The following is an 85,502-nucleotide window of genomic DNA, read 5'->3' as shown; positions in this document are numbered from 1 at the left end:
AGATTTTCAGCGCTACGCCAGACCTTCGGAGAACGCTTGATGGATGCTGACATCAGCTGGGCTGATAAAAGGGAGTTGGCCCGAGCGTCAGAGCGCCACTTCCCGGCTTTTACGTGGTTCTTTTACCCAAGTTGTCGGATGAGGAGCCTAGAAAAATCGCTGAATAAGATCTCCTGTGATGGGCTGACCTTGCCACGCTTTATGGGCGACCAGGTGCTTGTGCGCACGCATGGGGCTGCCCGTTACGGGTGACTCTTCCAGCCTCAGAAAAAGCGAAGCAGATCGCAAAAGAGCGGAACCCTAGCTTGTGCTACCTAATTCGTTTTGCACTAATGGCGAACATAGGATTTCTCCCTGCGACCAAAAGGAGTTTGATACATGTCGAAAATCACCCTGATCAACCAGACCAACGAGACCGTTCGCCTCGCACTGTTTCAGAAGCCCATCAGGAACCCAACTCTGGCAACCATTGCTTGGCAAGTCGTTGCACCGCCCCCGGGTGGCAGCTCGATAGTAGACATCCCGCCTGACTTCAGCGTGCAGGCCCGCTACTCCAACGATCCCACGAACCCGAGCAATCTGGATACCTCGACCAAGCCAGTGAGCTTTTCGGAGACCTCGGCTTCGTTCTCGATCGACGGCGTGGTGTCACAGGACCGCCGCGCGAATGGCGCTGTAATCAACCATAGCCCAGACGATCTAGTCCTCAACGAAGTTCGTGTCGTCAACAACTTCAGCATCGGCGCTGAAACCACGCTCTACCGTGGTGGCGATGCGATCTATGAAGCGCAGGTCATCTGGCCAGGGGGCCTATTCCTGGAAGACCTCCGCACCAGCATGTATGTGGCCGTCATTTCCCAGTTCACCTACAAGGGCCAGCGATTGGTGCAAGAAGAGCTGAGCCTCACCGAAACCGAGGTCCCGGAAGGCGGCTCGCTGATCGTGACTGGCTCGATGTGGACGGGCTATTCGCTCACGGCGGCCTAAGCCAACGCTGCGTAACGGAATCTCCTCCGTCCCGCTTTATTTGAGGAAGAAGACATGACATATCCAGATTTCCCTGGCGCTTCAGACACCAGCGAGAACCCCGGCCGGGACTTGCCAGCCAACATATGGGCCCCAGCTGACGGCGGTAGTCTCCAGATCTACTGGGAGCTCGTGAACGAAGGCTATGGCTATGAAGTCGCTGTCCAACTCGTTGATGTGGCGTTGCTTGAGCAAGGTGACCCGGGAATCATTGTCTGGGCGATTGTCGATGTCACTCATCAAGCCTTGCCCTTCTCCTTGTATGACGAAGAAACCGGGCAAGAACTGATACTTGGCGGGAGAATCGAGTGGGTGGAAGTTACGAGTTTAAGTGGGGGAGTGACCAACAAAGTTCCCCCTCAGCTCTGGATCAAAGACGCTTACTATCCGGGTGGCGGAACTACGCTAGCAGCACGTATTGCGTGAGAAGTGAGATTAAACGTCAACCTGGTGGAACCGCGGAGCGATCCCACGCCCGCTTCGCCCAGCCCACGATGAGAGTGGGCACCACGATGACAGGGAGTCCCCAGAGGAACGCGAGGTAAAAGGCCCCGATAGCGAGCTCACCATAGACAGGGTGTTCCGCAAACTTCCAGCCAAGCACGGCACAGCCGAAGACGATAGCAAGCCCCAATCCGCCGCCCACGAGCGCCCCCTTCAGGAATCCGCCTTTGCGAAAGTAGGGAATGCGACCGGTCCTGACATGCCAAGCCCAGACCTGCTGGGCGCGGATGTGCAGCATCAGGCAGAACGCCAGGAAGCCGGCGATAAGCAGCCCACCTGCGCAGTAAACCAAGCCCATCAGCTGTTGGGTCTTGAAGACAGCGTCGAGGCCTGCTCCAAACAACAGCATGCCCAAGGGCCCGAGGATGACGCAGGGCAGGATCATGGCAGCCGGCCCGGTCGGCGCATAAAGCCGCGGGTAGTTCGCTTGGTGGTTCATTTCTTTTCCTCTGTTAGGAGCAAGACCAAACGGCGTCACGGCAACCGCATGGCAACTGGTTGGTCGAGGGTCAGCCCGCAGATGTTCCGTTATCGGTCACGTCGACCAGTTCCCAACCTTCGCCCGCCGGCCGGAACTTCATCGTCATCTTTAAGCGCATTTCCTTGGCCTTCGGCGTCGTGGGCTGATCGCCAATGAAGCCCAGTCCATCGACGGTCCCGGAGACCCGGCAGTCCTGATCACCGTTGGGCAGTTTTGTGCAGGCGATCTCCAGCCCGCTCGCTTCCTTGACTTCGAACCGCCAAGTCCGCTGAAGCGTTGCCTGCCTCCCCTGCTCAGTAAAGAATCGCTCTACTGCTTTGACAGCGTCCTCCTTGTTCGGCGCATGCTCTGCACCACAGGCCGACAAGCCCAACGCCAAGAAGCACGCCGAAATCCAAACACGTTGAATGGTCCGCATCACGACTCTCCCTTCTTCTGTTTGGTCAGGTCCACGCCGATGACCTCGTTTCGGTAACCCACCTGGACGCGTTCGACATCCACCTCGGCGCGCGGGCCTCCGTTCTCCAACCAAACGCGTTTCACCTTAAAGACGACCAGATCGTCTTTTGCGTCCCTGCCCTGCTTAAACAATCCGGTTGCCTCGCTTTCGCTCATGCGGATTGGAAGATGGAAGTGCCCGGCATGTTCGGGCGTCCAAACAGATCGCTCACTGCGAGCACTGGTCGGGACAAAGCCTTCGCCCGTGATACCGGCTACCTGAAACCCGGTTATCCAGGGAATCGGCACGTAGATGTCCAAGATGCCGCGTTGCCGGTCATAGGACGGTTGGTCCACGATGTTGGGGCGAACGGCAAAACGCTGGATGCCACGGAAGCGCTCGGCCCGCGCATCAAAAGCCGCGCCATACTTGCGCTCAATGGCTTCCGGCTCCTGAGCGGTGATGCCATTGGGCCCGTTCCGCTTCGTATCGATCAGCCATTCGCCATACAAACACCTCTCGCGCTCGGTCTTGCTCAACCGGTAGCTGGACCGCGTCGACGCAATCAGCCTCGCATCACAGGTGTGGTAGCCCGCCGAGGCCGTAGATGCCAACCCAGCGCGGATGTGTTGCCCGCCTGCCAGTTCGTCTTGGTCGAGGTCCCAGTAGGTTCCTTGCGGATCGAGATACGGGCTCTTGCCTCTGTCCGTCGATGCCTGCGGAGCCCCGGTGATGGCCCGCCCAAGCTGCTGAAGAAGATTTCCCCTGTCCTGCGCTTGCACCGCCATGCTTGCTGCCAGGACGCACGCGCCCGTGACTGCAGCCCACTTCTTCTTCATGCCCTGCTCCTTGCGCCAAGTTGCGACAAACTTACGTGTCACGTAGAGTCTACCCGTGGCGTAAGGCTTCCGTCATGCTCTTTCCATGCCTGCACTGCATCGATTCAGCCTGTGAAGCCCGCCACTCCCGCCCCTCGGGAGATCGTGGCCGCGCGCCTGCGCCAAGCCCGCGAACGACGGGGCCTGAGTCAGCGCGAGGTAGGGATGCGAATGGGCCTGGACAAAGACACAGCGTCAGCGCGGATATCCAGATATGAATCCGGAGCCATGTCGATCAGCCTCGAGGCATTGTTCGAGATGGCAGAAGCGCTAGAAGTGCCGCCTGCTTTCTTACTGGCTGGCACCCCTGGCATGGCCGACGCGATCATGGCATTGGGGGAGCAGAGCCATACTCAGCAAGACCAACTGGCAAAGGTCTTGGTGGCGCTATCTAAGCTGGAGCCCAAGGTGCGTGCTGCGCGCGTCCAAAAGCTATTGATGCCGAACGCTGACGAATAGCGGAACCATCGAGGCGCCCCGAACCCGCTACTGCAGTGGAGTCACATGCTATACAAGCATCTGGCACGGAGGCCTAGGGGGGCCTGAGCATGGGACTTTATCTGCGCAAAAGCGTGAGGGTTGGACCTCTGCGGTTCAACTTGTCGAAGGGCGGGATTGGCGTCTCGGCCGGAATCAAGGGGCTCCGGGTCGGAACTGGTCCGCGGGGTAATTACGTGCATATGGGCGCACGCGGCATTTACTACCGCGCAACCATCCCTTCGGGAGCCACACGTCCTCGCCCGGTGACACCACGCGGCTCCGTTCGCCCCGTCTCTGGCGCCCAGCCCTCCCCGCCTTCAAACCCACAATCGCCTGAGATTTCGCGCACCCATGGCCCGATGGTCGACATAGATTCGGCCGACGCGACCACGATTGTGGACTCGTCCTCCCAAGCATTGCTGGAAGAGCTCAATGCAAAGAAAAAGAGATGGCGTATCTGGCCAGGCGTCGCCGTGGTTTCGGCACTGGTGCTTTTGATTGCGACTGGCAACGAAGCCCCGGACTGGGCGCTGGTTATGCTGGCTCTCTTGAGCGTGGGAGGCATTATCGCAGCGCATTTGAAGGACCAACTCCGGAAGACGGTAGTTCTGATGTATGAGCTGGACGAGCCGATGGAGAAGGCGTTGGAAGCACTCCACGCAGGAGCCCAAACCATGGCCTCCGCTTATGCCACGTGGCACGTGTCCTCCCACGCCAAGGTCTTCGACCGGAAATACCACGCTGGGGCTGGAACCCTTGTTAAGCGCAAGCCGACGCGCTTTGCTTCAGCACCGCCCCCATTTGTCAAAACGAACATCAAGACCATCGCCGTCAATGTCGGAACCCAGGCACTCCATTTTTTCCCGGACCGTGTTCTGATCTACGACGCGAATGGCGTTGGCGCGGTGGGCTACAAAGAGCTACAGGTGCTGGTGTCATCCACTCGCTTTATTGAGGATGGCAGCGTTCCGCGTGATGCAACGGTTGTGGATAGGACATGGCGTTACGTCAATAAGAAAGGAGGCCCTGACCGCCGCTTCAAGGACAATCGGGAGCTGCCGGTATGCCAATACGAAGAGGTCGCCCTGCGCAGCGACACCGGCCTCAACGAGCTACTACAGATTTCTCGTCTGGGATCAGCCGCTGGGTTCGCCTCAGCCATTGAGGGCCTATCCCGAGTCATGCCTAGAGAGCTGCCCTAGCGATCGCCTCTGTCAGCAATGACTTTTAAAGAACCCCGGCAGCCCTAGCGTCTGCTGTCCTCTGTGAGAAATCTTCCACCGCGGCACTCATGGCTTCCTCTAAAGACCTGCGACGAGCCATCGCGGCCTGTCGCATCTGGAGAATGGCACTGCGGCCGGCCACCAGGTCTGCCTCGATTTGGGCCCTTCTTGCTTGAATGGTTCGATCTAGATCCGCGACCTGCCTGGGATCGATTGCTGAGTTCGGGTTGAAGTGGAATCGTGCTTCTTTTTCCTGCCGCCACTTCATAAGGCGGTCGGTCAGCGCTGGCCCAAACCCTGGAACGTTTAGAACCGCATTGCGATTCACATCTGCTGCCGTCTCGATGCCAAACGATTCCAGCATGACTTTCTTCGCCGCCCCGATGCCCGGAATAGTGGCTCGCTCAATCTCGAACTGGTCCAAGAACTGTTTGCGTGCGATCTGTTCGCGATTGTTGGACAGCGCTCGATAGCGCCTTTCTCGTTCCGCCTGCAGACCGGCATGCTCATCTCGCAGAGGGCGAAGCTGATTCTGCTTCGCTTGAAGCTGAGTGTCCGCTTGCTCTTGCTTCCATCGAGCGACGAGCCCGTCGTATTGGGCTTTCGCTTGCTTATAGCCGGACGCCAGTGGTGCCAAGTCCGAACGGCCACGGCTGTTGACCCATGCGCCCATCACCCACCCCAGACACGCCCATACGGGGCCCAGCACTGCAGAAAGTGCAATGCCAAGCACCGTAATCAGCAGCCCCACCAGCCAACCGGTCGTTTTCCAGAACGTGCGCCGGCTGCCCAAGGCTTGAATCTGGGGATTGGCAGGCACTGCCTTCACCTGAGGCAGCGCATGCATGGGTGGCAACACTGCTGTCGTGATATCTCGCCAAATCGCACCCAGGTTGAAGGGACCGGAGGCCAGCTTGGGGATGACGACCGCTGCACCGCCAAAGAGCGAAATCCCGGCGCGTTCAATTGGACACCATGGGCACTCAGACAGTCCATCAAAATAGAAGTGGGACGGCCTGGAAGAACACCGCTTGAAATGCTGCTCCAGCCTGGTCAGCGCTTGAACCCAATCCTCTGCCTTGGGACGCCCAGCCGGCTTAGCTCCCTCGGTGCCGAACGCCCTTTCCCACAGATCTGCAACCCAAGGCGACGCTGCGGCCGGCGACGCACTCAGCGGCGGAGGGCTCATACGTGTCCGAGCAGTGTCTTTGCCGTAGGCGTAACGGAACTCCGGGATCGCCTTTTCGATGGGCATATCGCCCGGCCCACTGTATCGGCCAGCAAAGGGATGCCGACCATTCATGAGCATCTGAAAAATCAGGACGGCCAGGCCGAAGTTGTCGTGGTTGGCGGTTCGTGTGACTTGTTTGAAGGCCTTTCCGTGGAGCTCGGGCGGTGTGAAGTCCTGGACGCCGACCTCACAGAGGAAGGTGCGCCCTTGATGCGAAATCTGGAAGCTGTCCGTGTCGATCAGCTTCACGGTCGCATCCGGTGACACCCGCACACCGCCGTGATTGACGTCCCCAACCAAGTGACCTGCTTGGTGGATAACCGAGAATGCTCGCGCAGTGTTCAAGGCGGCACGAACCACTAGCCTCCAGTCTGCCTGGGGAAAGTCCGCCAAGCGGCTTTTGGGGCTGTAAAGCTTATGAATGTCCTTCGATGCGCGAAGGTTGGCCATGACAAAGCCACAGACCTTGCCATCGGATTGCCGCAGCACGTCAGTAGGCCAGGCAGTGAGCTGATCCAGCGCAGCGGTCCGAAGAGCAGCCATGGCCACCAGCTTGTCGGCTCTCTCACTGCTTACCGCAGCCAAATAGATTTTGGCAGCCGAGTCCGGCCTCCCCTCGACTTCGAAGACCGTTCCCTCTCCCCCTTTGCCCAGTTGCTTTCCCAGCCGAACCGGTCCGGATTTACCAACCAGAGCAGCTGAGACCACTTAGGCGTCCTCTACTGACGCCGGTGCGTCTGGTAGCTTCGCCAGCCGACTGGCAAGCAGGAGCGTCTTGTCGTCGTCCGTCCGCTCGCAGATCACCGGCGAGGCAAGATAAGCTTCCAGCTTGGAGGACAATTCTTCGCTGTAGCCCAGGCTTTCCAACGCGCGAACGGGAGCAAATATTTTGTCGAAGAAAGGCGAATGAACGCTTTGCGTGGCCTGGTGGAGCACCAATGCTTCGATGCCATCGGTGAACACCGCGACCTCATCCACCGCGCCCACATTGCAGGAGAACTCCGCGTTCAACACGGCAGCCGGATCGGTGACGAAGACGGTCGTGTTGATGTATTCCCCGTGCTGGGGCCAAAACACATAGGCCCAATCATCGCCGCGAGGGCGAATAACAATGGCCCCGTCGCCCACCTGGAAGAAGCATGCATGCGTCGGGGAGACGATGGCCGCCACCAACGTGCAGGCATACTCTCTGACCTCCAACCCGTCGGCCACAGCCCTGTGCGCAATACGGGTCGTAACGCCGGCGAGCCAGTTCAAGACCACGTCCCGCGTTATCTCTTCAACGCCATGGCCGTCTTCAAAGTGGTTGCGCACACAGTCCCGAATCTCCGACGTCGCTAGCTTCGCACCGGTCTCTGATTGAGATGCACTTCCCGCACCATCCGACGCCACCAAGAGCACGGTGCCGTGCTCTGGAAAGAATTCCTGTTCATAGGCGTCCTGGCAGTCCGTTCCAAACTTGGTGTGGGATGTGCCAATGGATGAGGCCGCAACGACGCGCCAATCCTGGAGATCCATTACACGCTGGCCCAGCCGTCCGGGGCAGCGGGGTTGACCAGAGGCACATTATCTCCAGGGGTCGAACGGGACACCGCACTCATGGAATTGGACAGCCACTTGAAGAGTTCCTTGAATTGGAGCCCCTTCAGATGCAGCGGTGCGCGCGACGAGATTTTGCCAAGAGTGTCCATGTCTGCCCCCTGCACGCCAACCGCGAAAAACTGGAAGTTCTTCGTTGCTTCCCCTTCCCGGACCAAAGCTGCAGCGCGTTGCCATGCGTCGGTCGGCGAACCATCGGTGATGAGAAACACCCAAGGTCGGTAGTAGGAAACGCCGTTGGCTTTGTAGATCTCCTTGCGTTGCCGAACCATCTCCAAGCCTTGCTCAATCGCTGCGCCCATCGGGGTGTCCCCAGTGCACGACAGCACGGGAGGATAGAAGCTATCTGCCGTGACGAAATCGGTCACGGTCTGGACTGGGCCAAACGTGACAATGGCGACCTCCACTCTCTTGGCAGCGAGCGAGTCCGAGTTCAGTTCTTCCTGAAACTGCAGCAGGCCCGCGTTGAGCTGCTCGATGGGCTTGCCGCTCATGGAACCTGAGGTGTCCAGCAGCAGCAGGCAGGCGCACCGGTTCTCTGGGTTCTCCGCAAAATCGCTGGCGCCAAAAGGCACCTGTTCAAAATCGTTCATTACGCTGGATCTCCCTGTCCATTGGCTTGAAGCGCCATCATAGCTCCGCCAATCAACCCAATCTATGATGGGCCATGGTGACTCGCCCTACCCCTACCTCATTGCCAGCTTGGGCACCGCAACAAACTGCGGATTGGACTCCCTTAGCTGTTTCTGCAGTGATTATCCTCACCATGGCGGCAGCGCTAGCGCTTCGCACTGCTGATGTAGAGAGCGCGCCAGATAAGACGACAGTAGAAACCGCAGCGAACTCATCAGTGACACCTCCGTTGAATGCAGGAACCCCTGCTTTTTCGACCGAGCGCGTCGGTTCCCTGAGGCTGGTGCCCACCACTCAGCTGCCGCCGGTAAAGCACCCCCTGCAGGCCGACGAGCGATGCCCTCTGTCGTCGCTGCCCAACCCGTCCCCTGAGGCCGAGGCGGCTATCAACGCGGGATGGCACGTCAGTGCGGACATGACGTTCAAAGGATTTCGCTTCGTCATGGTGGACGCCGGTGCGAAGAAGGCTTCCGCTGGCTGCATGGCTATTGGAGCCAGCGCTTTGGTATTCAATGCCCACGGCCTCATTGCCATTGCTTACGACCGAAACGCCAAGCAGTCGTCCAGGTTGAGCTCGTTAACCATCGGGGAATCTGGTGCCTTACAGCTCGGAGCCTTGAAAGGACCACTTGCTGAGGTCAGGGTCAGTGACCAGCAGATTGCTCTCAAGCGTTTGCCCAAGAGCAAGCTAAAGGGCTTCTGAGGACACGCCCTCGATATGACTCAAGAGTCGCCAAATAACTCTGCTCATCCTGCTCGGCGCGTTCACCCTGCTGAGTGAAGCGAAGCACCAACACACCGTCACCAGCCGCTTCGAGAAGGCCTAGAGCTCCGGAACTTTCCAAGTCAGCTACTCCGCAGCTGGCCGAGTCACCGGTGGCAGCACTGTCTGAGCATACGGTAAGCGCGCAGCAAACAGACAGCCAACATCTCTGCAGTACGGATGACCTTTCACAGTTCCAGCGGGATGTATTGCTTGTTGCTGTGCCTCGCTAGCCTACTACTGACAGGAACTAGCCCCCCTCTATGCAGGAGCTTCCCACAAAGTGCTAGGATTTACATAGGCCCTGGACTGGCCGGGGTTGCCAAGGAGATGGTAATGAGCTTTCCCGCAGATGTCTTTTATCCCGCTCAAGCTGAACTTTTGCCCGAAGGGACGTTGCTCTACGCTCGCGATGCGTGGTGGCTGCGATGCAGCCTGGTAGGAACGGCGGAAAATGTGGTGCCGAAGGTGCTGGCCCTGACGGGGGATAGAACTGGTGTTATGACCATGCTCGCGAATTCGGAAGTGCTGGCTGTGAACTCGAAATACGGCTGGGAAATTCGCGTTCCTCACCCACTGGATTTAAACTCGGAATCTAAAGTCATCGGATCAATCAGTGTTGGCGAAGGTAGCCTGATCGGAATCTGGGGGCACATTTACGGGGACACGGACGCACTGTATTGCATTGCTCCGGATGGCACTGCAGTCGCCAATGACCTAGTCCCTTGGTCCGCGAAAGTAAGGTATCCTGTCTACCACGTCTGGCTGCAAGAACGTCGGACCGGCAAGCTGATTGGCGACGCCCCGCTGTTTAGCAAAGAATAGTAGTTAATCGGTACCTGCTGCCTTGGCGGCAGGTTCTACTAGAATCCCATGAGCAGAATTTTCGCATCGGCCCTTATACTGACTGCGCCATAAGCCTGCAACAAAGAAGCCGAGACTCGGAAAATCACTCGCTGCAGAGGAATCACAGAAAGCCCATCTTTGTCAGTTATTAGACGTTCGAGGACTGCCAATCCGCAGCCATTAATTTGTTGCGCCAGCCTCATTTCGAACAGGTAGAGAGACAATATGAGCCTACCGAAGGAGGCCAGATGTGACCTACAACCAGCTTGCCAAGATTGCCTCTTCCTATGGGCTGCGAGATTCCATCATTCATATCTGGGCATACAGCTTACATGTCGGTTATGGATACAACCTCCCATTTGAGTATGCGCACTCGCGGCAAGGTTTTCAAAATCAAATGAAGCCGAGCGTCCAGGAGTTCTACCTGGACCTCTACCTCAGAGAGGTGCTTCTTCACGCAGGTGCTTCGAAAGGCGCGCGCCGCTCGCTACGGGACTGGAATGACCTTGGCACACTCCATAACGCTATTCGCAGCTACAGCGATTTCAAAGCAAAGTGTGACTTAGACATCTGGACCACAATGCACCGTATCGGGCATCAACAGCTGCCTCACTTCGATCGCTTCGGATCCTCATATCTTGGGCGCTACTGGTCTCTCTACAAGCGTGGTCGCCTCTCCGACGTCGTTTACAACGCGTTGGGCCTAACATCTGAAGATTACTTTCTCTTCGCCGGAGCCACGCAAGCGCTCTTCATGAGCAACTATGAAGTCCCGTTGCTGTCACAGCTGACCGCACTCGACTTGGACGTCGCGGCAGTGACAGCAAGGGTAGCTGCGATAAGCGCCACGCCCAAGCTGTTGCGTAACCGCTGCCTCCTGGATGCACGTCATGACTCGTCCTGGGACTACACCCCTAATCCTGTAGCGGTGAAACCCTTAATTCTGCTGCGATCCGACGCCCCGACTAGGCTTTCCTGTCCACGCCCGTCACTTCTGGGCAAGCGACTACTCGCAGGACTCTTTTATGACCTTGCGAACGCGGAGGGCTTTGCCCAAGCCTACGGAGATGCATTCGAGGATTTGGTGGGCGACTGCTTTGATCACCTCACTGGCACGACGACCGCCGAGCGCCCTGCCCCCTACACCGTGGCCGGTTCCCAGCGACACGGTAGCGACTGGATTCTCAAAGACGCGACCACCACCGTCTTCGTGGAATGCAAGACCATGAGGATGCCCATCTCGGCACAGCTTGCGGCTAGCCCTGGCGATTTGGAGCATGGCCTGAAGCGCCTGGCGCAAGCCGTAGTCCAGAACTACCGAAATATCATCGACGTAACGTCAGGCGGCGCAGGAATCAATCTGCCTGATGGGCCTATCTATTCCCTTATTGTCACCCTTGAAGACTGGATCCTATTTGGCCAGAAGGCAGTAGATACCCTTACCAGCCTCGTGGAGCAAGAGCTATGCGAGCGCGGGATGGATGCCAGCATCTCGCAACGTTACCCATTTGCCATTGTCGGATGCGCGGCATTGCCACGGGTAGTCGACTCCGTCAGCCAGCATGGGTTGCATATCTTCACGAACAAAGCCTCTCAGCGCTTTAATGGCTACCTTTTTCCACAGTTTTTGAACGAAGCCAACTTATCCAGCGAGGGGCCGGCGGCCGCGATGTTTGAGGGCGAATGGAAAAATTTGAGGGAACGCCTCAGGATTCGATTCCCGATGACATCGGGTCAGTAATTCCCATTAATCTCTCCGGAAAGCAGCATTCACAGTTCTAAAACAAGTGAGAGTAGAGGGCTGCGCCAAACTAGCTCGCGCCTCTCTCACTCGCCATGCGCATCTTGCGTTCCGGGCGCGAATGGCGCCACGCGCTCGAACCAGAACAATTTGTCGTTGCTCAGATAGCTCGGATTCTTCGCTGGCCGCTCGTGGCAAAACGCGCAAGCAGGAAAGCGGTTTTTGCTATGCACGCAGATGCGGACGTTGCTCAGACTAGGGACACCGGGTTCTCTTGGTGGCAATGGTGGGTCATGACGCTGATGACGCTGCTCGGCGCGTTCGGGGCCTTCGCACTGCTGACTGGGCTGCCGATGTTCCTATTTGTCAGGTATGCGCAGTTGACTCAGTAAAACGCTGTCACTAGTCCAATACCCGCATCCGTTAGCCATCGGACTCGCTACCGTTCAATTGCCCTGACGATATTCATCAAGGGCCAAGATACGGCTTCTCAAGCCAAAGCCAACAGCGTTCATACACTCTTGACCAATCACGTCCACCCCGATCCGGATACCCCACGTCCACGGTCAGGACCAACTCGCGCCCCGACGCCTGGGCGCTGCACGCAGGCCGCAAGAAGGCGATGAGACCCCGCAACCGGCTCTCAGAATGCTTTCACCACTCAGAAAAGCGCTAAGAGTCTAAAATAATTTCTAAATCTTTCGCTTCCGCTTTTCAACTTGTGGCTTGCCATCCAATATTTCCTTCAACTCCTCAAGGAGATGATCCCGACAGCATAGAGACGCACTCCTCTCCGCTGCCGCCAGCCTTCGATAGAGGCGAGCTATCTGAGCCCTTTCCCAGTTCGATTGAGTAGATTTTTTCTCAATAGAGCAAATCTCTTCTTTGATTCGCCTTGCAGACGCCATCGCTTTCCTGCAGCGAGACTCCTTTATTCTAGAATCGATCGACATTCATCCTCCAAAAGATCAGATTTGACAAAGCACAGACATGTGACAGGATGCAAAAACCTCCCAGCAGCGCAACGAAATGAAAACAACTCAAAGGATGCGGTCATTTCTCACAAAATTTCTTGGATCACCCGAATTTGTGGTGCTATCTATTCTGACAATCCCTATTGCAGGCTTGATTAAGCTTTTGACACTCCGGTAACTGAACCGCTCTAGGGCGAGCGGCTCGAACCATCTGGGACCAGGCCAAATGCATCAGCTATCCATCCTATCCAGTAGAAGCTAGTAACGGCCAGGGTAATTGTCAAAAAAATCCAAAACCAAAATGCAAATCGCGACTTACTCTTGCTGCCAGCTTGAACCCATAGACCAGTCCCCGCATGAATAAGCGCAAGTGGAACCACCACTGCCATTCCCGCCACAGCCAGCCTCTCTTTATAAATCAAGAAGCAACAAACTCCGACAATCAAAAAAAGAACAGAAAGCGCATAGCAAATCGCGTCATATTTCAACGGGACCTTAAATCCCATCCAGACTGCAACTCGCTCAACACGTGTGAAGTATAGACCCGCGCCCCCAATAAGGGCGGCCAACACCGGCATTACATAAGAGAAGTACTCCGCCAAGTCCTTGGTATCTCTGAGTAAAAAAACGCCTGTCAGCAGCAAAACCAGAAACATGGACACAAAGAAGTTAAAAAGTGAGGGAACAGTGGCCAGTCGGGGGGCATCCGCCACCTCAAGCCTCTGCTCGACCGAAATCAGTTGATCTTCAACTCTCTTGAGGCGTTTCTCAAGATCATTACGTGCAAGACACGTATTTGCCGCACTCGTTGGAGTTGCGATGTATTGCCCAGAGAGCACTTTTATTGCCGCGGATAGGCGGCGCATTGCCACTTTGACCACCATAGATTCGCACTTCCATTTTTAATGACCACTACATGTATTAGACAAAATGCCCAGGACGAAATCATTGCAATCCCCAGGCAAGGGAAGTTAAACCCGGCGAATGCGCACCGAGTCCGCTGAGCTTCTCCACGGCTGTGAAATCACGACTATAGGTCGAATGATGCTCGTCATCGAGCTCATGACCAACGATCTGCGCGCGAAGTTCCGACACGACCCCGGCGCCCTGGAGCTCTTGAATAAATGTTTTCCGGAGCGAGTGGAAGCCACGCTTTGCCGGCGCCCAGCCCTTGCCAACTTCAGCAAGATGCCGGCTGAAGGCCTTGGTGATCCAGTTGCCTTGCCCGTTCACCGCCGTGGCCTTGGCCGCCGGGAACAGCCTCGTCTCACCTGCCTTGCGCTTCCCCTCGACCCACCTCAGAAATCCTATCCTCAGCAGTTCGGGGTGGAGGGGCACGGTGCGGATGCTGACCTCCGTTTTCACTTTCTGATGCTCTCCCTCGTCCGAAATCCGGATGCATGGGATGCCGTCTTCCTCGAACACGTCCTTGATGAGGAGTTGACCAACCTCCGACGCCCGGGCTCCCGTGTAAAGCCCGATCATTGATGCCCAGCGGGCCGACTCGGACAGCTTAGCAAGCGCCTCTGGCGCGAACAGGGCCTGGATCTGTGCACGGTCATACGCTTTGAAACCCAACTTCTTCCGGGCCCGCTTCTCGCGCTGTGAGTAGCTCACGTGGCCACTGGCGGGGTTGTCGCCTCGCGGGTAATGGCCTGACGCCATGGCCCATTCGAAGAACCCGCCCTTGCCGCCGATATAGGATTGCTTATTCGTGAGCGTCGGCGTAGATGCACCTTTTTCCCGCATGTCCTGATACCAACGCGCCAAGTCTGACCGGGTGATGGCATGGACCTTCATCATCGGCCCCAGGAACGCCACCAACGCCTCGATGGCCGTCTTCTTGATCGTGTAGGTCTTGGGCAACGTCGAGCCCTTGAGCGTCGCCAGGAATGCGTCACGGGCTTTGCCCAGCGTCATTGTTTCGATGGCCGGTGTAGAAGCCTGCTTTACTGAGCTGGGGTGCGGGGCGGAGCCGAACATGGTCGGCACGGCACCCGGGCGGGCCCGAGCCTGCAAGGCAGCGCCGGCCATCGCTTCCAGTTCCATGAACTGCCGATAGAGCTTCAGGTCCTTAGGGCTGTCGATCTGCCACTGCTCCGTCACCACCCCATCGGGCTGGCGTGTGCGGTTGAGCGTCAGGTCCTGAAGATTTTCTGCGCTCGTCAGACGCGCAATGAGCAGATCCGCGTCCGACTTGCTGAGCTTGGTCACGCGTTGATCCTTCAACTGTGCGAAGAGCCGAGCATAGCCCGCTCCCAGCACGACCGCACGCACGTGAGCCTGCGGCAAGTCCTTAGTTTGCAAGGTGCGTTTGATAAGCCGGCAGCCCATCACGGTTTGCAAATCGACGGGCACACGTTGGACGAACGACCAGCGGCCGGTGGACGACCGGCTCAAATGATGAGGGATGCGCATGCGAGTTTTTCCTCTGCATGCTTCCTGCCTCCAATCAATTCGCCTAAAAAATTAGTGATTAAAATCAATAACTTAGACGTGACTGGCGGAGAGAGTGGGATTCGAACCCACGGAAGGTTTGACCCTTCGCCGGTTTTCAAGACCGGTGCCTTCAACCGCTCGGCCATCTCTCCGATGCTGCTTTGATTCTGCTCTGCGTGGTCGCCGATGGCATCGGTGTATCACGCAGGCGCCACGCGCTTTGCGGGTGACGCTGATGGTGACCACCACTTGTGCGGTGTCACCCACCCCCGGGATCGCTCCCGGGCGCGCATTCTCGCATGCCCGGGCGCGCTTTGCTTGGTTGCACCGCACTGCTTTTGGCTGGCGCAGCCTGCTGCGCCGTCACTCGCGGCAGGCCACTGCATGTTACCGGCCGGCCGCGAGCACCCGACCAAGGATGCAACCTGCCGAACGTTGAAGCGAGCTGACTACCGAGAAACGAGCTGACTGCCGAATCGCGTGTCAGCCGGCCTCGGCGACCAGGCGCAACCCTCAGCCCGCTTCGGCCACGGCCAGGCGCGGTGCAGTGCCGGCGGCACGCTTGAGCTTTTCGGCCAGTTCGGCGCAGTTGCCGCCGCAATCCAGACGCGAGCGTTCGATCTCGCGCGGCAGGTGCTCGGCCAGGAAATCGATGAACACGCGCACCGCCGGCAGCAGGCCGCGGCGCGAGGCGAACACCGCGTGGCAGATGCCTTGCGGCAGCGACCAGTGCGGCAGCACCACTTCCAGTTCGCCGCTGCGCACCGCCTGGGCGCACACGGTCTCCGGCAACATGGTGATGCCGAAGCCATCGCGCGCCATCGACTGCAGCAGCGGGAAATCGAAACCGGCCAGACGCGGCTGCAGGTCTACGCGGCGCATCTCGCCGTTGGGGCCGTGCAGTTCCCAGCGCTGATGCGCTTCGTCTTCGCTGGTGCTCATGGTGGTGTGGTTGGCCAGCTCGCTGGGGTCCTTGGGGCGGCCGGCGCGGTCCAGATATTTGGGGCTGGCGACCAGCAATTCCTGCACCTGGCCGAAGCTGCGCATCACCAGGCTGCCGTCGTCGTCCAGCCGCGAGCGCACGCGCAGTGCGATGTCGTAGCCCTCATTGATGACATCAACGCGGCGGTTGCTGATATTGAGCTGCAGCCGCACCTTGGGATACTTGGTCAGAAATTCCGGCAACAGCTTGGGTAATTGAATCTGCGCCAGCGAGACCGGAACGCTCACACGCACAAGGCCGCGCGGCTCGGCGCTGAGACGATCCACCACCTCGCGCGCGGCCTGGGCTTCGGCCAGCATGGTCTGGGCATGGCGATGCACGCTGGTGCCGACGTCGGTCACCGCAAAGCGGCGCGTGGAGCGCTGCAGCAGGCGCACGCCCAGGTCGGTTTCGAGCTGGCTAATACGCCGGCTCAGGCGCGACTTGGGGATCCCGAGCGCACGCTCGGCCGCGGCGAAGCCGCCGTGGTCCACCACCATCGCGAAGTAGTACAGGTCATTCAGGTCGTGCATGGCGCAGGTATCCATGGATAGAACGATAAGTGATATTTAAGCACCTTTATCCCAACAGGGCAACGACCGCGGTCGCATCGGGCTCCCGGTCTGGCGAGCTTCCGGGATATGGAGTGCTTGGCGTCGAGGACCTCTCGTCTTGCCGCGAAAGCGCGCAGCGCACCGGCGTTGGCGCCAACTGGGTCGCACCCGCAGGATCCGCAAGGTGGTCTGCACAGACGAAGCGCATGAGCTCGTCACGTAAAAACGCAAACGGGGCCAGTGACGGCCCCGTTTTCTTCAATGTTTTGGAAGCGGCCAGGTCGCGTACATCTGTCGGCTGCACGGTCGTACCGGCAGCGGCACTTGGAGTAGCTAGCAAAACGTAGCGAGCACTCGTCGGTGAGTACGGACATCCTGCTCAAAAGTGGCGTGCACGCGTGGCGCTCGCTGCTTCCGAGCAGCGGCCGCGCCCGCCTGGCGATGAGCGCAGCCCGCTTTCAGCAGCTTTTGTCAGCCGCGCTTAGCCGATCCGCTCGATCCCGCCCATATACGGGCGCAGCACCTCGGGCACATCGATCGAGCCATCGGCGTTCTGGTAGTTCTCCATCACCGCGATCATCGCGCGGCCCACGGCGGTACCCGAGCCGTTGAGCGTGTGCATCAGCTCCGGCTTGCCGCTGGTCGGATTGCGCCAGCGCGCCTGCATGCGCCGCGCCTGGAAATCACCGCAATTGGAACACGACGAAATCTCGCGATAGGTGTCCTGCGAAGGCAGCCACACTTCCAGATCGTAGGTCTTGATCGCGGCAAACCCCATGTCGCCGGTGCACAGCAGCACCTTGCGATACGGCAGCCCGAGTTTTTCCAGCACCACCTCGGCGCAGCGCGTCATGCGCTGATGCTCGGCATCGCTGTCTTCCGGCGCGCAGGCGGTAACCAGCTCCACTTTTTCGAACTGATGCTGGCGGATCATGCCGCGCGTATCGCGGCCGCCGCTGCCGGCTTCGGCGCGAAAACACATCGAGTGCGCGGTCATGCGCAGCGGCAAGCGCTCGGCATCGACGATTTCGTCGCGCACGATATTGGTCAGCGGCACTTCCGAGGTGGGGATCAGATAGCGGCGTGACTCGCCCACTTCGGTCTGGAACAAATCGTCCTCGAACTTCGGCAACTGCCCGGTGCCACGCATCGACTCGGCGTTGACCAGCAAGGGCACATTGGTCTCTTCGTAGCCATGCTCGCCGACATGCAGATCGAGCATGAATTGCGCCAGCGCGCGATGCAGACGCGCGATCGGCCCGCGCAACACGGTGAAACGTGCGCCCGACAACTTGGCGGCGGTTTCGCCATCCAGCCAGCCATGCGGCGCGCCAAGTTCCACATGATCCTTGACCGCGAAATCAAACTGGCGCGGCGTGCCCCAGCGCGATTGCTCGACGTTCTCGCTCTCGTCCTTGCCGTGCGGCACATCGTCGGCCGGCAGATTGGGCAGGCCCAGCGCGATGGTTTCGAGTTTGGCGCGGATCGCATCCAGCGCGTCTTCGGAAGCCTTGAGCTCATCGCCGAACCCGGCCACTTCCGCCATCAGCGCAGTGACATCCTCGCCCTTGGCCTTGGCCTGCCCGATCGCCTTGGACTTGGAATTGCGCTGACTCTGCAGCTCCTGCGTGCGCACCTGGATGCGCTTGCGCTCGCCTTCCAGCGACTCCAGTTCCGCGGTGTCCAGGGCGAAACTGCGCGTGCTGCGCAGGCGCTCGGCAAGGTCGGCGGGATGTTGGCGAAGCAGGGCCGGATCTAGCATCGGAAGTCTGTGTGAGTCAGTAGGAAGCGCGAGATTATCGCCTGTTCCGCCACCTGCTGCGATCGATTCACCGCCGCTATGCCAGAATTGACCCGATCCTTCAGGTGAGCCCTATGCCCGCGCCCCGCCCTGCGTCCGATCGCCAGATCGTTCTACGTCTGCCCCGCCACACCCTGAAAATTGCCGGTATCGCCTTCGTTGCCGGGCTGCTGTTGTTCCTGTTGGTGTGGGCCACCGGCCGCAAGGACGACTTCTACAAGGCCTCGCCGGCCCAGCCGAGCGCAGGTGCGCCAGCCACCGACGATATCCAGCCGCTACCCGCACCGCTGCCGGCCCAGGACGGCGCCAGCGACATGCCGCAGGCCAAGCCGACCGAAGAAACCCCGACCCTGGTGGACACTGCGCCGCCTGCCCCACCCGCGCCGACGCCCTTGCCCGAAGACGCAGGTCCCGGAGCCCCTGGCACCACAGCACCCACAAATACTGCGGCAGCTGCAGGCGGCGATCGCCCGGTACCGATGCAGGGCCAGATGCCGCCGCCGCGCTATCCCTCGGCCGCGTTGCGTCGTGGCGATGCCGGCGATGTGGTGGTGCGGGTGGACGTGGACGCAGCGGGCAAGCCCGGCGGCGTGACACTGGTGCAGCGTAGCGGTTCGCGCGATCTGGACCGCGCCGCGATGGAAGCGGTGCGTCAGTGGCGCTTCCACCCGGCGCAGCGCAATGGCCAGCCGATTGCCGGCAGTGTGGATATCCCCTTCGAGTTCAAGCCTGCGCAGTAAGACCTGCGGACAGAACCGTCGCAAATGGTCATCAGATGGCCACGCGCAAAGCGTTGACGCATCAGCGCATGCATCGGTATCTGGTCTGCCGGGCGCACCAATCCGGCACCGGCACGGGTGATTTGCCAGTTCGACAAAGCTGAACGCCTGCCGAGTTTTAGCCCTTCATTGGCGCCCTGCCTTAGCTCCCCCTCAGGCAGCGCCGACCAGACTGGCCGTGTCATCCCACAGATGCGCCAGGAGGCCGGCCATGTCCTTCACCTCGAATCCTTCTTCACACCAGACGCAATCGCTGCCGCAACAGGCCGCGCACGTGCGTGAGCGTGTGCGCGAAGACGATGCAGATGGCGCATCGCCGTGGTTGTGGGCCACCCTGCTGGCGGTGCTGGTGGTATTGCCGACCTGGTGGTGGACGCGGCATGGCGACGAATCGTTTGCGCAGGACATGCGCCCGTTGCCGGCGGCAAGCCGCCAGATCCTGCCGACCTCCGAAGGCCCGCGTGCGATGACCATGATTGCGCATCAGCCGGCGCGTACACCAGTCAGCAGCGAAGAAGCCAAGCCGCTACCGGGTAACGCGATGCCGCGCTATCCAGCCGACATTGCGCAAGCAGGCATCGAAGGCAGCCGCACCGCGCGTCTGCAACTGGATGTGCAGGGCCAGGTCAGCGATGTGACCATTGTCGATCGCAGCGGCAGCGACGACCCGCGCCTGGATGCTGCGGTGATGGAGAGCCTGGGGCAGTGGCGCTTTGAACCTGCAACGCGCGACGGCCACGCGGTTGTCAGCAGCGTGCAGGTGCCGGTCGAATTTACGTCCGAACGTTGAGCCCGAACCCGGCGCCCTGCGCCAAGGTATCGAAACCTGGAAACGAGGTCGCGACATTGGCGACATCGTTCACCTGCACGGTGCCGTTCGAGAGCTGACCGGCAATGGCGAACGCCATCGCAATGCGGTGATCGCCGTGGCTTTCGATCACGCCGCTACCGATGCTGCCGCCGTGAATGGTCGCACCGTCAGGCGTCTCGTCGACTTGCACGCCAAGCGTGCGTAGCCCGGTGGCCATGGCCGCCAGACGATCGGATTCCTTAACCCGCAACTCGGCCGCCCCAGTCACAACCGTCTGCCCGTTCGCCGCCGCCGCAGCCACGAACAAGGCCGGGAATTCGTCGATCATGTCCGGCACCAGCGCTTCGGGAATCTGCGCGCCCTGCAACGGTGCGTAGCGTACGCGCAGATCGGCCACTGGCTCGCCACCATGGTCGGCGTGGTTTTCTTCGACGATATTCGCGCCCATTAGCCGTAATGCAGCGAGCAGCCCGGTACGACGCGGATTCAAACCCACCGCACGCAGCACCACGTCCGAGCCGGGAATGATGCTGGCGGCAACGATGAAGAACGCCGCCGAGGAGAAATCCGCCGGCACCGCGATATCGGTCGCACGCAGACGCTGACCACCGCGCAGACGCGCCTTGCCTGGCGAGAAATCGATCTCCACACCGAATGCGGACAACATGCGTTCGGTGTAATCGCGCGTTGGGTGCGGCTCGATCACCGAGGTGTCGCCCTTTGCATACAACCCTGCCAACAGCACGGCGGATTTGACCTGTGCGCTGGCCACCGGCGAGACGAAGTCGATGCCATGCAAGGCTTGCCCGCCATGCACGCGCAATGGCGGCGTGCCGTCTTCTTCGGTGTCGATGCGTGCGCCCATCTGCGCTAGCGGGCCGGTCACGCGCCGCATCGGGCGCTTGGACAAGGAGTCGTCGCCCACCATCACGCTGTCGAAGCGCTGCGCGGCCAGCAGGCCGGCGAGCAGGCGCATGCCGGTGCCGGCGTTACCGCAGTCCAGTGCCTCGTTCGGCGGCTGCAGGCCATCCACACCCACGCCATGCACGATGCGCTGCGAGGCCGACGGCGTTTCGATGCGCACGCCGAGCTTGGCGAAAATGGCCGCAGTGGAGCGCGTGTCTTCGCCTTCGAGAAAGCCATCGATCTGCGAGATGCCGTCGGCCAAGGCGGCGAACATCACTGCACGATGCGAGACCGACTTGTCGCCGGGAATGGCCAGGCTGCCCTGCAATGCGCTGCCGCGCTGCGCGATCCAATGTTGCGTACTGCTGCTCATGCGTGTGATCCGATTGCTGCGGCATCGCCATGCACGGCGCTGCGCTTTGAAGAAGGGTGTGGTTGCGCCGTCGCCTTGCAGATGGCGGCGCGCCAGCTGTTACCGGCTTAGAGGAAAAGCGCTTACGGAATCGCCACCGGATACGAGCCCAGCACCTTGATCTGCGCCGAGTGCGCTTCCAGTTCGGCCAGCGCCTGCTTCATCGCTTCGTCTTCCACGTGGCCGGCCAGGTCGATGAAGAAGCCGTACTCCCACTTGGCCTGATGCGAGGGACGCGACTCGATGCGGTTCATGCTGATGCCATGCCGCGCGAACGGGCTGAGCACGTCGAACAATGCGCCCGGCTTGTCGTGGATGAACACCAACACCGAGGTGCGGTCGTGCCCGGACGAGGGGAAGATCTGCCGGCCGATCACCAGAAAGCGCGTGGTGTTGTCGTCGTCGTCTTCGATCGACTTCATGATGACTTTCTTCAAGCCATACACGTGTGCTGCGCTCTCACCACCGATCGCCGCGGCATCTTCGGCATTGCGGGCCCGGCGCGCGCCCTCGGCATTGCTGGAGACGGCGATTTTCTCGACCTTGGGCAGGTGCGAACGCAACCAGCCGGCGGTCTGCGCGAACGATTGCGAGTGCGCGTAGATACGCTCGATATCTTCCAGCCGGCCATTGCGCGAGAGAAGGTACTGGTGCACGCGCAGCTCGACTTCGCCGCAGATCTTCAGGTTGGAGGTCAGGAACATGTCCAGCGTGACCTGGATGGTGCCCTGCCCGGAATTTTCCACCGGCACCACGCCGAAATCGGCGTTGCCGGCTTCTACTTCCTGGAACACTTCTTCGATGGTCGCCATCGGCAGGCCCACTGCCGAACGACCGAAATGCTTGAGCACGGCCTGCTGGCTGAAGGTGCCTTCCGGGCCGAGATAACCGATCTTCAACGGTTCCTGCTGGGCCAGGCACGCAGACATGATTTCGCGGTACACGTGCACCAGCACTTCGTCGCTGAGCGGGCCTTCGTTGCGGTCCACCACCATGCGCAGCACCTGCGCCTCGCGCTCGGGCCGGTAGTAATCCACCGCTGCGGCGAGCTTGCCCTTGGCCTTGCCGACCTGATGGGCGAAGTTGGCGCGCTCGGCAATCAGCTCCTGGATGGTGCGGTCGATCTGGTCGATCTTGGCGCGCACGTCGGCCAGTACCGGTGCGGCGACCGCCGGCTTTGCAAGCTTGCCTGCAACTTTTTCCGCAGATTTCTCTACCGATTTACTCGCCGGCTTGGTCTTGCCGCCAGTCGCGGTGGTGGGCTTGTTGGACTTGGGAGCCATCGCTGGGCATTCCTTGAATAACGGCGCATGCGCCTGCGCGGCAGCTGCCGCGGTCGAAGAGAAGACTCAGCCGTGCCGCTGCTGGAAGTCGTGCATGAAGCTCACCAGCGCCTGCGCGCCTGCCACCGGCATCGCGTTGTAGAGCGAGGCACGCAAGCCACCGACGGCCTTGTGCCCCTTCAATGCCAACAGGCCGGCCGCCTTGGATTCGCTGACGAACAACGCGTCCAGCTGCTCATCGGGCAGAAAGAACGGGATGTTCATGCGCGAACGCACGGCGGGCTTGATCAGGTTGCGATAGAAGCCGCCGGAGCCATCGATGGCGCCATACACCAGCGCGGCTTTTTCGGCATTGCGGCGCGCGAACTCGGCCACCCCGCCCTGCTCCAGCATCCACTTCACGTTGAGGCCAAGCAGATACCAGTTCCAGGTCGGCGGCGTGTTGAGCATCGAATCGCGGGCCGCGTGCGAGGCGTAGTTGAAGATATCCGCGCGCGGCTGGCCGGCACGTTCCAGCAGGTCGCGCCGCACGATCAGCACCGAGATGCCGACCGGCCCAAGATTTTTCTGCGCACCGGCGTAGATCAACCCGTAGCGCGAGATGTCCAGCGGCTCGGAGGCGATCGACGAACTGAAGTCGGCGAACAACGGCAACGTGCCCACATCCGGCGTGTCGCGAAACTCCACGCCATGGATGGTCTCGTTGGCGGTGATGTGCACATAGGCCGAGTGCGGCGACAAGGTCCAGCTGGCCACCGGCGGGATATCGGTGAAGCCTTCCGCCTGGCCGTCGGCAGCGATCCGTGCATCCACATACGGGGCCGCCTGCTTGATCGCGGTCTTGCCCCAGTGCCCACTGATCACGTAATCGGCGGCCTGACCGGGCGCGGCGAAATTCAGCGGCAGCAGCGCCTGGATGGTGGTGGCGCCACCGGCGGTGAACAGCACCGCATAGTCGTCGGGAATCGACAACAGGGTGCGCAGATCGGCTTCGGCCGCGGCCGCCACGGCCATGAAATCGGCGCTGCGGTGGCTGATTTCCACGATCGAGGCGCCGACGCCATTCCACTCGACCATCTCCGCCTGCGCCTGCCGCAGGACCGATTCCGGCAATGTCGCAGGGCCGGCACTGAAATTGAACGCGCGTGTCATGGCACACCTTGTCGAGCTAGCCTTCTAGTATGCCGCAGCGCATCGGCCTTGGCAGCGTTGCAGAAAAGTTGCAGCTGCATCCTTCTCACCGACGCCGACGTATGGTGTTGCAGCGTCCATGGGCAGCACCGTCACCGTGGTCCGTTATTCTCATCTGCAGCCACTGTCAGGAGCGAGCCATGTCCCTTCGCGATGTCTTGAAGACGCCGTCCAGCGAGATCACCGATGAGGCCGTTTACCGCGACCGGCGCCGGCTGCTGCAGCTGTTCGCGCTGACCCCGGCGTTGGGCGTGGCCGGGTGCGCCGAGGCCGACCCGCCGCCTCCGCCCAAGACCGTGGTGACGCCGGCGCAAGCGCGCAGCGGCTTCCGTACCGCCGAAGAACTGACCCGGCTGGAAGACGTCACCAGCTACAACAATTTCTACGAATTCGGCACCGACAAGACCGACCCTTCGAAGGCCGCCAAGACCTTGAAGCTGTCGCCGTGGTCGGTGAAGGTCAGCGGCGAGTGCGAAAAGCCCGGCAGCCTGTCGCTGGACGAATTGCTCAAGGGCATCCCTGCCGAAGAACGCATCTACCGGCTGCGCTGCGTGGAAGGCTGGTCGATGGTGATTCCGTGGACCGGCGTATCGCTGGGCGAGGTGCTCAAGCGCTTTGCGCCGACCTCCAAGGCCAAGTACGTGGCGTTCACCACGCTGGCCGACCCGCAGCAGATGCCCGGCGTACGCTACCGCTCGATCAACTGGCCGTATCGCGAAGGCCTGCGCATCGATGAAGCGATGCATCCGCTGACCTTGCTGGCCACCGGCCTGTACGGCAAGCCGCTGCCGCAGCAGAACGGCGCGCCGTTGCGGCTGGTGGTGCCGTGGAAGTACGGCTTCAAGAGCATCAAGTCGATCGTGGAAATCCGCTTCGTCGAGAAGATGCCCGAGACCGCCTGGCACGATCTGCAGCCGTCCGAATATGGATTCTTTTCCAACGTCAATCCGGCGGTGGACCATCCGCGCTGGAGCCAGAAGACCGAGCGCCGTATCGCCGGCACCGCCAGCAAGTTGTTCGCCGAGCGCATCGCGACCAAGCCGTTCAACGGCTATGCGGATCAGGTCGCTTCGTTGTACGCGGGGATGGATTTGAAGAAGTGGTTCTAGGCAACAAACGATCTGATATCGACCTATCGTAGGAGCACACCTGGGCGCGACGGGCTTTCCTGGTAATGCCCGTCGCGCCCAGGTGCGCTCCTACGATGCATGCATGGCACCCGCGCAGCACGCTCCCCTCTTCGAGATCGCATGGCCAAGACATCCACCTCCCTGATCGCTGCCAAGACGCTGCTGCATGCGGCCGCGTTGGCGCCGATCGCATTGCTCGGCTGGCAGTTCTGGCAGGTGTGGCAAACCGGCAGCGATGCGCTGGGCGCCGATCCGGTCGCCGAGATCGAGCACCGCACCGGGCTATGGGCGCTGCGCTTCCTGTTGATCACCTTGGCAGTCACGCCACTGCGCCAGCTCACCGGCCAGGCGGTACTGATCCGCTTCCGCCGCATGCTCGGGCTGTACGCATTCTTCTACGCCAGCGTGCATCTGGCGGCCTACCTGAGCCTGGATCTGCGCGGCTTCTGGACGCAGATTTTCGAAGAGATCATCAAACGGCCCTATATCACCGTCGGCTTCACCGCCTGGCTGTTGCTGGTGCCGTTGGCGATCACCTCCACCCAGGGCTGGATGCGTCGGCTCAAGCGCAACTGGGGCCGCCTGCACATGCTGATCTACCCGATCGGGCTGTTGGCGGTGCTGCATTTCTGGTGGCTGGTGAAATCCGATATCCGCGAACCGGCGCTGTACGCCGGGATTCTTGCGGTATTGCTGGGCTGGCGGGTCTGGAAAAAACTCAGCGCGCGCCGAACCACAGCAAGGCGCTCAGCGCCGCCGCCAGCAACACCGCGCTGAGCAGCAGCCACGGCCAGCGCGCGACCTTGACCGGCGCACGCGTCGGTTCGGTGGTGGCGCGCGGCGGCGGCAACGGCTCGGTGTCGGGGATATCCCAGGTGGTGCCGTGATGGGTGCGCGGCACCTCGACGACAAACCGGTGGCGGGCATCGAATACGACCTGGTCGCCGGCCTGCAGCCAGCCATCGCGCACCTGCACGCCATTGATCCAGCTGCCTTCTTCCGAGCCCAGATCGCGGATCAGCACGCGGTCGCCGTGGCGTTCCAGGCGCGCATGTTGCGCGGCAAAGGCCGGGTCGTCGATGACGATGTCTGCGGCCGGGTCGCTGCCGACCAGCCGTGAGCGATCCAGCGTGAAGCTGCGCCCGTGATGACGACCACCCAGCCCGCGCAACAACAGGCAGACCTCGCTCAGGCCGGCGTCGTCCTCTGGCACGTCGTTGGCCGGCGCGCTCGAGGGCGCACTGCGCAGCAGCATCTCCACGCCGTCGGCGTAGATCGCATCGCCGGGGCGCAGCAGTGCCATGCGGCGTACCGGGCGTCCGTTGACATGGATGCCGCGGATTCCGTTGGCCACCTGCAGCCACAGGCCGCGCTGGTCCAGGCAGAACTGCGCCAACAGCAACGCGCCCTGCGCATCGTCCACCACCCGCACGCTGCCGGAGGCATGACGGACGATCCGGTGGACGCCGGGCTTGAGAGAATGATCCGGCTGCTGCCGGTGAGTGAAATGAACTTGCAGATCGCGCACCCGCCGTAGCCTAGCAGGTCTGCCCCTTGCAGCGGCCAACAACGTGACCGGCGTCCGCCCAACAGGCGCGGTGTTTGCTAGTCGTTCCTGGTCCACTGCAAGCATCCGCACTTGGAGCCTGGCCCGCGCATGCGCACAATGCGCGCTCCTTTCGTCTCACCTATCCACGCCATGTCCAGCATCGATATCCGCCACGACCATTCCTTGACGCCGGCCCAGGCCCGCGCAGCGATCGACGAGGCGGCACGCAAACTGACCGATCGCTACGGCATCGCTTCGCACTGGGAAGGCGATACCTTGCGCATCGCGCGTGCCGGTGTGGACGGGGCGATCGCCTTGCTGCCGCAGCAGGTGCATGTCACCGCCGAGCTTGGCTTTCTGTTGTCGGCGGTGCAGCCGATGGTGGAATCGGAAATCCGGCGTTTGCTGAGCGAAAAACTCGCCTGAGCAGGCCGGTCTGATCGTCCTTGCCCCATGCGGGCCAAGCCTGGGGCCTGCGAACTTGAGCAGGCCGCGCTGAAAGTGCAGGCCCTTCAGCGCCAGGTCACCCGCATCGCGCTGGATGCGCGGATGCTTGAAAACGCGTCTCGCGCACACATGACCTAGATAGACGCCAGCAGGCAATGCTTCACCTGCCCGATGCAGCGTCGGCACTAGGGTGAAAGCAACGTCGCTTTAGCAACCTACAGGAGCATCGCATGACGACCGGATACGATCAGAACGGCAACCGCAACAACGCGGCCCATGGGTTCCAGGCACAGGCAGAGCAGATTTCGCGCCGGCTTGGCGAATCGGCACAGACGGTGTGGCTGGCCGGGCTCGGCGCGCTGGGTCGCGTCCAGACCGAGGGCGGCAAATTGTTCGATTCGCTGGTTCGCGAGGGCGCGGCCTATGAGCGCACGGGTCAGCAGAAGGCCAGCGAAAGCGTCGACGAACTGCGCGAAGAGGTGGAGACCCAGTTCGAGCAGGCACGCGACACCGCCGTGCGTGGCTGGGACCGGCTGGGCAAGGCCTTCGACGAACGCGTCAAGGGCGTGCTGCGCACCCTCAACATCCCCGAACAGGACGAGCTGGAAAACCTGCGTCGAGAAGTGGAATCGTTGAAGGCCCAGGTGCGCGCCAATACCGCCGCCACCAAGCGTGCCAACCGTACCGCCAATCAAGCGGCGCAGGCTGCCACTAGCGACACGGCCGGCACTGGATCAACCACGCCAGGCAGCGCCTCGATCGGAAACACCGCTGCATTCGACGGCGAATAAGCCTGGCACTCGGCGAATGTTGCAAAGCAGCATGATTTTCCACACAATCGAGAAGGACCCGCCAGTCCTGTAACACGAAGTCCGTTTGCTCCCCTCCCCTCACGGCTTCGGACTGGCGGGTCTTTCGCTATCTGGATCACGGCTCGTGAGTTCGCCGCGCGCGATCCATTGACGAATCTGCCGCGAGGGATTCTTCTAGGCGCACCATTTCGTTATACGCGCCATAACTTCGTTTGATGCTGATGCCTTCCTGGATTTTGGCGCTGTTGGCCGCCCTGTTGCTGTGGCTGGCGGTGTGCGCTTATGTCTGGCTGGTGCGGCGTCGCGCCGACGAAACCACCGAGGGCGTGCGCGCCCTGGCCGCGATGCATTGGCGTGATTTTTCCGCCCTGGTGCTGCGCGTGCTGCAGGACCAACGCGGTTGGCAACCGACCCGGTTGCCGCAGGACGGCCTGCCTACCGCCGATTTCATGATGCAGACCGACCACGGCACTCGCCTGGTTGCCTGCAAGCACGGGCGCGGTTATCGCATCGGCGTGGCGGCGGTCAACGAGTTGGGCGCGATGGCGCGGCTGGCCGGTGCCGGCGGCGGTGTGATGGTGACCGAGGGCCGCATGGAGCGCGAAGGCATCGCGGCCGCCGACAAGCAATCCATCGAAGTGCTGGACGGCACGCGCCTGTGGCCACTGCTCAAACCCTACCTGCCCGGCGACATGGAAACCGGCGTGGTCGGCATGGCAAGGCGCCGCGCGATCCGCCACAGCGTCATCGCCGGTGTGGCGTTGGCAACCTTGGCGCTGGTCGCTGTGCTGGCACTGCAGCCGGCGCTGCCGGAAGCGGCGCTGACGCAGACTGCAATTGCACCGCCCCCACCGGTTGCCGCACCCGTGCGTGCTGCGCCTTCCGCTGCCCCGGCTGCTGCTACTGCTACGTCGCAGGCAGCGCCGACAGCTGCATCGGCCCCGGCAGCCATGCCATTCGCAAGCGGGAAAGAACCGGATGCAGCGACCATGCAGGGCTATCAACGCGAGGTTTCGAAAACGCTCGCACAGACGCCCGGTCTACTCCGCGGGATCTGGATCACCCAGGCGACGTTGGCAGTGGACCGCACGGTCGAAGACGCCGCCGCATGGCCGCTGATCTGCCGCGAACTGGAACGCTACCCGTACCTGCGCACCGTGCGCGTGCAACTCAACCCGCGCGCAGGCGTGGACGAGCCGGTGCGTTGGCGTCAATGCACGACGATTTGAGTGGGTGATTGGCGCGTTGGTCAGTCGCTGCGAATCTCAGCGCATTCCCGGCGCAAACCGCGCCACCAGATCGTACGAGCCGCCGAGGAACCACTGGCGCACGTAGGTAACCGGTTGATCGCCGCGCCAGGTGTGGCGATCGATCACCAGGCACGCAGCGCCATCGTCTACCTGCAGGCGTTGCGCCTGCGCGGCGTCGGCATTGACCGCGCTGATGCGGTGTTCGGCGCGCGTCCATGGCACGTTGCGCAACAGCCAACTGCCCGGCGCCACGTCGGTGAACGATTGCAATAACGCCTCCGGCACCGTGGTGGTATCGATCACGCGTTGCTCCAGCGCGAACGGGCTGCCATCGGCAAGGTGCACGCTTTCCAGCGCCAGGACCTTGCCGGTGCTGCCCAGGGCGCGTTCCTGCGGCACGCGCTGACGCAGGTTGCGCAGTCGCCGCGACAACAACGAAAACCGATAGGCATGGCCGCGCGTGGTCATCTCCACTTCGATATCCGGGATCGACAGCGCCACCTGTTCCAGATGCGGATGCGGCCGCGCCACGAACGAGCCGGTGCGGCGGCGACGTTCGATCATGCCGGCGTCGGCGAGCAGCCCGAGCACCTTGTTGACCGTCATGCGCGAACAGCCGTACTGCGTCATCAACTCGTGTTCGGGCGGCACGCGGTGACCGGGCGGCCAGTCGCCGCTGTGGATGCGTTGTTCCAGATCCTGACGGATACGTTGATGCAGGGTGCCGGGCGCGGCGATGGGGTGGGCGGTCAAAGCAGGTCTCCGGTCAGACCCGCATTGTGCGCGCATCCGCTCAGTTGCTCAGCAGCGATCGCAAAACGCCGGCAAAACGCTTGGCAATGCGCGCGCGATCCACATGCTGCCCGTCGCGCACCACCTGTTGCCCGGCGCGCCAGACAGTGCGCACGGCGCTGCCGCGTGCGGCGAACAGCCAACTGTCGAGCAAGGCATCGTCGCTGCGCGCCAGCAGCGCCGGATGGGTGAGATCCAGCTCAAGCAGATCGGCCGATGCGCCGACACGGATTCCACCGCGTGCAATACCCAAGGCCTGCGCCGCGCCATCGCTGGCCTGATCGAACAACCAGCGCCCACTGGAAACGCCACCTTGCGCCAGCACATTGCGCGCCTGCAGGTGCAGGCGCTGGCCGTATTCGAGCAGGCGCAGTTCTTCGGCCGCATCGATCAAGACATTCGAATCCGAACCCACGCCGAACCGCCCGCCCGCAGCAGCAAATGCCTGCATCGGGAACAGCCCGTCGCCCAGATTCGCCTCGGTGATCGGGCATAGCCCGACCACCGCGCCGCTATCGACGATCGCCTGCAGTTCGCCCGCATCCACATGCGTGGCGTGCACCAGACACCAGCGCGCATCCACCGACGCGTTGGCCTGCAGCCACTGCACCGGGCGCATGCCCGACCAGGCCAGACACGCATCGACCTCGCGCTGCTGCTCGGCGATATGGATGTGGATCGGGCCATCGGTGAGCGGCACCAGCGCGGCCAGTTGTTCTGGTGTGACCGCGCGCAGGCTGTGCGGCGCCAGTCCAAGCACGGCATCCGGCAACGTTTTCAGGCTGTGCGTGCAGTCCTGCAACAGCCGCGCGAAGCCATCGATGTCGTGGATCAAACGACGCTGCGCTGTACTCGGCGCGACACCATCGAAATCCGAATGCGCATAGAACACCGGCAGCAGCGTCAGCCCGATGCCGGTGTTGGCGGCGGCGGCGGCGATGCGCTCGGACATTTCGCCGGCCTGCGCATACGCAGCGCCGCTGGGGCTGTGGTGCAGATAATGAAATTCGCCGACGCGGGTGAAGCCGCTTTCGAGCATTTCCACATAGGCCTGTTCGGCGATCGCCTGCAGGCTGTCCGGATCGAGCCGGTCGACGAAGCGATACATCAACTCGCGCCAGCTCCAGAAACTGTCGCCGCTACGCCCGCCCACCTCGGTCAGGCCGGCCATGCCGCGCTGGAACGCGTGGCTGTGCAGATTGCCCAGCCCGGGCAGCAGCACCTCGACACGAGTATCGGTAGCGACCACCGCAGTATCGGTCTGCACCGAGGCGATGCGCCCCTGCGTCAGCGCGATCCGCACACCGCTTGCCCAGCCATCGGGCAAGAGAGCCCGCGCCGCCCACACCGCCTGCACCTGTTGGTCTGCCACTGGACACCCTCGATTGCCGGTTCTATTGTATATACATATCAGACACCACGAGCCTGCGCCATGCATTGCGACGTCCTCTGGCACAACGCGCAACTGATGACACTGGACGCCGCCGATGGCGGCCTGGGCATCGTGGGCGATGGCGTGGTCGCCTGCCAGGACGGCCGCATCACCTATGCCGGCCCGGCCACACAGGCCCCGGCGCTGGAGCCGGACACCACGCACGATTGCCAGCGCCGCTGGATCAGCCCCGGCCTGATCGATTGCCACACCCATCTGGTGTACGCAGGCAACCGCGCCAACGAATTCGAGCAGCGCCTGCGCGGCGCCACTTACGCCGAAATCGCAGCAGCCGGCGGCGGCATCGTGGCCACCGTGCGCGCAACCCGCGCGGCCGACGACGCAGCGCTGCTGGCTGCCAGCCTGCCGCGCCTGGACGCAATGCTTGCCGAAGGCGTGACCACGCTGGAAATCAAATCCGGCTACGGGCTCACGCTGGAGGACGAAACCAAACAGCTGCGCGTGGCACGCCTGCTCGCCGCGCTGCGCAAGGTCGAAGTGGTGCCGACGTTTCTGGGCGCCCACGCGGTGCCACCGGGCGGCGATGCGCAGACCTATATCGACGCGGTCTGCACGCAGATGATTCCGGCAATCGCCGCGCAAGGTCTTGCCGAGGCGGTGGACGTGTTCTGCGAGCATCTGGCGTTCTCTCCTGCGCAGGCCGAACAGGTCTTCCTCGCCGCGCAAGCGCACGGCTTGGCCATCAAGATTCATGCCGAACAACTGAGCAACCAGCACGGCGCGGTAATGGCCGCACGCTATGGTGCGCTGTCGGCCGATCACATCGAATATCTGGACAGCGACGGCGTTGCCGCGATGGCCAGCGCCGGCACGGTGGCGGTGCTGTTGCCGGGCGCGTTCTATTTCACCCGCGACACCCAGCTGCCACCGATCGCCGCGCTGCGCGCCGCCGGCGTGCCGCTTGCCCTGGCCACCGACTGCAATCCAGGCACCTCGCCGCTGACCAGTCCGCTGTTGGCGATGAACATGGCCGCCACCTTGTTCCGCATGACCGTGGACGAATGCATCGCCGGTTTTACCCGCGAGGCCGCACGCGCACTTGGACGCGGCGAGCGGCTTGGCCGGCTGCGCGCCGGCATGCACTGCGACCTGGCGATCTGGAACATCGACGCGCCGGCCGATCTGGTCTACCGCATGGGCTTCAACCCACTTCATGCCCGCGTCTGGCGCGGGCATTCCTGCTGAATCCGGAGTCGTCATGAGTTCTGTTGTCTTGCAGCCCGGCCAGGTCACCCTGGCGCAATGGCGTGCGTTGTATCGCGGGGCTGAGGTCGTATTGGACGACGCCTGCGCGGCCGCCGTGCTGCGTAGCGCGCAGACCGTGGAGGCCATCGTTGCGCGCGGCGAGCCGGTCTACGGCGTCAATACCGGCTTCGGCAAGCTGGCCAGCGTGCGCATCGAGCGCGAGGACCTGCAGACCCTGCAACGCAATATCGTGCTGTCGCACGCGGCCGGTGTCGGCGAGCCCACACCCGTACCGGTGGTGCGGCTGATGATGGCGCTCAAGCTCACCAGCCTGGCCCAAGGCGCTTCCGGCGTGCAGCCGCAGACGCTGGCGCTGCTGGACGCGATGCTACGTCTGGGCATCACGCCGGTGGTGCCGTGCCAGGGCTCGGTGGGCGCCTCCGGCGATCTGGCGCCGCTGTCGCATCTGGCCGCAGTGATGATCGGCGTTGGCGAGACCTTCGTCGGCGAGCAACGTTTACCTGCCGCCGAGGCGCTTGCACAGGCGCAGTTGCAGCCGCGCGTGCTCGGCGCAAAGGAAGGCCTGGCGCTGCTCAACGGCACCCAGTTTTCCACTGCCTGCGCATTGGCCGGTTTGTTCGAGATCGAAACCGTGCTGCAGGCCGCGCTGGTCACTGGCGCCTTGTCGGTGGAAGCGGCCAAGGGCTCGGATACGCCGTTCGATGCGCGCATCCATGCCCTGCGCGGGCAGCCTGGGCAGATTGCCACCGCTGCAGCGCTGCGCGCCTTGATGGCCGATTCGAGCATTCGCGAATCGCACCGGCTCGGCGATGTGCGCGTGCAGGATCCGTACTGTCTGCGCTGCCAGCCGCAGGTGATGGGCGCGGCGCTGGACATCATGCGCCAGGCTGCACGCACGCTGGAGATCGAGGCCAATGGCGTGTCCGATAATCCGTTGGTGTTCAGCGATACCGGCGAGGCCTTGTCGGGCGGCAACTTCCACGCCGAACCGGTGGCGTTTGCGGCCGACATGCTGGCGATGGCGGTCTGCGAAATCGGCTCGATCAGCGAACGCCGCACCGCGATGCTGGTCGACCCGGCCTTGTCCGGCCTGCCGGCGTTTCTCACCCCGCGCCCGGGCTTGAATTCGGGTTTCATGATTCCGCAGGTCACCGCTGCCGCCTTGGTGTCGGAGAACAAGCAGCGCGCGTATCCGGCCAGTGTCGATTCGATTCCGACCTCGGCCAATCAGGAAGATCATGTGTCGATGGCAGCGCACGGCGCACGTCGCTTGTTGGCGATGGCCGAAAACGCCACGCACGTGATTGGCATCGAGTTGCTGGCTGCGGTGCAAGGCTGCGATTTCCATGCGCCGCTACGCTCAAGCGCCGCGTTGGAAGCCGCACGTGCGTTGCTGCGTGCGCAGGTGCCCATGCTGCAAGACGACCGCTATTTCCATCCCGACATGCTGGCTGCCAGCGCGTTGGTACGCTCGGGCGCACTGGCGCGTGCGGTGGCGATGGCATTGCCGGGCGTGGAGCAGGACGCATGAATCGGCAGGTCGACAAGACGCGCTATCAAGACGTCTGGACGATTGCACTGATGCAAGGCACGCAACGATGAGCGCCCTGCCCTGGCTCGAAGTTCACCGCGGCGATGCGCCACTGATCGTCAGCTTCCCGCATACCGGTACCGAGCTGCCGGACGACGTGGCCGATCAATTCGTGTCGCCGTGGCTGGCGCGCCGCGATGCCGATTGGTGGGTGCATCAGCTGTACGACTTCGCGCAATCGCTCGGTGCCACCACCGTGCGCACCGCGATCTCGCGCTCGGTGATCGACGTCAACCGCGACCCGAGCGGCGCATCGTTGTATCCGGGCCAGAACACCACCGGTCTGTGCCCGCTGACCACCTTCGACAATCAGCCGTTGTACGCAGACGGTAACGCACCTGATCAGGCGCAGATCGAGCGACGCCGCACGCGCTGGTTCGATCCTTATCACGCTGCGCTCGATACCGAGATTGCGCGCCTGCGCGTGCAACACCCAAAGATTGTGGTCTATGACGCGCATTCGATCCGCTCGCATATTCCGCATCTGTTCGACGGCGAGTTGCCGCAGTTCAACATCGGCAGTAACGACGACCGTAGTTGCGATCCAGACCTGGTCGATGCGGTGGAACGGCTGTGCCGCAGCAGTGGCTCCAGCACCGTGCGCAACGGGCGTTTCAAGGGCGGCTGGATCACCCGCCACTATGCGCAGCCCGAGCGCGGTGTGCATACGCTGCAGATGGAGCTGGCCTGCCGCGGTTACATGCGCGAGCCCGACGACATCACCCCAGAAACCTGGCCCACGCCGTGGCAGCCCGCGCATGCAGTGGCATTACGCGCCGTGCTGCGCCATGTGCTGCTGGCCTGCCTGCACTTCGCCAACGCAACCCCCCCCTCCTCCGACACCACGCCGCCTGCGGCGCACCGTTGATTGCAAGGAACCCGGCATGACCCGTCACGATGCAACCCGCGTCATCCGCGCCGCCACCGGCACCACGCTCACCGCCAAGAGCTGGCTCACCGAAGCGCCGCTGCGCATGCTGATGAACAACCTCGATCCGGACGTGGCTGAGCGCCCGCAGGAGCTGGTGGTGTATGGCGGCATCGGCCGCGCCGCGCGCGATTGGGAATCCTTCGACGCGATCGTCGCCGCACTCACCCGCCTGGACGACGACCAGACCTTGCTGGTGCAATCTGGCAAGCCGGTCGGCGTGTTCCGCACCCATGCCGATGCGCCGCGCGTGCTGATCGCCAACTCCAACCTGGTGCCGCGCTGGGCCACCTGGGACCACTTCAACGAACTCGATAAAAAGGGCCTGGCGATGTACGGCCAGATGACCGCCGGCAGCTGGATCTACATCGGCGCGCAAGGCATCGTGCAAGGCACCTACGAAACGTTCGTGGAAATGGGCCGCCAGCATTACGGCGGCAACCTGGCCGGCAAGTGGCTGTTCACCGGCGGCCTCGGCGGCATGGGTGGCGCGCAGCCGCTGGCCGCAGTGATGGCCGGCGCCTCGTGCCTGGCGGTGGAATGCCGCCGTTCCAGCATCGACATGCGCCTGCGCACCGGCTATCTGGACAGCTGGACCGACTCGCTGGACGAAGCGCTGCGCCTGATCGAGGAATCGTGCACGGCGAAGAAGCCGATGTCGGTCGGCCTGCTCGGCAATGTCGCCGATGTGCTCGACGAGCTGCTGCTACGCGGGATCAAGCCGGACCTGCTGACCGACCAGACCTCCGCGCACGACCCGGTCAACGGCTACCTGCCGCAGGGCTGGAGCGTGGAAGAATGGGACGCAAAACGCGAGCGCGCGCCCAAGGAAGTGGAAGCCGCCGCACGCGAGTCGATGGCCAACCACATCCGCGCCATGCTCACCTTCCACGCACTGGGCGTGCCCACTGTGGATTACGGCAACAACCTGCGCCAGATGGCGCTGGAAGCAGGCGTCGACAATGCGTTCGACTTCCCCGGCTTCGTGCCCGCCTACATCCGGCCACTGTTCTGTCGCGGCGTCGGCCCGTTCCGCTGGGTCGCGCTCAGTGGCGATCCGCAGGACATCGCCAAAACCGATGCCAAGGTCAAGGAACTCATTCCCGACGATGCGCATCTGCATCGCTGGCTCGACATGGCCGCCGAAAAGATCGCCTTCCAGGGCTTGCCTGCGCGCATCTGCTGGGTCGGTCTGGGCGATCGGCATCGGCTGGGCCTGGCCTTCAACGCGATGGTGCGCAGCGGCGAATTGAAGGCGCCAGTGGTGATCGGCCGCGACCATCTGGATTCCGGCAGCGTCGCCTCGCCCAACCGCGAAACCGAAGCCATGGCCGATGGCTCCGATGCCGTCTCCGACTGGCCGCTGCTCAACGCCCTGCTCAACACTGCCAGCGGCGCCACCTGGGTGTCGCTGCACCACGGCGGCGGCGTCGGCATGGGGTTCTCGCAGCACGCCGGCATGGTGATCGTCTGCGACGGCAGCGAAGCAGCAGACAAGCGGATCGAACGCGTGCTCTGGAACGACCCGGCCACCGGCGTCATGCGCCACGCAGATGCCGGCTATGCCATCGCCACCGACTGCGCGAAGGAAAAAGGGCTGGATTTGCCGGGAATTCTTGGCTGAGTTCGCCCTCCGACAGCGCGGTATACCGCACGCTGTCGGCAGGCTGTGTGCACTGCTCGCAACCATGCACACCGACCATCTCGACTGGTCCTTGCCCGCCCACCGGCGCGGGACCTTACGCGGCATGGATGCCGCGTAAGAGCCTACACGGACGTACTTGCGGCGTGTCCCGCGATGGTGGGCGGACAAGGGCCCCGCAGCCAAGCTGCAGACATCAGCTCTACAACTGATCTATCTGCCGCACTGTTCAACCACTCCAGGGACAACCGAGATTTCGGTCGCGGCGGCGGTTAAACGCAGTCAAAAGCTTAGGTCAAAAGCTGGGTCAGTCGAGGGCGCGATGTCCGCACCAGACAGTTTGCTGGTTGCTTTGAGAATAGCTACGCACACCGACCATCCCGACTGGTCCTTGCCTGCCCACCGTCGCGGGACCTTACGCGGCATGGATGCCGCGTAAGAGCCTACATGGATGTACTTGCGGCGTGTCCCGCGATAGTGGACGGGCAAGGGCCCCGCAGCCAAGCTGCAGATCAACCGCTCTACACGCGTTTTGTTAGGCGCTCTAAATGGACTCGACGTCTACAAGCCACTCTCCAGATGAGCGAGCCAGATACTCTGCAGGAAATGCATCGCCTCAGTCGGCTTTGGTTTCCAGCTCTGTTTACTTGCAGGCCGATGCAGCAGCCACCAGAAATGCGCCGTCATCGAGCAGCGGCGCTGCTCCAGTTGCCGGATAGACGGCTGCGATCGCCTTTGCCGCACGATCTGCATCCGCCTGGATATACCACTGCGACGCCATCGGCAACGCACGTCCACGTACCGCGTGTTCGAATCGATACTGTCCCCAGTAAATCGCCAATGGCTCTTCCAGCGCGTTGAGCGGGTTACGCAAGGTGGCCGCACTCGGACACAGCCGCAAGAAGTTGGCAGCGAGCATGCGTTTACGCGCGGATGGCTGCCCCGCAGACAAATAATGACTCAACTCGTGCAACACGATCGGCGTCCAGTCCATCGATGCCGTGCCGGTGGGCGCATCGTGCTGCGAATAGAGCAGCATCGTGCGTCCACGCACTTTGGCCTGGGTGGTATCCATCTCCGGCCACCACACGAATCGTGCCTCGAATACCGGAGGTTCCGGCACCGCAAAGAAATCACGCATCTGCGATGCCAGGCGGGAAACGGCCGGTTTGGACAGCTCCTCGCTCAGCACGCGCATCTGTTGCTCGAAACGGGGTGCAACTGCGATCAAACGACTTGCACGCGGAACGAACCGCGCAAAATACGCACGCAACAGTCTCTGGTCATCTGCCGACTGCTCTGCAATGGCGGCGTTCGCTGAAGCTTCAAAGTCTTCGCTCCCCAGGAAATGCCGGGAGAACGGATCCGCCTCACGGGTGACGTCTGGCGCAAAGACTCGATCGACCACCTCCAGATCGTCGTCTTTTGCCAGCCCCGAGGTGCGGCGGCGGAAATCCGCATAGGCGGCAAGCGCGGCAAGGTCCGCCTGATCCAGCCCGCCATGGGCTTCCATGTAGCTGCGGTAGACGGGCACCGTAAAGCCCGGCAACCAGTCCGACAGGTTATCCAGCAGGTTGAACAGATCCGTCGCCTCGCTGTAGCCCACCTGGACGTGCGTCGATGACGTCGATGAGGGTGTGGGTGGCGCGGCATGCGCAGTGGCGCACAGCAACATCCAGATCGGTGCGACTGCGCGCATGTTCCGCAGTGTGGTCGGCCAGCAATCACTCCATCTGCGCATGCGGAATTCTGGGCTGGCGAGTGCATTGATTCGAACATGCAGGGATACCGCTCGCAACGTGTCTTTCGTCAGGGGTGCGCAGACCTGCACGCTGGCGGCCTGCTTTGACGGCAAAACCACCGTAGCCCGTCACATTCTCGACAATTGCCCTCAAGACTGCCGGGATCAGGCCGACAAGGTATGCAACGTTTCGAGGAGCCTCCATGGGCATCCTGATCTACCTGGTGCCTGCATTCGCACTCTGGGCGCTCATCGCCACCGGGCTGGCGTTCGTGCGTGGCCGGCAACTGCGCGCCGAGTCCGGCCAGCTTGCGAACACCCAGGACAGTCTTGCCCGCTACCAGGCTGCGCTGTCGCAATTGAAGGCACGCGCGGCCGCCAGCACGCTGGAGCTGGAATCGCTGCAGCGCAGCTACGCGGTGCTCAAACAGTCACTGGAGCAGCAGGAACAGAATGCGGCCGAGCAACAGGCGACCACGGCCCAGGTGATTCCGATGGTGATGGTGCAGCAACTGGACATCGCCAACGAAATCGGCACCTTGTTTGCGCATGTGGCACGCGTTGCGCGCAGCCTGCGTCGCTATAGCGCTTACAGCCGCGGCCACAATGCCCCCGAACCGAACACCGCCCGCTACGACCTGCACTGGTTGGCGGACTGCTTGCACAGCTTCGACCAGATCGGCCATGCGCTGGTGCGCGGTAACGTCGCCGCGTTGATCACGGCCTGCCAGGACCTGCTGTCGATGTACGACCACTATCTCAAGGACGGTTCCGGCTACAACAGCCGCGACACCTTTCAGCGTCTGAGCAGCGATGTGCCACTGTCCGATGCCACCGACGCCATCCGCTCGATCATCGTCAAGGCCACGCTGGCGCAGGACGCGCAGGATGCGGTGATGGAAGAAGCAGTTGCGGCGAATGTGGCTTGATTCGGGATTCGGGATTCGGGATTCGGGATTCGGGATTCGCAAGAGCGTGGGCGCGGTGTTCTGTTAGATCAACACGTAGATGCATGGCTGTCTGACAGCGTATCGATGAGCATCGTTGGCTGAAACGTACATTGCGACTGCTCATAAAAAAAGCGCACCACTTACGGTGCGCTTTTTTTGTTTCAAGCCTTAGGAACGGCTAACGAACTCTGGCGAGCAGGTTCGAGAACGGCTCAAATCAAGGCATTTTCTGCGGCAACGCATACGCCACTACCGCATCGCCCGCAGGCGTTTCCATGAAGTGGTGGCCGCCGGCCATGATCACCAGATACTCGCGGCCACCGTAGGCATACACCATCGGGTTGGCCTGACCACCGGCCGGCAACTTGGCGTGCCACAGCTCCTTGCCGGTAGACAGATCGATGGCGCGGATCAGGTCGTCGGTCGCTGCGGCAATGAAGATCAACCCGCTTGCCGTCACTACCGAACCGCCGTTGTTCGGCGTGCCGATCTCGATCGGCAACCCCGAGCGGATACCGAACGGCCCATTGCCGCGCGCACTGCCGAACGGACGGTCCCATAGCGTCTTGCCGCTAGCCAGATCGATCGCGCGGATGCCGCCATAAGGAGGCTCCTTGCACAGCAACTTGGTGAACGGCAAGCGCCAGCCGGCATTGACGTTGATCGCATATGGCGTGCCAGCCTGCGGGTCGCCCGCGCCTTCCGCACCGCCCGCATCGCCACGCACTTCGTCGCGCGGTGCCCAGCCCAGTTTGTCGGCCTTGGCGCGCGGCACCAACAGGTTGTAGTTGGGCATGTCGTTGTAGTTGGCCACGATCACGCCGCGCTGCGGATCCACCGCAACGCTGCCCCAATCCGACCCGCCGTTGTAACCGGGATATTCGATCGAATGCCGGTCGGCTTCCGGCGGCGTGTAGATGCCCTTGTAACTGGCCTTGCGGAACTGGATGCGGCATACCAGTTGATCGATCGGCGTCATGCCCCACATGTCGCGCTCGGTCAGATCCGGCTTGCGCAACGTGTGATACAGCGAGAACGGCTGGGTCTTGGCGCGTATCTGCGGCTCCACACCGCCGCCAGGCACTGCACGTTCTTCCACGCCCACCAGCGGCTTGCCGGTGCGCCGGTCCAGCACGTACAACTCACCCTGCTTGCTCGGCAACAAGACCGCCGGCACGTTGACCCCGTCCTTGGGGAAATCGATCAAGCTCGGCTGCGACCCCAGATCGTAATCCCAGGCATCGATATGCGTGGTCTGGAAATTCCACACCGGCTTGCCGGTGGTGACATCCAGCGCCACCAGCGAGGTCGCATAGCGATTCTCCGGCGGCGTACGCGAGCTGCTCCAGTAATCGGCGGTGGAATTGCCCATCGGCAGATACACATAGCCCAACTGTTCGTCGGCCGCGGCGGTGGTCCACATATTCGGCGTGCCACGCGTCCAGCTCTGGCCCGGCGGCGGTGCGCCGTCCCAGTCCGGATGGGTCATGTCCCAGGCCCAGCGCAACTTGCCGGTCACCGCATCGAAGCCTTCGATCACACCGGACGGCTCGTAACGCTTCTGCCCATCCAGCACCTGATGCCCGGTGACCACCACCCCGCGCACGATCGCCGGTGGCGAATTGATCGACACATAGCCCGGCGGGGTCTCGCCCATTCCCACGGTGATGTCGACCTGGCCGTTGTTGCCGAAGTCCGCGCACGGCGTGCCGCTGCGTGCATCCAGTGCGATCAGGCGGCCGTCCAGCGTGCCTTCGATGATGCGCGTGCGGCACATTGCCGAGGTATCCACTGCCACCGCTCCTGCGCCATCGTTGGCTGCCGCCGGCATCTCGTAATACGACACGCCGCGGCAGGCGGCCGTGTACGGAATCGCCTCGTCCTTGACCTTGGGATCGTAGCGCCAACGCTGCTTGCCGCTGGATGCATCCAGCGCGATCACCTGATTGCGCGCAGTGCACACATACAGGCTGTCGCCCACTTTCAACGGCGTGGTTTCCGCGCCCCAGCGCTTGCTTGGCAGGTCGCCGGTGTGAAAGACCCAGGCCTGCTTCAACTGCGCAACGTTATCGCGATTGATCTGCTGCAGCGGCGAATAACGCAGCCCGGCCTGGCTGCGTCCATACGCGGCCCAGTCGTCATCGGCAGGCGCATTTGCCGGCTGTGCGCCAGAGGACGCAAGCGACGCTGGAACGTTGCGATTGACCAGGCTCCCGGCAACACCGGCCGCATGCGCCAACGCGCCATCGGCCTCGGTCACTCCAAACGGCACGAACGCCAGCGCGAAGGCCACCACAAACACCGCCGCCAGTACGCCGGCCACGCTGCGCGACAGCGCGCGCGACACCGGGCGCTCCAACTTGGGCAGCAACAGCGCCAGCACGAACGCCAGGCCGACGATCAAGCCCGCACGCGGCACCCAACGCCAGTAATCGCTACCCGACTCCCACCATGTCCACAGCAACGACGCCACCACCACTGCAGCAAACCACCACGCACCCGCATTGCGACCGCGAAACAGCAGCACGCCGGCAACCAGCATGGCCGCGCCCGCAGGCGCGTAGTACCAGGAGCCGCCCAGCGCGGCCAACCACACGCCGCCTGCAAGCAGCACAGCGCCGAGCACTCCAATCACGCCTCCCAATGTCGCCAGCGCCCAATGGCCGCGACGGGAAGGACGATGCACGATCGTCATCAGTTATTCCTCTTCGATTCTGCGGCGACGCAACGCCGCCGCACCGCCAACCACCTTCGACCCGCAACGGTGAAAGAGCCGCGTTCTTTGCGGCCCCCGTCGAAAAACACTGCGTTGCAGATGTCACCGCATGCAATAAAAAACGCCGGCTGTGCGCCGGCGTTTTTCTTCAACTGCGTTACTCGCTACGCGCGATCACGCTTCGGTCGGCGGCACCTCGCTGGTGCTTGGCGCCGGTGCGACGGCTGCATCGTCCACCACGTCTTCCACTTCATCCAGCGACGCATCCAGACGTTCCACCGCCTGCAGCTTTTCGCCCTTGGACAGACGGATCAGCGTCACGCCCTGCGTGTTGCGACCCACGCGCGAGATCTCCGAACCGCGGGTACGCACCAGCGTGCCGCCATCGGAAATCAGCATCACTTCGTCTGTGCCGCCCAGCAAAACCGCACGCACCAACTTGCCGTTGCGCTCGGTGGTCTGGATGCCGATCACGCCCTGCGTGCCACGTCCCTTGCGCGGATACTCGGCCAGCGGGGTGCGCTTGCCGTAGCCGTTCTCGGTGGCGGTGAGGATGTAGGCCGTGTCGTCGTTTTCCGCGACCTCGATCACTGCAGCATCGGCCACGTCCGTGGTCTCCACCACGTCCTCGACGCCCTCTTCCTCGACATCGCCTTCGACACCGCCGGCACGCTCGGCCACGATCAGGCTGACCACCTCTTCGCCCTTGGTCAGACGGATGCCGCGCACGCCGGTGGCGGTACGGCCCATCGAACGCACCGTGGATTCGCCAAAGCGCACGGTCTTGCCGTTGGAGGCGAACAACAGCACGTCGCGGTCGCCATCGGTCAACGCCACACCGACCAGCGCATCGCCCTCATCGAGGTTGATGGCGATCTTGCCGCGCGCGAGGCGGAACGCGAATTCGCTCAACGGAGTCTTCTTGACCGTGCCGTTGCGCGTGGCGAAGAACACATAGCGGTTATCGGCGTATTCGCGCACCGGCAGCACCGCCTGCACCCGCTCGCCGGGTTCCAGCGGAATCCAGTTAATGATCGGACGGCCGCGCGCATTGGAGCCGGCCTCCGGCAACTGATACACCGGCAGCCAGAACACCTTGCCGCTGCTGGTGAAGGTCAGCAGCGTGTCGTGCGTGTTGACCAGCCACAGCTGATCGATGAAGTCCTCTTCCTTGGTCGCCGCAGCAGAACGACCACGGCCGCCACGGCGCTGCGCACGATACGCGCTCACCGGCTGCCGCTTGGCATAACCGGCGTGCGACAGCGTCACCACCACGTCTTCCGGCGAAATCAGATCGAGAATATCCAGATCTTCTTCGCTGTGACGGATTTCGGTGCGGCGTTCGTCGCCGTACTCTTCGCGGATATTGATCAGCTCGTCGCGGATCACCTGCAGCAGCACGTCGGGATTTTCCAGGATGCGGATCAGGCCCTGGATGACCTCGAGCAACTGCTTGTACTCGTCGGTCAGCTTTTCCTGCTCCAACCCGGTCAGGCGATGCAGACGCATTTCCAGGATCTGCGAGGCCTGCACTTCGGTGAGCTGGTAAAAGCCCTTGATCAGGCCCACGCCCGGCGGCAGATCTTCCGGTTTGGAGGCTTCGGCACCGGCTGCGCCCAGCAAGGCGCCGACCAACCCCGGTTCCCAGGTCTTGGCCAGCATGCGCTCGCGCGCTTCCTGCGGATTGGCCGAGGTCTTGATCAGCTCGATCATCTCGTCGATGTTGGCCAACGCGACGGTCAAACCTTCCAGCACGTGCGCACGCGCACGCGCCTTGCGCAGTTCAAAGATGGTGCGGCGGGTGACCACTTCGCGGCGGTGGCGGATGAACGCCTGCAGCATCTGCTTGAGGTTCATCAACTGCGGGCGGCCGTCGATCAGCGCCACCATGTTGATGCCGAACACCGACTCCATCTGGGTCTGCTGATACAGGTTGTTGAGCACAACCTCGGCCGACTCGCCGCGCTTGACCTCGATGTAGATGCGCATGCCGTCCTTGTCGGACTCGTCGCGCAGCTCGCTGATGCCCTCGAGCTTCTTTTCCTTCACCAGCTCGGCGATCTTCTCGATCAACCGCGCTTTGTTCACCTGATACGGGATCTCGGTGACGATGATCGCTTCACGGCCGTTGTCGGCCACTTCCACGTCGGCCTTGGCGCGCATGCGCACCCGGCCACGCCCGGTGCGGTAGCCGGCGGCAATGCCGGCGGTGCCGTTGATGATGCCGGCAGTGGGGAAATCCGGGCCCGGGATGTACTCCATCAGGCCTTCGACATCCAGCTCCGGCCTGTCGATCAAGGCGATGCAGGCGTTGATCGCTTCGGTCAGATTGTGCGGCGGGATATTGGTGGCCATACCCACCGCGATACCGGCCGAGCCGTTGACCAGCAGGCTCGGGAACCGGGTCGGCATGACCGTCGGTTCCAGTTCCTTTTCGTCGTAATTTGGCTGGAAATCGACGGTTTCCTTGTCGATGTCGGCCATCAGCTCATGCGCCAGACGCGACATGCGCGACTCGGTGTAACGCATCGCCGCGGCAGAGTCGCCATCGACCGAACCGAAGTTACCCTGGCCGTCGACCATCATGTAGCGCAGCGAGAATGGCTGCGCCATGCGCACCAACGTGTCGTACACCGACTGGTCGCCGTGCGGATGATATTTACCAATGACGTCGCCGACGATACGCGCCGACTTGAAGTACGCCTTGTTGCTGTGCGCACCCAGCACGTGCATGGCAAACAGCACGCGGCGATGCACAGGCTTGAGGCCATCACGGGCATCGGGGAGTGCGCGGCCCACGATCACGCTCATCGCGTAATCGAGATAGCTCTTGCGCATCTCGTCTTCCAGATTGACCTGGATGATTTCCTTGGCGGTTTCTGCCATTCGGGTTCCGTAATTTTGAGGTGGCGGGCGAGCCGGAAAGCCGCGTCGGGAGCACCCTGTAACAGGCTGCCGGCCCCACGCTCCCGCCGATCGATTCAAGCCCCGGATTGTACCACGAAGGGGCAGCCCGATGCCGCCGGTTTACCAGCCAGAAACAAGCACTTGCAGGGCGTTTGCGCGGTGTTGGCAGCGTTATCGCACCGCGCCGGGCTCAGGCGCCGAATGCGGCCTGCATCTGCGCCAGGTCGGGCTGCGCAATCACCCCGCGCTCGGTGACGATCGCATCGATCAAGCTGCCGGGGGTGACGTCGAACACCGGGTTCCAGGCATGGATGCCATCGGCCACCGTTCTGACCCCGCCCACCCCGAACAATTCGCCCGGGTCGCGCTGCTCGATCTCGATCTGCTCGCCGCTGGCAGTCGCCATATCCACCGTCGACGACGGCGCCACCACCATGAACTTGACGCCGTGGTGGCGCGCGGCGATGGCCAGCTGATAGGTGCCGATCTTGTTGGCGGTATCGCCATTGGCGCAGATGCGGTCGGCGCCGACGATGACCCATTGCACCAGGCCGGATTTCATCAGGTGCGAGGCGGCCGAATCGGCGATCAAGGTCGCGTCGATGCCATCCTGCTGCAGCTCCCACACGGTCAGCCGCGCGCCCTGCAACCACGGCCGGGTCTCGCCGGCAAACACCTTGCCGATGCGCTGCTGCGCCATGCCGGCACGGATCACGCCCAGCGCGGTGCCGAAACCGGCGGTGGCCAGCGAGCCGGTATTGCAGTGGGTCAGCACGCCACTACCCGGCGCGATCAGCGCAGCGCCGAGTGCGCCCATGTGCCGATTGGCTGCCAGATCTTCATCGGCGATGGCCTGCGCCTCGCGCGCGATCACCGCGCGCCAGTCGGCGCCGGCAGCGCCCAGCACGCGACGCATGCGCATCAGCGCCCAGGCCAGATTGACCGCGGTCGGACGCGCGGCATTGAGCCGCAACAGCGCCGGTTCGAGCTTCTGCAATGCCGCGCTGCCGTCATCGGCATCGATGTCGCGCGCTGCCAACACCACGCCCCACCCGGCCGCAATGCCGATCGCCGGCGCGCCGCGCACCGCCAGCGAATGGATCGCCTCGGCCACCGCATCGCTGCTCTCGCAACGCACATGCTCCACCACGAAGGGCAGCTTGCGTTGGTCGAGCAATTCCAGGGCATCGCCGGTCCACAGCAGTGGGCGGATGTGGTCGTAGCGGGCGTAATCGATGTGGGCGCTGTCGTTCATGGCGCTATTGTAAGGCGCGCGGGCAGCCCAGTCAGTGGACCTGCCGTGCTCAGCCTGGGGGCAGCGCGCAACAATGCCTCAAGCGCGTGCCAGGCGAAGGTATTTAGAGCGGCTAAAAAACGTAGCGAGTAGTTTGGATGCAGTCAAAAGCCTGGTTGGTCGAGCGCGCGGTGCCCTCGCCGCTCGCGGGACACGCCGCAAGTACGTCCATGTAGGCTCGGTGGCGGCATCCATGCCGCCACACGGTCCCGCAATCGGCGAGGGCACCGCACCAGAGAGTTAGTCGGCTGTTGGGTGAAAGGCGGCCGTCTAGCGGGTGCTTTAGCGTTCTGGTGCGGGGCATACAACTTCATGAGAGCAAGCCAATAGAAGCAGCTAAAGCATTGCTTGCACCATGCACACCGACCGTCCCCACTGGTCCTTGCCCGCCCACCGTCGCGGGACCTTACGCGGCATGGATGCCGCGTAAGAGCCTACATGGACGTACTTGCGGCGTGTCCCGCGATGGTGGGCGGGCAAGGGCCCTGCAGCCAAACCGCAGATCAGCCGCCCTGTGCAGCGAAAGCCAAGATCCACCGCTCTGCAATAGACCAATACGCAGCAGGTTCGTCAGCCGCTCAGTCGACGATGAACTCGGCACGGCAGCCGTCGTTCACCCACACCCCATCGCGGCTCCAGCCCCAGGTCTGGCCTTCCACGCATTCTTTTTTGGAGATCTGCCGGCCCACGCGCACCTGGCGCTCCACCGACACCCCACAAGTGCGGCGCGAGCTCTTCTTCGACTCGCAGGTGACCATGCGCGGCACGGCCACAAAGCCGGAACCGTCTTCGGCACCGACTTCGAACTCGCCATCGCAACCGCGTGACACCCAGATTTCGTTACGCCGGGTGCCCCACGTGCGGCCCTCCTTGCACGGCCACATCGAGCGTTGACGCAACAAGCGGACTGGCGCACCGCGCAGGATCACCGGGCAGGCCACTTTGCCGCCATTGGAATCGCAGCGCACCACCCGACGCATCTGCGGGGAGGCTGACACGCGTGCGGAGGCAAACTCCGCACGGCAGCCCTGCTCGACCCACACGCCGTCGCGTTCCACATCCCACTCGCTGCCGCGAATACAACTGGTTTCGGACAGCTGGCGCACCAGTTGCACGCCGTGTTCGGTATCCATCGCACAGTGCGTGCGCGCCATGTCCTTGGACTCGCACCGCACCACGCCGGAGGCGCGATCCGAGGCACGCGCATCGGCGAGCATCAGCAGCGGCAAGCACCACAAACCGCATAAGCTGACCAGCCACTTCATGCCGACACTCCTCACCCAAACACACTCTGCGCCGCGCCCCCGTGGACGTGAGGATGAGAGCATCATCGATGTGAAGAAAGCAATACGGTGCCGATGACAACTGGATGGCACTTCGTGCCTGCGATACGCCATGGAGTCGGCGGCACGGCCCGAGCAGGCTGCGCCGGCGCTAGGCGCGGGCGAACTCGAACGCGAGCACATCCGCTATCTGCGCGGTGCCACGCAAGGCCATCAACAAGCGGTCGACGCCGACCGCCACACCGGCACAATCGGGTAGCTGCGACAACACCGCGAGCAGGCGTTCATCCAATGGCACCTGCTGCACCCCGCGCGCGGCACGCACCGCGTTGTCGCGCAGGAAACGTGCACGTTGCTCCTGCGCATCGTTGAGCTCGTGATACCCATTGGCCACCTCGTAAGCGCCCAGATACAGCTCGAAGCGCTCGGCCACCGGCGGGCTGTCGTGGCGGATGCGCGCCAATGCGCATTGGCTGGCCGGCCAGTCGTGCACCACGGTCAAGGTGTCGCTGGCAAAGCTGGGCTGGATGCGATGGGTCATCAGCAGGTCCAGCCAGTCGTCGCGGGTCAGGCCGTGCGGATCGATGGCGATGTCGTGCAACGGCGCGCGTAGCGTTTCGACCGGATCGAGCAACGGGTCGATACCCAACTGCTGCAGGAACAGGTCGCGATAGCTCAGCACCTGCACGCGCGCTTCGCGCTCGACCAATGCAAGCGCGTGCTGCACCAACGCGATGGTCTCCTGCGCCAAGGCGCGATCGTCCCAGCCCACCCGGTACCACTCGAGCATGCTGAACTCGGGATTGTGGCGGCCGCCTGCTTCGCCATTGCGGAACACCCGCCCCAGCTCGTAGCAATCGCCCACGCCGGCTGCGAGCAGGCGCTTGAGCGGATATTCCGGCGAGGTGCGCAACCAACGTACCGCTGCGCCAGCATCCACATGGCCGCTGAAGCGCGTGCTGAAACTGTCGATATTCGGCTCGGTGTTGCCGGCCTCCGAGAGCACCGGCGTTTCAACCTCCAGCACGCCACGCTCGGCGAAGAACGCGCGGATCACCGCATTGAGCCGGGCGCGTAACTGCAACGCGGCCAGATCGATCTGCGCCGCACTCATGGCTGCTGGCCGTGCTCGCCGAGAAACGCCAGCAGCCGCGCCTCATCCCAGATATCCACGCCCAGCGACTGCGCCTTGTCGAGCTTGGAACCGGCTTCTTCGCCAGCCACCAGAAACGCGGTTTTCTTGGAGACGCTGCCGGCGACTTTCGCGCCCAGCGCTTCCAGGCGCTGCTTGGCCGCATCGCGCGTCAATGCGGCCAAGGTGCCGGTGATGACAACGGTCTGGCCGTCGAGCGGGCCGGTCGGCAGCGCATCGGCTTCGGGCAGGCGCGAGAGCACCGTTTCCATCGCCTGCTGCGCGGCGCTGGCCAAGTCCGCGTTTTCCGGCCGCTCCAGCCATTGCTGCACCGAAGCGACGACCGCCGCAGGCACGCCGGCCTGCAGCAAGGCATCGGCACCGGCGCTGCGCAACGCATCGAACGAGTCCACTGCGGTGGCCAGTTGCTGCGCACGCACCGGCGTCACCTTGGGGATATCCATGTCTTCCAGCACGCTGGCAAAACTCAGCGCGTCGCGCAGCTTGGGCGAAGGCGGATGTGCATCGCCGATACGCACGCCACGTTGCAGCAGATCGTCGATGGCCTGCTGATTGCCGGGCTGATCCAGGAAGTGCCCGAGCGAGCGCGCCACTTCGCCACCGATATCGGGCACGCGCTTGAACAGCGGCCACGGCAGATGGCGAATCAACTCCAGATCGCCGAACCAGGCCGATAAGGCCTTGGCCGTGCTCTCGCCGACATGTTCAATGCCCAGCGCAAACAGGAAACGTTCGAGCGTGGTGTCGCGCGATTTTTCAATCGCCTCGATCAGGTTTTCCGCCCACTTGGTGGCGATCTTCTTGCGGTTCCAGTCGAAGGCCGGCAGACCGGCGCGCAATAGATCGGCCTGCCAGGTTTGCGGCACCTCGCGCTCGCCGGCCAGATCCACACCGATGCTAACCACCGTCTTTTCCAGCTGCGCATATGCGCCGGTGGCCAGATGCTCGCGCGCCTCGCGCAAGAAGGCGTGCGGACTTTCGGCGGTGCTGATCAGACGCAACTGCAGCAGCTGATCGACGGTGAGCAGATATAGATCGGCCACGCCCTGCACCACGCCGCTGTCGACCAGCACCTCGATGAATTTTTCGCCCAGGCCATCGACATCCATCGCGCGGCGCGAGACGAAATGCCGGAACGCTTCCTTGCGCTGCGCCGGGCAGGTCAGCTCGCCGGAGCAACGCCATACCGCCTCGCCCTCCTCGCGCACGATCTCCGAGCCGCATACCGGGCATTGCGTGGGCATCTGCCATGGCTGCGTGCCGGGTGGCCGTTGATCGGCGACCACACCAGCCACTTCCGGAATCACATCGCCGGCACGCCGCACGATCACCGTATCGCCCACGCGCACATCCAGCCGCGCGATCTGGTCGGCGTTGTGCAGCGTGGCGTTGGTAACGATCACCCCGGCCACATGCACCGGCTTCAGCCGCGCCACCGGCGTGGCCGCACCCGTGCGGCCGATCTGGATCTCGATCGCCTCCACCGTGGTGGACTGCTCCTGCGCCGGGAATTTATGCGCAATCGCCCAACGCGGCGCGCGCGAGACAAAGCCCATCTCGCGCTGCCCGGCCAGATCGTCGAGCTTGTAGACCACGCCATCGATATCGAATGGCAGCCCGTCGCGCGCGGCACCAATGCGCTGGTAATACGCCAACAGCCCGTCACTGCCCTGCACTACCTCGACCAGGGCGCTGACCGGGAAACCCCATTCGCGCAATTGCGCCAGGATGGCCGAATGCGTCTGCGGTAATGCGCCCTCGCTAACTTCGCCAATGCCGTAGGCAAAGAAACTCAATGGGCGTTGCGCGGTAATACGCGCATCCAGCTGCCGCAGCGAACCAGCGGCGCCGTTGCGCGGGTTGGCCAATACCTTGCCGCCATGCAGCCGCATCTGCGCGTTATAGCTTTCGAATGCGGCGCGCGGCATATACACCTCGCCGCGCACTTCCAGAATGTGTGGCCACCCTTCGCCACGCAGACGCAGCGGAATCGCCTTGACGGTGCGCAGGTTGGCGCTGACATCCTCGCCGGTGGCGCCGTCGCCACGCGTGGCGCCCTGCACGAACTCGCCGTTTTCGTAGCGCAGGCTGATCGCCAGACCATCTAGCTTGGGCTCGGCAGAAAACAGCGGCTGCTTGACCTCGAGCCGCTCGCTGATGCGCCGCACGAACTCGGCCACTTCCTCATCGCTGAAGGCATTGCCCAGCGACAACATCGGCAAGGCATGCCGCACTTCGGCAAAGCGCGAGGCAGCCAGATGGCCGACACGCTGGGTTGGCGAATCGGCACTGGCCAGCTCCGGATGCGCGGCCTCCAACGCCTCCAGTTCGCGCATCAGGCGGTCGTAGTCGACGTCGGCCATCTGCGGCTCGTCGAGCACGTGATACCGGTAGTTGGCGTCCTCGAGACGATGACGCAGGGCGTCGATACGCTGCGCGGGATCCGGGCTGACAGTCATACGATCGCTGGGCTGGCTTGAGGAGCCGCCTATTCTAACGGGCCGTGCCGATGCGCAAGAGCTGGCCCGGCCACTGCCGCGACCACGCAGGCGCCGTCGACAGCAAGCCCTACGGGTATTTCCCGATAGGCAGACAAGCACAAACCCGATAGCGTGGCGCCCTCTGCCGCCCACCCGTCTGGAGTTCACCCGTGTCGTTGCCCGTCTCGCGCCGTTCGTTTCTCAGCCTCGCCAGCGTTAGCGTGGCGGTGTCCGCATTGGGACTGGCACCTGCGGCAGAGGCAGCCCGCAAGCGCGCAGCCGCAGCGGCAACGCCCAGCGTGGCGCCGGCCGCCGGTGCGGTGTATCTCAACCTCAACGAGCATCCGCTCGGGCCGGCGCCGGCCGCGCTGGATGCCGCGACGCGCTCGCTGGCGCGTTCGGGCCGCTACCTGTTCGAGATGGAGCAGGACCTGCGCAATCTGATGACCGGCGAATTGCAGCTGCCGGGCGACCATCTGGCGTTGTTTCCCGGTTCCAGGGACGCATTGAATCGTGCCGGCAGCCTGTTCACCTCGGCGCGTGCCGGGCTGGTGGTGGCCGACCCGAGCTTCGATCCGATCGTCGACAGCGCAAACGCGCGCGGCGTGCCGGTGCGCAAGGTGCCGCTGCGGGCCGATGGCGCGCACGACGTCAAGGCGATGGCCAAGGCCGACCCAACCGCCGGCCTGATCTATCTATGCAACCCCGGCAACGCCACCGGCGCCATCACCCCGCGTGCCGAGATCGAGTGGCTGCTGACCAACAAGCCGGCCAGCGCGGTATTGGTGGTCGACGAGGCCTATATCCACTACAGCAACGAACCGTCGGTGGCCGATCTGGTGCGTCAGCGCCAGGACCTGATCGTGCTGCGCAGCTTCTCCAAGCTCTACGGCATGGCCGGCCTGCGCCTGGGCGCTGCGTTGGCGCCGCCGGGGCTGCAGACGAAGCTCGCCAGCTTGGGCAGCAACCCGTTGTCGGTCCCGGCAATGGCCGCCGGCATCGCCAGCCTGCGCGACCCGCAACTGGTGCAGACCCGGCGCGCGGAAAATGCGCGCGTGCGCGACGACACCATCGCCTGGCTCAAGACCAAGGGCTACACCTGCCTGCCCACGCAGGCCAACTGCTTCCTGCTCGACGTCAAGCGCGACGCCAGCGTGTTCGCCGATTCGATGCAGAAACAGGGCGTCATCGTCGGCCGCAGCTGGCCGATCTGGCCCAAGCGCGTGCGCGTAAGCGTCGGCACCGAGGCAGAGATGCTGCGTTTTCGCGAGGCGTTTGCCAAGGCGAAACGCTGATCGCGTAGTAAAGCGAAGCGCTTACCCTTCTCCCTTCGGGAGAAGGTGCCCCGAAGGGGCGGATGAGGGTACGTGCGAAGCCTAGTGTTGTCCGGTTGCACGAGGGCTTCGCCCCGTACCCTCACCCCAACCCCTCTCCCGCAGGAGAGGGGCTTTAATCAGTCGCATTGCATGACGCTGCTCTGAGTGTGTACTGCGTTATTCCCTTCTCCTCTCGGGAGAAGGTGCCCCGAAGGGGCGGATGAGGGTACGCGCGAAGCCCGGCGTTGCCCGGCTGCACGAGAGCTTCGTCCTTGCCCCAACCCCTGCGCCTGCGGCTCGAGCGCGGGCACTCCAAGGCATGCGCACCTGCGGCGCGAAAGTCGCGCCTTCTCGCCCCGTCAGGAGAGGGGCTTTGGATTCCTACTGATCCAACGCCTCTGGCTCCGGAGCGCGCAGCGTGCTCCGGAGCCAGAGGTAGCTAATCACAAAGGTCAATGCCATCGAGCTGGCGTTCCATAGCAATAGCTCGCGCAGCATCGGCGGGCCTTGCAGGAGGTGCGTGTAGTAACGGCGATCCAACAGCGCGATGGCGTGCGGCATGAACACGCTGATGAAGGGCGTTGGCACCGGCGCAACCAGCAGCGTCATCGCAGCTGCGAAACCGTACTCAAGCCAGGGCGAACGACGCGGGCGCTTACGCAGGCGCGCGGCGATCCTTGTAAAGATCCACAACAACGGCATCGCCAATATCGCCCACAGCACCAGCAACAACGCGACTGCCAACACGCCCTGCAGGCTCAACATCGCTCAACTTACCAGCGCGGCGACTTGGTCAGCGGCGGTGCCTGGTGCTGGCGATCGTAGGCACGCAGTTCGTCGCGGATATGCGCCACGCGTTGACGGCCCAGCGCATTGCGACTGTCGTCCAGCACCACGCCATCGAGCAGTTCGGCCATGCGCTGCACGGTCGGCAGCATTTTTTCCCAGGCATCCAGCGCAGTCATCGGCGCCGGCAATGTGAGGAAAAACGCAATCGCCGGGGTCTGCATCTCGCGGATGTTGGCCATGTCGAAACTGCCGGGCTTGAGGATGCTGGCCATGCTGAAGATCGGCCCGCGCTCCGGGTGCCCTTCCACCAACCGGTGGAAGACATTCATGTGGCCGAACACCAACCCGGTCTTCTCTGCAGCCACCACCACGTCTTCGCCACGCAGCACCTGCCCGGCCTTGGCCGCGACGAACAGCGAGACGATCTTGTCGAAGTCCTGATTCGGACGCTTGCCGACATCGTTGCCGCCGGCCGCATCCGCATCGTCCAGATTGAGTTCGCTCTGCTCGGCGCCTTCAGTGCGCTCGAACGGGTCGCCCTCCACACCCGGCTCGCCGGAAATCACCGGCTCGCGGCGTTCGCGCGGCTGCCCGTCGTCCTTGTCGACCCGGCGCCCTTGCGGCGATTTTTTCGGGCGACCAAACAGGAAGATGGCCGCGACCAGCAGCAGTCCAGCGATCAGGATCCCGATCCGGATCATGGCCATGTCGGACATTCAGCGTGCCTCCGCATAAGAGTGACAGGTGTCGATATTCCAACAAGCATGGCACGTCATGCCGCACCCGCCAAACGTGCGGCTTCTTCCAGGTCAACGCTGACCAGACGGCTGACGCCCGGCTCGCGCATGGTCACGCCGGAGAGCTGACGCGCGGCCTCCATCGTCGCCTTGTTGTGGCTGACGAACAGGAACTGCACTTTCTCGCTCATTTCCCGAACCATGTTGGCCAGGCGGCCGACATTGGCTTCGTCCAGCGGCGCGTCCACCTCGTCGAGCAAGCAGAACGGCGCGGGATTGAGTTGGAAGATCGCAAACACCAGCGCCACCGCGGTCATCGCCTTCTCGCCACCGGACAGCAGCGAGATGCTGGACACGCGCTTGCCCGGCGGGCGCGCCATGATGGTCACGCCGGTGTCGAGCAGGTCTTCGCCAGTAAGTTCCAGATAGGCATGCCCGCCGCCGAACAGCCGCGGATACAGTGCCTGCACGCCGGAATTGACCCGGTCGAAGGTGTCCTTGAAACGGCCGCGGGTTTCGCGGTCGATCTTGCGGATCGCCTCTTCCAGGGTTTCCAGCGCGGTGTTGAGATCCAGGTTCTGCGCATCGAGGTATTCGGAGCGTTGCGCCGCTTCGCCGTATTCCTGGATCGCGGCCAGGTTGACCGGTTCCAGCCGCCGCATGCGCCCATCGATCTGGCCGACCGCCGCCTCCCACTCGGCCAGATTGGCCGATTCGGGCAAGCCGTTGACCACGTCTTCGAGCACGAAGCCGGCCTTCACCACCGCAGCCTCCAGCTGTTCGGCGCTGAGCACCAGGGCTTGCTGATCGAGCTTGCGCTGCGAAATGCGCTCGCGCTGACCCAGTGCCTGTTCGTCGCGCTGCTGACGGGTCTGTTCGTAGCTGCGCAGTTCGCCGTCAACACTCTCCAGCATGGTGCGCGCTTCGCTCAGTACGCGCTCGGTGCGCACACGCTCGCTCAAGGCGGCCTGATGCTCGTGCTCCAGCGTTTCCACCGGCGAATCGCCTTCGCTGAGCTGGGCGACCAGATCTTCCAGGCGCGTATCGAGCTGGCCGCGCTGGCTGTCCATGCGCTCCAGCGTCTGACTGAGCGAGGTGATTTGCGTGCGCTGCGATTCCAGCGTGAGTGCTAGTGCATGCATCGCATCGCGCACTCCACGTGCGGCGTCGCGGGCCTGGTCGCGCGCATCGGTGAGCTGACGGCGTTCGTTTTCCAAAGCCGCACGGGTGCCCTGCAGATCGCCCATGAGGGTCACTGCATCTTCGAGTTTGGCGCGCGCTTCGCGTGCCTGCTCACGGCTGGTGTCCAGCGTTTCCAGCAGCTGCGACAACTCGCTTTCGATGCGTTCGATGCGCGTGCGTGCGGCATCGACCTTGCCTTGCTGGCTCTGCAGCTGACCGGCCAGCTCGGAGACGCTGCGATGCGCCATGTATAACTGACGCTGCGCATCTTCGCGTTGCTGCTCGGCGGCCAGCAGCTGCTCACGGAAGCTGCCCAGGCGCTGCTCTAGCTCGGCTTCGCGCTCCTGCAAGGTTTCGATCTGCGCGCGTAATTCTTGAATCTCGCGCTCGCGCAACAAGGCGCCCTGCTTGGCGGCGCCGGAACGCGACACGCGCACCCAGCCCTCGCCCAGCCGCTCGCCATTGCGGGTGATGACCGAATCGCCCTCGGGCAGGCTGCGCTGCAGCGTGCGTGCGGCATCCAGATCCTCGGCCGCATGCAGGCGCGCGAGCAGGCGGCGGATCGCGATCGGCCCCTGCACCTTGGCCGCCAGCGAGGTCGGTGCGAAGGTGGCGTTGTCGCTGGCATTGGACACCAGCGCGATGCGGCCGTCGCCCAACTCGCCCAGCGCGTCGACCAGTTGCTCCGGCGCATCCACCAGCACGCCTTCGATCAATTGCCCCAACGCACCTTCGACCGCATTTTCCCAGCCGCTTTCGACCGTGATGCGTTCGCCGACGCGCGCAGCCGAATCCAGCCCGCGCGATTTCAGCCACGCCACCGCCGCGCCCTGCTCCTGACCGAGCGCGGCCTGCTGCAGGGTTTCCAGCGACGACAGCCGACCACGTGCAGCCTGCGCCTGCTTGCGTACTTCGGCCAGTTCGCCCTGGCTGGCCCGTTGCTGTTCCTGCAGCCCACCGAGCGCGTGCTTGCGCGCTTCGACCTGCTCGGTCAGCCCGTCCAGCGAGGTCTTCTGGGTTTCATGCCGCAGCTCGATCTGCTCGAACGCTTCGGCCAGCGCATCCAGATCCAGCCCGGCGCGCTCGTTGACCAATGCTTCGCGGCGGCGGTCGGCTTCCAGCGACTGGCGATCGAGATAATCGACACGCGTGCGCTCCACTTCGCCGGCACGCGAGGCCTCGCCGGTATCGCGGTTATGGGTTTCCCAGCGCTGCTGCCAGTCGGCCAGCCGCGCTTCGGCTTCGCGCAGCGATTCCTGGCGGAATTCGTGGTCTTCGCGCAGCTGTTCCAATTGCGGTTCGGCCGCGTCCACCGCCTCGCGCAGCACCGCCAATCTGGCCGAGTCGCCGCTGATGTGCTGGGTCAGTTCCTGCAGCTGGCTCTGCGCCTCATCGCGTGCCTTGTGCAAGCGATGCGAGAGTTCGCGCTGATGCTGGATCTGCTGCTCGATGCGCGCCAACGCACCACCGACCTGATAGACATCGGCCTGCGCCTTGGCCACCGCTTCGGCGGCTTCCTCGCGACGCACGCGGCCGGTTTCGATGCGCGCTTCGGCATCGCGCTGTTCGGCGATCAGCTGCTGCAGGCGTGTCTCTTCCTGATTCAATTTTTCGCGCAGGCCCTGCAGCCGGCCATCCAGGCCGCGGTATTCCAGCGCCTTCCACTCGGCGTCCTTGATCCGGCGTTCTTCCTGCAGGGCCTGGTACTGCTCGGCCTGCCGCGCCTGGCGCTGCAGATGCGCCAGCTGCTTGGTGATTTCTTCGCGCAGATCGCCCAGGCGATCGAGATTTTCGCGGGTGTGGCGAATGCGTGTTTCGGTTTCCTTGCGGCGTTCCTTGTACTTGGAAATGCCGGCGGCCTCTTCCAGATACACACGCAGATCTTCCGGGCGCGCCTCGATGATCTGGCTGATCATGCCCTGCTCGATGATCGAGTAGCTGCGCGGCCCCAGACCGGTGCCCAGGAACAGATCGGTGATGTCGCGGCGGCGGCATTTGGTGCCGTTGAGATAGTAGGCGCTGCTGCCGTCGCGGCTGACCAGGCGCTTGACCGAGATCTCGTTGAACGAGGCGAACTCACCGGTGATGGTGTGATCGGAGTTGTCGAAGATCAGCTCCACCGTCGCCTGCGACACCGGCTTGCGCGCCGAGGAGCCGGCGAAGATCACGTCGGTCAGCGAGTCGCCGCGCAGGCGGCTGGCCGAGCTTTCGCCCATCACCCAGCGCACCGCATCGATGATGTTGGACTTGCCGCAACCATTGGGGCCGACGATGCCGGTCATGTTGGTGGGCAGGTGCAACGTAGTCGGGTCGACGAACGACTTGAAACCGGACAGTTTGATCGTGGACAGGCGCATGGGACTGGAGGTTCCGGGCACCGCACGGACGAAGCCGGCAGGCGCTTTTTCCTGTGAAGCCAGTCCCTAAACCCTTGATCCATAAGATCAGCAGGCCGTGGAACCGGCAATGGAGCATGAGTATAACGGGCCGGCCATCGCTGGCGGCGGCGCCATAAAGACGAAGGGCGCCTAACAAGGCGCCCTTCGGGTACAGCATGACGCGTGGATCAGGCGTCGGATTCGACGATGACCTTGACCGAGGTTTCCACATCGGCGTGCAGGTGCAGCACAACGTCGTATTCGCCGACATTGCGGAATGCGCCTTCGCCCAGGATCACTTCGCTCTTTTCCAGCGGCAGGCCGGCGGCGGTGAACGCCTCGGCGATGTCGCGCGGGCCGACCGAACCGTACAGCTTGCCTTCGGTGGACGCATGCGCACCGATGGTGACGCTGGCGCCTTCGAACTTGGTGGCGCGGCTCTGTGCATCGGCCAGGATGCTGTTGGCCTTGGCTTCGTAATCGGCACGCTTGGTTTCGAACGCTTCCACGTTGGCAGCGGTGGCCGGCACGGCCTTACCCTGCGGCACGAGGAAATTGCGGCCGTAACCCGGCTTGACGCTGACCTTGTCGCCCAGGTTGCCCAGGTTGGTCACTTTCTGCAGAAGAATCAGATCCATGGTGGTGCTCCGTTATTCGTTAGCGCCGGCGCTTTGGCCGACGCAACGTTTGCTGTCCGAAAAGACGGGGATTCGGGAATCGGGATTTGGGAATCGCAAGAGCACGATCAACACCGCATCTCGAATGACCGGCCTCTATATTTTAATAACCCGCACATGGATGTGCGGGCTCTTCCGAGGGACTCGGATTAGACGTCGTGATTGTCCGTGTACGGAATCAACGCCAGGAAACGCGAGCGCTTGACGGCCGTCGCCAGCTGACGCTGGTACTTGGACTTGGTACCGGTCACGCGGCTCGGCACGATCTTGCCGTTCTCGGTGAGGTACTGACGCAGGGTGTTGAGATCCTTGTAATCGATCTCTTTCACGCCTTCGGCGGTGAACTTGCAGAACTTGCGACGACGGAAGAACTTGGACATGACAGCGCTCCTTAAGCGGCTTCGGCGTTGTCGCCGTCGGTATCGGTGGCGGCAGGTGCAGCATCGCCCTCATCGTCATCACGACGACGACGCTCGCTACGCTCGGGCTTGTCGCCCTTCTCGTCCTTGCTCTTCATGATCAACGACTGCTCGGTGTCCGGGCCATCGCGCTTGACGACCAGGTGACGCAACACCGCATCGTTGAAGCGGAAGCTTTCCACCAGTTCGCTCAGCACGGCCTGGTCGACTTCGATGTTGAGCAGCACGTAATGCGCCTTCACCAGGTTCTGGATCGGGTAAGCCAGCTGACGACGGCCCCAGTCTTCCAGACGGTGGATGGTGCCGTTACCGCCCTCGATCAGCGACTTGTAGCGCTCGATCATGGCCGGGACCTGCTCGCTCTGATCCGGGTGGACCAGGAACACGACTTCGTAATGACGACTCATGTTTGTTATTACCTTTCGGATGTGGCCACGTGGGCCGGACAGCTCCCCGGTAAACCGCGCAAGGCGGCCGGTGGAGCAAGGGTTCCCGGCCGGAACCGGACAGGAAGCAGGAAAGTATGGCAGTTCAGGTGCTTAGCCGCAACTGGGCCATACCAGCAGCCAAGCTTACGAGCGTGATATCTGCGCGGCGACTGCTTAAGCCCCTCTCCCACCGGGAGAGGGGTTGGGGTGAGGGTACGGGGCAAAGCCGCTGGCAACGTCCGACCGCGCTTGGCTTCGCTCCGTACCCTCATCCGCCCTTCGGGCACCTTCTCCCGAGGGGAGAAGGGATCAACGGTGCTCGGCTGCCGTCGTGAAGCTCTCCCCACACCCGCACTCGGCAGTGGCATTGGGATTGCTGAAGGTAAACGTCTCGCTCAGCCCGTGCTTGCCGAAGTCGATGCAGGTGCCATCGACCAGCGGCAGGCTGGTGGGGTCGACGAAGATGCGCACGCCGTCCTGCTCGAATACCGCGTCGTCATCGCGCTGATCGCGCGCCAGGTCGGTGATGTGGCCCCAGCCGGAGCAACCGGTCTTGGTCACACCGAAGCGCAGGCCCAGCGTCCCCGGGGTCTGCTGCACGAAACGCTGCACGCGCTCCAGCGCGGCGGGGGTGAGGCTGATGGCCATGGGAGGTGCTCCGAAAAACAATGGTGGCAAGTATAGCGAGGCCGCAACACCTTCGGCGGCGCCCTCAGCTGCGGCACCTCCCTCAAATGGGGGCACAGCAGGCCTGCGACAAGCACCTCGACCCGCAAGCGGTTCAGATGCTCGCGCCAGCGCGCCCGCAGCCAGTAAACTCGCAGACCATTCAAAGTCGCTACGGCGAGGACAAGTCATGACGGTGGTCAGCGTTGAACATGCGCTTGCGGGGAAACTCCCCGAAGGCGGCGAAGTCACGGTACGGGGGTGGGTGCGCACGCTGCGCGGATCTGCCGGACTGGCCTTCATCAACGTGACCGATGGCTCGTGCTTCGCTCCGATCCAGGTGGTGGCGAATGACACCCTGCCCAATTTCGACGAGGTCAAGCGCCTGACCAGCGGCTGCTCGCTGATCGCCAAGGGCGTGCTGGTCAAGTCGCAGGGCAAGGGCCAGTCGTTCGAGATCCAGGCCAGCGGTGTCGAGATCGTCGGCTGGGTCGAGGACCCGCTGACCTACCCTATCCAGCCCAAGCCAATGTCGCCGGAATTCCTGCGCGAGGTAGCGCATCTGCGCCCGCGCACCAATCTGTTCGGTGCGGTCACGCGTATCCGCAACTGTCTGGCGCAGGCGGTGCACCGCTTCTTCCATCAGAACGGCTTTAACTGGATCAGCACCCCGATCGTGACCACGTCCGACGCCGAAGGTGCCGGGCAGATGTTCCGCGTCTCGACTCTGGACATGGCCAACCTGCCGCGCAACGACAAAGGCGAGGTCGATTTCAGCCGCGATTTCTTCGGCAAGGAGACCTTCCTAACCGTGTCCGGCCAGCTCAACGTGGAGGCGTATTGCCTGGCGCTGAGCAAGGTCTACACCTTCGGCCCGACCTTCCGCGCCGAGAACAGTCACACCACGCGCCATCTGGCCGAGTTCTGGATGATCGAGCCGGAAATCGCCTTCGCCGATCTGGCCGAAGACGCGCGCCTGGCCGAGCAATTCCTCAAGTACCTGTTCCGCGCGGTGCTGGACGAGCGCGGCGACGATCTGGCCTTCCTGGCCGAGCGCGTGGACAAGAACGCGATCAGCAAGCTGGAAGCCTTCATCAATGCCCCGTTCGAGCAGATCGACTACACCGAGGCGGTGAAGCTACTGCAGAACTCGGGCAAGAAGTTCGATTTCCCGGTCGAATGGGGCCTGGACCTGCAGACCGAGCACGAACGCTGGCTGACCGAAGAGCACATCGGCCGCCCGGTGGTGGTGACCAACTACCCCGAGCACATCAAGGCGTTCTACATGCGCCTGAACGACGACGGCAAGACCGTCGCGGCGATGGACGTGCTGGCGCCGGGCATCGGCGAAATCATCGGCGGCAGCCAGCGCGAAGAGCGTCTGGATGTATTGGATGCACGCATGGCGCAGTTCGGCCTGGATAAGGAGCACTACAGCTGGTACCGCGATTTCCGTCGCTACGGCTCGGTGCCGCATGCCGGTTTCGGCTTGGGGTTCGAGCGCCTGGTGGTGTACGTGTGCGGGCTGAGCAATATCCGCGACGCTATCCCGTATCCGCGCGCACCGGGCAGCGCCGAGTTCTGATGTGACCACTGCTGCGTCCCTGGCGACTAGGCACCGTCCACCAGGGACGCAGACGTTCGTGGCCCACCTCACTGCACGCATCAGCCGCTTCGACGCCCCGCCCCAGGAGCACTCCGCATGACGCTGTTCTTCGCACTGTGTTTTGTCGGTGTCGCAGTGGCCGGGCTCACCGCCTTGCTGATCTTCTGGCCGCTGACGCTGGTGCACATGCGCGACCGTCATCCGGAGGCATTGGCCAGCTTCGGCGACCCGGCCTTCATTAGTACCACGGCGCTGCGCTGGTTGCTGACGCGGCGCTACCGCAGCCACCGCGACAGCGCGCTGTCCGGTCTGGCCACTCCCGCCTGGCTGTCGCTGCTCACCATCTTTTTCGGCCTGGGCATGGCGGCCCTGCTCGGCCTGCTTTCCAAGGTAATGCAATGAACACGTACGAAGACCCTGCCCAGGGCGAACAGGTTTCCTGGTGGCTGGCCACGATCGGCCGCACGCTGATCTGGGCACGCCTGCGCGTCAATGAGGCAGGCACCGCAGAGGTGCTGGACAGCGACGGCAAGACGCTGCCCTACGACAGCGAAGACAGCGCCCGTGCGGCCTTGTTCGATGCCGAATTCGTCTCGCTCGACGGGCTGGACGAAGAAGACGCGCTGATGCGTGGTTTCTCGCTCAACGAAATCTCGCCGCCGCGCGGCGAAGACGATGCGGATCTGCGCGAACGCATGGTCGTGACCCTGGGTGGTCGCGCCTGACATGTACGCCCCACGCGCGTTTGTGCAGACCGATCTGGCCTTGCTGGACTGGCTGATCGCGCGCGACCCGTTCGTCACCCTGATCAGCCAGGGCGAGGACGGCCAGCCGGCAATCACGCATCTGCCGGTGCTGTACCAACGCGATGCGCAGGCCGTGATCATCGAAGGCCACTGGGCGCGCCCCAACCCGCAGGCACGCCAGTCCGGCGATGCGGTGATGGTGGTGCAGGGACCGCACGCCTACGTGTCGCCCAGCTGGTATCTGGACAAGGAAGCGGCCGCACGCGTGCCGACCTGGAATTACGCGGTGGCGCATCTGCATGGCCGTTGCAGCCAGATCACCAATGAGCGGGAAGTCGGCGATCTGATCGGCCGCATGAGCGCGCATTTCGAACAGCGTGTGGGCAGCGATTGGTTGTTCGAGATGGAGCGCGACAGTCACCGCCGGCAACTGCGCGGCCTGGTCGGTTTTCGCTTCGTGCCCAGCCGCATCGAGCTCACCTTCAAGCTCAGTCAGAACCATCCGGCCGGCAATGTCGCTGCGGTCAGCGCTGCGCTGGAACAACAAGCCTCCAGCGAGTCACGCGAGCTGGCCACGCTGATGCGCGATGCCTTGCGCGCACGCGATGGCGCCGCCTGACCGGCACGGCACACAGTCGATTTCTGCACCACCGCTTTATGGCTCCTCTCTCGAACACACCCTGCCCTCTTTCCTCTGGAATACTGTGCGCATGAACGAGCTCAACCATTTACTCGCAAACAACCAGGCCTGGTCCGAGCGCATCCGTCGCGAAGACCCGGAATTCTTCTCCAAGCTGTCCACCCAGCAGACCCCGGAATATCTGTGGATCGGCTGCTCGGATTCGCGCGTGCCGGCCAACCAGATCATCGACATGGCGCCGGGCGAGGTGTTCGTGCACCGCAATATCGCCAACGTGGTGGTACACACCGATCTGAATTGCCTGTCGGTGATCCAGTTCGCGGTGGACGTGCTCAAGGTCAAGCACGTGTTGGTGGTGGGCCATTACGGCTGCGGCGGCGTCTTCGCCAGCCTCACCCAGAAGCGCATGGGCCTGGTCGACAACTGGATCCGCCACGTCACCGATGTGGCCGACAAGCATGAAGTCTGTCTGCACGATGCCGGTGAATTGCCGGCGCAGCACGCGCGGCTGTGCGAGCTCAATGTGCTCGAGCAGGTGGTCAATGTCTGCCGCACCACCATCGTGCGCGATGCATGGGAGCGCGGCCAGGAGCTGTGCGTGCATGGCTGGGTCTACAGCCTGCGCGATGGCCGCGTGCACGATCTGGGCATGTCGATCGACCGCTCCGAGCTGCTGCAGGAGCGTTACGACACGGCGCTGGCGCAGATTCAGGCCGATCACACCGAACGCTGAGTCGCACCTCGCGCCTCACCCACCATGGCGGCGCCCATCGGCGCCGTCGGTTGGCTATGCTGGACGTCTTCTTTGCCGAGGAACGTCCATGCTGGTCCCGCCGATCAACCTGCATGCCTGGATCGAACAACACCGCCACCTGCTCAAACCGCCGGTGGGCAACAAATGCATCCAGCAGGACGGCTTCATCATCATGATCGTCGGCGGGCCGAATGCGCGCACCGATTATCATTATGACGAAGGCCCGGAGTGGTTCTTCCAGCTCGAAGGCGAGATGGTGCTGAAGGTGCAGGACGAGGGCGTGGCGCGCGACATCCCGATCCGCGCTGGCGAAATCTTTCTACTGCCGCCGAAGGTGCCGCACTCGCCGCAGCGCGCGGCCGGCTCGATCGGCCTGGTGATCGAGCGCGAGCGCTTGCCCAACGAGCAGGACGGCCTGCAATGGTATTGCCCGCAGTGCAATCACAAACTTTACGAGGCGATGTTTCCGCTGCAGAACATCGAAACCGATTTTCCGCCGGTGTTCGATCATTTCTACCGCTCGCTTGCGCTGCGCACCTGCACCCAGTGCGGGCACGTGCATCCGGCGCCCGAGCGTTATGCCGCAACTGAGGCGTAAGTGGCGCAGAGGGTGACGATGCAGAACACGCGAAGCGGGAGACGCTCGACAGCGCTCGAACGACAGTGGCCGTTGCGCGCGCCATGCGGCGAGGTTGCAATGGCAGGCGACGCAGCGACCGCACGCCGGCCAACAACACGCCTGTCTGTCATCCGCGCAACTGTCATCCGCGCACACGCGCGACGTGCATGCGGCTCGAACGCACTGCCAGCGATGCCATGCTGCGCGCACTGATCGACCTCAAACCGCGCGACGTGCCGCTGCGCGTTGCGCTGCGCAATACCGCCGCAGTGGTGCTGCCGCTGGCGGTGGGCGTGGCCACCGGGCATGTCGCTGCGGGTCTGGCGGTGTGCACCGGCGCGCTCAACACCATGTTCACCGACCAGCCCGGCCCGTATCGCGCGCGCTTGCAACGCATGTTGATGGCCGCGCTGGCCGCCGGTGCGGCCGCGTTGCTGGGCATCTGGGTCGGCCACAACACCCCTGCCCTGGTGGTCGCCGGCTTGTTGCTCGGCCTGGGCGGCGGGCTGCTGGTGGCGCTCGGCCCGGTGGCCGCGCGCGTGGGCCTGACCAGCATGATCCTGCTGGTGGTCAGTGCCGATATGCGCTTGCCGATCGCGCAGGCACCGGGCGTGGCCGCGTTGATCTTCGCCGGCGGCCTGCTCCAGGTCGTGCTGGCATTGGCCGCGTGGCCGCTGCAACGCTATCGCCCGGAACGCTTCGCACTGGCCGATCTGATGCGCCAGCTGGCAGGCATCGCACGCCAGCGCCCGGAAGCCAGCGCCGCGCCGCCGGCAACGCAGGAAGTGCTCGATGCGATGGTGATGCTGCACGGCGAACATCGCTCGCGCGCGATCGCCGTGCAGAGCTTTCGCATCATCGCCGAGCTCTGCGATCGGGTACGGCTGGAGCTGCTGTCGCTGGCCGATGCCGACACCCGCCTGACCGACTCGCAGGCGCGCCCGGCCATCGAACGCGTGCTCGAACGTAGTGCCATCGTGCTGGAACAACTCGCACACGCAATGACGGTGGGCGAAGACCCGTTAGCGGCGGATGCCTCGATGACCGGATTCGACGATCTGGTCGCGGCACTGGCGCAGTTTCAGCACGACAACGCCGATACCCGCGAACGCCGGCTGGTGCGTGTGGCGGTGGCGCGCGCGCAAGGCCTGGGCGGCCAGTTGCGTGCCCTGATCCGCAATGCGCACTGGGCCAGCAGCCGTGGCGAGATCCAGGCGCAGTTGGCCGAAGCGCGCTTGCCGGCAGCCTTGCGGCCAGCGGCGACCTTGGCCACCTTGCGCGCAAATCTGGATCTGTCCTCGGTGGCGTTTCGGCATGCATTGCGTTGCGGCGTGTGTCTGGCACTGGCGATCGCCTTCCAGCGTTGGCAGCAGATTCCGCACGGCTTCTGGATTCCGATGACCACCGCCATCGTGCTCAAGCCGGATTTCGGCGGCACTTTCAGCTTCGGCGCCTTGCGCGTGGCAGGTACCTTCGTCGGCTTGTTGGTGGCCACGTTACTCGCACATTTTGCGATGGATGGCGCCAGCATCCGGCTGGCGTTGCTGGCGCTGTTTTGCCTGGGTTTCCGCTTGTTGACGCAGGTGAATTACGGTATCGGCGTCGCGTTTCTGACCGGCATGCTGGTGCTGTTGCTGTCGTTCGAAGGCGTGGCGCCCGGCGACGCCATCGGTGCGCGTCTGCAGGCAACGGTAGCCGGAAGCGCATGGGCGTTGATCGCCTACGCGTTGTGGCCCACGCGCGAACGCCGGCATATCCGCGCATCGCTGGCGCAACTGCTCAGCGCGTATCGCGATCATCTGCGCCATCTGTTGCTTGGCCAGATGGAGGGTTTAAGCGATACCCGCGCCGCCGCACGTGTGGCACGCACCAATGCGCAGGCCTCGATCGAACGGCTGCGCGGCGAGCCACGCAGCCGGCGCAATCTGCACGAACTCAAACTCGCCGAATCGCTGCTGGCCAACGGCAACCGGCTGATCCGCGCCACCTTGTCGCTGGAAGCGGTGCTGCGCGATGGCCACCCCTTACCCACGCTGGCGGCATTGCCCGCATTTGCGGAACAGGCCGATCAGGCGCTGACGGACCTGATCGACTGCCTGATCCACGGCGGCATCCCCGCAGCGGCCACCTTGCGCAGCGCCGAGCGCCGCCTGTCCGATGCGTTGGCCGCACTGCCCGACAGCTCGCCGACCACCGCTGCACTGGCCGACACAGTCGACCGCATCACCGACAGCATCGGCACGTTGACCCATCTGTTGCGCCCAGCCCGACCAGCGTCAGCCGGTGCCTCTGCAGAGGCACCGGCCGTGCATGACGGCGCACCCACTGCCGGCGGGTAAACTGACCTCACCGACCCGCGCTGCGAGCCTTGACGATGACCGACCCGCTGTCCCGCGCCCATGCCGTTGCACTGGACACCGCCGACCCGCTACGCAGCCTGCGCGATGCGTTCGTGTTCCCGCAGCATGGCGGCCAGGATCAGACCTATTTCGTCGGCAATTCGCTGGGCCTGCAGCCGCGCGCAGCGCGCGCGATGGTGGCCGAGGTACTCGACCAATGGGGCGCACTCGCGGTGGAAGGCCACTTCACCGGGCCCACCCAATGGCTGACCTATCACCAGCTGGTGCGCGATGGCCTGGCGCGCGTGGTCGGCGCGCTGCCCGGCGAAGTGGTCGCGATGAACACGCTGAGCGTCAATCTGCATCTGATGATGGCCAGCTTTTACCGTCCCACGCCCGAGCGCGGCGCGATCCTGATCGAAGCCGGTGCTTTTCCGTCCGACCGCCATGCGGTGGAATCGCAACTGCGCCTGCATGGGCTGGATCCGGCCACACACCTGATCGAAGTGGAAGCCGATGAGCCCAACGGTACCTTGTCGATGGCGGCAATTGCCGAAGCCATCGCATTGCATGGCCCGCGGCTTGCGTTAGTGCTGTGGCCCGGCATCCAGTACCGCACCGGCCAGGCCTTCGCGCTGGGCGAGATCGCGCGTTTGGCGCGCGCGCAAGGCGCCGCGGTGGGTTTCGATCTGGCGCATGCGGTCGGCAATATCCCGCTGACGCTGCACGACGATGGCGTGGATTTCGCGGTGTGGTGCCACTACAAATATCTCAACGCAGGGCCCGGTGCGGTGGGAGGTTGTTTCGTGCACGAACGCCATGCCAACAGCGACCTGCCGCGCATGGCCGGTTGGTGGGGGCACGAACAGCAGACCCGCTTCCGCATGGACCCGCAGTTCGTGCCCTCGCCTGGTGCCGAAGGCTGGCAGCTGAGCAATCCGCCGGTACTGGCGCTGGCACCGCTGCGTGCGTCGCTTGATGTGTTCGACCAGGCCGGCATGCCGGCGTTGCGTGCGAAATCCGAACAGCTCACCGGCCATCTGGAACAGTTGATCCACACACGCGTGCCGCAGGTGCTGCAGATCGTCACCCCGGCCGACCCTGCGCAGCGCGGCTGCCAGCTGTCGCTGCGGGTGGCCGGCGGGCGCGCGCAAGGGCGCTCGCTGTTCGAGTATCTGCAGTCGGTCGGCGTGCTTGGCGACTGGCGCGAGCCGGACGTCATCCGCATCGCACCGGTGCCGCTGTACAACCGCTTCTGCGATCTGCACCGGTTGGTCGAGCAGGTGGAAACCTGGGCCGCCGCCTGAGCACGTACGACACAGACTGTGCCATCGAACAGGTGTGCGCGTGAGCCGGAACCGGCACACGCGCACGTACACTCCAAGCCCGCACCTGGCTGACCGGCTTGCGCTGTTGCCAGCCGCTTCATTTTCTCCCTCTCCGCCGGCACCCGCGTCCGGCCGCTGCCGGATACCGCATTGAGCGCAGTCTCTCCTCGTTCCCTGACCCTGATCGGCGCCGGCCTGGCCGGTTGCCTGCTGGCTATCCTGCTGTCGCGTCGCGGCTGGCAGGTCACCGTCTACGAGCGCCGCGGCGATCCGCGCATCAAGGGCTACGAGTCCGGCCGCTCGATCAACCTGGCGCTGGCCGAACGCGGCCGCCACGCGCTACGCCAGGCCGGCGCCGAAGATGCAGTGATGGCCAAGGCGGTGATGATGCGCGGGCGCATGGTGCATCCACTGGTTGACGAGCCGCAGCTGCAACGCTACGGGCGCGACGACAGCGAAGTGATCTGGTCGATCCACCGCGCCGCATTGAATGTGGCGCTGCTGGATCTGGCCGAACAGGCCGGTGCACGCGTGCATTTTTATCGGCGCCTGCACACCGTGGACTTCGATGCCGGCTACGCGCGTTTCATCGACGACCGCGACGACCAGCCGCACGAAATCCACTTTCAGAGCCTGATCGGCAGCGATGGCGCCGGCTCGGCGCTGCGCGCGGCGATGCAGCGCAAATCGCCGCTGGGCGAGCGCATCGAATTCCTCGATCACTCGTACAAGGAGCTGGAAATTCCGCCGTTACCAGGCGGCGGTTTCCGCATCGAACGCAACGCGCTGCACATCTGGCCACGCGGGCGTTACATGTGCATCGCGCTGCCCAACGATGGCGGCACCTTCACCGTCACGCTATTTCTGCCCAACACGGGCGAGCCGAGCTTTGCCACCACGCGTACCGGCGACGAAGCGCTGGCCTTGTTCGCGCGCGATTTCCCGGATGCCTTGCCGCTGATTCCGCAGCTCAAGGAGCATTGGGAAGAACATCCGCCCGGGCTGCTCGGCACCTTGACGCTGGACCGCTGGCATCTGGACGGCCGCGCATTGCTGATCGGCGACGCCGCGCATGCGATGGTGCCGTTCCACGGCCAGGGCATGAATTGCGCCTTCGAAGACTGCGTGGCGTTGGCAGAGCAGCTGGACGCGCACGACGATCTCGAAACCGCGTTTGCCGCGTTCGAAGCGGCGCGCCGCGACGATGCGGCAGCGATCCAGCAGATGGCGCTGGAGAACTACCTGGAAATGCGCGACCGCGTCGGCGATGCCGCGTTCCTGCTGCAACGCGCGCTCGAACAGGAACTGCAGGTGCGCTGGCCCACCCGCTTTGTGCCGCATTACACGATGGTGACCTTCCTGCGCACGCGCTATTCGATCGCCCTGGCGCGCAGCGAGATCCAGCGCGAGATCCTGGTCGAAGCCACGCGTGGGCACACCGATCTGTCGCGCATCGACTGGGCGGCGCTGGAAGCGGTCGTGCATGCGCGTCTGCAGCCGCTGGAAGGCGCGCACTGATCGTCGCGCACAGGCCGGCGTCAGCGAGCCGGCGTGCGGATGAGAGATACTAGCCAGCACTGGCGGCGCCCTCCGCAGCGCGCCGCGGATCTGGATTTGATACGGCATGCCTGACAGCTTTCTCTTCTACGACCTGGAAACCTTCGGCCAGGATCCGCGCCGCACGCGCATCGCACAGTTCGCCGCCGTGCGCACCGATGCGCAACTGCGCGTGATCGAAGAACCGATCAGCTTCTTCGTACAGCCGGCCGACGATCTGCTGCCCTCCCCGTACGCGACCATGGTCACCGGCATCACCCCGCAGCACGCGCTGCGCGAAGGCGTTAGCGAGGCCGAGGCGTTTGCGCGCATTTCCGAACAGATGAGCCGGCCGCAGACCTGCACGCTGGGCTACAACTCGATCCGCTTCGACGACGAGTTCGTGCGCTGCGGTCTGTTCCGCAATTTCTACGATCCCTACGAGCGCGAGTGGCGCGGCGGCAATTCGCGTTGGGATCTGCTCGATGTGTTGCGGCTGGTGCATGCCCTGCGCCCGGACGGCATCGTCTGGCCGCAGCGCGAAGACGGCGCCACCTCGTTCAAGCTCGAACACCTGGCCGATGCCAATGCGGTGCGCGAAGGCGATGCGCACGAGGCGCTGTCGGACGTGTACGCCACCATCGGCATGGCGCGCAGATTCCAGCAACATCAACCGAAATTGTGGGAGTACGCGCTGCGTCTGCGCGACAAGCGCTTTGCGGCGACGTTGCTGGATGTCATCGCCATGCAGCCGGTGCTGCATATTTCGCAGCGCTATCCCGCCTCGCGCATGTGCGCCGCCGCAGTGCTGCCACTGACGCGCCATCCGCGCATCGACAGCCGCGTGATCGTGTTCGACCTGGACGGCGACCCGGAGGTGCTGTTGCGCCTGAGCCCGGATGAGATCGCCGACCGGTTGTATATCCGCGCCGCCGACCTGCCCGAAGGCGAGCAGCGCATTCCGCTGAAAGAAGTGCATCTGAACAAGTCGCCGGCGCTGGTGGCCTGGCAACACTTGCGGGAAGCGGATTTCCAGCGCCTAGGCATCGACCACGACGCGGTGCTGGCCAAAGCCGCGCGCCTGCGCGAACTCGGCCCCGAGCTTGCCGAAAAAGTGCGCCAGGTGTACGGCAACGAACGCGCTGCAGCGCCAGCGGTCAACGACGCCGATGCCTCGCTCTACGACGGCTTCCTGGCCGAAGGCGACAAGCGCCTGCTGGCGCAGGTGCGTGTCAGCGCGCCGGCCGAACTGGGCGCGCTGGAATCGCGCTTTCGCGACCCACGCCTGATCGAGTTGCTGTTCCGCTACCGCGCGCGCAACTGGCCGCAAACGCTGTCGTTCGAAGAGCAGGAACGCTGGAACGTGTATCGCCGTCAGCGCCTGCTAGAAGACCGTGGTTTGGGCGAAGTCACGCTCGACCAGTTCCATGCGCAGATCGCGGATTTACGGCTTGCTCACCCCGACGATGCTACCAAGCAAGCCCTACTCGACCAGCTCGCCGCCTGGGGTTCGGACCTCCAACGCACGCTATGACCACCTATTTTTCCGATGCCAGCTTCAAGTTTCTGCGCGCCCTGGCCCGCCACAACGACAAGACCTGGTTCAACGACCACCGGCATCAGTACGAGGCGCACGTGCGCCAGCCGTTTTTGCAGCTCATCACCGACCTGCAGCCGGCGTTGGCCGAGGTCAGCGAACACTATCGCGCCGATCCCAAGACCCAGGGCGGCTCGCTGTTTCGCATCTACCGCGATGCACGGTTTTCCAACGACAAATCGCCGTACAAGAACTGGCAAGGTGCGCGCCTGTTTCATGAGCGCCGCCGCCAGGTGCCGGCGCCATCGTTTTACCTCCATCTGCAGCCGGGCGAGAGCTTTGTCGGTGCGGGGCTGTGGCATCCGGAACCGGATACCCAGCGCAAACTGCGCCAGTTCATTTTCGACAATCCCGCCAACTGGAAAGCGGCCGCATACGAACCCAAACTGCGTCGCAAGTTCGCGCTGGACGACAGCGAAAAACTGGTGCGTGCACCGCGCGGATTTCCAAACGATTTCGAGTTCATCGACGATCTCAAACATCGCAACTGGGCCTATCTGCGGCATCTGGACGACACCATCATGACCGGCCCGCGCCTGCGCCAGACCATCGAAGCGGATCTGGTGGTGCTGGCGCCGTTTGTCGATTATCTGTGCGCCGCCTTGGATCTGGAGTTTTGATGCAGCGTGCGGCGCAGGCAGCGATGCAAGCTGCAGCGGCCATCGGCGTGAGCTGGCGGTTTTCCACTGCGCTGCGTTGTATCTCGCAATCTCGCCTGCCACCACCAGCAATGGACTGCGCACCATGAAAAAACGCTGGTTGCTAGTGCCTGTGCTGGCCGTGCTGCTATTGGCCAGTTACGTGGTGGCAGGCCCGTATCTGGCCATTCGCGGCATCAGTGAGGCAGTCGCCAATCGCGATGCCGGGCAGCTGGAACGCCACGTGGATTTCCCCAGCCTGCGGGTCAACCTCAAGGCGCAACTGGACGATTATCTGATCCGCCAGGCCGGCACCAGCATGCAATCAAGTCTGCTCGGTGGGTTCGCCTTGCAGCTTGCCAGTGGCATCAGCGGCGCCGGCGTGGACACGCTGGTCACCCCGCTCGGCATCGGTGCATTGCTGCAAGGCCATAGCGTGTGGAATCACGTCACTGGCGAGACCGTCAGCCCGGATACGTATGCGGCGCCAGCGCCGGCGCGTCCGCTGCAAGGCGCCGAGCAGCGCTTCGAATCCACCCGCCGCTTCACCGCGACCACGTACACCGCGACCGGAGCGCCGGTGGTCTTCGTGCTGACCCGGCAAGGCTTGCGTTGGCGGCTGACCGATATCCAGTTGCCGCTGGCTGACGCCGGGAATCCGCTCACCCCGTAACGGTGCGCTTGCAGGCGCGCCTGTAGTTTCCTACATCACGCCCGCTTGCAACGAGTGTCAAACCGCCCAGCTAGAGCGGCTTACGCATACCGCCAGGCCCGCTCCATCCATGCCGCCTGCAGCCGCAGCATCGCCGGCCGCAACTGCCGACGCGCCGCCCACGGCAACGACGCCAATGCCTGTTCCGCCGTGCCCGGCGTGCGTTTGCCATTCCAGGCGTATAGCACCTGATTGCGCAGATCCGGCTCGGGCAACAGCAGCACCCGCCCATCGAAGACATCACGCAGCTTGGCCAGATGCCCGGCAAGCGGCACCTGGAACAGGTTCAACGCCAGCACACCGCTGGGTGTCAGCGCAGCGCGGCAATCGGCGTAGAACTCGGGCGTGCACAGCGCGGGCGGAATGCCGTCGGCATCGTAGGCATCCAGCAGCAACAGGTCGTAGCGCCCTGCGCGCGTGCCGATCCAATGCGCACCATCGCCGTGCGTGACCTCAAGCCGCGCATCGTCGCGCGGCACGGCAAACGCATCGCGCAGCGCCAGCACCTGCGCATCGGCGTCCACCGCCTCGATGCGCGTGCTGCGCAGATAGCGATGGCAGAACTTGGCCTGCGCGCCGCCGCCGAATCCAACAATGCCAATTCGCTCGGGGCGCGGCTGCAGCCACAACGCGGCCAGCATGCCGCGCGTGTACGGCAGCATCAGCCGAGACGGCGCCCAGCGCGACATGCGGGTCTGCACGGTGTCGTCGGCGAAATACAGTTCCAACTGACGCCAGCTGGAGCGCAGCGCGGCGCGTGCAGACGGCTTCGGTGCGTCGCTCACCTGCTCGGCGGATCGTTGGCCACGCCATGCGGCACATGACCGGCCGCCACATGCTGATGCTGGCGCGCACTATCGATGTTGTGCTGCGAATCGTCGAAGAAGATATCCGCGCCAAACGCCTCCAGGAACGGCCCCTTGTGGCGCCCACCCAGGAACAGGGCCTCGTCCAGACGCACGCCCCACTCGCGCAGGGTGCGGATCACCCGCTCATGCGCCGGTGCCGAGCGCGCAGTGACCAACGCAGTACGGATCGGCGACGCCTCACCCGGCGGAAATGCCGCCTGCAGCGTGTGCAGCGCAGACAGAAAATTGCGGAACGGCCCGACCGACAACGGCTCGCGCGCGCGTTCGCGCTCGTGGCGTCCAAACGCCTCCACGCCCTGCTCGCGCGAAATACGCTCGCTCTCGTCGCCAAAGATCACCGCATCGCCGTCGAAGGCGATACGCAGCTGCGTCGGCAAGCGGCTCTCGTCGTTGTCCACGATCGCCGCTGCGGCTTCTGCGCGTTCGCCCGGCGCGCGCGGCATGATGGTTGCCGCCGCAATGCCATGGGTGAGTGCACGCCGCACCGATTCCGGATTGGCCGACAGAAACAGATCGGTGCCGAACGGCTTCACGTACGGCCAGGTCGGCTGCCCGGAGGTGAAGGTCGCCCGCACGATGCCCAGGTTGTAGTGTTGGATCGAATTGAAGATGCGCAAGCCGGTATCGGCGGAATTACGCGAGAGCAGGATCACCTCCACCCGCGGCGCGTCTTCGGGCACATCGTGGTTGAGCGCCAGCAGCTTGCGCACCACCGGGAATGCCACGCCCGGCTCCAGGATGTCGTCCTCATGCTCACGCTGGAACGCCGAATACGCCTCCACACCATCGGCCTCGAACAGCGCGTGGCCTTCTTCGAGGTCGAATAGCGCGCGCGAGGTGACCGCGACGGTCAGGAGCCTGGGGGAGTTGTCAGTCATTGTGGGGCCGGGATTTGGGATTCGGGATTTGGGATTGGTTTGAAGCAGGAACCGTAGGTCGGGAGTTGATCGCCCATCCGCACAGCATCGTAGCGCGTGCGAGCGATTCCAAAGACGACGTGCCGCGCTGCTGCCGTTGCCAATCCCGAATCCCGAATGCCCAATCCCCGCCCCTCACACCGCAAACTGCTCGCTGAAAATGCGCTCTTCCAGATTGTGTTCGGGATCGAACAGTAGCGTTACCTGGCGCTGGGTGGATTCGCGGATGGTCACTTCAATCACGTCGCGGATCTCGTGCGAGTCGGCGGTGACGCTGACCGGGCGCTTGTACGGGTCCAGCACCCGGAAGCACACTTCGGTATCGGCCTTGAGAATGGCGCCGCGCCAGCGACGCGGGCGATACGGGGCGATCGGCGTCAGCGCCAGCGTGTGCGAGCCCAGCGGCAGAATCGGCCCGTGCGCGGAATAGTTGTACGCGGTGCTGCCGGCGGGCGTGGCGACCATCACCCCGTCGCCGATCAGCTCGGCGATGCGGGTCTGGCCATTGAGATCCACGCTCAGATGCGCGGCCTGGCGGGTCTGGCGCAGCAGCGAGACCTCGTTGTAGGCCAGCGACACCGTGCTGGCACCGGACTCGGTCTGCACCTGCATTTCCAGCGGGCGCAGATGCGCCGGCTCGGCACGTTGCAGGCGCGCGAGCAGGTCGTCTTCGTCGTCGCGGTACTGGTTCATCAAAAACCCGACCGAGCCCAGCTTCATGCCGAACACTGGCTTGCTGGCAGCGCCATGCCGATGCAAGGTCTGCAGCATGAAGCCGTCGCCGCCCAGGGCGCAGACGATGTCGGCGGTGGCCAGCGGATGATCGCCATAGCGCTGCACAAGATGCGCGCGCGCGGTCACCGCCGGCTCGGCGTGACTGGCGAGAAAGGCGATGCGGGGTGGTGCGGTCATCGTTGACTCCAAAGCATGCGAATCAGCATACCGCAGCGCTGTGCCGGGCTTGTTGCGGCCACGCCCTGCCCTCGCATGCCCGGCCGCGATTGCGCCTGCGTGATCAAGCGCCGCCGCTGGTGCGGCGCACAGCAGCCAGCCAACCGCCGGCGATACCAGGCGCGCAATGCGCACACCGCCCGGTCAGACGCGACCGGGCCACTTCATCACGCCGTCAACCGCCACGCCCGATGGATCCGCGCATGCCGTTCGAAATCCGGGTCGATGGTGCGCGGGCTGATTTCCTCGCACTGCGCAAACTCGGCCACCAATTCCTCGTCCAGCTTGAAGCGGCGGAAGTTGTTGGAGAAATACAGCACCCCGCCAGGCGCCAGACGCGCCACCGCCGCGCGCAACAGCCGCACATGCTCGCGCTGGATATCAAAGTCTTCCGCGCGTGCGGAATTTGAAAAGGTCGGCGGGTCGCAGAAGATCACGTCGAAATGCGCGCGCTCGGCTTCCAGCCAGGCCAGCGCGTCGGCCTGCACAAGCTTGTGCTTGCTGCCGGCTTGGCCGTTCAAGGCCAGGTTGTCGGCGCACCACTGCAGATAGGTACCGGACAGATCCACGCTGGTGGTGGAGCTCGCACCGGCCACTGCCGCCTGCACACTGGCCACGCCGGTGTAGCAGAACAGATTGAGGAAGCGCCGCCCCTTGGATTGCGTGGCCATGGTGCCGCGCAACGGACGATGGTCCAGGAACAACCCGGTATCCAGGTAATCGAACAGATTCACCCGCAGCAGCGCGCCGTGCTCGCGCACATTGATGACCTCATTGCGCTGCTCGAAGCGGCCGTACTTGCTGCCGCCCTTGCCACGCTCGCGCGATTTGAGCGCAACACGCTCGCCCGGCACCTCGAACACCTCGCGCGCGGCGGCCAGCAGTTCGCCCAGACGACGGCGCACATCGGCTTCCGGAATCGTCGCCGGCGCGGCGTATTCCTGCACATGCAGAAATACGCGGCGATCGCCATCGGCTTGCTGATAGACGTCGATGGCAGCGGAATATTCCGGCAGATCGGCGTCATAGACCCGGAAGCATTCGATGCCTTCGCGCGCGCGCCACTTCTTGAACTTCTGCAGATTCTTGCGCAAACGGTTTGCGACCATCTGCGCGCCTTCGCTGAGCGCGGTCGGTGCGGCCAACGGGGTGCGCCGCGGCACCGCGATCGGGTCGCAGACGATCAACGCGCACTCGATCGCGCCGTTGAACAGCTGGTATTTCTTGCCCGCACGCAGGCCGGTGGCATACGCCAGCTCGGCGTTGCCGCAGAGCAGGCTGGCCCGCCATTGCGGCACGGCGCGCTGCAAGGTATCGCCCAGGCGGCGATACAGCGCCGCATCGGCGGCCAGACGCTCGTCGTAGGGCGGATTGCACACCACCACGCCGGTGGCCTGCGGCGGGGTCTGCAGATCGCCCACCTCGCGCACGCCGAACCAGATCGCCTCGGCGACACCAGCCACCTGCGCATTTTCCTTGGCCGCGCGGATCGCATGCGGGTCCATGTCGCTGCCGTGGATCACCTGCTTGAGCGCGGCGCGGCCGAGGCTGTCGCGCTCGCGCGCTTCACTCACCAGCTGTTGCCAGCCCTCGCGGTCGAAGCCGCGCCAGCGGCTGGGAATATCGCTGCCATAGCGTTGCAGGCCGGGTGCGACATCGGCGGCCATCAGCGCGCCTTCGATCAACAAGGTGCCGCTGCCGCACATCGGATCCAGCAGGCCGCCGCCCTCGGCGTAGGCGCGCGGCCAGCCGGCGCGCAGCAGCACGGCCGCGGCCAGGTTTTCCTTCAACGGCGCTTCGTTCTGCGCCATGCGCCAGCCGCGCCGATGCAGCGGGCCGCCACCCAGATCCACCGAGATGGTGGCGCGGCCCTTGCGCAGCGACAGGTTCAACCGCAGATCCGGGCTCTCCAGATCCACCGACGGGCGCTCCAGGCCCTGCCGGCGCATGGTGTCGACCACCGCGTCCTTGATGCGCTGCGCCGCATAACGGGCATGCGTGATCGCAGTGCCGGAGACATGCGCATCCACCGACAGCGTATGGCCGACAGACAGATGCTCGTCCCATGGCAACTCGGAAACGCCGGCATACAGCGCGTCCTCGTCCGGGCAATCGAACTCGTTCAACGGCCACAGCACGCGGCTGGCCAGGCGCGACCATAGGACGGCGCGCTGCGCGTCGCGCATGTCGCCTTCGACGTTGACGCCGGAGATGGTGGCAGTGGCCTTGCTGGCGCCGAGCGACAGCAGTTCGTCGGCAAGCAGGTATTCCAGGCCCTTGGCACAGGATGCGAAGAATTTCACGTAGGCAGGTATCGATGGAGACGCTGGCCGTCGTGGCGAGCGTGAGAGCAGGACGCTGGGCCGGCGCCGTGGAGGGCAATGCCGTGGCCGCTGCGGGCGGGGCGCAAATGGTCGGCCATCGGCGCCGGCTTTACCAGCCCGGCGGCCGGATTGCCCGCCACGCGGTTCACCACGGCGCCAGCCGCCACTGCGCCTGCGCGGTATCCAGGCGCTGCCGCAGGCCCAGCCGCTGCAGGAAGGCAGCATCGTGCGAGGCGACGATCAGCGCACCGTTGTAGCCGCGCAGCAGCGCTTCGACCGCCTCCACCGAGGCCAGATCCAGATGGTTGGTTGGCTCGTCCAGCAACAGCAGTTGCGCCGGCTGCGCCCGGTACAGCGCGCAGGCCAGCGCCGCCTTGAGCCGCTGGCCGCCGCTGAGCTGGCCGGTGGGCAGGTCGGCACGCGTCTGGTCCAGCCCCAGCAGCGCCAGTCGCAGCCGCTGTGCGTGCGCTGGCGTGCCCGGGTTGGCAGCGTGCAATTGCGCAGCGGCCGAGCGCGCCGGGTCCAGCAGCCCCAGGTCCTGATCCAGATACGCCGCTGGCACATGCACCTCGCAATGCCCTGCGCTCGGCTGCAGGTGCCCGGCCAACAACCGCAGCAACGAGGACTTGCCGCTGCCATTGGGGCCGACCAGGCCAATCCGCGGCTGCCCATGCAACAACAGATCCACCCGACGCCCGCCCAGCCGCCCGTCGGCCAGTTCCACCTGCTCCAGCATGGCCAACCGTCGCGATGCGCCGGCTGGCGATGCCGGCGCCAACACGGCGATCGCGGTATCGCTCTCCACCTGCGCTGCGGCCTGCACCACCGCCTCGCTCAGCCGTGCCTGTCCGGCCTGACGTTGCTGCTGCAGCCGCCCGGCGCTGTTTTCGCTGCGTTGCTTCTGCCCGCCGAGCAGGATCGCCGCTTGATTGGCCTGCCCGGCAGCACGCGCGCCGCGTGCCTGGCGTTGTTGCTGGCGCTGCTGCTGCTCGCGCAGCGCCTGCTCGCCGCGCGTACGTGCGTGTTTGCGCTCGGCCAGCAGATCGCTGGCCGCCTGCCGTTCCAGCGCGCGTTGCCGGGCATAGAACGCGTAATTGCCGCCATAACTGCGCAGCCCGTGCGGCAACAGTTCCAGGATGCGCTGCATCGCGTCGAGCAAGCTGCGGTCATGGCTGATCACCACCAGGCCACCGCTCCACGCCAGCAGCTGATCCATCAGCCGCTGGCGTTGCGGGCCATCCAGATGATTGCTGGGCTCATCCAGAATCAACAGGTCCGGCTGGGTCAGAAACGCACCGGCCAACGCCACGCGTATCGCTTCGCCGCCGCTGAGTTGCGCCGCCGGTGCATAGGGATCGCGCCCGCCCAAGCCTTGTCGCTCCAGTTCTGCGGCAAATTGCGCATGCGCGCTCCAGCGCTCGCCAACCAGGTCGAAATCGGCTGGCGCCACGCTGCCAGCAGCGATCCTGTCCAGCGCGTCCAGCAGCGGCGCGATGCCCGCCAACTCGGCAATGGTTTGTCCAGGCGCAACGCTCACCCGCTGCGGCAGGTAATGCACGCTGCCGCTGCGCACGCAGCGCCCGGCACTGGGCAGCAACTCACCGGCCAACAGCCGCCCAAGCACACTCTTGCCCACGCCATTGCGCCCGACCAGGCCGGTGGGGCGCTGATCGATGTGAATCGTCAGATCAGAAAACAGCGGGCTGCCATCTGGCAGCAGATACGCAACGCTCTCCAGCGTCAGCGACGAACAGGTCATACGTGTCTCCATTGCATGCCAGCACACGCGCCGATCCAACCGGACCAGCAGCGGGTAAGGCCGTCATCACGACGGCGGCATCAATGGCGCATTGGACCATCCTCAAACAGTGGACAACGCGGCAGAGTTTAAGTCAGCGCGCCCTGCAAACGGAACCCCGGGCAGTTCGCGATGTTGCCGACTCAGCGGCCTAATGGCTTCTGCGCAATCACCGTCGGAAATATGCTGGCGGCGTCGTCGATAAACCGGATAGCGGTAAACCCGGCGCTTTCCAGCTGCAGACGGGTGTGTGCATGGGTCCGGAACGAGGCCCAGCGCGCTTGTACGATCTCGGCGAATATCTGGTTCTGCAGGGTCAGCGCCTCCGCGTCGATGTTCTCCAACTTCCACGGCGACTCGGCAGAGATGCTTGGCGGCGGAGTCAGAAAACTTGCGACCAGCACGCCACCTGGCGTCAGTCGATCGAAAAAGGCGCGATACAGCGCGATCACGCGCCCGTCGTCCGGCTCGTAGATATTCAGACCATTGCTCGTCAGCACATCCACCTCATCGCCAGGGCCGGGTGTCCATGCGTCCTCAAGACGCAGCGAAAGCTGCCCCTCCAGCCCATGCTGCCGTGCGAGTTGGAGTGCTCCTTCCAAGGCCTGAGGATCCAGATCGATGCCGATCAGGCGCACGTCCGGGCACTCCCGGTAGTCCAGCATCAACAGCTCCCCCATCCATCCACAGGGCACCGATGCCAGCGTCATGCCTGGCCGCAGCAGCCCCTGCAGCTGCTGCCTGAAGATGCCGAACCGTTCGCGGGTAGCCAGCGCCGCAGGCGCCTTCTCGAAGATATGCCGTTCCATCGCCGACATCGAATCGTTTGGCTGTGCATCAGAGCGATACGTCACCATCTGATGGGTCCAATAGGCATTCAGCCCACGATTTCTGAGCAGAAACCGACCGAACTCGATCGACCAGAGCGCATCGACCAGACCGATCAAACGTTGAACCACCGCATCGGATCGATCGCCGGTCTGGCGCAGACGCAATTTGATCGATGCCAACACTGCGGCATCGTCCTGGTGATCGCCACCGTGGGAAATCAGTCGGCCCGCATGCGCGGCCTGACCCAGGTCTTCATCATCGCGTTGCATCTTCCACCTCGACAGGAGAGCGCCATTGCAGCTCTCGCAATGCTGCGATCCCTGCCGGCGTCCTGGCGTCTCGATAGCGATGGAAGATGCCGCCGAGCGAACTGCACTGGCGCAGATCTCGGCAACGGGTCGATATAGGCTCGACTCAACCCAGCCCGAAGGCCGGGTGATAAGACACATCGGCCAGCGGCAGCAACCGATCGCCGAAAGCCAGCGCCTGCAGCTCGGACACCGGGACGTCGGGCAACACCAGGCCCGGCTCCACCGCAAACCCCAGACGCTTAAAAAATGCCGGCTCGCCCAGTGCCAGACAACCGGCTGCACCGCGCTCGCGCAAGTTCGCCAGTGCAGATTGCACCAGGCGCGTGCCCAGGCCCTGGCGCTGATGCCCCGGCCCGATCGCCAGCGGACCCAGCGCGTACCAGCCAGGCGAGTCGTCCGACAACGACACCGACGATACCGCCAGATGCCCGACCACATAGCCGTCGTGGTCGGCCACCAACGACAACGCCAGCGCGCCGTCGTTGCGCAACGCGGAAATCACGTGTTGCTCGTCATGGCGGCTGTGGTCGGAGCGCATGAACGCCACCATCGTCAGCAGTTCGATCGCGGCGGCATCGCCGTCGCTCGCTTCGCGGATCAACACATCCATCGGCAACTCCGCACGCAGCACGCAATCAGGTGCGGACGCATCACAGACTCTGCAACAGTTCGGCAAATGCACGCGCCGACGCGTCCACATGCGCCGCCAGCCGATGTTCGTCGTCGACCAGCAACAAGCGCGCATTGCGCGCCTGCGCCCAGGCGATCACATCGGCAGCAGGAATCAATTCATCGCGCCAGGCATGCACGATCGAAATCGGCACGGCCGCCGCATCCAGCGCCGGCAACGGGCCCATCCTGGTCGGCGGCACCATCAAAAACAGCCCGCGCGTTGGCACCTGCAACGACACCTGGGCAGCGATATACGAGCCCAGGCTGGAGCCGACCAACACCAGCGGCCCCTTGTCGGACGCCGCACGCGCGATCTGCAGCAGACGCTGCAACCGGCCTTGCACATCACCGAGCGAGCTCACCTCGCGGCACGCGTCCAGATCGGTGTAATCCGGGCGCTCGTGGGTCCAGCCCAACTGCTCGGCGACGTCGGCCAGTGCGGTGACTTTCAGTGCGTCGGGGCCACTTTCGAACCCGTGCGACAGAATGCAATGCCCGCGGCTCATAGCGCCTGCACCGTATCGCCGATGCGCAGCACGCCGCCACGCAGGATGCGCGCGCACAGCCCGCCATGCCCGCGCATCGCGTTGTAGCCGCCCGCGCCCAGCGCATCTTCCATGCGCGAGCACGGGTCGCAGGGATCGGTGCCTTCCAGCTCGACCTCGCCGATACGAAAGCGCCGCCCTTTCAAGGCGATCAGCGGGATACCGGACACCACCAGATTGCGCCGCAACGTAGCTGGCGCGATTGACGCGTGACCGGCCAGGGCGGCGATCACCGGCAGATGCTCGGCCTGGATCAAGGTCAGCCCACGCTTGCCGCTGCCGCCTTTATAGCGGTCGCCCACCAGGCCAATGCCGGTGGTGGCCTGCGCCGCGTCTACCTCCAGCATGGCCACATCGCGCGCCGGGCGCACGCCGATCCAGGTCACCTGGCCGGTCTGCGGCAGCGTTGCCATCAATTTGCCCAAAGGGCTGTCGGGATTCAAAGCCATCGTCGAATGCTAGCATCCGCTTCATGTCCGATGCCGTCCTGCCGTCTCCGCCGATCACCTACGCGCCGTTGTCCTACGAATCCCGGCTGGCGCGACGCGCGCTCACACAGATCGACATGGTGGTCATCCACTGCACCGAATTGCCCGACATGGCGATGGCGCGCGAATACGGCGAGCGCGTGCTCTACGACAGCGGCACCGGCAACAGCGGCCATTACTACATCGACCGCAACGGCAGCATCCAGCAATACGTGGCGCTCGAGCGCGTGGCACATCATGTGCGCGGCCATAACCCGCATACGCTGGGCATCGAATTGGTCAACACAGGCCGCTATCCGCATTGGCTGGACTCGCGTCATCAGGTCATGACCGAGCCCTATCCCAACGCGCAGATCGTCGCGCTGATCACCCTGCTGCAATGGCTGCAACAGCAGCTGCCATCGATCAGCCGCATCGCTGGTCATCAGGCACTGGACACCACCCAGGAGGCGGCCAGCGACGATCCGTCGCGCAAGATCCAACGCAAGCTCGACCCCGGCCCCATGTTTCCATGGCCGCGCATCGAAGCGGCCGTGACGTGGTCGCACGCACCCCGCTAAGCGCGGCGCTCAGCGCTCCGGCGCGCGATAGGTTTTCTCGCCTGCATTCACTGCGACATCCAGCCGATTTTCCGGTGGCGCGATCGGGCAGACCACGTGAGGCGTCAACGCGCAGGGCGGATTTTCGGCCAGATTGAAGTCCAGCACGATGCGGCCGTCGCGTGGAGCCTCGGTGTAGAGATAACGCGCGCCGCCATAACTTTCCTTGCCGCTGGTGCGATCGGCGAACAGGAAAAACAGCCCCTCCCCGCCCTCCTGCGCCAGCGCCTGCAAGCGGTACTCGTGGCCATGGCGCGAAAACACCGCCTCGCCCGGTATATCGACCGTGAGCGGGGTGCCGATCGAGGTCAACAAGGTGGTCGTGTGTGGCGTGGAATAAGCCTCCCAGCGCGCCTGGAGGCGCCACCGCGGATCGGTTGGGAAATAGTCCAGCCCATCGACTTGGGTCAGCGCCGGCGCAGCCGGATCGCGAAAACGCCAGCCGAACAAACTGCCGGTCTGCACCAGAAAGAACTGCCGGCCCTCCACGTCGAGGCGATCGCCACGCTGCCCTGCCCGCTCCGGTTCCAACATGACGCGATCGATGCGCTGCCCGTTCAAGGTCACCGGCGCACCGGCTGCCGCTTCAAAGTGCACACGGCCATCGGTGTCCAGCGTCAGCTGCCCCAACTGCGCTGGACCGGCCGGCAACACGATGTCGCTCTGCGGATCGCTGCCCACCCGATACTGGCCAGCACGCACGCGACCGGAGCCGGTGTAGCTCAACCAACCGTCGGGGGCCCGCAACCGCGTCAAACGCTGTGCACGCGCACGTTCAAGCGCAACCTGATACACCGCCTGCTCATCGCCTTGTCCACGACCGGCCAGACGCGCATCGTTGACGCCAGTGGTCGACCCCGCCGAGCATGCAGCCATCGACCACGCCGCGACGCAGAGTGCGCCAATCTGTAACTGCAACCGCATGAGTCACCCAACACTGCGAGAAACTGCGCTCCGCGCAGCGAACCTGCGTCCCCACAGGTCACCGTTCCTGTCGCTATTGTGCCTGCAATCGGTCAGGCAGTGGTCGCGACCGGACGTGCCGAGTCCTGCAACCAGCCGCTCCACGAGCCGGCGTAGACACGCGCGCCAGACAGACCGGCTACTTCCAATGCCAGCAGCAAATGGCAGGCAGTCACGCCCGATCCGCACATCACCACCGCGTGCTCGGGTGGAGTTGCACCCAGCAGCGCAGACAGCTCCGCACGTAATTCGTTTGCCGGCTTGAAACGGCCATCGCGCAGGCTCACACCCAATGGGCGGCTCACCGCACCAGGCACATGCCCGGCCACCGGATCGACCGGCTCCACCTCGCCGCGAAAACGCTCGCCGGCACGCGCATCCAGCAGCCATCCCGGCGCCTGATCCAGACGCGCCAGAAGTTGCTCGGCCTCGACCACCGCAGCGTTGTCGAAACTGCCCGGATACGCCGCGCCAGCGTGCAATGCAGGCGGCTCGGTACTTTCCGGCAATCCGGCAGCGCGCCACGCGGCCAATCCGCCATCCAGTACCGCCACGCGACGATGCCCCATCAAGCGCAGCATCCACCACGCACGCGCGGCGGCCATGCTGCCGTCGGCAGCGTCGTAGACCACGACCTGACTGTCCGGATCGATGCCCCATTCGCCCAGCCGCTTGGCGAAGGCCGCGCTGTGCGGCAGCGGATGCCGGCCCTGACCAGGCCGCGACAGATCGGCCAGATCGTCATTGAGATCGGCGTAATGTGCGCCCGGCAAATGTCCCTGCGCATAGGCGTTGCGCGCTGCATCGGGGTCCGGCGCAGTCGGCGGCGCGGCGCGGGCGTCCAGCAGCCGTAGCTGTGGATGGTGCAACACGGCCGCCAAGGTGACGCTATCGACCAGCGTGGTCCAGTCGGGATCAACACTCATGCAACCTGCTCCAGGCGACGACGAAGATTGAGAAGAATGGCAGCGGTGGCGCCCCAGATACGCTGGCCCGGCCAATCGTACTCGAGCACACGGCGTGGCCGGCCGCGGAACTCCAGCTCTACGCTGCGCAGATTGTCCGGGTCCATCAGATACGCCAACGGCACTTCAAACACATCGGCCACTTCGTCCGGCTGCGGCACCGCCACAAACGCCGGGTCGATCACCGCAACCACCGGGGTCACGCGAAACCCGCTCACGGTCAAAAACGGATCTAGATAACCCAATGCATGCACTTGATCCGCGCCGAGCGCGATCTCTTCGCAACTCTCGCGCAGCGCCGCAGCCGCCGCATCGGCATCGGAAGGCTCGATCCGCCCACCGGGAAAACTGACCTGCCCGGCGTGATGGCGCAGGCTGTCGGTGCGTCGGGTCAACAGCACCATGCTGCCGTGCTCGCGTGGAATCAGACCGCACAATACCGCCGCTTCGGCAGAGGCGCCGCCTTCGGTCAGATCGATCAATTCGGCATGGTTCCAACCCGGCCCATCGGGCGCGGTGTCCAGCGGATACAACGCACGCTGCAGCTGCGCGCATTCGGGCAGCCGCGCCGCCAATGCGCGCGCAGGCAGAACCGTCTGCAGATATGTCTGGCGTTCGGCGTCGCTCATGCTCATCCAGCGTGCAATTTCATCCAGGCTGCGCAGGCAGCCGACACAGTGCGACTGCGCGTCCAACGAACATACACCGATACATGGGCTGGGCAGACTGCCGCCGTTCGCATCCTTGTCGGTCATCGCTCGCTCCTGCCGCCCCGCATCGTCAAGACCTCCAACCGACTTTTGCGCTCGCGCATGTCCGGTGAACCCAAACGACAACGCCGGCCTGGTGGCCGGCGTTGTCA

The 85,502-nt window shown here is 63.8% G+C and carries 77 protein-coding genes, 1 tRNA gene and 2 pseudogenes; 36 read left to right on the top strand and 44 right to left on the bottom strand.

Annotation, left to right across the window (positions count from 1 at the left end):
- The 3 genes and pseudogenes from AC1KVG_RS11825 to AC1KVG_RS11815 form a co-directional block, all read left to right on the top strand.
- A pseudogene (locus AC1KVG_RS11825) lies at positions 1–252 on the top strand (site-specific integrase); the annotation flags it as partial.
- Positions 253–378: 126 nt separating this feature from the next.
- On the top strand, positions 379–987 hold the full coding sequence (locus tag AC1KVG_RS11820; protein WP_323514020.1) for a hypothetical protein: 609 nt from the start codon (positions 379–381) through the stop codon (positions 985–987).
- A gap of 171 nt (positions 988–1,158) precedes the next feature.
- Positions 1,159–1,452, top strand: coding sequence for a hypothetical protein (locus AC1KVG_RS11815; RefSeq protein WP_481094515.1), 294 nt, complete (start codon positions 1,159–1,161; stop codon positions 1,450–1,452).
- Positions 1,453–1,468: 16 nt separating this feature from the next.
- On the opposite strand, the gene AC1KVG_RS11810 is transcribed toward AC1KVG_RS11815, so the two are convergent.
- The 3 genes from AC1KVG_RS11810 to AC1KVG_RS11800 form a co-directional block, all read right to left on the bottom strand.
- Entirely contained in the window at positions 1,469–1,969 is a 501-nt protein-coding gene (locus AC1KVG_RS11810; RefSeq protein WP_323514022.1) for a hypothetical protein, read from the bottom strand.
- A gap of 70 nt (positions 1,970–2,039) precedes the next feature.
- On the bottom strand, positions 2,040–2,429 hold the full coding sequence (locus AC1KVG_RS11805; RefSeq protein WP_323514023.1) for a class I SAM-dependent methyltransferase: 390 nt from the start codon (positions 2,427–2,429) through the stop codon (positions 2,040–2,042).
- Entirely contained in the window at positions 2,429–3,289 is an 861-nt protein-coding gene (locus tag AC1KVG_RS11800) for a hypothetical protein (RefSeq protein ID WP_481094514.1), read from the bottom strand. Before AC1KVG_RS11800 ends, AC1KVG_RS11805 begins: the two co-directional genes overlap by 1 nt.
- 111 nt (positions 3,290–3,400) lie before the next feature.
- Here AC1KVG_RS11800 and AC1KVG_RS11795 point away from each other — a divergent pair, with 111 nt between their 5' ends.
- From AC1KVG_RS11795 to AC1KVG_RS11785, 3 genes and pseudogenes are all read left to right on the top strand, one after another.
- The gene (locus tag AC1KVG_RS11795; RefSeq protein WP_184517034.1) at positions 3,401–3,787 is read left to right on the top strand and encodes a helix-turn-helix domain-containing protein; all 387 of its coding nucleotides are present in this window, start codon (positions 3,401–3,403) and stop codon (positions 3,785–3,787) included.
- Between the two features lie 89 nt (positions 3,788–3,876).
- A pseudogene (locus tag AC1KVG_RS11790) lies at positions 3,877–4,023 on the top strand (DUF4236 domain-containing protein); the annotation flags it as partial.
- A gap of 144 nt (positions 4,024–4,167) precedes the next feature.
- Positions 4,168–5,010, top strand: coding sequence for a hypothetical protein (locus AC1KVG_RS11785; protein WP_323514259.1), 843 nt, complete (start codon positions 4,168–4,170; stop codon positions 5,008–5,010).
- 25 nt (positions 5,011–5,035) lie between these two features.
- Here AC1KVG_RS11785 and AC1KVG_RS11780 read toward each other — a convergent pair whose 3' ends face one another.
- From AC1KVG_RS11780 to AC1KVG_RS11770, 3 genes are read right to left on the bottom strand one after another with little or no spacing between them, the layout of a single operon-like run.
- A complete protein-coding gene (locus AC1KVG_RS11780; protein ID WP_481094513.1) occupies positions 5,036–6,970 on the bottom strand; it encodes a helix-hairpin-helix domain-containing protein in 1,935 nt (644 codons plus the stop codon).
- Positions 6,971–7,780, bottom strand: coding sequence for a PP2C family serine/threonine-protein phosphatase (locus tag AC1KVG_RS11775; RefSeq protein ID WP_481094512.1), 810 nt, complete (start codon positions 7,778–7,780; stop codon positions 6,971–6,973).
- Entirely contained in the window at positions 7,780–8,454 is a 675-nt protein-coding gene (locus AC1KVG_RS11770) for a vWA domain-containing protein (RefSeq protein ID WP_047128354.1), read from the bottom strand. Before AC1KVG_RS11770 ends, AC1KVG_RS11775 begins: the two co-directional genes overlap by 1 nt.
- A gap of 158 nt (positions 8,455–8,612) precedes the next feature.
- On the opposite strand from AC1KVG_RS11770, the gene AC1KVG_RS11765 reads away from it, so the two are divergent.
- From AC1KVG_RS11765 to AC1KVG_RS11750, 4 genes are all read left to right on the top strand, one after another.
- Positions 8,613–9,197 carry a hypothetical protein gene (locus AC1KVG_RS11765; protein WP_481094511.1) on the top strand — a complete coding sequence of 195 codons (585 nt, stop codon included), beginning with the start codon at positions 8,613–8,615 and terminating at the stop codon, positions 9,195–9,197.
- A gap of 396 nt (positions 9,198–9,593) precedes the next feature.
- Entirely contained in the window at positions 9,594–10,082 is a 489-nt protein-coding gene (locus AC1KVG_RS11760) for a hypothetical protein (RefSeq protein ID WP_311238489.1), read from the top strand.
- A gap of 271 nt (positions 10,083–10,353) precedes the next feature.
- A complete protein-coding gene (locus AC1KVG_RS11755) occupies positions 10,354–11,844 on the top strand; it encodes a hypothetical protein (protein ID WP_311238490.1) in 1,491 nt (496 codons plus the stop codon).
- Between the two features lie 95 nt (positions 11,845–11,939).
- Positions 11,940–12,236 carry a hypothetical protein gene (locus AC1KVG_RS11750; RefSeq protein WP_311238491.1) on the top strand — a complete coding sequence of 99 codons (297 nt, stop codon included), beginning with the start codon at positions 11,940–11,942 and terminating at the stop codon, positions 12,234–12,236.
- A gap of 770 nt (positions 12,237–13,006) precedes the next feature.
- On the opposite strand, the gene AC1KVG_RS11745 is transcribed toward AC1KVG_RS11750, so the two are convergent.
- The 5 genes from AC1KVG_RS11745 to serS all read right to left on the bottom strand — a co-directional run bounded on the left by AC1KVG_RS11745 (position 13,007) and on the right by serS (position 18,555).
- Positions 13,007–13,702 (bottom strand): hypothetical protein, encoded by a 696-nt coding sequence (locus AC1KVG_RS11745; RefSeq protein ID WP_481094510.1) that lies wholly within the window; start codon positions 13,700–13,702, stop codon positions 13,007–13,009.
- A gap of 61 nt (positions 13,703–13,763) precedes the next feature.
- Entirely contained in the window at positions 13,764–15,236 is a 1,473-nt protein-coding gene (locus AC1KVG_RS11740) for a DUF6538 domain-containing protein (RefSeq protein WP_481094509.1), read from the bottom strand.
- An 83-nt stretch (positions 15,237–15,319) separates the two neighbouring features.
- Positions 15,320–15,409: transfer RNA gene (locus AC1KVG_RS11735), tRNA-Ser, on the bottom strand.
- A 361-nt stretch (positions 15,410–15,770) separates the two neighbouring features.
- Positions 15,771–16,787: a LysR family transcriptional regulator gene (locus tag AC1KVG_RS11730; protein WP_006451085.1), complete on the bottom strand. Its 1,017-nt coding sequence runs from the start codon at positions 16,785–16,787 to the stop codon at positions 15,771–15,773.
- Between the two features lie 487 nt (positions 16,788–17,274).
- A complete protein-coding gene (gene serS / locus AC1KVG_RS11725) occupies positions 17,275–18,555 on the bottom strand; it encodes a serine--tRNA ligase (RefSeq protein WP_176341059.1) in 1,281 nt (426 codons plus the stop codon).
- Between the two features lie 113 nt (positions 18,556–18,668).
- Between serS and AC1KVG_RS11720 the strand changes: the two genes are divergently transcribed.
- Both AC1KVG_RS11720 and AC1KVG_RS11715 read left to right on the top strand, forming a co-directional pair.
- Positions 18,669–19,334 (top strand): energy transducer TonB, encoded by a 666-nt coding sequence (locus AC1KVG_RS11720; RefSeq protein ID WP_168960044.1) that lies wholly within the window; start codon positions 18,669–18,671, stop codon positions 19,332–19,334.
- Between the two features lie 361 nt (positions 19,335–19,695).
- Complete coding sequence (locus AC1KVG_RS11715) at positions 19,696–20,163, top strand: energy transducer TonB (RefSeq protein ID WP_176341078.1); 468 nt, start codon at positions 19,696–19,698, stop codon at positions 20,161–20,163.
- Here AC1KVG_RS11715 and aroA read toward each other — a convergent pair.
- From aroA to serC, 3 genes are all read right to left on the bottom strand, one after another.
- The gene (gene aroA, locus AC1KVG_RS11710) at positions 20,147–21,463 is read right to left on the bottom strand and encodes a 3-phosphoshikimate 1-carboxyvinyltransferase (protein ID WP_481094508.1); all 1,317 of its coding nucleotides are present in this window, start codon (positions 21,461–21,463) and stop codon (positions 20,147–20,149) included. The genes AC1KVG_RS11715 and aroA overlap by 17 nt on opposite strands.
- 122 nt (positions 21,464–21,585) lie before the next feature.
- A complete protein-coding gene (pheA, locus tag AC1KVG_RS11705) occupies positions 21,586–22,785 on the bottom strand; it encodes a prephenate dehydratase (RefSeq protein WP_095574583.1) in 1,200 nt (399 codons plus the stop codon).
- A gap of 66 nt (positions 22,786–22,851) precedes the next feature.
- The gene (gene serC, locus AC1KVG_RS11700) at positions 22,852–23,937 is read right to left on the bottom strand and encodes a 3-phosphoserine/phosphohydroxythreonine transaminase (RefSeq protein ID WP_006451091.1); all 1,086 of its coding nucleotides are present in this window, start codon (positions 23,935–23,937) and stop codon (positions 22,852–22,854) included.
- 179 nt (positions 23,938–24,116) lie between these two features.
- Here serC and msrP point away from each other — a divergent pair, with 179 nt between their 5' ends.
- Together msrP and msrQ are read left to right on the top strand one after the other, a co-directional pair.
- The gene (gene msrP, locus AC1KVG_RS11695; RefSeq protein WP_115038562.1) at positions 24,117–25,085 is read left to right on the top strand and encodes a protein-methionine-sulfoxide reductase catalytic subunit MsrP; all 969 of its coding nucleotides are present in this window, start codon (positions 24,117–24,119) and stop codon (positions 25,083–25,085) included.
- 141 nt (positions 25,086–25,226) lie between these two features.
- On the top strand, positions 25,227–25,883 hold the full coding sequence (gene msrQ, locus AC1KVG_RS11690; protein ID WP_481094507.1) for a protein-methionine-sulfoxide reductase heme-binding subunit MsrQ: 657 nt from the start codon (positions 25,227–25,229) through the stop codon (positions 25,881–25,883).
- On the opposite strand, the gene AC1KVG_RS11685 is transcribed toward msrQ, so the two are convergent.
- Positions 25,825–26,634 carry an FHA domain-containing protein gene (locus AC1KVG_RS11685; protein WP_023903666.1) on the bottom strand — a complete coding sequence of 270 codons (810 nt, stop codon included), beginning with the start codon at positions 26,632–26,634 and terminating at the stop codon, positions 25,825–25,827. The genes msrQ and AC1KVG_RS11685 overlap by 59 nt on opposite strands.
- A 171-nt stretch (positions 26,635–26,805) precedes the next feature.
- On the opposite strand from AC1KVG_RS11685, the gene AC1KVG_RS11680 reads away from it, so the two are divergent.
- The 3 genes from AC1KVG_RS11680 to AC1KVG_RS11670 all read left to right on the top strand — a co-directional run bounded on the left by AC1KVG_RS11680 (position 26,806) and on the right by AC1KVG_RS11670 (position 29,143).
- Positions 26,806–27,081 (top strand): polyhydroxyalkanoic acid system family protein, encoded by a 276-nt coding sequence (locus AC1KVG_RS11680; RefSeq protein ID WP_043889151.1) that lies wholly within the window; start codon positions 26,806–26,808, stop codon positions 27,079–27,081.
- A gap of 251 nt (positions 27,082–27,332) precedes the next feature.
- Positions 27,333–27,893: a phasin family protein gene (locus tag AC1KVG_RS11675; protein ID WP_481094506.1), complete on the top strand. Its 561-nt coding sequence runs from the start codon at positions 27,333–27,335 to the stop codon at positions 27,891–27,893.
- A 236-nt stretch (positions 27,894–28,129) separates the two neighbouring features.
- Complete coding sequence (locus tag AC1KVG_RS11670; protein ID WP_481094505.1) at positions 28,130–29,143, top strand: restriction endonuclease; 1,014 nt, start codon at positions 28,130–28,132, stop codon at positions 29,141–29,143.
- 36 nt (positions 29,144–29,179) lie between these two features.
- Here the strand turns inward: AC1KVG_RS11670 and hutC are convergent, their stop codons facing one another.
- The gene (gene hutC / locus AC1KVG_RS11665) at positions 29,180–29,953 is read right to left on the bottom strand and encodes a histidine utilization repressor (protein ID WP_074057953.1); all 774 of its coding nucleotides are present in this window, start codon (positions 29,951–29,953) and stop codon (positions 29,180–29,182) included.
- Positions 29,954–29,957: 4 nt separating this feature from the next.
- Entirely contained in the window at positions 29,958–31,328 is a 1,371-nt protein-coding gene (locus AC1KVG_RS11660; RefSeq protein WP_481094504.1) for a formimidoylglutamate deiminase, read from the bottom strand.
- 60 nt (positions 31,329–31,388) lie between these two features.
- Between AC1KVG_RS11660 and hutI the strand changes: the two genes are divergently transcribed.
- From hutI to hutU, 4 genes are all read left to right on the top strand, one after another.
- On the top strand, positions 31,389–32,594 hold the full coding sequence (gene hutI / locus AC1KVG_RS11655; protein ID WP_481094503.1) for an imidazolonepropionase: 1,206 nt from the start codon (positions 31,389–31,391) through the stop codon (positions 32,592–32,594).
- 13 nt (positions 32,595–32,607) lie between these two features.
- Positions 32,608–34,146: a histidine ammonia-lyase gene (gene hutH, locus AC1KVG_RS11650; protein ID WP_481094502.1), complete on the top strand. Its 1,539-nt coding sequence runs from the start codon at positions 32,608–32,610 to the stop codon at positions 34,144–34,146.
- A gap of 67 nt (positions 34,147–34,213) precedes the next feature.
- Positions 34,214–35,074, top strand: coding sequence for an N-formylglutamate deformylase (gene hutG, locus AC1KVG_RS11645; RefSeq protein WP_115038550.1), 861 nt, complete (start codon positions 34,214–34,216; stop codon positions 35,072–35,074).
- Positions 35,075–35,090: 16 nt separating this feature from the next.
- Complete coding sequence (hutU, locus tag AC1KVG_RS11640) at positions 35,091–36,758, top strand: urocanate hydratase (protein WP_481094501.1); 1,668 nt, start codon at positions 35,091–35,093, stop codon at positions 36,756–36,758.
- A 661-nt stretch (positions 36,759–37,419) separates the two neighbouring features.
- Here hutU and AC1KVG_RS11635 read toward each other — a convergent pair.
- Positions 37,420–38,475, bottom strand: coding sequence for a hypothetical protein (locus AC1KVG_RS11635; RefSeq protein ID WP_268211891.1), 1,056 nt, complete (start codon positions 38,473–38,475; stop codon positions 37,420–37,422).
- A 245-nt stretch (positions 38,476–38,720) separates the two neighbouring features.
- Between AC1KVG_RS11635 and AC1KVG_RS11630 the strand changes: the two genes are divergently transcribed.
- Entirely contained in the window at positions 38,721–39,446 is a 726-nt protein-coding gene (locus AC1KVG_RS11630; protein ID WP_023903654.1) for a hypothetical protein, read from the top strand.
- A 238-nt stretch (positions 39,447–39,684) separates the two neighbouring features.
- Here AC1KVG_RS11630 and AC1KVG_RS11625 read toward each other — a convergent pair whose 3' ends face one another.
- From AC1KVG_RS11625 to ligA, 6 genes are all read right to left on the bottom strand, one after another.
- Positions 39,685–42,162, bottom strand: a complete 2,478-nt coding sequence (locus AC1KVG_RS11625) for a membrane-bound PQQ-dependent dehydrogenase, glucose/quinate/shikimate family (protein ID WP_481094500.1) — start codon at positions 42,160–42,162, stop codon at positions 39,685–39,687.
- Positions 42,163–42,357: 195 nt separating this feature from the next.
- The gene (gyrA, locus tag AC1KVG_RS11620; protein ID WP_481094499.1) at positions 42,358–45,069 is read right to left on the bottom strand and encodes a DNA gyrase subunit A; all 2,712 of its coding nucleotides are present in this window, start codon (positions 45,067–45,069) and stop codon (positions 42,358–42,360) included.
- A 211-nt stretch (positions 45,070–45,280) separates the two neighbouring features.
- Positions 45,281–46,345, bottom strand: coding sequence for an S-methyl-5-thioribose-1-phosphate isomerase (mtnA, locus tag AC1KVG_RS11615; RefSeq protein WP_074057721.1), 1,065 nt, complete (start codon positions 46,343–46,345; stop codon positions 45,281–45,283).
- A gap of 617 nt (positions 46,346–46,962) precedes the next feature.
- On the bottom strand, positions 46,963–47,649 hold the full coding sequence (locus tag AC1KVG_RS11610) for a DUF3011 domain-containing protein (protein WP_481094498.1): 687 nt from the start codon (positions 47,647–47,649) through the stop codon (positions 46,963–46,965).
- A 169-nt stretch (positions 47,650–47,818) separates the two neighbouring features.
- Positions 47,819–48,781, bottom strand: coding sequence for an EF-P lysine aminoacylase EpmA (gene epmA, locus AC1KVG_RS11605; protein ID WP_481094497.1), 963 nt, complete (start codon positions 48,779–48,781; stop codon positions 47,819–47,821).
- Positions 48,778–51,279, bottom strand: a complete 2,502-nt coding sequence (gene ligA / locus AC1KVG_RS11600; protein WP_481094496.1) for an NAD-dependent DNA ligase LigA — start codon at positions 51,277–51,279, stop codon at positions 48,778–48,780. The genes epmA and ligA overlap by 4 nt, the downstream gene beginning before the upstream one ends.
- A 191-nt stretch (positions 51,280–51,470) precedes the next feature.
- Here ligA and AC1KVG_RS11595 point away from each other — a divergent pair, with 191 nt between their 5' ends.
- Positions 51,471–52,595 carry a pyridoxal phosphate-dependent aminotransferase gene (locus AC1KVG_RS11595; RefSeq protein WP_481094495.1) on the top strand — a complete coding sequence of 375 codons (1,125 nt, stop codon included), beginning with the start codon at positions 51,471–51,473 and terminating at the stop codon, positions 52,593–52,595.
- A 402-nt stretch (positions 52,596–52,997) separates the two neighbouring features.
- Here AC1KVG_RS11595 and AC1KVG_RS11590 read toward each other — a convergent pair whose 3' ends face one another.
- From AC1KVG_RS11590 to AC1KVG_RS11560, 7 genes are all read right to left on the bottom strand, one after another.
- Positions 52,998–53,381: a hypothetical protein gene (locus tag AC1KVG_RS11590; protein WP_481094494.1), complete on the bottom strand. Its 384-nt coding sequence runs from the start codon at positions 53,379–53,381 to the stop codon at positions 52,998–53,000.
- 8 nt (positions 53,382–53,389) lie between these two features.
- Positions 53,390–54,121: a cell division protein ZipA gene (zipA, locus tag AC1KVG_RS11585; protein ID WP_006451582.1), complete on the bottom strand. Its 732-nt coding sequence runs from the start codon at positions 54,119–54,121 to the stop codon at positions 53,390–53,392.
- 56 nt (positions 54,122–54,177) lie between these two features.
- Positions 54,178–57,681, bottom strand: a complete 3,504-nt coding sequence (smc, locus tag AC1KVG_RS11580) for a chromosome segregation protein SMC (RefSeq protein WP_481094493.1) — start codon at positions 57,679–57,681, stop codon at positions 54,178–54,180.
- A gap of 209 nt (positions 57,682–57,890) precedes the next feature.
- Entirely contained in the window at positions 57,891–58,340 is a 450-nt protein-coding gene (rplI, locus tag AC1KVG_RS11575; RefSeq protein ID WP_006451584.1) for a 50S ribosomal protein L9, read from the bottom strand.
- 188 nt (positions 58,341–58,528) lie between these two features.
- Positions 58,529–58,759, bottom strand: coding sequence for a 30S ribosomal protein S18 (gene rpsR, locus AC1KVG_RS11570; protein ID WP_005991243.1), 231 nt, complete (start codon positions 58,757–58,759; stop codon positions 58,529–58,531).
- Between the two features lie 11 nt (positions 58,760–58,770).
- Complete coding sequence (gene rpsF, locus AC1KVG_RS11565) at positions 58,771–59,205, bottom strand: 30S ribosomal protein S6 (protein WP_006451585.1); 435 nt, start codon at positions 59,203–59,205, stop codon at positions 58,771–58,773.
- 330 nt (positions 59,206–59,535) lie between these two features.
- Complete coding sequence (locus AC1KVG_RS11560) at positions 59,536–59,874, bottom strand: HesB/IscA family protein (RefSeq protein WP_006451586.1); 339 nt, start codon at positions 59,872–59,874, stop codon at positions 59,536–59,538.
- A 208-nt stretch (positions 59,875–60,082) separates the two neighbouring features.
- Here AC1KVG_RS11560 and asnS point away from each other — a divergent pair, with 208 nt between their 5' ends.
- From asnS to AC1KVG_RS11500, 12 genes are all read left to right on the top strand, one after another.
- Positions 60,083–61,477, top strand: a complete 1,395-nt coding sequence (gene asnS, locus AC1KVG_RS11555; RefSeq protein ID WP_481094492.1) for an asparagine--tRNA ligase — start codon at positions 60,083–60,085, stop codon at positions 61,475–61,477.
- 117 nt (positions 61,478–61,594) lie between these two features.
- Complete coding sequence (locus AC1KVG_RS11550; RefSeq protein ID WP_481094491.1) at positions 61,595–61,900, top strand: hypothetical protein; 306 nt, start codon at positions 61,595–61,597, stop codon at positions 61,898–61,900.
- Positions 61,897–62,223, top strand: coding sequence for a hypothetical protein (locus AC1KVG_RS11545; protein WP_481094490.1), 327 nt, complete (start codon positions 61,897–61,899; stop codon positions 62,221–62,223). The genes AC1KVG_RS11550 and AC1KVG_RS11545 overlap by 4 nt, the downstream gene beginning before the upstream one ends.
- A 1-nt stretch (position 62,224) precedes the next feature.
- Positions 62,225–62,863 carry an FMN-binding negative transcriptional regulator gene (locus AC1KVG_RS11540; protein ID WP_481094489.1) on the top strand — a complete coding sequence of 213 codons (639 nt, stop codon included), beginning with the start codon at positions 62,225–62,227 and terminating at the stop codon, positions 62,861–62,863.
- A 91-nt stretch (positions 62,864–62,954) separates the two neighbouring features.
- Complete coding sequence (can, locus tag AC1KVG_RS11535) at positions 62,955–63,617, top strand: carbonate dehydratase (RefSeq protein ID WP_481094488.1); 663 nt, start codon at positions 62,955–62,957, stop codon at positions 63,615–63,617.
- A gap of 88 nt (positions 63,618–63,705) precedes the next feature.
- On the top strand, positions 63,706–64,236 hold the full coding sequence (locus AC1KVG_RS11530; RefSeq protein ID WP_176341033.1) for a 3-hydroxyanthranilate 3,4-dioxygenase: 531 nt from the start codon (positions 63,706–63,708) through the stop codon (positions 64,234–64,236).
- A 218-nt stretch (positions 64,237–64,454) separates the two neighbouring features.
- Entirely contained in the window at positions 64,455–66,596 is a 2,142-nt protein-coding gene (locus AC1KVG_RS11525; RefSeq protein WP_481094521.1) for an FUSC family protein, read from the top strand.
- A gap of 35 nt (positions 66,597–66,631) precedes the next feature.
- On the top strand, positions 66,632–67,903 hold the full coding sequence (gene kynU / locus AC1KVG_RS11520; RefSeq protein ID WP_481094487.1) for a kynureninase: 1,272 nt from the start codon (positions 66,632–66,634) through the stop codon (positions 67,901–67,903).
- Positions 67,904–68,074: 171 nt separating this feature from the next.
- On the top strand, positions 68,075–69,442 hold the full coding sequence (locus AC1KVG_RS11515; RefSeq protein ID WP_481094486.1) for an FAD-dependent oxidoreductase: 1,368 nt from the start codon (positions 68,075–68,077) through the stop codon (positions 69,440–69,442).
- A gap of 106 nt (positions 69,443–69,548) precedes the next feature.
- Entirely contained in the window at positions 69,549–70,994 is a 1,446-nt protein-coding gene (gene sbcB / locus AC1KVG_RS11510) for an exodeoxyribonuclease I (RefSeq protein ID WP_481094485.1), read from the top strand.
- Positions 70,991–71,677: a DUF2461 domain-containing protein gene (locus AC1KVG_RS11505; RefSeq protein ID WP_168958482.1), complete on the top strand. Its 687-nt coding sequence runs from the start codon at positions 70,991–70,993 to the stop codon at positions 71,675–71,677. Before sbcB ends, AC1KVG_RS11505 begins: the two co-directional genes overlap by 4 nt.
- Positions 71,678–71,801: 124 nt before the next feature.
- On the top strand, positions 71,802–72,368 hold the full coding sequence (locus tag AC1KVG_RS11500) for a DUF2939 domain-containing protein (RefSeq protein ID WP_481094484.1): 567 nt from the start codon (positions 71,802–71,804) through the stop codon (positions 72,366–72,368).
- 80 nt (positions 72,369–72,448) lie between these two features.
- On the opposite strand, the gene AC1KVG_RS11495 is transcribed toward AC1KVG_RS11500, so the two are convergent.
- The 10 genes from AC1KVG_RS11495 to AC1KVG_RS11450 form a co-directional block, all read right to left on the bottom strand.
- Positions 72,449–73,192 carry a spermine/spermidine synthase domain-containing protein gene (locus AC1KVG_RS11495; protein WP_481094483.1) on the bottom strand — a complete coding sequence of 248 codons (744 nt, stop codon included), beginning with the start codon at positions 73,190–73,192 and terminating at the stop codon, positions 72,449–72,451.
- A complete protein-coding gene (locus AC1KVG_RS11490) occupies positions 73,189–74,154 on the bottom strand; it encodes a 5'-nucleotidase (RefSeq protein WP_006450285.1) in 966 nt (321 codons plus the stop codon). The genes AC1KVG_RS11495 and AC1KVG_RS11490 overlap by 4 nt, the downstream gene beginning before the upstream one ends.
- Before the next feature lie 174 nt (positions 74,155–74,328).
- On the bottom strand, positions 74,329–75,105 hold the full coding sequence (locus AC1KVG_RS11485; RefSeq protein ID WP_006450286.1) for an NAD kinase: 777 nt from the start codon (positions 75,103–75,105) through the stop codon (positions 74,329–74,331).
- A 206-nt stretch (positions 75,106–75,311) separates the two neighbouring features.
- Positions 75,312–77,447 carry a bifunctional 23S rRNA (guanine(2069)-N(7))-methyltransferase RlmK/23S rRNA (guanine(2445)-N(2))-methyltransferase RlmL gene (gene rlmKL / locus AC1KVG_RS11480; RefSeq protein WP_481094482.1) on the bottom strand — a complete coding sequence of 712 codons (2,136 nt, stop codon included), beginning with the start codon at positions 77,445–77,447 and terminating at the stop codon, positions 75,312–75,314.
- Positions 77,444–77,635, bottom strand: a complete 192-nt coding sequence (locus tag AC1KVG_RS11475; protein ID WP_481094481.1) for a hypothetical protein — start codon at positions 77,633–77,635, stop codon at positions 77,444–77,446. Before AC1KVG_RS11475 ends, rlmKL begins: the two co-directional genes overlap by 4 nt.
- A complete protein-coding gene (locus AC1KVG_RS11470; protein ID WP_481094480.1) occupies positions 77,614–79,227 on the bottom strand; it encodes an ABC-F family ATP-binding cassette domain-containing protein in 1,614 nt (537 codons plus the stop codon). The genes AC1KVG_RS11475 and AC1KVG_RS11470 overlap by 22 nt, the downstream gene beginning before the upstream one ends.
- A 182-nt stretch (positions 79,228–79,409) precedes the next feature.
- A complete protein-coding gene (locus AC1KVG_RS11465; protein ID WP_481094520.1) occupies positions 79,410–80,366 on the bottom strand; it encodes an SAM-dependent methyltransferase in 957 nt (318 codons plus the stop codon).
- Between the two features lie 145 nt (positions 80,367–80,511).
- Positions 80,512–81,018, bottom strand: coding sequence for a GNAT family N-acetyltransferase (locus tag AC1KVG_RS11460; protein ID WP_481094479.1), 507 nt, complete (start codon positions 81,016–81,018; stop codon positions 80,512–80,514).
- Positions 81,019–81,058: 40 nt separating this feature from the next.
- Entirely contained in the window at positions 81,059–81,586 is a 528-nt protein-coding gene (locus AC1KVG_RS11455; protein WP_481094478.1) for a hypothetical protein, read from the bottom strand.
- Positions 81,583–82,074 (bottom strand): MOSC domain-containing protein, encoded by a 492-nt coding sequence (locus AC1KVG_RS11450; RefSeq protein ID WP_481094477.1) that lies wholly within the window; start codon positions 82,072–82,074, stop codon positions 81,583–81,585. The genes AC1KVG_RS11455 and AC1KVG_RS11450 overlap by 4 nt, the downstream gene beginning before the upstream one ends.
- Before the next feature lie 23 nt (positions 82,075–82,097).
- On the opposite strand from AC1KVG_RS11450, the gene AC1KVG_RS11445 reads away from it, so the two are divergent.
- Positions 82,098–82,673: an N-acetylmuramoyl-L-alanine amidase gene (locus AC1KVG_RS11445; protein WP_481094476.1), complete on the top strand. Its 576-nt coding sequence runs from the start codon at positions 82,098–82,100 to the stop codon at positions 82,671–82,673.
- Positions 82,674–82,682: 9 nt separating this feature from the next.
- Here AC1KVG_RS11445 and AC1KVG_RS11440 read toward each other — a convergent pair whose 3' ends face one another.
- The 3 genes from AC1KVG_RS11440 to AC1KVG_RS11430 all read right to left on the bottom strand — a co-directional run bounded on the left by AC1KVG_RS11440 (position 82,683) and on the right by AC1KVG_RS11430 (position 85,395).
- On the bottom strand, positions 82,683–83,636 hold the full coding sequence (locus AC1KVG_RS11440) for a DUF1684 domain-containing protein (protein WP_481094475.1): 954 nt from the start codon (positions 83,634–83,636) through the stop codon (positions 82,683–82,685).
- 92 nt (positions 83,637–83,728) lie between these two features.
- The gene (locus tag AC1KVG_RS11435) at positions 83,729–84,601 is read right to left on the bottom strand and encodes a sulfurtransferase (RefSeq protein WP_481094474.1); all 873 of its coding nucleotides are present in this window, start codon (positions 84,599–84,601) and stop codon (positions 83,729–83,731) included.
- Positions 84,598–85,395 carry a CoA pyrophosphatase gene (locus tag AC1KVG_RS11430; RefSeq protein WP_268211929.1) on the bottom strand — a complete coding sequence of 266 codons (798 nt, stop codon included), beginning with the start codon at positions 85,393–85,395 and terminating at the stop codon, positions 84,598–84,600. The genes AC1KVG_RS11435 and AC1KVG_RS11430 overlap by 4 nt, the downstream gene beginning before the upstream one ends.
- Positions 85,396–85,502 lie beyond the last annotated feature (107 nt).

The organism is Xanthomonas sp. NCPPB 3959, assembly GCF_056675575.1.
The sequence above is the reverse complement of the archived record's forward strand: the minus strand, read 5'-3'. Positions and strand labels throughout refer to the sequence as shown.

Excerpts from the sequence above, each read along its gene's own strand:
- AC1KVG_RS11820 (WP_323514020.1), top strand. The coding sequence starts at position 379 with ATGTCGAAAATCACCCTGATCAACCAGACCAACGAGACCGTTCGCCTC.
- AC1KVG_RS11810 (WP_323514022.1), bottom strand. The coding sequence starts at position 1,969 with ATGAACCACCAAGCGAACTACCCGCGGCTTTATGCGCCGACCGGGCCG.
- AC1KVG_RS11805 (WP_323514023.1), bottom strand. The coding sequence starts at position 2,429 with ATGCGGACCATTCAACGTGTTTGGATTTCGGCGTGCTTCTTGGCGTTG.
- AC1KVG_RS11800 (WP_481094514.1), bottom strand. The coding sequence starts at position 3,289 with ATGAAGAAGAAGTGGGCTGCAGTCACGGGCGCGTGCGTCCTGGCAGCA.
- AC1KVG_RS11785 (WP_323514259.1), top strand. The coding sequence starts at position 4,168 with ATGGTCGACATAGATTCGGCCGACGCGACCACGATTGTGGACTCGTCC.
- AC1KVG_RS11775 (WP_481094512.1), bottom strand. The coding sequence starts at position 7,780 with ATGGATCTCCAGGATTGGCGCGTCGTTGCGGCCTCATCCATTGGCACA.
- AC1KVG_RS11770 (WP_047128354.1), bottom strand. The coding sequence starts at position 8,454 with ATGAACGATTTTGAACAGGTGCCTTTTGGCGCCAGCGATTTTGCGGAG.
- AC1KVG_RS11760 (WP_311238489.1), top strand. The coding sequence starts at position 9,594 with ATGAGCTTTCCCGCAGATGTCTTTTATCCCGCTCAAGCTGAACTTTTG.
- AC1KVG_RS11750 (WP_311238491.1), top strand. The coding sequence starts at position 11,940 with ATGCGCATCTTGCGTTCCGGGCGCGAATGGCGCCACGCGCTCGAACCA.
- AC1KVG_RS11745 (WP_481094510.1), bottom strand. The coding sequence starts at position 13,702 with ATGGTGGTCAAAGTGGCAATGCGCCGCCTATCCGCGGCAATAAAAGTG.
- AC1KVG_RS11740 (WP_481094509.1), bottom strand. The coding sequence starts at position 15,236 with ATGCGCATCCCTCATCATTTGAGCCGGTCGTCCACCGGCCGCTGGTCG.
- AC1KVG_RS11730 (WP_006451085.1), bottom strand. The coding sequence starts at position 16,787 with ATGGATACCTGCGCCATGCACGACCTGAATGACCTGTACTACTTCGCG.
- serS (WP_176341059.1), bottom strand. The coding sequence starts at position 18,555 with ATGCTAGATCCGGCCCTGCTTCGCCAACATCCCGCCGACCTTGCCGAG.
- AC1KVG_RS11720 (WP_168960044.1), top strand. The coding sequence starts at position 18,669 with ATGCCCGCGCCCCGCCCTGCGTCCGATCGCCAGATCGTTCTACGTCTG.
- aroA (WP_481094508.1), bottom strand. The coding sequence starts at position 21,463 with ATGAGCAGCAGTACGCAACATTGGATCGCGCAGCGCGGCAGCGCATTG.
- pheA (WP_095574583.1), bottom strand. The coding sequence starts at position 22,785 with ATGGCTCCCAAGTCCAACAAGCCCACCACCGCGACTGGCGGCAAGACC.
- serC (WP_006451091.1), bottom strand. The coding sequence starts at position 23,937 with ATGACACGCGCGTTCAATTTCAGTGCCGGCCCTGCGACATTGCCGGAA.
- msrP (WP_115038562.1), top strand. The coding sequence starts at position 24,117 with ATGTCCCTTCGCGATGTCTTGAAGACGCCGTCCAGCGAGATCACCGAT.
- msrQ (WP_481094507.1), top strand. The coding sequence starts at position 25,227 with ATGGCCAAGACATCCACCTCCCTGATCGCTGCCAAGACGCTGCTGCAT.
- AC1KVG_RS11680 (WP_043889151.1), top strand. The coding sequence starts at position 26,806 with ATGTCCAGCATCGATATCCGCCACGACCATTCCTTGACGCCGGCCCAG.
- AC1KVG_RS11675 (WP_481094506.1), top strand. The coding sequence starts at position 27,333 with ATGACGACCGGATACGATCAGAACGGCAACCGCAACAACGCGGCCCAT.
- AC1KVG_RS11670 (WP_481094505.1), top strand. The coding sequence starts at position 28,130 with ATGCTGATGCCTTCCTGGATTTTGGCGCTGTTGGCCGCCCTGTTGCTG.
- hutC (WP_074057953.1), bottom strand. The coding sequence starts at position 29,953 with ATGCGCGCACAATGCGGGTCTGACCGGAGACCTGCTTTGACCGCCCAC.
- hutI (WP_481094503.1), top strand. The coding sequence starts at position 31,389 with ATGCATTGCGACGTCCTCTGGCACAACGCGCAACTGATGACACTGGAC.
- hutH (WP_481094502.1), top strand. The coding sequence starts at position 32,608 with ATGAGTTCTGTTGTCTTGCAGCCCGGCCAGGTCACCCTGGCGCAATGG.
- hutG (WP_115038550.1), top strand. The coding sequence starts at position 34,214 with ATGAGCGCCCTGCCCTGGCTCGAAGTTCACCGCGGCGATGCGCCACTG.
- hutU (WP_481094501.1), top strand. The coding sequence starts at position 35,091 with ATGACCCGTCACGATGCAACCCGCGTCATCCGCGCCGCCACCGGCACC.
- AC1KVG_RS11635 (WP_268211891.1), bottom strand. The coding sequence starts at position 38,475 with ATGCGCGCAGTCGCACCGATCTGGATGTTGCTGTGCGCCACTGCGCAT.
- AC1KVG_RS11630 (WP_023903654.1), top strand. The coding sequence starts at position 38,721 with ATGGGCATCCTGATCTACCTGGTGCCTGCATTCGCACTCTGGGCGCTC.
- AC1KVG_RS11625 (WP_481094500.1), bottom strand. The coding sequence starts at position 42,162 with ATGACGATCGTGCATCGTCCTTCCCGTCGCGGCCATTGGGCGCTGGCG.
- gyrA (WP_481094499.1), bottom strand. The coding sequence starts at position 45,069 with ATGGCAGAAACCGCCAAGGAAATCATCCAGGTCAATCTGGAAGACGAG.
- mtnA (WP_074057721.1), bottom strand. The coding sequence starts at position 46,345 with ATGAACGACAGCGCCCACATCGATTACGCCCGCTACGACCACATCCGC.
- AC1KVG_RS11610 (WP_481094498.1), bottom strand. The coding sequence starts at position 47,649 with ATGAAGTGGCTGGTCAGCTTATGCGGTTTGTGGTGCTTGCCGCTGCTG.
- epmA (WP_481094497.1), bottom strand. The coding sequence starts at position 48,781 with ATGAGTGCGGCGCAGATCGATCTGGCCGCGTTGCAGTTACGCGCCCGG.
- ligA (WP_481094496.1), bottom strand. The coding sequence starts at position 51,279 with ATGACTGTCAGCCCGGATCCCGCGCAGCGTATCGACGCCCTGCGTCAT.
- AC1KVG_RS11590 (WP_481094494.1), bottom strand. The coding sequence starts at position 53,381 with ATGTTGAGCCTGCAGGGCGTGTTGGCAGTCGCGTTGTTGCTGGTGCTG.
- zipA (WP_006451582.1), bottom strand. The coding sequence starts at position 54,121 with ATGTCCGACATGGCCATGATCCGGATCGGGATCCTGATCGCTGGACTG.
- smc (WP_481094493.1), bottom strand. The coding sequence starts at position 57,681 with ATGCGCCTGTCCACGATCAAACTGTCCGGTTTCAAGTCGTTCGTCGAC.
- rplI (WP_006451584.1), bottom strand. The coding sequence starts at position 58,340 with ATGGATCTGATTCTTCTGCAGAAAGTGACCAACCTGGGCAACCTGGGC.
- rpsR (WP_005991243.1), bottom strand. The coding sequence starts at position 58,759 with ATGTCCAAGTTCTTCCGTCGTCGCAAGTTCTGCAAGTTCACCGCCGAA.
- rpsF (WP_006451585.1), bottom strand. The coding sequence starts at position 59,205 with ATGAGTCGTCATTACGAAGTCGTGTTCCTGGTCCACCCGGATCAGAGC.
- AC1KVG_RS11560 (WP_006451586.1), bottom strand. The coding sequence starts at position 59,874 with ATGGCCATCAGCCTCACCCCCGCCGCGCTGGAGCGCGTGCAGCGTTTC.
- asnS (WP_481094492.1), top strand. The coding sequence starts at position 60,083 with ATGACGGTGGTCAGCGTTGAACATGCGCTTGCGGGGAAACTCCCCGAA.
- AC1KVG_RS11550 (WP_481094491.1), top strand. The coding sequence starts at position 61,595 with ATGACGCTGTTCTTCGCACTGTGTTTTGTCGGTGTCGCAGTGGCCGGG.
- AC1KVG_RS11545 (WP_481094490.1), top strand. The coding sequence starts at position 61,897 with ATGAACACGTACGAAGACCCTGCCCAGGGCGAACAGGTTTCCTGGTGG.
- AC1KVG_RS11540 (WP_481094489.1), top strand. The coding sequence starts at position 62,225 with ATGTACGCCCCACGCGCGTTTGTGCAGACCGATCTGGCCTTGCTGGAC.
- can (WP_481094488.1), top strand. The coding sequence starts at position 62,955 with ATGAACGAGCTCAACCATTTACTCGCAAACAACCAGGCCTGGTCCGAG.
- AC1KVG_RS11530 (WP_176341033.1), top strand. The coding sequence starts at position 63,706 with ATGCTGGTCCCGCCGATCAACCTGCATGCCTGGATCGAACAACACCGC.
- AC1KVG_RS11525 (WP_481094521.1), top strand. The coding sequence starts at position 64,455 with ATGCTGCGCGCACTGATCGACCTCAAACCGCGCGACGTGCCGCTGCGC.
- kynU (WP_481094487.1), top strand. The coding sequence starts at position 66,632 with ATGACCGACCCGCTGTCCCGCGCCCATGCCGTTGCACTGGACACCGCC.
- sbcB (WP_481094485.1), top strand. The coding sequence starts at position 69,549 with ATGCCTGACAGCTTTCTCTTCTACGACCTGGAAACCTTCGGCCAGGAT.
- AC1KVG_RS11505 (WP_168958482.1), top strand. The coding sequence starts at position 70,991 with ATGACCACCTATTTTTCCGATGCCAGCTTCAAGTTTCTGCGCGCCCTG.
- AC1KVG_RS11500 (WP_481094484.1), top strand. The coding sequence starts at position 71,802 with ATGAAAAAACGCTGGTTGCTAGTGCCTGTGCTGGCCGTGCTGCTATTG.
- AC1KVG_RS11490 (WP_006450285.1), bottom strand. The coding sequence starts at position 74,154 with ATGACTGACAACTCCCCCAGGCTCCTGACCGTCGCGGTCACCTCGCGC.
- AC1KVG_RS11485 (WP_006450286.1), bottom strand. The coding sequence starts at position 75,105 with ATGACCGCACCACCCCGCATCGCCTTTCTCGCCAGTCACGCCGAGCCG.
- AC1KVG_RS11470 (WP_481094480.1), bottom strand. The coding sequence starts at position 79,227 with ATGACCTGTTCGTCGCTGACGCTGGAGAGCGTTGCGTATCTGCTGCCA.
- AC1KVG_RS11465 (WP_481094520.1), bottom strand. The coding sequence starts at position 80,366 with ATGCAACGCGATGATGAAGACCTGGGTCAGGCCGCGCATGCGGGCCGA.
- AC1KVG_RS11460 (WP_481094479.1), bottom strand. The coding sequence starts at position 81,018 with ATGGATGTGTTGATCCGCGAAGCGAGCGACGGCGATGCCGCCGCGATC.
- AC1KVG_RS11455 (WP_481094478.1), bottom strand. The coding sequence starts at position 81,586 with ATGAGCCGCGGGCATTGCATTCTGTCGCACGGGTTCGAAAGTGGCCCC.
- AC1KVG_RS11450 (WP_481094477.1), bottom strand. The coding sequence starts at position 82,074 with ATGGCTTTGAATCCCGACAGCCCTTTGGGCAAATTGATGGCAACGCTG.
- AC1KVG_RS11445 (WP_481094476.1), top strand. The coding sequence starts at position 82,098 with ATGTCCGATGCCGTCCTGCCGTCTCCGCCGATCACCTACGCGCCGTTG.
- AC1KVG_RS11440 (WP_481094475.1), bottom strand. The coding sequence starts at position 83,636 with ATGCGGTTGCAGTTACAGATTGGCGCACTCTGCGTCGCGGCGTGGTCG.
- AC1KVG_RS11435 (WP_481094474.1), bottom strand. The coding sequence starts at position 84,601 with ATGAGTGTTGATCCCGACTGGACCACGCTGGTCGATAGCGTCACCTTG.
- AC1KVG_RS11430 (WP_268211929.1), bottom strand. The coding sequence starts at position 85,395 with ATGACCGACAAGGATGCGAACGGCGGCAGTCTGCCCAGCCCATGTATC.